This window comes from Amycolatopsis panacis, from assembly GCF_003600245.1.
GTDB lineage: Bacteria > Actinomycetota > Actinomycetes > Mycobacteriales > Pseudonocardiaceae > Amycolatopsis > Amycolatopsis sulphurea.
Genome location: NZ_QZFV01000071.1, coordinates 1 through 90,475 on the forward strand (window position 1 = coordinate 1; position 90,475 = coordinate 90,475).

Consider the following 90,475-nt stretch of genomic DNA (forward strand, 5'->3'; position numbering starts at 1 on the left):
CCGTTCGCCACTCATCCACACCCGAAGATGCTTCAGCGTTCGACTTGCATGTGTTAAGCACGCCGCCAGCGTTCGTCCTGAGCCAGGATCAAACTCTCCAACAATGAATGAGTCAATCCAGACTACATAAAATAATCTCAAAGGAAACCCCGACGAGGGGTTTCAAAATACAAAGCTCTACTGGCTTAGTTCACTAGCACACTGTTGAGTTCTCAAGCAACACACCCACAGCACAACCCGAACCCCACAGGGCCCAGACCACACCGAAGCAGTCATTCCTAGCAGTTTTAAAGCAGCACACCCACTCAATCACCCTCAAGGTGAGAGCTTGGTTCGTGTCCCGCAGCCACCCGGTCTCCCTGGCGACCTGGAGAACATTACACGCCCCCCAACCCCCCGAAACACGGGGGTCCCCTAACCACATCACCGCAGGTCAACGGGAGAAAAGACGGGACAGGGCGGGCCGGCGTCCGGGGCACTGCCTAACCTGGGGCGCGGCGGCCGGGGCCGAAGTCGGGGCGCGGCCGGGGACTGGGCAGGTGGTCCGGCCGGGTGGCCGGGCCGGTGGAGGAAGAGCGGTGACTCATTCGATGAAGACCGTGTTCGTGACCGGGGCCAGTGCCGGATTCGGGGCGGCGATCGCGCGGCGATTCGTGGCCGAGGGAGACCGGGTCGTCGCGGCGGCGCGCAACTCCGAGCGGCTCGCGGAGCTGGCCCGGGAACTCGGGGACGCCCTGTTTCCCCTGACCCTCGACGTGCGGGACCGGGAGTCGGTCGCGCGGGCCGTGGACGTGTTGCCCACGGACTGGGCGGGCGTCGACGTGCTGGTCAACAACGCGGGGCTGGCCAAGGGGCTCGGGCCGGCGCAGGCGGCCCGGCTCGAGGACTGGGACCAGATGATCGAAACCAACGTGACCGGGCTCGTGCACCTCACCCGCGCACTGCTGCCGGGGATGGTCGAGCGCGGGCGGGGCCACGTGATCAACATCGGGTCGATCGCCGGGACCTACCCCTACCCCGGCGGCAACGTCTACGGGGCGACCAAGGCGTTCGTGCACCAGTTCAGCCTCAACCTGCGCAGCGACCTGCACGGCACCGGTGTCCGGGTGACCAACGTCGAGCCGGGCATGGTCGGCGGGACGGAGTTCTCCGCTGTCCGGTTCGACGGTGACCGGGACAAGGCGGACCGGGTCTACGCCGACACCACCCCGCTGACCGCGGACGACGTCGCGGAGTCGGTGTACTGGGCGGCGAACCAGCCGGCGCACGTGAACATCAACGTGATCGAGCTGATGCCGGTCGTGCAGAGCTTCTCCGCGCTGCAGATCCACCGCGAGGGCTAGCGGGGCGCGAACCGGGCCAGGCCGAACAGCCCGAACAGCGCCTGCTGCCGAGGGGTGCGGTCGGAGAGGATCCGGCGGGTGCGCGGGCGCCCGCCGGTCGAGCGGTGCCGCAGCACCGTTTCGCCGATGCCGCGCAGCTGGTCGAGCAGTTCGGCCACGGACAGGTTCATCCCGGCCCGGTCGGCCTCGCGCCGCATCAGGTGGGTGACCGTGGCGGCGAGCACCGACACCAGGGTGTGCACGGCGATCCGGTGCGGCGTCCACTGCCCGTGGCCGGCCGGGGCGACGCCGGTCAGCCAGCGGAAGGTCGATTCGAGGTGGGTGCGTGCACGGGCGGCGGTGACCACCTCGGCCACCGGCCAGTCCCGGTCGGTGACCAGGACCTGCTTGCCGAAGAACTCGTCCCCGAGCCGGGCGACGGCGGCCTCGTCGACCCGGTGGGACAGCCGGATCTCGCCGGGACGGGTGCCCTCCAGCGTGATGCCGAGCACCCGTTCCACCCGGCGGCCCCGGATGATCCGGGAGATCTCGGCGTGCACCTGCGTCCGGTCGCCGCGGTGGGTGCCCGCCGCCAGTGCCGCGGCGAGGCCGTCGAGGTCACGTACCGCGGTGCTCAGTTCGTCGGTGAACGCCCGGTGCTGCGCGGCGTGCAACGTCGCGGAGTGGGTGACGATGACGCGGCGGCGGACGCCGTCCACGGTCGCGCGGGTGTCCAGCGCGGTGAGGCCGGCGAACCGTTCCGGGTCCACCTGCCGGTATCCCGAATCGGTGCGGGCCCGTAGCTCCCGGTGGTCGGCCAGCGGGAGCGAGCCGACGAATCCGCTGCGTGCACCGAGGTCCAGCTGCCCGGCCTGCCCGGCGTGGAAGACGAGCGTGACCTCGGCATCCGGGTAGCGTCCGCCCAGCTCACCGGCGAGCGCGCCGAACGTGGGCGCCGAGTCGCGCCGGTATACGCGCGAAACGAGCGGAATGGCGCCGTCTCGGGTGACGACCAGGCCGAGCCCGGCGAGAACGTCCTTGCCGGGCGACGACGTGCAATCCGCAGCGGTGAAGGCGGCGAACTGCGCGACGTCGACGGCGAGCGCTTCGGTGCCGTCGTCGCCTAGCAAGTCCCGGACGGCCTCGGCGACGGCCGCTTCGACGCCGCTGATCCGCTCCTCGGTGAGCCGCCGCATCGCGCGATGATGGCTCGCCGCGGTGATCGCGTCCTTCCGAGGGCGCGGCCGGATCAGGTCCTGGGCGACGCAGCCGGACCACCACTGTTCGAACTCGGTGCCCGGGGCGGTCGCCCGGTGCAGCACGGCCAGCGCGAGGTGGAACCCCAGCGTCGGCTTCGCTCGCTGGGCACCGGCCGCCTCGTCGACGCGGCGGATCAGTTCGAGCCGCTGCAACGTGCCCCACACCGCGGCGACATCGCCGAACGTCCGGTGCCGCGCGCCGGCCGCTTCGGCCGAGCCCCCGGCCATCGCCGTCGCGATGTCCTCGGCCGTGCCGAGGTAGCGCTGGCCGACGACGCGTGGTTTCCCGTTCACCCGCGCGGACTCGGCCAGGTAGTAGTAGACCCGGCCGCCGATTCGTTTCCCGATCACCGACGCCACTCTTTAGGTAATACCGGTGCCTGCGGTCCGTGGCAACCGGCACAGTGCGCTGACCTGCGTCAATGATCACCGGACTCGGACGGGTGAGCGGTGGGCGCGCGACGCACTGGCCGCCGGACGCGGGCGAGTCCTAGCGTGGCGGGAATGGAACCCGCCCCGGACTCCACCGCCCCGACCGCCTCCGCGATGCGCCGTGCGCTCGCCCGTGCACGGGATGGGAAGACGCTCGACATCGCCGAAACGACGGTGCTGCTGCACGCTCGTGGCGAAGACCTCGTGACGCTGTCCGAGCACGCCTCCCGTGTCCGGGACGCCGGGCTTGAGGAAGCCGGCCGCGCGGGCGTGATCACCTACAGCCGCAAGGTGTTCATCCCGCTGACCCGGTTGTGCCGGGACCGCTGCGGCTACTGCACGTTCGTGACCGTGCCGGGGCGGCTCGAATCCCCGTTCCTCTCCCCCGACGAGGTCCTCGACATCGCGCGCAAGGGCGCCGAGATGGGCTGTAAGGAGGCCCTGTTCACGCTCGGCGACCGGCCGGAGGACCGGTGGACGGCCGCCCGCGAATGGCTCGACGCGCACGGCTACGACGACACGCTCTCCTACGTCCGCGCGATGGCGATCCGGGTGCTGGAGGAGACCGGTCTGCTGCCGCACCTGAACCCGGGAGTGTTGTCCTGGCAGGATTTCCAGCGGCTCAAGCCGGTCGCGCCGTCGATGGGCATGATGCTGGAGACCACCGCGCGGCGGCTGTGGAGCGAGAAGGGCGGCCCGCATTACGGTTCGCCGGACAAGGATCCCGAGGTCCGGCTGCGCGTGCTCGACGACGCGGGGCGCAGTTCGGTGCCGTTCACCACCGGGGTGCTGATCGGCATCGGCGAGACGCACGAGGAACGCGCGGAGGCGCTGTTCGCCCTCCGCAGGACCGCGCGTGAGTACGGCGGGATCCAGGAAGTCATCGTGCAGAACTTCCGGGCCAAACCGGACACGAAGATGCGGGCGACCCCGGATGCCGATCTGGCGGAGCTGGCCGCGAACATCGCGGTGGCACGGCTGGTCCTCGGGCCGCGGATGCGGATCCAGGCGCCGCCGAACCTGATCGGCGACCAGTACGACCTGATGATCCGCGCGGGAATCGACGACTGGGGCGGCGTTTCGCCGCTCACGCCGGACCACGTGAACCCGGAGCGGGCCTGGCCGCAGACCGACGAGCTGGCACGGCAGACCGAGAAGGCCGGGTACGCGCTGAAGGAACGGCTGACCATCTACCCGGAGTACATCCGGCGCGGCGAGCCGTGGCTGGATCCGCGGATCACTCGGCACGTCGCCGCGCTGGTCGACGGGGAGACCGGCCTGGCCCGCGAAGGCGCTGTCCCGGTCGGTATTCCGTGGCAGGAGCCGGACGGCGGCTGGCAGGAGTCCGGCCGTACCGATCTGCACACCGAGATCGACACCACCGGCCGGACCGGCGATCGGCGTGGTGACTTCGATTCGGTCTACGGCGACTGGAACGAGCTGGCGGACAAGATCAAGTCCGGTCCGCAGAGGTTCGACACCGACATCCGGGATGCCTTGCGCAGCGCGGAAAAGGATCCGGCTGGACTGTCCGACGATGCGGCTCTGGCGTTGCTGCACGCCGACGGCCCGGAGCTGGAAGCGTTGACCGGGCTGGCCGATGACCTGCGTCGCGAGGTCAACGGCGACGACGTGACGTTCGTGGTCACGCGGAACATCAACTTCACCAACGTCTGCTACACCGGTTGCCGGTTCTGCGCGTTCGCGCAGCGGCGCACCGACGCGGACGCGTTCACGCTGTCACTGGAGCAGGTGGGCGATCGGGTGGACGAGGCGTGGGCCGCCGGCGCGACCGAGATCTGCATGCAGGGCGGGATCCACCCGGATCTGCCCGGTACCGCGTACTTCGACCTGGCGGCCGAGGTCAAACGACGGCAGCCGGACATCCACCTGCACTCGTTCAGCCCGATGGAGGTGGTGAACGGCGCCTCACGGACGAATCTGTCCATTCGCGACTGGCTGGTGCGGGCGAAGGAGTCCGGTGTGGACTCACTGCCGGGCACCGCGGCGGAGATCCTCGACGACGACGTGCGCTGGGTACTCACCAAGGGCAAGCTGCCCACCTCGGCGTGGATCGAGGTGGTCACCACCGCGCACGAGATCGGGCTGCCGACCACGTCCACCATGATGTACGGCCATGTGGACAACCCGGCGCACTGGGTCGGGCACCTGAAGCTGCTCGCACGGCTGCAGCGGGAAGGCCTCCAGCGGCACGGGAAACGCGGCTTCAGCGAGTTCGTGCTGCTGCCGTTCATCCACCAGAACGCGCCGATCTATCTGGCCGGGCTGGCGCGGGCGGGCACCACGATGCGGGAGAACCGCGCGGTGCACGCACTGGCGCGGCTGCTGCTGCACGGCACGATCGACAACATCCAGAGTTCCTGGGTGAAGCTGGGCGAGGAAGGCAGCCGGGCGGTGCTGCGGGGCGGGGTCAACGACATCGGCGGCACGCTGATGGAGGAGACGATCAGCCGGATGGCGGGCGCGGCGAACGGTTCGTACAAGACGATCAGTGACATGCGGGCGATGGTCGAGCCGCTCGGCCGTCCGCTGCGGCAGCGCACGACGTCCTACGGCACGCCGTCGGACGAGCGGGTCGCGGCCGCGGCGGCTTCGGATGGGGTGGCGACCGCGGTGCGGAAGCCGTTGCTGCCGTTGCTCGCGCCCTGAAGCGGCGGGACGCTGCTCGATGGCGGTTCCGGCGCGGGGTTGGTTCGTCCAGCAGCGGAAACGTTCGCGGTCACGGTGCCTTCGCGACACCAGGCACCGTGAACTCCCGCGTCGCCCCTCGGGTCAGCCCCGGCCGATGAACGGCATCGTGGTCGCCGTGATGGTGAGGAACTGGACGTTGGCGTCCAGCGGGAGCCCGGCCATGTACAGCACGGCGTCCGCGGCGTGGCCGGGGTCGAAGGTCGGCTCCGCGATCACCCCGCCGTCCGGCTGGGGGACGCCCTCGGCCATCCGCTCGGTCATCTCGGTGGCCGCGTTGCCGATGTCGATCTGTCCACATGCGACATTCCAGGCGCGGCCGTCGAGCGAGATCGAGCGGGTGAGCCCGGTGACGGCGTGTTTGGTCGCGGTGTAGGCGACGCTGGCCGGGCGCGGGACGTGCGAGGAGACGGAGCCGTTGTTGATGATCCGCCCGCCACGCGGGTCTTGCTCGCGCATCAGGCGTACGGCCTGCTGCGCGCACAGGAACATGCCGGTGAGATTGGTGTCCACGGTGCGGCGCCAGTCCGCCACGGACAGGTCGGCGACCGTGCCTCCGAGTGAGACGCCGGCGTTGTTCACCAGCAGGTCCAGCCGTCCCCAGGCCGAGCGCACCGTGGTGAAGAGCGCTGCCACGGATTCCGGGTCGGCGACGTCGGTGGGCACCACCAGCGCGTGCGGCTCGTCGCCGGCGGTCTCGGCGAGCGCATCCGCGCGCCGCCCGGCCAGGGCGACCCGGTAGCCGGCGGCGAGCAGAGCGCGGGCGATACACCGTCCGAGCCCGGACCCCGCGCCGGTGACGACTGCGGTATCGGCTGTCACGACACCCTCCTCGCTCGCTGCCGGGTGACCCTACCCCGCGGCTCCCGGGCGAGGGGCTGTGAAGGGTCCCTTCACGGACTCTGAGTCCGTGAAGGGACCCTTCACAGCCTTCTGGGTTGAGCGCGCTACTGGGCCAGGTTCACGGTCACCGCGCGGCTGAGCATGGCGAGGAACCGCCGCTGCGGGCGCTCCGGGTGCTGCAGCTCGCGCCAGGTCGCGCAGAAGACCTCTATCGTCCGGCGCTCGGCTTCGGCGGGATCACCCACGCGGCGGCGGATCAGGCAGAAGACCACCCCGCAGTAGCGGTGCACCAGCTCACCGAACGCGTCCACGTCGCCGGTGCGGGCACAGTCCGCCAGCCGCCGGTCCTCGATCTCCGCCGAACACCGCGCCCGTGGGACGAGAACCGTTCTGCTTTCGAGGCGCACGTCGAATCACCGATCCTCGTGACATCGCTTCGGATTCATCCGGTGAACGCGAACCGAAACGCCATCCCCGCAGCGGCCGGGCGCCCCGGACGGGAACCGCTGCCACGGTTCCGGCCGTTCACGACGCAGCCTCCCTCGCTGCCCCAGCCTTCCGGCCGGAGCCGGATTCCGCAACGGGATCTCCTCGGCGGAGTGACGCTCACCCGGGGGAGCCGAGGCTCGGAATCGCCGATCGGCGGACGCCCGATCGATACGGGAATGATTCCGGATCGCGGAGGTCATTCCGACCGGAAACGACGGACCGCGCAGTACCGGTCCAGGAGCGACCCGGGCAACGCCTTCGGGTATGAACTGGGCATGGTCACGCTGGATCGGCTCGTCAACGTCCTCGGTGGGTACGGCGCGCGGTTGTGCTGCTGCCCGGTCTCGCGGGAAGTGGCGTTGCGCGACGTGGTGATGGACGACCCCGCCGACCCGCGGCGGTCGCGGGGCGATGTCTACCTCGCGGTGGGGGCCGGGTCGGTACTCGAAGCCGTCGGGCGGGCGGCTGCGGCGAGGGCGTCGGTCGTGCTGGTGCGGGGGTCGGCGCCGCCCGGCGCGGACGCGGTGGAGCAGGCGGAGGACGGCCGGGTCGCGGTGCTGCTGATGGATCCGGAAGTGTCGTGGGGGCAGCTCGCCGGGGTGGTCTACGGGCTGGTGCTCGAAGGGCGTGAGACGGAGTCCGGCCGTGGCCCCACCGACCTGTTCGCGCTGGCCGACAGCCTCGCCGACGCGCTGGGCAGTGCGGTCACCATCGAGGACCAGCTCTCCCGCGTGCTCGCGTACTCCAGTCGTCAGCAGGGCGCGGACCGGGTGCGGCTGGAGACGATCCTGGGCAGGCGGGTGCCGGAGCCGGCGCGGGAGTTGTTCGAGCGGCGCGGCGTGTTCGCGCACCTTGCCGAGTCCGACGAACCGCTGTTCGTCGAGGCCGCGCCCGAGCACGGGCTGACCGGGCGGATGGTCGTCGCGGTCCGGGCCGGGCACCAGACGCTCGGCTCGATCTGGGTGGAGTGCCCGGCCCCGCTGTCGGACGTGCGGAGCACGGTCCTGCACGACAGTTCCCGCACGGTCGGGCTGCACCTGCTGCGCTCGCGGGCGAGCGCCGATCTCGAACGGCAGATCGAGTCGGACCTGGTGATCCGGCTGCTGGAAGGCACGCCGGACGCGGCGGCGGTGCTGAGCAGGCTTGGCCTGCCACCTGGCCGATTCCGGGTACTGGCGCTCCAAGCGCACATCGCGCAGGAGCGCCACGCAGCGCTGCTGGTCGCCTTCGAACGTGCGACCACCGGGTTCGGCTGGTCGAGGCCGGGCCGGAGCACGCTGTTCAGCAACACCGTCTACACCATCCTGCCCGGCGAGGACGTGGCGATCGCCCGTGCGTGGCTCGACGGCATCCGGACCGCGCTGCCCGCGCAGGTCACCGTCGCGGCCGGGATCGGCGGGGCCGCCACGACCGCGGAACTGCCGGCCAGCCGCCGGGAATCCGACGAATGCCTGGCGCTGCACGACACCCGCCCGGAGCCGGGTGCCACCCTCGCCTACGACGAGTCCTGGGACGACATCCTGATCCTGCGGCTGCGTGCCGCCGCGGCAGCCGGCCGGGCCCCTGCCCGCGGGCCGATCGCCGACCTCGCCCGGCACGACGCCGCGAACGGCACCAGCTACGTCGCGACGCTGCGCGCGTGGCTGGAAACGCAGGGCGAGCTGACCGAGGCCGCGGAACGGCTGGGTGTGCATCCGAACACGATCCGTTACCGGTTGCGGAAGATGGCCGCGGTAACCCCTTTGCGGCTCGACCTGCCCGCCAAACGGCTGGCGATGATCATCGAACTGGCGGTCGCCGACCCGCAGGATTGACCGATCCGGACAAGACCAGGCCACCGGATTGGCCGGATCCGACAACGCAAGCCCGCCGGATCCGGGTCATCCTGACCGCATCGGCAGTACGCCGGTACGGCAACACAGCTTGGCGGAGGAAGACGGATGGGCGCTCACCACCGGATGAACGGCGGACCACGCTCGGTGATCGTGGTCGGTGCAGGCATCGTCGGCCTGTCGACCGCGTGGTTCCTGCAGGAACGCGGCGTGCGGGTGACCGTGGTCGACCGTGCGGGCATCGCGGCGGGCTCGTCGTGGGGCAACGCCGGCTGGCTCTCCCCCGGGCTCGCGATCCCGCTCAACGAGCCCCCCGTGCTCCGCTACGGGCTGCGCAGCCTGTTCGACCGGCAGGCGCCACTGCACGTCCCGACGAGCCCGGACCCGCGATTGTGGCAGTTCCTCGCGCGGTTCGCGGCCAACTGCACCTCGAGGTCGTGGAACCGGGCGGTGCGCGCCAACCTGCCGTTCAACGAAAAGTGCCTGGAAGCGTTCGACGTGCTGACCGAGCACGGGGTGGACGCGCCGACCATCGACGCGCCGATCACCGCCCTGTTCGAGAACGCCGCGCAGGCCGGGACGCTCGTCGCGGAGCTGGACCGGCTCGGCGACGCAGGGCAGAAGGTGTGCTGGACCCGGTTCGACGGCCCGGCGCTGCGCGAGCACTTCCCGCAGGTCACCGAGCGGATCCAGGCCGGTATCCGGATCGACGGCCAGCGGTACGTCGATCCCGGGCGGTTCGTCGAGTCCCTGGCCCGTGCGGTGGTCGGCCGCGGCGGGACGATCCGTCACCGCTTCGAGGTCACTGCGCTTCGCCAGCATGGGCACGCGTACACCGTGCAGTCCGCAAGCGGGCAGACTGTCAGCGCCAACGCCGTCGTGCTCGCGACAGGGGCGTGGCTGGGCGGGCTGGCCGGTAAGTGGGGCGTACGGGTGCCAGTGCGCGCCGGGCGTGGGTACTCCTTCACGGTCCCGACCGACGAGCCGGTGCCCGGCCCGATGTACCTGCCGGGCATCCGGGTGGCGTGTACGCCGTACCAGGGCAAGCTACGGGTGGCGGGGACGATGGAGTTCCGCAAGCCCGACGACCCTCTCTACCCGGCGCGAGTAGACGCGATCATCGCTTCGGCACGGCCACTGCTGAAGGGCCTGGACTGGTCGCAGTGCACCGACACCTGGGTCGGCTCTCGCCCGGTCAGCGCGGACGGGCGGCCGGTGATCGGCGCGACAGACGCGGACGGGCTGTACGTCGCAGGCGGGCACGGGATGTGGGGCCTGACGCACGGAGCGGTGACCGGGCAGCTGCTCGCCGAGCAGATCACCACCGGCAGGCAGCCCGCGGCCCTGCGCCCGTTCGACCCGCTGCGATGACGCGGCCCGCCGACCGGCCGGTGCTGACCGGCGACGAACAGGCCGAACTGATCTTCCTGCGCGCGGAGAACACCTTGCTGCGCATCGAAAGGGACATCCTGATGAAAGCCGCGAGCGGCTTCGCCGCCGAAGCCGGCGCGCTCGTGCACAAGCCCGAGCCTCGCTGAGGCTCTTCCGCAAGTCCGTGGGGGCTGGGCCATCCCGCCCCCACGGACGACCATGCGTCCATGTGTCCCTGAAAGGCATTGCCATGACGTTGACTCCTTCGCCGCACTGGCTGACGTCGGAAGCCCACGCCCGTCTCGTCGCGGAACTCGCCGACCTGCACCGCGAACGCACACCCGACGGCGAGCCGGATCGGCTGGTGCACGACCGGCACCGGCAGGGGCGGATCCGCGAGCTGGAAAGCTTGCTGCAGCACGCCGTCGTCGGCCAGGACCCACCCGACGACGGGATCGCCGAGCCCGGCATGGTCCTCACCCTCGGCTACGACGACGGCGCGACCGAGGTCGTGCTGCTCGGCGCCCGGGCGGTCGATGATCTCGAGGTCTGTTCGCCGGATTCGCCGCTGGGGCAAGCTTTGCACGGCGCGAAACCGGGGGAACAGCGGGAGTATCCGGTTCCCAGCGGGGCTGTGGTGCGGGTGACGCTGGTCGATGCCTGCCCGTATGGGCATTATCGGCGGGATGAGTGAGGGTGTCGATCCATAGTGGACTGACATTCGGTGCCGGTGGTCAGCTGAAGCGGACTTCTTTGCCGGCTCCGTCTGCCTAGCCGCACCTCGTCGCCGCACAGCGCGGCGCCCTCCCTCTGCGTCTCAGAAGATCAGCCGGACCAAACCGCGGGACGGCTCGAACCCGCCCTGACCCGCGAACCCCGCAGGCCAGGGCAGGCTCACCCATCAGAAGTTGATCATATGCCCGGCCAGCCCGTGCACGGCTTCCTTCACCGCTTCGCCCAGGGTCGGGTGCGCGTGCACGTTGCGGGCCACCTCGTGCACGGTCAAGTCCCATTGCCGGGCCAGGGTCAGTTCCGGGAGCAGCTCGGTCACGTCCGGGCCGATCAGGTGTGCGCCGAGCAGTTCGCCGTATTTCGCGTCGCTGAGGATCTTCACGAAGCCGGCGGCGTCGCCGAGGCCGTGGGCTTTTCCGTTGGCGGTGAAGGGGAACTTCGCCACCTGCACATCGTAGCCCTGGTCGCGGGCCTGCTGTTCGGTCCAGCCGAAGCTGGCGATCTGCGGCTGACAGTAGGTTGCCCGCGGGATCATCACGAAGTCCAGCTCCATGGTCTCCGCGCCGGCGATCGTCTCGGCGGCGACGATGCCCATCGACTCCGAGGCGTGGGCGAGCATCAGTTTCGCGGTCACGTCGCCGATCGCGAAGATGTGCGGGACGTTCGTGCGGCCCCGGCCGTCGACGGCGATCGCGCCGCGGTCGGTGAGGGCGACGCCGGTGTTCTCCAGGCCGTAGCCTGCGACGTTGGGCTGGAAACCGATGGCCTGCAGGACCCGGTCGGCCTCCAGCACCTGCCGGGTGCCGTCCTTCGAGACGGTGACGGCGACCTTGGACCCGGAATCGTCGATCGCCTCGACGCGGGTGCCGGTGAGCACCTTGATGCCGAGTTTGCGGTACCGCTTGGCCAGCTCCGCCGACACCTCGGCGTCCTCCAAGGGGACCATCCGGTCGAGAAATTCCACAATGGTCACGTCCACGCCGTAATTGCGCAGCACGTAAGCGAATTCGACACCGATCGCGCCGGCCCGGGCGATCACGATGCTGCCGGGCACCTCGCTCTCCATGATCTGCTGCTCGTAGGTGACCACGCGTGCGCTGCGCTGGGTCCCGGGCAGCAGCCGGGCGGTGGCACCGGTCGCGATCACGCAGTGGCCGAAGGTGATCCGCTCGCCGCCGACCTCGAGCGTGTGGTCGTCGACGAAGGTGCCGTGGCCCTGGTATTCGGTGATCTTGTTCTTCTTCATCAGGAAGTGCACGCCCTTGACGCGCCCGTCGGCGACCTTGCGGCTGCGCTCGTAGGCGGCCGCATAATCGAAGCGGATCTCGCCGTCCGAGGAAATGCCGTAGGTGGCGGCCTCATCCCGCACGATGTGCGCCAGCTCGGCGTTGCGCAGCAGCGCCTTCGAGGGAATACACCCGACGTTGAGGCATACCCCGCCCCAGTATTTCTCCTCCACCACGGCCGCGCTCAAGCCGAGCTGGGACGCCCGGATCGCCGCCACGTACCCACCGACCCCGGCACCGAGGACCACCACGTCATAGTGTGCGCTCATAGCCTCGAAGCTACCCGGCGAAGCCGATCAGCGCGGCGCCGCAGCCGAGAAGCGACAGTGGCGTTCGGCACCCGGACGGACCGGTCGCGCCATCAGGCTTCCCGGAGCACCGAAGGCGGCTGTTCACCGCGGATTTCGCCGAGCAGCGCGGTAACCGCGGCCATGATCCGGGCGGTCGCCTCGGCCAGCACGGCGCGGGTCGGCTCGCGGCCGGTCAGATCGGACAGGTCCACCGGCGGCCCGGCGAGCAGCTGCACGGTCCGCCGCGGCGTCATGCGCGGAAACCAAGCGCCTGCGGGAAGGAGGTCGTGCGTGCCCCAGTTCGCGACCGGGATCACCGGCGCCCCGGTGGCGAGCGCGATCCGGGCGGCGCCGGTCTTGCCCTTCATCGGCCAGCCTGCCGGGTCGGCGGAGAAGGTGGCCTCCGGGAAGATCGTCACGCATTCGCCCTCGCGGACCGCGGCCACGGCGTCGCGGTAGGCGTCGGCGGCGGTGGTCGCGCCGCGGTGCACCGGGATGTGCCGCCCCGAGCGCATCACCGAGCCGATCACCGGCGCCCGCCACAGGCTCGCCTTGGCCAGGTAGCGCGGGACCCGGCCGGCTCCGAGGCAGAACGCGGTGAGGGTGGCCGAATCGGCGAACGACAGGTGGTTCGAGACCACCACGGCGCCGCCGGAGGACGGCAGGTGCCGAGCGCCGCGCACGCAGAACCGGGTGCTCAGGGTGAGCAGCTGCCACACGAACTCGATCGCGAAGTGAAACCAGGCGCCGCGGCCGTGGCGGGCGAAACTCCGGCCATACGCCTGCATCCGGCCGAAGCCGAGCAACTCCCCTTCGAGCGGGGTCCAGCGGTCTCGGGTGCGCAGCAGTGCCATGACCGTCATTCGTAGCCGACCCGCCCGCGGTTCGGTGCCCCGCCACCCCTCCCGCAGCACGAATCACACCCGGGCGAAAGGCTGTGAAGGGTCCCTTCACGGACGCTGAGTCCGTGAAGGGACCCTTCACAGCCCTGGGACGGCGCGGCGATCAGACCCGGGCGAACCGGTCGGTGGTGCCGATCAGCTCGTGCAGGATGCCGGGCTCGTCGAAGGCGTGGCCGGCGTCGCCGATCAGGTGCAGTTCCGCGCCGGGCAGGACCTGGGCCAGCTCCCAAGCGGTGGTGGGCGGGGTGACCACGTCGTAGCGGCCCTGGACCAGCACGCACGGGATGCCCGCCAGCTTGCCCGCCTCACGCAGCAGCTGATCCTCGGCGAGCCAGCCACCGTGCCGGAAGTAGTGGTTCTCGATCCGGGCGATGGCCAGCGCGAACTCCGGTTCGGCGAACGCGTCGACCACGCCGGCGTGCGGGGTGAACTTCACCGTCTCGCCCTCCCACCGGCTCCACGCCTGCGCGGCGGGCCGGTGTACGTCGGGGTCCGGGTGGTGCAGCAGCTCGTGGTAGACCTCGATCAGATCCGCCCCACGGCTGGCATAGGGCACCGGGGCCAGGAACCGCGACCAGGCCTCCGGGAACAGGCAGGCCGCGCCGCCGCCGTAGAGCCACTGCACCTCCTTGCGCCGCAACGTCGCCACTCCGCGCAGCACCAGCTCGCTCACCCGGTCCGGATACATCTCGGCGTAGGCCAGCGCGAGCACGCAGCCCCAGGAGCCGCCGAGCATCTGCCACTTCTCGATCCCCCGCGCCTCGCGGAGCCGTTCCAGGTCGGCCACCAGGTGCCAGGTGGTGTTCACCGCCAGGTCTGCCTCCGGCGTGCTGCCGTGCGGGGTGCTGCGTCCGCAGCCTCGCTGGTCGAACAGCACGATCCGGTAGCGACGCGGATCGAACAGCCGCCGGTGCCGCGGGAGGGTCCCGCCGCCGGGGCCGCCGTGCAAGAACACCACCGGCTTGCCCTCGGGATTGCCGCATTCCTCCCAATACAGCGCGTTACCGTCACCGACCGGCAGCATCCCATGGTCATAGGGCTCGATTTCCGGATACAGAACGCGCATGTCCGCCACTATGCCCGAGGGGCGACTGCGGTTGGTTACGCTTCGGACGTGGCCAAGGTGCTGGTGGTGGAAGACGACGCGGCGATCGGCACCGTGCTCGAATCCGCGCTGCGCACGCACGGTCACGAGGTGCACTGGTGCCGGGACGGGCGCGGGGCGCTGCGGGCGGGACCGGTCGAGCTGGTCCTACTCGACCTGGGCCTGCCCGACCTCGACGGCATCGAGGTCTGCCGCAGGCTGCGCGCCGCGATGCCGTCGGCGGTGCTGGTCATCCTGACCGCGCGGGCGGACGAGATGGACGTGGTCGTCGGGCTCGAATCCGGCGCGGACGACTACCTGACGAAACCCATCCGGCTGACCGAGCTGCTCGCGCGGGTGCGCGCGCATCTGCGCCGCGGTGCCCCGGCACCGCCGTCCGCGCCGGTGCTCACCATCGGCGCGCTCGTGGTGGACGTCGCCGGGCGGCGGGTCGCCCTCGGCGGCCGGGAGGTGCCGTTGCGGGCGCGGGAGTTCGACCTGCTCGCGCGGCTCGCCGGGCAGCCGGGGGTGGCGGTCAGCCGGGACACGCTGATGGCCGAGGTGTGGGACGCGCACTGGCACGGTTCGACCAAGACGCTGGACGTGCACATCGCGGCGGTCCGCCGCAAGCTCGCCGCGGCGGCCGGTACGTCCGGCGACGTGCCGCGGATCGCGACGCTGCGCGGGCACGGGTACCGCCTAGAGGAGGCCTGATCCGTGCGCCGCCGGATCGTGACGATCACCGTGGTGGTCGCGGTGCTGGCGACGGCCCTGTTCGGACTGCCGCTCGCGGCCGGGCTGCTGTGGTACTACCGGACGCACACGACGTCCGAGCTGGAGCGTGCCGCCGACCGTACGGCGGTCGTGGTGGCCGATGCGCTCGCCAACGGCCGCGTTCCACGCCTGCCCGGCAACGATCTGCCGGAGGGCACGCGGGTCGGCGTGTACGACGCGGCCGGGAGGCTCGTCGCCGGGCAGGGTCCGGCGGAGGCCGACGAGGTGGTGCGCGAGGTCGTCAGCACGCGTCGCGACATGGTCGACGGCCAGATCGGCGCGGACGACGTGCTCGCCGTCCCGGTGGTCGCCGGTCCGCATCTCACCGGGGTGGTGCGGACCGCGCTCCCCCAGTCCGAACTGGTGCGCGAGGTCGGCCTGAGCTGGCTCGCGATGGCCGGCTGCGCGGCTGCCGCGGTGGTGGCGGGCCGGCTGGTCGCCCGGCGGCTCGCCGGACGGCTCACCCGCCCGCTGGAGGAGCTGGCCGCCGCGGCCGGCCGGCTCGGCGAGGGCGATTTCACTGCCAGGGCACCGAAATCCTCGATCGAGGAGATCGACAGGGTCGGTGCCGCGCTCGACGCCACAGCCGAGCGGATCGGCGAAACGCTGGCGCGCGAACGGGCGTTCTCCGCGGAGGCTTCGCACCAGCTGCGCACACCGCTGGCCGGGCTTCGGCTGCAGCTGGAAGCCGCGCTCGAAACGCCGGGCACGGATCCGTACGCCGCAATTCGTGCCGGCCTCGGGTCGGTCGACCGGCTGGAACGCACGGTCGAAGATCTGCTCGCGCTGTCCCGGGAACGCCGTGCCACGCGCGCGGTGCTGGATTTGCGCGCGTTGCTGGCCGAGCTGCAGTCCACCCCGCTGCCCGGCGGGCGGGCGCTGCGCGTGGAGCTGCGGGATCCGCCGCCGGTCCGGGCTTCCGCGGCGGCGGTCCGGCAGATTCTGGCGGTACTGCTGGACAACTCGATCACCCACGGCCGCGGCACCGTCACCGTACTCGCACGCGACGCCGGCGAGGTGCTCGCCGTGGACGTCTCCGACGAAGGCCCCGATCTGGGCGAGCAGGACCCGTTCGAGCAGCCGGAACCCGCGCCGGGGCACGGTATCGGCCTCCGCCTGGCCCGCGGCCTCGCCGAGGCGGAGGGCGGCCGCCTGCGGCTGACCCGCCCGGATCCGCCCACGTTCACCCTGCTGCTGCCCACCGGGGACGACGACCCCGGACCGGAGCCGGAATCCGACGGGAATACCACCCGGCGGTGAACTTCTTCACCGATCCGGTTTCGGTGCACAATGCAGCACCATGCTCGCCGGATTCGCGCGACACTCCCCGGATTTTTGTGGTCCGCTCGATTTTCGACTGCCGGGCCACGGCTTCGGCGCGGAACTCCGGAATCGCGGTTTTCCCGGTCCCGGATCGGACACGGCCGGTGATTTTCGCTGGTCACGAGCCGCGAAGCGGCAGGTCCTTTTCTCGGACGCGCGGAGCGAAGCCGTCAAGCCGTACCCGGCGGTAGCCCTCCGAACGTGTCTGCCCGGCCGACATTCCCACGATTAATCCCCGCCCCTGAACCGATCATGAGACCATCACCGGATGAGCATCGAGCCGGCGCCGAAATGGCGGAGATTGGAACCGGACGAGCGCAAGGAGCAGATCTACGCCTGCGCCGCCCGCCTGTTCGGCGCCCGCCCGTACTCGGACGTGTCCACTTCGGACATCGCACACGAGGCAGGCGTGGCCCGCGGGCTGATCAACCACTATTTCGGCACGAAACGCGAGCTGTACCTGGAAATCCTGCGGCGTGCGCTGACCGTGCCGCGGCTGGCGCTGGAGGGTATCCCCCACGGCCCGCTGGAACTGCGCGTGGAGGTGGCCATCGACTTGCTCCTGGACATGGTCTGCGGGCAGGAGAAGATGTGGCTGGCCGCGATCGCGCCGGAGGGCATCGGCCGCGATCCGGAGGTGGACCGGATCCTCGTCGAGGGCGATCGCGCCTCGGCTGACCGCGTACTGGAGATGGTGGGGCTGTCCCGCGAGAGCGACCACGGCGAGGAACTCAACGCCACGGTGCGCGCGTTCGCGGGGATGGTGAAGGCGGCCGGCCGGGAGTGGCTGGTGCTCGGCTCGCTCTCTCGCGCCCAGGTGCACACCCTGCTGAGCCGATCCCTGGTGACGCTGGTGCGGGAGGTGTTCCCGACGATCCAGGACCCGCACCCGGGCTGAGGGAGTGCCCCCGGCACCACGAGGGGGAGGGAGTGCCGGGGGCCCCGCCGGAGGTGCGAACCCCCGGTACGGTCCACGCTACGCCGGATCCTCCGAGGCCGGGGGCGGTTCGGAAAAGCCCGGCGAGCTGTGCGGCCCGTCGGTTCGGACCGCAGCTGCTCCGGTCCGGCGGGTGCCGGCCCGGCCGGGCGGATGCGCTTCGGCGGGATGTGGCTTTGCGGTCCGCGGAAAGCGCCTCAGGCCGACCCGAGCCAGCCGCTGGTGAGCGGGTGGCTCGGCGTAAGGATTCGGCCGGACCTGGCGACACTGGGCGATGCGATCGATCCGGAGACGCGCGGCCGACCCCGCTCTCCGGCGAGCTACTCGCCCATCGGCCCTGCCTCGGCAGGGCGAGCCTTCGCTCAGCCACCGGTGAACGGTCAGTCCGACCGCGTCTCGCGAATTCGCACCACGGCCCCACGATCGCGGCGTAGCCACACGACTGACCGGGGTGTCCGCAAGACAGGGCGCCGCCCATCCCCACCGATCTACCTCGACGGGGCGAGCCCTCCCCGTCACCGGAAAGCACGGCACATCCACCCGTCGCAAGGATCCGGCCGGATCCCGCCGCACCGCGACCGCGCGATCGCGGCCCCGGGTCAGCCGTTCAGTTCCGCCAGCCGTACGGCCAGGCCGTCCAGACAGCGGCGGATCGCGTACTCGTACATCTGCGCCTGATAGTCCGCGGCGAGTTCCGGGTCGGCCTGCCGGGCCTTCATCATCTTGGCGTGGGTGGCCAGGCCGGGGTGGTCCGGGTCGTCATGGTGGCGGGCGTACTCGGCGGCGTTGTCCAGGCGCTGTGAGAAGGCGGGGCTGTTGCGGTCGTCCTCCGTCGCGACGAACTGGCAGGCGGTCGTGGTCAGCATGTGCAGGATGAGCGAACTCTCGTCGCCGAACCCGGCTTCCTGCAGCAACCGGATGCCGCGGTCCACCAGGGTCGTCGCCGCGGTGACCGACGGGGCGAAGCGCACCATCCAGCGGGCTGTGCCCGGATACCGGTGCAGCACCGTGCGCACGTCGGCGAGCAACTGGGCGAACCACTCCTGCCAGTGCAGTCCCTCCTCCGGGATGGGGAGGGTGGCGACCACCCGGTCGAGCACCGCGCAGATCAGCGCGTCCCGGTCGCCGACGTGGTGGTAGAGCACCGCCGGATAGGCGCCGAGCACACCGGCGAGCTCGCGCAGTGTCCAGTTTTCCAAACCGCGCTCGGCGGTCAGCTCGACCGCGGCGTCGACGATTCGCTCGGCGGTGATCGCCGGGCGCGGGCCGGACGGAGAGGAGGATGACCCCATGCCAGTACCGTAGCGGTGACCGGTCCCGCCACGGTGCCCGGTGCGGCATGATCGGGGTATGCCACGCGCAAAGGCCAACGGCCTGGAACTCGAATACGAAGCCTTCGGCGACCCGGCGCACCCGCCGATCGTGCTCGTGATGGGCCTCGGCGCGCAGATGGTCACCTGGGAGACCGGGTTCTGCGAGCTGCTGGCCGAGCACGGCTTCCACGTGGTCCGGTTCGACAATCGCGACTGCGGGCTCTCCACCTGGCTCGACGAGCTCGGCACGCCCGATCCGGCCGATCTCGGCCAGGCGGAGGCGCCGTACTCGCTGTCCGACCTCGCCGACGACGTGGTGGGCCTGTTCGACGCACTCGGGTTCGCCAAGGCGCACGTGGCCGGCACCTCGATGGGCGGGATGATCGTGCAGCGGCTGGCCCTCGACCACCCGGACCGGCTGCTGAGCCTCACCTCGATCATGTCCACCACCGGCGATCCGGCGGTCGGCCGGACCTCCCCGGCCGCGCTCGCCACGCTGACCCAGCCGCCCGCGCGCAGCCGCGAGGCGGCCATCGAGCAGAGCATCGCGAACTACCGCACCACCGGCTCACCCGGCTATCCGGAGTCGGAAGAGTACTTGCGGCACAAGGCGACCCGCGCCTACGACCGGGCAGTGCACCCGGCGGGCACGATGCGGCAGCTGATGGCGATCCTCACCGCCGCCGACCGGACCGAGGGGCTGCGCGAGGTCCGGCTGCCCGCGGTGGTCGTGCACGGCGACGCGGACCAGATGATCGACGTGACCGGCGGCAAGGCGACCGCCGCCGCCATTGCGGACGCGGAGCTGGTGATCCTGCCCGGGATGGGCCACGATCTGCCGGAGCCGCTGTGGCCGGAGCTCGTGGCCGCGATCGTGCGTGCGACCGAGCGCGAGGCCGGTTAAGAAGACGTCAAGAACTCGCCACGGCGCGTACGGATGCCGTCCGCGCCCACGGCGCCCATGCCCGCGCGCGGTCCACTGAGCGCATGGACGGACGGCTCCCCGGAGGGTTCGGATTCCCGATCGGATGCGCAGTCGTGGCGACCGTTGCGATCGTGGCGGACATGGCGGGCGCCACCGAGCATCCCGGGTACGCCGTCGTCCCGCTGACTCTCGTGGTGTTCACCAGCGGCGTCATGACCAGAGTGCCCGCCGCGCTGGGGGTCGCGGCCGTGGCGTGGGCGGTGGTTTCGGGCTTCCTGTACGGACGCTCGGGTGGCCTGGTCTTCGACCTGGCGACCGGACGGCTCGCGCTCGCGCTGTTCAGCGCGTTGGTGCTGGGCGGTGTCGTCAGGATCGTGGTGGCCAGGATCCCGCTGCGCACGGATCCGCCACCCCGGCGTTCGGGCATCGGCAACGCCGTAGATCGCCTGCAGCAATACATCGTCACGCCGGGGCGCCACGGATAGCTCGCAGGAGGGCGAAGCCGTCCGGTTCGGACGCGAGGGAACAGCTGATCGGCTGAATTTTCCTTGCCCCGCAGGAGTTCCGTGGTCGCCGCGGGGAAATCGGCTCGCCAAGCGCCCCGGTCGATGGCAGGCTGAACCGGTCCCCACGTCGTCATCCTCCGGAGGTCAGCATGAGTGAACCGCAATCGTCGCACAGCGGCGAGGAGGACGACACCAGGCGCAAGTTCCGGGAGGCGCTCGAACGCAAGCAGGCGCAGAGCCGGTCCGGGGCCTCGCACGAGGACGGCGGGGCACGCAACCGGCAGGCACACGGCCCCGCCGCGAACAAGCGCACCTTCCGCCGCAAGAGCGGCTGAACGCGAGTGCGGGGAATCCCGGGCTGCCGGGAGTTCCCCGCACCGTCGTCCGGAGCGAAGCGAACCGTTCAGACGGTCAAGGCCGTTGAGACCAGTTCAGACCTTGAGGATGCCGCGCAGCCGGCCGACCTCGGCGATGCGCCGCTCGGCGAGCCGGTCGGCGGCCGCCGCCGGTGGCACGCCGTCCGCTTCGGCCAGCGCGTAGACCGACTTGGTGGTCTCGAAGATCTCGGCGGTCTTGCGCTGCGCGCGGGCGAAGTCGAAGCCGTGCCGTTCGTCGTCGACCTGGATCACGCCGCCGGCGTTGACGAGGTAGTCCGGGGCGAACAGGACGCCGCGGTCGGCCAGCAGCTTGTCCACGCCCGGGTGCGCGAGCTGATTGTTCGCCGCGCCGCAGACGATCTGGGCCCGCAGCGCGGCCACCGTCTCGTCGGTCAGCACGCCACCCCGCGCGCACGGCGCGAACACGTCCAGCTCGGTGCCGATCATGGCGTCCACATCGGACACTACGGCGACGTCCGGATGCGCCGCCCGCACGCGATCCACCGCGGCTTCGGCCACGTCGGTGACCACGACCCGGGCGCCGGCCTCGACGAGGTGGTCGACCAGGATGTGGCCCACCTTGCCGACCCCGGCCACGCCGACCCGGCGGCCGGTCAGCTCCGGCGTGCCCCACCGGTGCTCGGCCGAGGCGCGGATGCCCTGGAAGACCCCGAAAGCCGTGAGCACGGAGGAATCGCCCGCACCGCCGTTCTCCGGCGAGCGGCCGGTGACGTACCGGGTCTCGCGGGCCACCACGTCCATGTCCCGCACGTAGGTGCCCATGTCGCAGGCGGTGAGATAGCGGCCGCCGAGGGAGTCCACGAACCGGCCGTAGGCGCGCAGCAGGGCTTCGGACTTCACGGTCGCCGGATCGCCGATGATCACGGCCTTGCCGCCGCCGAGATCGAGCCCGGCGAGTGCGTTCTTGTACGCCATGCCCTTGGACAGCGCGAGCACGTCGTCGAGCGCTTCGTCCTCGGTGGCGTAGGGGTAGAACCGGGTACCGCCGAGCGCCGGGCCCAGTGCGGTCGAGTAGATGCCGATGATGGCCTTGAGCCCGCTGGCCTCGTGGTGGCAGTACACAACTTGTTCATGGCCGCTGTGCCGGCCGAAAACGCCTTCGGTCACGGTGGTGACGTCCTTGTCTCCCGCGCGCGGTTCGTGGCCGCGCGCTGTCATGTGAACGGTTCGCGCACCGGCGAGGGGGTCGCCCAGGCCTGCGCACGAGGTCAACCTATGCCCGCAGTGGAAGACAATCCAGCGCGGCCCCGGGTTACTCCCGGAGAACGTCTCGAAGGGTGGACATTGCCGCTTCCAGCTGTGCGTCGGACAGGTACGGCGCGGGACCGAACCGCAGGTGGTGCCCGCGGCTGTCGGTGCGCACGCCCCGCTCGGCGAGCGCCTCGCACAGCTGCGCGGCCCGCGCGCCGCGCAGGGCGAGGAACCCGCCAATTCCTTCCGGCGGCGTATCCCGGTCGCGGGTGATCACGCCCTCGGGCAGCCGGAGGTCGTCGAAGCACCGGGCGAGCAGCCCGACCTGATGCCGGGAGACCTCACGCAGGAATTCCGGAGTCAGCCCGTGCTCGGCGAAGAACCGCTGCACCCGCACGCCGCGGTAATGGCTCGACGGGTCGTAGGTGGCGCCGGCGAACCGGTCGCCGCCGGTCGCGTAGACGACCTCGCCGGGCCGCGGTTCACCGGCGAGCGCGCCGAATTCCGCGTACCAGCCGGTGATCACCGGGCGCAGCTCCTGCGCGTGCGCGGGCAGCCGCAGGAAGCAGTTGCCCTCGCCCAGTTGCAGGTATTTGTAGCCGCCGCCGAGGATCCAGGCGTTGGTGAACCCGCCGTCGTGCACGGGGAACGGGACCACTCCGAGCGCGTGGTAGGCGTCGACGAGCAGTTCCACCGAGCGGCCACGGCAGGCGTCGGCCAGGTGCACGAGGCCGGGCACGATCCGCGCGGTCTCGAACAGCACCGCCGAGACCAGCACCGCGGCGGTGCGCCCGTCGATCTGCTCGGCGAGCCGCCCGGCCAGCGTCGCCACCGGTTCCGCCGGGACCCGGACGACCTCGATGCCCTCCTCGGCCAGCCTGGCCAGCTGGCGGCGCAGGGTGTGGAACTCCCCGTCCGTGGTGACCAGCCGGGGCCGCTTCGGCAGCTCGATCGCGGACAGGAAACGCAGCACCAGCTCGTGGGTGTTCGCGCCGAGCGCGTACTCCCCGGCCGGGTCGGACAGCAGTTCGCGGAACCCGGCACGCAGCTCGCCGGCCTTCGCGAAAGCCCGCTCCCACTTGCCGTCCACGTCGCGTGCGGCGTCCGCGAACGCTTCGAGCAGCCCTTCCTCCGCGACGTCCGGCCAGGCCTGGTGCGAGTGCGCGGACAGCAGCAGCCGGCCGGCGACGCCGAAGCGCGAGTAGTGCGGGGCGAGCGCGTTCGGCTCGGCGCGCAGCGAGTCGAGAGTGGTCACAACCGGCTCCGCACGGCCCACAGGTCCGGGAACATCGGCCGGAACAACGTCGCGCGCAAGTAGTTCGCCCCCGACGAGCCGCCCGTCCCGGTCTTGTCCCCGATCGTGCGCTCCACCATCTTGACGTGCCGGTACCGCCACTCCTGCATCCCTTCGTCCAGATCGACCAGGCATTCCGCGACCGTCGAGGGGCCGCCGTCGTCCTGGTACACCTTCAGGAGCACCTCCTGCAGTTCCGCGGACGGCTGCAGCGGCGCGGTGACGTCGCGATCGGTCCGGACCGGGTAGCCGTGCCCGGCCAGGTAGGTCAGGAACGAGTCGAAGACCGAGGGCCGCCGCATCGCCGCGGAGATGCGGGCACGCTGCTCTCCCCCGGCGGGATAGTGCGCGAACACCCGCTCGTCCCGGCGGCCGAGCACCGCCTCCAGCTCGCGGAACTGCGCGGACTGGAACCCGCTGGAGGCGTCCAGCCGGGCGCGGAAACCGGTGAACTGGCTGGGTGTCATCGTCTCCAGCACGTCGATCTGCGCGACCACCACCTTGAGCACGGTCAGGATCCGGCGCAGCGTGCGCATCGAGTGCGCGGTGCTGCCCGCGGCCAGGTGCTCCTGCAGGAACGCGGCCTCGTGCAGGATCTGCTTGAACCACAGCTCGTACACCTGGTGGATCACGATGAACAGCAGCTCGTCGTGCTCGTCCGAACGCGGGCGCTGCGCGGCGAGCACCTCGTCGAGCGCCAGGTAGGAGGTGTAGCTGAGCGCGGCCTGCGGGTCGTCGGTACCGGTCATGATGTCCTCACTGCTTCGGGGAGAGTGCGCGATCGAAGTGCCGCTGGGCCGCCGGGGCCAGCGTGCGGTAGCGGTCGTGGAACAGCTCGACGGCCGCGGCCCGCCGCCCGGGTGCCGGGATCAGCTCGGCGGGCAGTTCCGGATCGAGGGACGGGAACTCCCGGAAGGCGTGCACCAGCCGGGTGCGCACGACGAACGCCTCGGCGTCGGGCAGCTCCCGCGGGCAGCCGCCGAACTCGGTGACGAACGCGTCGTAACGGGCGGAGAGCCCGTCCAGATCCCAGGCTCGGCCGGCGAACCGGCGTACGTCCAGCCCCGCGGACGGGGTGCCCAGCATCAGCCCGGCGTAGCCGGTCACGTCCAGCTCGGCGAGCAATTCGAGCACCTCGGCCTCCCGGTCGTGCGGGGCCAGCCAGGTGCCGTCCTGCACCGGCCCGAAGCCGAGGAAACGCAGCCGCCGCACCAGCTGTTCACGGGCGGGGCGCCGGGTCTCGGGGATGTTCTGCCACAGCACGGTCCAGGTGCCCGCCTCCCGCTCGCCTCGGCCGAGGCCGAAGATGCGCCGGTCGCCGTCGGCCAGCAGGGCGACCGTGCGGCGGGTCAGGGAGTAGTGCACCAGGCGGCCCTCGCGGTGCCGGGCGAGCAGCCCGCCGCGCACCAGCCGGGTCAGCGCGATCCGGGCCGCACCGTCGGAAAAGCCCAGTTCCTGCAGCAGGGTGACGAGCCCGCCGGACCACACCCGCCGGGTCTCGCGCGGATGCACGTAGCTGCCGAGCAGCGTCATCACGAGCTGCTGTGGCGTGCGCGCGGGTTCCTGGGCTTCGGACACGGCTCAACTCTATACACCACAGACCGCTGCGGTGTAGATTTCTTGGGTGAGCTTCTTCTCCGGAGGGACAACGCGGGTCGTCGTGGTCACCGGTGGTACCCGCGGGATCGGCGCGGCGATCGCGGAGTGGTTCCGCCGCGCCGGGGACACCGTGTACGCCCCCGGCCGCGCCGAGTGCGACGTGACCGATGAGGCCGCGGTACACGCGTACTTCACGAAACTCGGGCCGGTCGACGTGCTGGTCAACAATGCCGGAGTGTCGGCGAGCGCGCCGCTGGCGAAGACCACGGTGCACGATTGGCACGACCAGTTCGAGGTGAACGCGACCGGCGCCTTCCTGTGCACGCGCGAGGTGCTGCCGGGCATGCGGGAGCGGGATCACGGGCGCGTCGTCACCGTCGCCTCGACCGCGGGGCATGCCGGTTTCCGTTACACCGCAGGCTATACCGCGTCGAAGCACGCCGCGGTGGGGCTGACCCGCGCGGTCGCGGCCGAGGTGGCGGGCAGCGGGGTCACGGCCAACGCCGTCTGCCCGGCCTTCGTGCGCACGGACATGACGGCCGAGTCGGTGGCCCGGATCCGCGCCCGCACCGGGCGGAACGAGACGGAGGCGGAAGCCGCGCTGGCCGCCGCGGCACCGCTGGGCCGGTTGCTCGAACCCCGCGAAGTCGCTTACGCGGTGGCGTTTCTCGCCGCCCGCGAGACGGCCGCGATCAACGGGCAGACCCTCGTTCTCGACGGTGGAGGAATACAGAGATGAGCCCGTTCCGTGCCAGCGCCCCGATCACCGGCTCGTGGCGGCACTTCGAGTTCACTGTGGACGATGGCGTCGGGACGGTCACCTTCACCCGCCCGGAGAAGCTGAACGCGCTGACCTTCGACGTCTACGCGGACCTGCGGGACCTGATCGCCGAGCTGCCGCACCGTGGCGATGTGCGGGTGCTGGTCATCTCCGGGCAGGGCCGCGGCTTCTGCTCCGGCGGCGACGTCGAGGAGATCATCGGCGAGCTGCGGCGGATGGAGACCGCGCGGCTGCTGGAGTTCACGCGGATGACCGGCGCGGTGGTGAAGGCGCTGCGGGAGACCCCGATCCCGGTGATCGCCGCGGTCAACGGCGTCGCCGCGGGCGCCGGTTCGGTGCTCGCGCTGGCGAGCGATTTCCGGCTGCTGGCGGAATCGGCGAAGTTCGCGTTCCTGTTCACGAAGGTCGGCCTGGCCGGCGCGGACATGGGTTCGGCGTACCTGCTGCCGCGGCTGGTCGGCCTCGGGCGGGCAACTGAGCTGCTGATGCTGGGCGAGCAGGTGCCCGCCGCCCGTGCCGAGGCGATCGGCCTGGCCACGCGGGTCGTCCCGGACGCCGAGCTGGGCGCGGAGACGACGGCGCTGGCCCGGCGCCTCGCCGACGGTCCGGCGCTGGCCTACTCGACCACGAAGGTCCTGCTCACCCGGGAACTCGACAGCGACCTCGGCGGCGCCATCGAGCTGGAGGCGATCACCCAGGCACTCCTGATGACCGCGCGCGACCATCGGGAGTTCTATGCCGCGTGGTCCGCCGGACGCCGTCCACAATGGACCGGCCGGTAACACTCGGGGACAAAGGCTGTGAAGGGTCCCTTCACGGACTCTGAGTCCGTGAAGGGACCCTTCACAGCTTTGGCGCTCAGAGATCGAGGTAGGCGATGGCCCGGCTTTCGAGGGAGCCGAACCAGACGCGGCCGTGGTGCTCGCGGACGCCGACGAGGACCCGGAAGCCGGGGATCTCGCCGTCGAAGTGGTGGACGATCTGGCCGTCAGCAGCCAGCGCCATGGTGCCGACCCTCGGGTGCGGGTTCGGCTGCAGGGCGGTCGGCAGGGCGCGGATCGCGGCCCGTAGCGGCGCGGGCAGCCGCCGTGCGACAGCCAGCGCCGGGACCATCGGGCTGGCCAGCGCGACCCAGATCAGGCCGTCGCTGCCCGTGGCGATGTTGTCCGGCAGGCCGGGCAGCTCGTCGATCAGCAGGTCCCGCTCCCCCGCTCGGGGACCCGTCAGCCACACCCGCGCGATCCGGCAGCCGCCGGTTTCGGCGACCGCCACGTACGACTCGTCCGGCGGGAGTGCGACGCCGTTGGCGAACTGCATGCCGTCTGCGACCAGGGTGATCTCGCCGTCCGGGGTACGGCGCAGCAGCCTGCCGCCCGCGGTCTGCTCGATCAGGTCGTCGCGCCAGCGGTCGATACCGAAACGACGGGAGGAATCGGTGAAATAGATCGTGCCGTCCTCGGCGACCGCGGCGTTGTTGCAGAACACCAGGTCCAGCCCGGCCGCGGAAGTGGCCAGTGTCCGGACCGGGCCGCCGGCCAGCGGCATGGCCAGCAGGCCCGCGTGGGCATCGCAGATCAGCAGCTCGTCATCGCCGTAGAGCTCCAGCCCGAGCGGGCGGCCGCCGGTGTCGCCGAGCAGGTCGATCCGCCGGCCGTCCGGGGAGATCCGCAGGATCCGCCCGTCGTCCACGCCGGTGTACACCCGGCCCTCGGCGTCGACCACCACGTCCTCTGGCGCATGCCCGTTGACCGGGACGAGCGTGACCTCACCGAACCGCAACTCTGACGCCTCCTAGCGATAGCTGAGCAGCCGCGCCGTCTCCCCTTCGAGATGCGCGTGCTCATTGAACGACAGCAGGTTCACCCCGCCGCGCCCGGACGTCAGCTTGGTGATCCCGGTGTTCACGGTGACGCGGTTGAGCTTCAGCAGCCCGGCCTCGGGCACGCCCATCAACGTACCGGCGAGCGCACCGATGACCCCACCGGAGGTGAATACCAGCGCGTGCTCCCCCTTGCCCAGCGACGCGACGAGGTCCGCCAGCACCGCACTGCAACGGGCACGGAAGGCAGGCCAGGTCTCCGTGCACGGACCGCCGTCCCCTGCCGCCACCCACGCGGTCAGCGCGGCGTCCAGCACGCCCTGGTACGCCCGTGAGTCCTCCTGGGGCGCGCCGCCGGCGTGGTGCGCGGAGATGTCCACGTGGTCGTACTCGTTCCAGCGTTCGTCCTCGACCACCGGGGCGTCACAGCCGAGCGCCTTCCTCGCGGTGGCCGCGGTGTCACGCTGCCGCGCCAGCGTGCCGGAGCAGACCCGGGTGAACTCCACACCGCGGCGGCGCAGGTCCGCACCGACCACTGTGGACTGTTCGAAACCGAGAGGGGACAACGCGTCGTACTCCGCCGCGCCGAACGAGGCCTGACCGTGCCGGACCAGGTAGATCGCACCCAATTCAGTGTCCTTTCACGCGAACATTCGCAGGACCAGGCCGGCTCCGGCGAAGGACCATACCGAGATTCTACTGAGTGGTAACAAAGAGCGCTGCGCCGGAGCGGAGGACCGGTGGCCCGGCGTCTTGGGGGCAGGCCGGGCCACCGGTTCCGGGCACGGCACCGGCGGGCACGGGGCGCGGGCCGTGCGCCGGGAGCCGAAGTGTCCGGCCGTGCCGGGCAGCCCGGCACGTCTGCTCCGCCATCGAAGCGTGCCCCCGCAGGTCCGGGCAATGGTTCACAGTTGCCAGTACTAGTCCGTTCGACCCAGTCCCGCCCGAATGTGCCTGCTCCGGCGGCTGCTACGGTCTGTATGGCGAGTTCGGCACGGTCGGTTACGGGCGGGGGCGGTCGGCGGAACCATGGCGCGGCAGCAGGCGGGCGGTACGGGTCCGGACCCGGTGGCGGGTGCCCGGACCGCGTTCGCGAGCGCGCTGCGCAGGGCGATCACCGACAGCGGCCTTTCCCTCGACCGGATCCAGGCACGACTGCGGGCCCGCGGCACCGCCGTCAGCGTCACGGCGCTGAGTTACTGGCAGTCCGGCAAACGTCAGCCGGAACGGGCCGGTTCGCTCGCCGCGGTGCGGGTGCTGGAAGAGATCCTGGACGTGCCGGCCGGTGCGTTGCTCGGGTTGCTGCCGCCGCCCCGTCCGCGCGGCGCGAGCCGCCGGGACCGGGCCGGCGAGGAGCCGCTGACGTTCACCCGCGAAGTCCTCCAGCCGCTGCTCGACCGAGTCGGCGCGCCGGACGCGCTCGACCAGCTCCATCAGCTCAAGCTCGTCGGCCTGCACGATCGCTGCGTGATCGCCGCGGACGGCGGTCAGCGCGAGGTGACCTCCCGCGCGGTGTTCCAGGCCGCCGCGGACGGCCAGGACCGTTGGCTGCTCGTGTACGCACAGGGCGACGAAGCCCCGGTACCCGCCCTGCACCCGGTGCGCAACTGCCGGACCGGCCGCGTGGAAGTCGACGAGGAGCACGGCATCCTGGTCGCCGAGCTGCTGTTCGAACATCCGCTGGCCCGCGGCGAAACGCACCTCATCGAGTACACGCTGGCCAACTCCGGCCCGCCCTATCCGCAATGCCGTGCCACGCACTATCGCGAGTTCCGTCGTTCGGTCCGCGAGTACCTGCTGGAAGTCCGGTTCGACCCGGAGGCCGTCCCGTCCCGCTGCTGGCAGTACTCCCGGGCGGCGGACGGCACTTCGGCCCGCCGCGGCCTCCGTCTGGACAGCAGCCACAGCGTCCACGCGGTCGCCCTGGACTTCGGGCCGGGCATCTTCGGTATCGACTGGGACGCGTGAGGGGCCGGGCAGCGATCGCTGACGATCACACCAGCTTCGAGCGAAGCAGCTTCCCCGTGGCGTTACGAGGCAGCTCGTCCAGGAACTCCACGTCCCGCGGAACCTTGTACCGGGCCAGGTTCGCCTTCACATACTCACGAACCGCTGCCTCGTCCAAACCGGACTCACCGGTCCGCACCACGAAAGCCTTGAGCCGCTGGCCGAAGTCCTCATCGGACACGCCGATCACCGCGGCTTCGACCACTTCTTCGTGCGCGACCAGGAGGTTCTCCACTTCCACCGGGAACACGTTCTCCCCGCCGGAGACGATCATCTCGTCGTCGCGGCCGTCGATGAACAACAGACCGTCGGCATCGAAGTGGCCGACGTCGCCGCTGGAGAGCAGGCCGTCGATGACCTCCTTGTGCCGGCCGTCGGTGTAGCCGGCGAAGCTCAGCCCACTGCCCACGAACACGCGGCCGGTCACGTTCGCCGCGGTGATCGGGGCGCCCTGCTCGTCGTAGAGCATCACCCGGCAGCCGACCGGCGGGCGGCCGACCGTGCCGGGCGCGCGCCGCCAGTCCTCGGGAGTGGCCACCGAGGCCACCGCGATCTCCGTGGAGCCGTACAGATTGTGCACGACGTCGCCGAACTCCTCGCTGGCCCGGTTGCCCAGATCCGGCGAAAGCGCGGAACCGGAGACGAAGATGATCCGCAGGCAGGAGGTGTCGTACTTCGCGCGGACTCCCGCGGGCAGATCGACGATCCGCTGCAGCATCGTGGGTACCAGCACCAGCGCCGTGCAGCGCTGCTCGGCCACACCCCGCAGCGTGGCCTCCGGGTCGAACTTGCGGTGCAGCACGACCTTGCAGCCCAACGCGAAACTCAGGATCGCCTGCGACAGCCCGGTCGCGTGGAACAGCGGCGCGCCCAGGTAGGTCGACTCCCCCGCGCGCAACGGGATCCGGTCCAGGAACTGCGCCGAGGACAACGCCGAGGTGCGCGGCCGCGGCGCCCCCTTCGGGGTGCCGGTGGTACCGCTGGTGAGCAGCACGAACCCGCCCGGCCGGGCGGGCGCCGGGAGCGGGCGGTCGTCCGTGCTGGCGATCAGGTCGGCCAGCTTCGTGATGTCCTGGCTATCCGGTTCGTCCACCCAGGCCAGGTAACGGTCGACGGCGGGCACCGTGTCGAGCAGGTCGGTGAACTCCTCGTCGTAGACGAGCGCGTGGACCTGCTCGCGCTCGGCCACGTCGGCCAGCTGTGGTTTGGCGAAACCGGTGTTCATCAGCAGCAACGGCGCGCCGAGCTTGCCCGAGGCAGCCATCGCGAGCACCAGCCCGCGGTGGTCGCGGCACAGCGTCGCGATCACCGTGCCCGGCCCGAGTCCGCGCTGCGACCAGGCCCTGGCGAGTGCGTTGGACTGGTCGTCGAGCTGCTTGTAGGTGAGCGACCCGCAGTCATCGGCGACGGCGACCGCGGCCGGATCCCGGCGGGCGGCGATGTGGCAGGCCCCGGCGAACGGGCCGTACTTGCGGACCGCGACGAGCGAACGCAGTCCCTCGTCGAGCCGGGGAAAGGGCACCAGCCCCGCCCGGTGCAGCACCTCGATGCTGCGCACCGTTTCGGTCACCTTGCCGGCCAGCGCGGCCACACTCATCCGGGCACCTCCGTTGCTGCGACGGGAGAGCCCACACCGCGGTCGGCGTACCGGCGGTAGGGGGCTACTCGACAGTAGCAACGGGGTCCGGGGCACACCAGCCTCCGATCGTGGGCTCGGTGGCGGAGTCGTTCGCCGGTTTTTGTCGGTGGTGGCCCGCACAATGCAGGGGTGCAGGTGATCACCGGCCGCGAGGAGGACTCCGGCTACACGATCGACGCGCCGGACGGGACCCGGCGCGGGCTTTCGCCTGCCGAATGGGTGGCGCAGGTGCGGGAGCTGGAGGCCGCGCACAGCCCGCGCTGGGTGCTGCCCTCGGTCGAGTCGGACTATCCGGTGCTGGTCGAAGCAGGGGTACCGCTGGGCCGCTGCCACGATCTGCTCCTGGCCGAGGGGTTGTTGCTCGCCTGCGAGGAGCGGGAGAGCGAGTCGCGCAGCCTGCGTGCCGCGTGGGCGCGGGCGCAGGGCGAGGAGCCGCCGGACGACGGGCCCGCGTTCGGCGAGGAAACCCAACCCACCTTGTTCTCGCCGCGCGGCCCGGGGCTGCCCGCGGGCGTCACCGTCGCCATGGCCGCCCGCCGAGTGCTCGCCGAGCAGGAGAAACGCATTGCCGGGCTCGGCTCGCCCGGCCGGATGCGGTTGTTGCTCGCCGCGGAGTCGGCGAGCGCGCTGGCCGCGGTCGAGATGTCCGCGGCCGGGCTGCCGTGGCGAGCGGATCTGCACCGTGAGCTGCTGCAGGAGCGGCTCGGCGCGCGGGTCCCGGCCGGGCAGCGGCCGAAGGCGCTGGTCGAGCTGGCGGCGCGGATCTCCGTGGCGTTCGGCGGGCGGGAGGTGAACCCGGATTCGTCGGCGAGCGTGGTGCGGGCGCTCGCGCGGGAGGGCATCGAGGTGCCGGCCGCACGGAAGTACCTGCTGCGCGAGATCGACCACCCCGCGGTCGCGCCGCTGTTGCGGTACAAGGAGCTGTCCCGGCTGCATTCGGCCAACGGCTGGGCGTGGCTGGACGAATGGGTGACCGACGGCCGGTTCCGGCCGCAATACGTGGTCGGCGGAGTGGTGTCCGGACGGTGGGCCACCCGCGGCGGTGGTGCGCTGCAGATCCCGAAAGTGCTGCGCACCTGCGTACGCGCCGATCCGGGGTGGAAGCTCGTGGTGGCCGACGCCGCGCAGCTCGAACCCCGCGTGCTCACCGCGCTGTCCGGCGACCGCCGGCTCGCCGAGGTCGCCGCGGCCACCGACCTGTACGCACGGCTGGCCGAGGCACTGTTCTCCGGTGCGCGATACGTCCCCCTCCGGCCCGGCGACACCCGCGACGACCGATCCCGCGCGAAGATCGCCATGCTGTCGGCGATGTACGGCGGCACATCCGGAGAAGCAGGCCCGCTGCTCGCGTTGCTGCGCCAGCGTTTCCCGACCGCAGTGTCCTATGTGGAGCATGCCGCCGCCGCAGGCGAACGCGGCGAACGCGTGCGGTCGCGACTCGGGCGCACCTCCCCCGCGCCGTCCGCCGCGTGGCGCGCACTCACCGGCGGCGCCGCCGAGGACGAGGTCGCCGAGACCCGCGCCCGCCGCGCCTCCCGCGGCTGGGGCCGGTTCACCCGCAACTTCGTGGTCCAGGCGAGCGCCGCCGACCTCACCGCGGTCCTGCTGGCGACCCTCCGCCGCCGCCTGCCCGCCCCCGCCCACCTGGTGTTCTTCCTGCACGACGAGGTCCTCGTGCACACCCCCGCCGACCTGGCCGGCGAGGTCGCGGCTTTGGTCGAGGACGCCGTGACCGAATCCGCCCGCCTGCTGTTCGGCGAAGCCTGCCCGGTCCGCTTCCCGATGCACGCGGTCCCGGTGGACACGTATGCGGAGGCGAAATGAGCATGCTTTCCCACCGGACGCAGTGACCACACGGCGGAATCGGGAACCCTTTCGGTCGAATACCGGCACACCGCGAGCATATTTTCCGGGCCGAAACCATGCCGGAATTCAACCTCACGGAGCTAGCGCGGCCGCGACGGCGAACAGTAACTTCAGCCGTCATGGTGGGGAGAAAAACAAAATCCGACCTGGCCAGGCGGTCGGGATACCTGCTCCTGCCGATCATCGCCTTGCTGTGGCCGGTCCGGGGCGTCGATCCCGGGATCATCGCCATCCTGTCGACCGGCGTGGTGCTCTACTGTCTCTTCCAGGCTCCTACCTGGTGCTGCGCAACCACCCGCAAAGGTCAGTTCTGCCGCAACAACGCGAACGGCATCCTGCTCGGATGCCGCTTGCGTCAGCACAAATGGCAGAAACCGAAGATGGCGTTCCGGGAGCAAGCCCTGAGCGAAGCGGGCCGGCGGATGCTCAGCGATCTCAGCGGTAAAGCGGCGTCGCTGTCCGCCATCGCGGGGACGGTTTCGGCCGGCGCGGCCACCGTGACGTTGCTGGTGAAATAACGCGTCACTCCAGCCTCGCGTTCACTTCCCGCAGTTCCCGGAACACCGCCCGGGCCAACTTCCGGAAATCCGCCTCCCCGGACGGGTCGACCCAACGTACGTAGGCGTCATGAAACGCCCGGACGCCCAAATCCGCCGCCAACGCCGCAGCCGGGTCCCCGACCCCCCGGCTTCGCAACGCCCCGGCAATCGCGGCCGCGAGCACGGATTGCTTGTACACCGAGCGTTCGCGGAGTTCGGGCGTGCTCGCGGTGACTTCGAGAAGCCGAGGCCCGAACTCACGCTGCTCGGGGACGAAGGACGCGGTGAGCGCGTCCAGCCCCGCCTCGACCGCCTCCAGCGGCGTGGCCGCGGCGGGAGCCTCCGCGACCCCGTTCGCCAGCAGCTCGGCGTGCACCTGCTGACCGGCGAACAACACCTCCCGCTTGTCCCGGAAATGCCGGAAGAACGTGGTCCTCGTCAGCCCGGCCCGCTCCGCGATCTGCGCGACCGCAGTGCCTTCGTACCCCTGCTCGGCGAACAGATCCACGGCGGCGACCACCAGGCGTTCCCGCGCGTTCGGTTCCCATCGGGCCATCGCCCCATCCTAGGTGATGTGACTCAGTACCGTCACCCCTGCTACAGTGATGATACTGAGTCACATCACCTAGCGGGGAGTTCCGACATGCGTGTTTTCGTCACCGGCGCCAGCGGCCACCTCGGCTCCGCCGTGGTCCCCGAACTGCTCCGCGCCGGACACGAGGTCACCTGCCTCGCCCGGTCCGACGCCTCGGCCGCCACCGTCACCGCACTCGGCGCCCAGGTACACCGTGGCAATCTCGATGACCTAGACGGCCTGCGCCAAGCCGCTCAGAAGGTGGACGCCGTCATCCACCTAGCCTTCGACCACAGCGGCATCGCGACCGGCAAATTCGCCGAAGCAGTCGAAGCCGACCACGCGGTGGTACAGACCTTTGGCGAAGCACTTTCCGGCACCGGCAAGGCTTTCTTCGGCATCGGCTCCACCGGAAGCGACGGCCCGGACCGCAACGCGGCCATCAACGCCAACCCCCGAGCCGCCGTCGCCCGCACCCTCGCCGAATTCGCCGAACACGATGTCCGCACCGTCCTCTTCGGAATCCCGCCCGTCACGCACAGCTCTCTGGACCGGCACGGTTTCGTCCCCCGAATGATCCAGATCGCCCGCGAGACCGGCATTTCCGCCTACGTCGGCGACAACCGCTGGCCCGCCGCCCACACCCTGGACGTCGCCCGGCTCTACGCGCTCGCGCTGGACAAAGCCCCGGCCGGGACCGAACTGGTCGCAGCGGCCGAGGAGGGCATCCCGGTGCGCGAGATCGCCGAGACCATCGGGCGGCATCTGGACCTGCCGGTGAAGGGCATTTCGACGGAACAGGCCGCGGAGCACTTCGCTACCTTTCCGTTCGTTGGCATGGATATCACGATGCCGAATGCGGAAACCCGGCGACTGCTGGGCTGGGAACCGACCCATCCGGGGCTGCTGGACGATCTTGAGGAGGGGCATTACTTCGCGGCCGGTCGGTAGGGCCGGATTCGGCTGTGGCGGCAGGTGTGGCTGGTCTGCCGGACACTTCCGCCGCTACGGCCCAGGACTGAGCCCGCCTCCGGCTGTGAAGGGCACCTTCACAGCCTCTGAGTCCAGGGCCCCGGCAAAGTTGGTCGCGGGCCCGGCAGCGGGCGATGCGGAGGTGTGTGTGCGACCACCGCGTGGCGTGCGCCGGACCGGTTTCGGGTCCGTGAAGGGACCCTTCACGGACTCTGAGTCTGTGAAGGGTCCCTTCACAGACCTCCACACCGACTTTGCCGACACCCTGGCCTCAGCGACCGTGAAGGTGCCCTTCACAGCCAACCGAATTCAGCGCGGCCTCAGCAGGCAGTTCACCACCGGGCGAAGCTCCTCCGCCGATAGCGGCACCGTCGGGGTCGTCAAGCCGGACAACTTCACCGAGCTGCTGCAGTCCGCGAGTGCGTTCGCCGGTCCCCGCATGCGCGAGGCGGAACTTGGGTTCATCGACGCGATCGCTGCCCTGCTGACCAGGACCGGGCACGCACCAGCCTGGCGCTCGGCAGGGTTGTCCGCCGCGGATCTTGCCGGGCACCTGTTCCTGGCGTCGGCAGGAGCGAAGGCGCAGTCGCCGTCGTTGGAGATCTACCGCGAACGAGTGTGCGTCGCCGTCCGCATCGTGCTCAACGGCCGGGCGGGCACGAACCTCAGGCCAGCGCCTCGTCCAGAGCCTTCGTGATCCGCTTCAACGACACCGGATACGCAGTGCCGAGCGTCTGCGCGAAGAAGCTCACCCGCAGCTCCTCGATCATCCAGCGAACCTCGGCCAGCGCCGGCGACGACGTCCCCGGCGGCAAGGAAGCGAGCGCGGCCTCGTACTCCCGCGTGATCCACGCGATGTCCGCGGTCCGCTGCAGATCCCGGGTCGGCTCGGTGGGGAGCTTTTCCAGCCGACGCAAGGCACCGCGCAGGTAGCGGACCAGGTTCGGCAGCCGGGCGGCACCGGTCTCGGTGACGAAACCCTTGTGTACCAAGCCATCGATCTGCGTACGGAGGTCGGCGAGCGATTCGGCCGGGCCGCGGGGGCCGTCGAGATGGGTCTCCACGTCGTTGGCCGCGCGCAGCACCGCCTCCACATCGGTGAGTACCCGCAGAACCTCGGCGTTCAGACCGGCGCGCACCTTCTCCTGCAGCACGGCGAAACCCGCCTCGTCCCACACCGGGCCGCCCGCCGCGGTCATCAGGGCGTCGACCGCGCAGTCCACGCAGTCCTCCAGCAACCCGGCCACGCTGCCGTGCGGATTCCGGTTGAGCACCAGCTTCGCGGAGTTCGACAGGGAGCGCGTAATGAACTTCATCGGCGAGTTCAGGTTCAGCCGCAGCATCCGCCGGGTGCCGGTCCACATCGCATGCCGCTGTTCCGCGGGGGTGTCGAGCAGCCGCACGGCCACCGAGGCGCCCTCGTCGACCAGCGCGGGATAGGCCTTCACGTCGTGCCCGCGCCGGGTCGAGGCGAACACCTTCGGCAGCTCGCCGAACGACGGCCGAGTCAACCCGGCCTGCTCGATACTGTTGGCCGCCTTGGAAATCGTCTCGCGCACCCGCGGCGCCATCCGGCGCTTCAGCTCGTCGAGATCCTTGCCCTCGGCGACCCGCTTGCCCCGTTCGTCCACCACGCGGAAGGTCATCCGCAGGTGGTCCGGCACCGCCGAAACGTCCCATGCGGACAGTGGCACGTCCACGCCGCGCAGCGCGTGCAGCTCGTCGGAGAGCACCTCCGGCAGCGGACCGTCCGAAGGGGACACTCGCAAAAGGACTTCCTTGGCGGTGTCCGGCGCGGGCACGAAGTTGCGCCGCAACGCCTTCGGCAGCGACTTGATCAGCTGGGTCGTCAGCTCCTCGCGCAACCCGGGCACCTGCCAGTCGAACCCGTCCGGCGTCACCTGGTTCAGCACCGGCAACGGCAGGTGCACGGTGACCCCGTCCGCGTCCGCTCCCGGTTCGAACTGGTAGGTCAGGCCGAAGACGAGCGCGCCCTGCGTCCACGAATCCGGGTAGTCCGCTTCGCGCACACCGTCCGCGGATTCGTTGATGAGCATGGACTTCTCGAAGGAGAGCAAATCAGGATCCCCGCGCCGGGCCTGCTTCCACCAGCTGTCGAAGTGCCGCACGGACACCACGTCCGCGGGCACGCGCCGGTCGTAGAACTCGAACAGCGTCTCGTCGTCGACCAGGATGTCGTGCCGCCGCGCGCGGTTCTCCAGGTCCTCGACCTCCTCCAGCAGCGCCCGGTTCTCCGCGAAGAACTTGTGGTTGGTGTGCCAGTCACCCTCCACCAGCGCATGCCGGATGAACAGCTCGCGCGAGACCTCGGGATCGATCCGCCCATAGTTCACCCGCCGGTCGGCCACCAGCGGCACGCCGTAGAGGGTCACCTTTTCGACCGCCATCACCGCGCCCTGCTTACGCTCCCAGTGCGGTTCGGAGTAGGTGCGCTTGACCACGTGCCCCGCCAGCGGCTCGACCCAGTCCGGTTCGATCCGCGCGTTGACCCGCGCCCACAGCCGCGAGGTCTCCACCAGCTCCGCGGACATCACCCAGCGCGGCTGCTTCTTGAACAGCGCCGAGCCGGGGAACACCGCGAACCGCGCGCCGCGGGCACCGAGGTAATCGCCCTTCGCCGGGTCCTTGAGCCCGATGTGCGAGAGCAGCCCCGCGATCAGCGAGGTGTGCACGCGCTGCGGTTCGGCCGGGGTGGTGCTCAGCGTGATGCCGAGCGGTTTGGCGAGCTGGCGCAGCTGGCCGAAGATGTCCTGCCACTCCCGGATGCGCAGGTAGTTCAGGTACTCGGTGCGGCACATCCGGCGGAACTGGCCGCCGCTGAGCGTCTTCTGCTGCTCGCTCACGTACTCCCAGAGGTTCAGGTAGGCCAGGAAGTCCGAGGACGGGTCGGCGAACCGGGCGTGCTGGGCGTCCGCCGCCTGCTGCTTCTCCGCGGGCCGCTCCCGTGGGTCCTGAATGGACAGTGCGGCGGCGATGATCATCACTTCGCGCACACAGCCGTTGCGCGCGGCCTCCAGCACCATCCGGCCCATCCGCGGGTCCACCGGCAGCTGCGCGAGCTTGCGGCCGACCTCGGTGAGCTTCGTGGTCTCCTGCTCCTCGAACGCGCCCAGTTCCCGCAGCAGCTGCACGCCGTCGGCGACCTGTCGGCGATCCGGCGGCTCGACGAACGGGAACGCGGCCATGTCGCCGAGGCCGAGCGAGGTCATCTGCAGGATCACCGACGCCAGGTTGGTGCGCAGGATCTCCGGATCGGTGAACTCCGGGCGGGATTCGAAGTCCTCTTCGGAATACAGCCGGATGCAGATCCCGTCCGAGGTCCGGCCGCAGCGGCCCTTGCGCTGGTTCGCCGAAGCCTGCGAAACGGCCTCGATCGGCAACCGTTGCACCTTCGTGCGATGGCTGTAACGGGAGATGCGCGCCGTGCCCGGGTCGATTACATACTTGATGCCCGGCACGGTCAGCGAGGTCTCGGCGACGTTGGTGGCCAGCACGATCCGCCGCCCGGTGTGCTGCTGGAAAACCCGGTGCTGATCGGCCGAGGACAGCCGGGCGTAGAGCGGCAGCACCTCGGTGTTCGGCAGGCTCAGCCGGTTCAGCACGTCCGCGGTGTCGCGGATCTCGCGTTCGCCGGAGAGGAACACCAGGATGTCGCCGGGTCCCTCGGCCGACAGCTCGCGCACCGCGTCGGTGATCGCCTGCGTCTGGTCGCGGTCCGGGTCGGCCGCCGGATCCTCGGGATCGGCGAGCGGGCGGTACCGCACCTCCACCGGATAGGTGCGCCCGGAAACCTCGACGATCGGCGCGTCCCCGAAGTGCTTCGAGAACCGCTCCGGGTCGATGGTCGCCGAGGTGATCACGACCTTGAGATCCGGACGGCGCGGCAGCAGCTGCTTGAGGTAGCCGAGCAGGAAGTCGATGTTGAGACTGCGCTCGTGCGCCTCGTCGATGATCAGCGTGTCGTACTGGCGCAGCATCCGGTCGGTCTGCACCTCGGCCAGCAGGATGCCGTCGGTCATCAGTTTGACCAGGGTGTCCTGACCCGACTGATCGGTGAACCGGACCTTGTAGCCGACGGTCTCCCCCAGCTCGGTCTTCAGCTCGCCGGCGATCCGGTCGGCGACCGTGCGCGCGGCCAGCCGGCGCGGCTGGGTGTGCCCGATCTGCCCGCGCACCCCGCGGCCGAGTTCGAGGCAGATCTTCGGCAGCTGGGTGGTCTTGCCCGACCCGGTCTCCCCGGCGACGATCACCACCTGATGCTCGCGGATGGCGTCGGCGATCTCGTCCTTGAGCCGGCTGACCGGCAGCTCGGCCGGATACTCGATCTTCGGCACGCTTTCGCGGCGCGACCGCACCCGCAGCCGCGCGGCCTCGACGTCGGCCGCGATCCGATCGGCCGCGTGCCGCTTGTCCCGGGAACGCCGGGCACCGTCGAGCCGGCGGCGCAGCCGGTGCTCGTCGCGCAGCATCAGCTCGGGCAGCTGGGCGCGCAGCTCTGGGAGAGAAGATGGAGTGGACATACCTCGGCCAAGGATAGCCGGGCCGCTCCGGCAGGGCTGCCGAATATCCTGTGACGGATATCGGCCGGGCCGGTGGGCCGGTTGGGCTGGTCGGCCGGTGGGCCGGTGGGCCGGTCGGCCGGTGGGCCGGTCGGCCGGTCGGCCGGTCGGCCGGTGGGCCGGTGGGCCGGTGGGCCGGTGGGGCCGTGCCTGCCAGGTCAGGTCGCCGGATCCGGCGGCGGGGGCGGCAGCCAGCCCGGGACCAGCCTTGCGGCCGGCCCGGCGACCGGGGCCGAACTGCCCGACAAGCCGGAGGGCTGTGAAGGTGCCCCTCACGGACCCTGGAAAGCCGTGAAGGGACCCTTCACAGCCGCTGAGTCCGTGAAGGTGCCCCTCACGGCCCTTCACCCTGGGCGGCGGAGACCAGTCCACCGGACCCTGCGGCGAGGGCGTGGCCCCAGCCCGGGGCAGCCTTGCGACCAGCCCGGCGACCGGGGCCGGACTGCCCGGCAAGCCGGAGGTCTGTGAAGGGACCCTTCACAGACGACGGAAGGCCGTGAAGGGCACCTTCACGGCCCCCGAAAGCGGTAAGGAGCACCCTCACAGACGCAGAAGGCCGTGAGGGGCACCTTCACAGCCTCAAAGTCCGTGAAGGGCACCTTCACGGCCCCTCTGAAAGCGGCGAGGAGCACCCTCGCGGACCCCGGAAAGCTGTGAAGGGCACCTTCACAGCCTCCCCGGGCGGCGGAGGTCCGTCCGCAGGCTCAGCCCGCCACACCGCACCGCCGGACCGGACGGCCACACCGCACCGCCGGACCGGACCGGACGGCCGCACCGCACCGCCGGACCGCACCGCCGGACCGGAGCGGAGCGGACCGCACCGCCGGACCGCACCGCCGGACCGCACCGCCGCACCAGACCGCCGACCGAGCACCCCCAGGTCACCCGGCCTCAGCCCACCGGCGCAGGCTCCCGCCGCGCCCGGACCAGCCGGGCCGGGACCAGCCAGGTCAGCCGGTCCGAGCGGAGGACCGCGAGCGGGCCGATCACGGCCAGCAGGAGCACGTACCCGGCCACGAACGGCGCCACCCGGGAGTCCAGCCCGGCCGCGGTCGCCAGTGTCGCCAGTACCAGCGAGAACTCGCCCCGGGTCAGCACGGTCAGGCCGATGTTCACGCCCTCCTGCCGGTCGAAGCCGTGCAGCCGGGCGGCGACCGTGCCGGCCGCCAGGTTGAGCACCAGGGTCAGCACCACGGCGGCGAGCACCGGCAGCACGACCGTGCCCACCGCGCCGGGGTCGATCGACAAGCCGAAGATGAAGAAGAACAGCGCGCCGAACGCGTCCCTCAGCGGCAGCACCAGTTTGTGCACCCGCGGCGCGACCTTCGACCCGCCGAGCATCATGCCGACCATGAACGCGCCGATCGCGTCGGACACTCCCACCTCCTCGGCCACCGCGGCACCGAGTACCGCGACGCCGACGAAGCAGACTGTGAGCAGTTCGTCGTCGGCCGAGCCGAACAGGCGGGAGACCAGGCGGCCGCCCCAGCGGGCCAGCGCGGCGAGTACGAGCAGGAACCCGAAGGCCTTGCCGAAGTCGGCCAGCGCGGCGCCGAAGCCGTCCGCCCCGCTGAGCACCGGCTGCAGCAAAGCGAGGTACAGCGCGAGGAACAGGTCCTCCAGCACGATGATGCCCATGATCAGCCGGGATTCCCGGTTCTCCAGCCGCCGGGTCTCCAGCAGCAGCTTCGTGACGATGGCCGAGGACGAGATGCCGATCGCGCCGGCGATCACCAGCGCCTCGCGGGTGCCCCAGCCCAGCGCGAAGCCGAACGCGAGCCCGCCGCCGACGTTGAGCACCAGATACGCCAGTCCGGCGCCGACCAGCCGGGTGCCGCCGCGGGCCAGATCCTCCAGCGAGAACTCCAGGCCGAGGTAGAACAACAGGAACACGAGGCCGAGCCCGGCCAGGACGCCGAACTCGGCCGGATCGTCCACAAGGGACAGTCCGGGGGTGTAGGGGCCGAAGACGAAACCGGCCAGCATGAACAGGGGAATGGTGGGCAGCCCGATCCGGGCTCCGACGCGGGCGAGGGCTCCGGCGGCGAGAAACGCGCCGCCGACGGCCAGCAAGGCATGACCGTTGCTCATGGGGTCCTCCGAGCGACAGCTGGTACGGGTGAAGGGAGACGTACTCAGCAGCCGGGCGGCGCACGGGCGACAGCGGGCACGTACGCGCGGCTCGCCTCGGCGGGCGAGCGGAGCACGAGCGCGTACGAGACCTCTGCCGGGCGCGAAAGCCGGGACTCCCCCGGCACGTCGGCGAGCGGCAGCGGATGCGCGACCGCGGAGTGGGCCTGCTGCTGTACCAGAGCAGGCCCGGAACCGGCCGGGCGCGGGCCTTCCGGGACCGGGCCGGGCGCGGCCACCGCGAGCAGGAGCAGCGCGGTGAGCAGGAGGCCGAGGATGGACCGGTGCCGCGGCGCGGGGCGGGCGGCAGCAGTCATCTCCGGCCGAGTTTACCATGCCTTTACTGTCCACTGTGGTCTTCCGCCGGTGGGCTACCCTGGCGACATGGCCGACTACGACCTGGTGGTGTTCGGCGCCACCGGCTTCACCGGTGCCCTCACCGCGGAGTACCTCGCCCGCACCGCGCCGGAGGGCTGCCGCTGGGCACTCGCCGGACGTGACCCGGGCAAGCTGGCCGCGCTGCGCGATCGGCTCGCCGCGATCGACGGCCGATGTGCCGCGCTGCCCTTGCTCACCGCGGACTCCGGCGATCCGGCGTCCCTGCGCGAGATCGCGGCCTCGGCGAAGGTCGTCGCGACGACGGTGGGCCCCTACCTGGAGCGAGGCGAAGCGCTGGTCGCCGCCTGCGCCGAGGAAGGCACGGATTACCTGGATCTCACCGGTGAGCCGGAGTTCGTCGACCGGATGTACTTGGCACACCACGCGAAAGCGGCCGAGACCGGAGCGCGGATCGTGCACAGCTGCGGCTTCGACTCCATCCCGCACGACCTCGGCGTGTGGTACACCGTCCGGCAGCTGCCCGAAGACGTTCCCCTGGAGGTCGACGGCTACGTCCGGGTGGGCGCGCGGCCGTCCGGTGGCACTCTCGGCACGGCGCTCACCGTCCTTTCCCGGCTCCCCCAGTCCGCGCGGGCCGCGAAGGAGCGGGCCGTGCAGGAACCGGAGATCCCGGGCCGCTCGGTGCGGATCCCCGCCGGCCGCCCACACCGGATGCCCGGCACCGGACACTGGGCGCTGCCGCTGCCCACCATCGATCCGCAGATCGTGCGCCACTCCGCGCGGGCGTCGCGGCGATACGGGCCGGACTTCCGCTACCGGCACTTCGCCGCGTTCGAGCACCTGTCGTCGGCGGCGCTGTCCGTGGCCGGCGCCGGTGCGCTGGCCACGGCCGCGCAGCTGCCTCCGGCACGGCGGGCGCTGTCACGGCGGCTCGCCCCCGGCGACGGACCGGACGAGCAGCAGCGCGCACGGTCGTGGTTCCGGCTCCGTTTCCTCGGCCGTGGCGGGGGTGAAGAGGTGACCACCGAGGTCACCGGCGGCGACCCCGGTTACGACGAGACCGCTAAGATGCTCGCGGAATCCGCGCTCTGCCTGGCTTTCGACCAGCTGCCGGACACCGCGGGCCAGCTCACCACGGCCACGGCGATGGGCGACGCGCTGCTCAGGCGGCTGGCCCATGCCGGGATCACGTTCCGTCCTGCCGTCCGCTGACCCCGAGGAATCCCTTCATGCGCAAGACGATGTGGCCGGTACTCGCCGTGGCCGCGATCCTGGTTCTCGGGCTCGCCGTCTGGACGGTCACCCGGCCGGACCCACCCGCCGCAGTGACCGCACCCGTGCCCATACCGAAGCCCGCCACCGGCCTCGCCGCGCCGGAGAAAAAGGAAATCGCCATGAAACTGGTGTCGAGCGCGGAGAACTCCTCGCTCGACTGGAAGGCACAGTACGGCTACATCGAGGACATCGGCGACGGCCGTGGCTACACCGCGGGCATCATCGGGTTCTGCACCGGCACCGGGGACATCCTCGAACTGGTGCGGGCCTATACCGCGGCCGTCCCGGGCAATCCGCTGGCGGAGTTCCTGCCCGCGCTGGAAAAGGTCAACGGCAGCGATTCGCACGAGGGCCTCGGGCCGGCCTTCGAGAACGCCTGGCGGCAGGCCGCCGGGACCAGCGCGTTCCAGCAGGCACAGGACACCGAACGGGATCAGGTGTACTTCGACCCGGCGGTGCGCCAGGGCGAATCCGACGGACTCGGCACCCTCGGGCAGTTCATCTACTACGACGCGATCGTGATGCACGGTGCCGGGGAGAGTGCCGCCGCCTTCGGCGGCATCCGCAAGACCGCGATGGAGAAGGCGAAACCCCCGTCACAAGGCGGCGACGAAACCACGTACCTCAAAGCCTTCCTGGACGCCCGCCGGGTGATCATGAAACAGGAGGAGGCGCACGCGAACACCCCGCGGATCGACACCGAGCAGCTGGTCTTCCTCAACGACGGCAATCTCGATCTGCACACCCCGCTGAAGTGGCAGGTCTACGGCGATCAGTACCAGATCGGCTGAGCCCGGGTTCCCGGGCCGCACTCACCCGGCGAGCAGTTCGTCCAGGGTCCGGGTGTTCACGATCCGATCCGGCCCCAGCCCGGCTTCCGCCGCACGGACGCAGCCGTACCCCTGCCAATCGAGCTGTCCCGGGGCGTGCGCGTCGCTGTCGATGGCGAACTCGCAGCCCAGTGCCACGGCCTGGTGCAGCAGCCGCATCGGCGGGTCGAGACGTTCGGGGCGGGAGTTGATCTCCACCGCGACCCCGTTCTCCCGGCAGGCCGTGAACACCTTCTCCGCGTCGAACTCCGATTCCGGCCTGCCGCGCCCATGGACCATCCGCCCGGTGCAGTGGCCCAAGACGCGCACGTACGGGTTCGCCACCGCGGCGAGCATCCGCGGGGTCATCTCACGAGCCGGCATCCGCAGCTTCGAATGCACACTCGCCACCACGAAATCCAGCTGTGCCAACAGCTCCTCGGTCTGGTCGAGCGCGCCGTCATCGAGGATGTCCACCTCGATACCGTGCAGTACGCGGAACGGCGCCAGCTCCTCGTTCACCCGCGCCACCTCGGCCATCTGGTCCCGCAGCCGTTCCGCGGACAAGCCCCGGGCGACGGTCAGCCGTGGCGAATGATCGGTGAGCACGATCCATTCGTGCCCCAGCTCCTGCGCCGTCTCGGCCATCTCACGGATCGGGCTGCCTCCATCGGACCATTCGGAGTGGGTGTGGCAATCCCCGCGAAGGGCGGCGCGCAGCGGACCGCCGTCCGGCACGTCTGCTTCGTCCAGCTTTGCCGCGTACGCAGGCGTACGTCCATGTGATGCGTCCTCGATCACGCCGGCGGTCGCTTTGCCGATGCCTTTGAGCGCCTGCAACGTACCCGCCCGTACGCGGGACTCAAGCTCTTCCGGAGAGAGGCCGTCGACCACGGCGGCGGCTTGCCGGAACGCGCGTACGCGATAGGTCGGCTCCCCCGCGCGTTCGAGCCGGAAGGCGATGTCCCGCAGAGCGCGTGCCGGATTCATGGGTTCTGTCTACCCCTTCAGCGACAGCTCGTGCAGCTCGACATCACCCAGCTGGCCGTCTCTGATCTCCGCGGTCTGGTAGGTGCAGAACGGCTGCCGCCGCCGATCCGTGGGCGAACCCGGGTTGAGCAGCCGCAGCCCACCGGGCGTCGTGGAGTCCCACGGGATGTGGCTGTGGCCGAAGACGAGGATGTCGGCGTCCGGGTACTGCGCGTCGCAGCGAGCCGCACGACCCTTCGCGTCGCCGGTCTCGTGCACCACAGCCAGCCGTACGCCGCCGAGCGTCACGCGCGCCACCTCGGGCAGCCACGCGCGCAACTCTGGCCCGTCGTTGTTGCCGTACACGGCGACCAGCCGTTTGCTCTGCACTGCGAGTGCGTCGAAGGTGTCCAGATCGACCCAGTCGCCCGCGTGCACCACGACGTCCGCTCTCGCCACCTCGTCCCAGACCGGCTCGGGTAGGTCCTTCGCCCGCTTCGGCAGATGGGTGTCCGCGACGAGCAGCAGCCGCACGTCCGTCCTCCTGTTCCCCGACCGCCGCGAGGATTCGGTCGAGGAACGCCGCGAGGTGGTCACGCAGCAGGCCGGCCGCCTCGTCCGCGTCGCCCTCGCGTGCCACGGCGAGACTGCCTTGTGCTCGCTCCACCCCCTGCGGAGCCCTGGATCGACACGCAACAGGTCATCATATATCAGATTTCCCAGCGAAGACCCGGCGAACCGGGCCCCCGGCCACCACCGGTACGGTGCCCGCTGCTCGCAAGCCGGCAGAACCGGACCCGAGCTGACCGGTTTAGGGGCACTAGTCCGGCATGTCCGGCTCTCCCCGTACGCTGGGCCCGGTCACGGCGAACGGAGGGGCGTAGAGGTGCAGGAACCGCGCTGGCCGGAATCCCACGGTGAGCAGACCGACATCCTGCCGGTCGTGCGCCTGGACGAACCGGCGCCCCCGGCCCCGCGAAGCGGGCTGCGGCGGGCGGGCTGGATCTCCGGCGGGGTGCTCGCCGTGCTCGTGGTCGCCTACCTGATCGACCTGCTCACCAGCCAGGGCCGGGTGCCGCGCGGCGTCGTCATCGCCGGGGTGGACATCGGCGGGCTCGAAGTGCCGGTCGCCGAACGCGAGCTGCGCAGCAGCCTCGAACCCCGGCTCGCACAGCCGCTCACCGTCACCGCGGGCGAGGCGCGGACCACCTTCACCCCGGCCGCCGCCGGCCTGCGCCTGGACTGGAGCGGCACCATCGAACAGGTCGGCGACCAGCCGCTGAATCCGTTCACCCGGCTCACCTCGTTCTTCGGCACCCGGGAGATCGGCGTGCTCTCGCAGGCCGAGGACGGCCGGCTCGGCACCGCGCTGGAGGACCTGCGCGGCCGCGTCGACCGGGCGCCGGTGGAGGGCACGGTGCACTTCGACGGCGCCACACCGACCGCCGTGGAGCCGCGGGCCGGGCAGAAGCTCGACGTCGCGGCGGCCCGGCAGGCGGTGCTCACCGGCTGGGCCAAGGGCGGGGAGCTGGCGCTGCCGGTGGTGCCCGCACCGGTGTCCACCACGGCGGCCGGAGTCCGGGCCGCGCTGGACGAGGTCGCCCGGCCCGCGGTGTCCGGCCCGGTGCGATTCAAGGGCGAGGGCTCGGACGCCACCGCCCGTCCGAAGGACATCGCCGCGGCGCTCACCTTCACACCGGGCGAAGGCGGCGGCCTCACCCCGAAGCTGGACACGAAGAAGCTCACCGAGGTGCTCGCCCCGCAGCTGAAATCCACCGAGCGGGAGGGCCACGACGCGAGCATCGAGTTCGCCGGCGGCAAACCGGTGGTCAAGCCCTCGGCCGAGGGCAGCACCGTGGACTGGGACAAGAGCCTCGAACCGCTGATGGACACGCTCAAGCGGACCGACGCGCGGGAACTCAAGGCGGTGTATCGGAAAGAGCCCGCGAAGGTCACCACCGAACAGGCGGACAAACTCGGGGTGCGCGAGGTCGTCGGCGAGTTCAGCACGAGCGGGTTCGCCGCCGATTCCGGGGTCAACATCCGGGTCGTCGCGGACAAGGTGAACGGCGCCATCGTCAAACCCGGGGAAACGTTCAGCCTCAACGAGTTCACCGGCCCGCGCGGAAAGCCGCAGGGGTACGTGGAGGCGGGCGTGATCGCGAACGGCGCCCCGGGCCGGGAAGTCGGCGGCGGCATCTCGCAGTTCGCGACCACGCTGTACAACGCGAGTTACTTCGCCGGAATGAAGGACGCCGGGCACAAGGAGCACAGCTACTACATCAGCCGCTACCCGGCCGCGCGCGAGGCGACCGTGTTCCAGAATCCCAGCGGCGCCAGCGTGATCGACCTGAAGTTCACGAACGACTCGGACACCGGCATCGCGATCCAGACGATCTGGACACCGTCGTCGATCACCGTGAAACTGTGGGGCACCAAGCGTTACACCGTGGAATCGGTGCCCGGGGAGCGCGCGAACCCGACGCCCCCGCCGACGAAACCCGGCCCCGCGGAGAACTGCCACGCGTCCGCCGGCGCCGAGGGGTTCACCACCAGCGACACCCGCGTGCTGCGCGACGTCGGCACCGGCCGTGAGGTCTCCCGGCACACGCGCACGGTCCACTACAACCCGCAGCCCAAGATCGACTGCGGCTGACCCGCTGCCCCGTGTTGTCCTGCCCCGATCGCCCCGCGCCTGCGCGTAGGGTCTGGCAGGACCACGGAAAGGGGGAGCCGATGGCGGACGACGCGGCAATGGGGCTCTACGGGCTCACCAAACGGTTCGGCACCACCGTCGCGGTGGACGAGGTCCGGCTGGAGGTGCCGCGCGGATCGTTCTTCGGCCTGGTCGGGCCGAACGGCGCGGGCAAGACGACCGCACTGTCCATGGCGGTCGGGCTGCTGCGCCCGGATGCCGGGCAGGCGCGGGTGTTCGGAGTGGACGTCTGGCGCGAACCGGAACGGGCGAAAAGCCTGATCGGGGTCCTTCCGGACGGACTGTCCATTCCGGAACGCCTGACCGGCCGGGAACTGCTGACCTACATGGGACAGCTGCGCGGTATGGCGCCGGACACCGTCGCCGAGCGCGCGCAGGAGCTGCTCGGCGTGCTGGAGCTGACCGGTGCCGAGGCCACGCTCGTGATCGACTACTCCGCGGGCATGCGCAAGAAGATCGGGCTCGCGATGGCGTTGCTGCACGCGCCCCGGCTGCTGGTGCTGGACGAGCCGTTCGAAGCGGTGGATCCGGTGTCCGCCTCGACCATCCGCACGATCCTGCAGCGGTTCGTCGCCTCCGGCGGCGCGGTCGTGTTGTCCAGTCACGTGATGGCGCTGGTCGAGCAGCTGTGCAGTCACGTCGCGGTGATCACCCGCGGCCGGGTGGTGGCCGCGGGCGCGGTGGCCGAGGTGCGCGGCGAGGGCAGCCTGGAGGACGCGTTCGTGCACATCGTGGGCGGGCGTACCGGCGGAGCGGAGGGGTTGTCGTGGTTGGCGTCCTCGTCCGACTGAAACTTCGCGTACTACGCAATTCCCTGCGGGGACGGCAGATCGCGGGCATGATCGTCGGCGGGGTGTTCGGCCTGCTCGCCGCCGCGCTCACGATCGGCATCGCGGTGTTCCCGGTACCGCAGGCGCGGATCACCGTCGACCTGCTCACCTCGGTGTACGCGGTGTGGGCGGCGGGCTGGATCCTGGCGCCGATCGCCACCGGCGGTGGTGACGACACACTGCGGCCGGAGCACTTCTCGCTGCTGCCGATCCCCCGGCGACGGCTCGCGGTCGGGCTGCTGGCGGCGAGCTTCGTCGGGGTCACGGCGCTGGTCAGTTTCCTGGCGTTCGCCGGGCTGATCGCGTACGGCGTCCGTCTCGGCGTCGGCGCGGTGTTCGTCGGGCTGGTGTTCACGGTGCTGCAGCTGGCTTTCGTGGTGCTGCTCTACCGGGTGGTGATCGCCGCTCTCGGCGCGCTGCTGACCTCGCGCAAGGGCAAGGAGCTGGGCATCGTCCTGGTCGCGCTCACCGGGTTGTCCGGGGTGGGCGTGAACTACGCGGTGAACAAGATCGGCCCGGCGATCGTCAACGGGCAGGTGCCCGGCTTCGTGAACGTGATGCACATACTGCCGTCGGGCTGGGGCACTGTCGCCGTGCACGCGGCCGGCGAAGGTGCATGGGGCACTGTCGGCGGGCTCTTCGCGGCGATGGTCGGGCTCCTGGCGGTCTTGATCGCTGCATGGGGCGCACTGCTGGCGCGACAGGTGACCACGCCGTCGTTTCAAGGTGCTTCACGTACGCGCGCGAAGGCCGAGGGCAGGCGTGTACGGCGTGGCCTGCTGCCACTGACTCCGGTGGGCGCTGTGGCTCGTAAGGAGCTGCACACTTGGTGGCGTGACGCGCGGCGCCGGGTCGCGCTGCTGTCGACTTTGCTGATCGGGGTCGTCGTCACCGTCGTACCCGCGTTGTCCGGCGGGCACTCGTTGCTGCTGCCGTACTTCGGCGTTGTCGTTGTGCTCTTCGCCTGCTTGCAGTCGGGCAATCTGTACGGAATGGACGGCAGCGCGCTGTGGCACACGCTCGTCGTACCCGGTGCTGAGCGCGCCGACGTACGCGGCCGTCAGCTCGCGTGGCTGCTTCTCGTCGCTCCGCTCGGGCTGGTGCTCACCGCGCTGCTGCCCGGCCTGCTTGGACGGACCTCGGCGTATCCGTGGCTGTTCGGGTTGCTGCCCGCGACGCTGGGAGCCGGCGCGGGATTGCTGATGCTGCAGTCGGTGTTCCTCGCGTTCCCGCTGCCCGATCAGCGGCGCAGCGGGAGCCCGTGGTCGTCCGGCGGAAGGCCCGGCTGCGCACGTGTGCTGCTGATGTTCGCCACGATGCTGTTGCTCCTCGTCGGCGCGTTGCCGGTGGTCGCCTTGTGCCTGGCCGGGCTGTTCACGCACCTGCCGGTGCTGCAGTGGCTCGGGGTACCGGCCGGGATCGCCACCGGGATCGGCCTGGCCTGGTGGTGGGGCGCGATCGCGCAGCGCAGGCTCGCCACGCACGGGCCGGAGCTGCTGGCCCTCGTGCGCAAGGAACGCTGACGCCGGGGGCCGGTCGCCCGCGCGACCGGCCCCGTCCGGTCACCGCTCGCCCAGATCGGCGAAGACCACCGGGCGCAGTTCCAGGGGCGAGGCCGGGGGTGTCCAGATCCGGGATCTGCTTGGCCAGCTCCAACGCGCGGGCCTCGTCCTCGACCTCGATCAGGTAGAAGCCGCCCATGAACTCCTTGCTCTCCGCGAACGGCCCGTCGGTCACCTCGGGCACGCCGCCCGACCCGCGCAGCACCTTCGACCGGGCGGGCTCGGCCAGTGCCTGGGTCGCGATGAACTCGCCGCTCTTCTTGATCGCCGCCATGAACGCGGTATGCCCCTGCTCCAGGTGCTTCTGCTGCGCGTCGGTCAGCTCGCTCAGCACGGTAGGGTCGACCTGCATCAGAATCAGATACTGCACGGTTGTCCTCCTCGTCCGGTGCCGCCCTCGGTGGTGGCACCCGATGGTCGGCGCCGTCCGGGCGGATCGGACACCGGCGGGGCAAAATTCTTCCGGCCGGGCCGTCCGGTCCGGCCGCCGGGTTCCGACCGCAGGTGACAACAGCCGTTTCCGAGGAGGACAACGATGGACCAGCGACTCCGGGTGCACTGCTTCACGATCAGCCGCGACGGCATCGGCGCGGGCGAGGACCAGACCTTCGAGCGCCCGTTCGGCCATGTCGACCCGGGCGAGCTGATGAGCTGGGCGGGGGCCGCCGCGGGCTGGGCGTACCGCGGCGACGGCGGCACCCGTGGCCTCGACGACTACCTGGTCCGCGCGATGAACCGGAACATCGGCGCGGAGATCATGGGGCGCAACAAGTTCGGCCCGTTCCGCGGTCCGTGGGCAGATCACGAGTGGCAGGGCTGGTGGGGCGACGAACCGCCGTTCCACACGCCCGTCTTCGTGCTCACCCACCACGTGCGACCCTCGTTCGCGCTGGGCGAAACCACCTTCCACTTCCTCGACACGACGCCGCACGAAGCGCTGGCCCGCGCCAAGGAAGCCGCCGCGGGCCAGGACGTCCGGCTCGGCGGCGGAGTGACGACGATCCGCGAGTTCCTCGCCGCCGACCTGGTAGACGACCTGCACATCGCGGTCGCGCCGTACGACCTCGGCCACGGCCTGAAGCTGTGGGAAAGCCCGGACGAGCTGGCCGACCGGTTCCACACGGAACGCGTGCCGAGCCCCAGCGGCGTCGTGCACTATTTCCTCTGGCGACGGTGAGGCGCGGTTTTTGTCAGGGGGCGGCGGTAGGTTCGAGGGCATGGCTACATTGGTGACGTTCCACGCTCATCCTGACGACGAATGCATCCTCACCGGCGGTGTGATGCGCAAGGCGGCCGACGAAGGCCACCGGGTGGTGCTCGTCGTGGCGACCCGCGGCGAGCTGGGCGAGGTCCCCGAAGGCTTCCTCGGCGAGGGCGAGCAGCTGCGGGAGCGCCGGGTCCAGGAGACCCACGCGGCGGCGGAGGCCCTCGGCGTGGCGCGGGTGGAATTCCTGGGCTACCGCGATTCCGGCATGATGGGCGAGCCGGCGAACGACGAACCCGGCACGTTCTGGACCGCCTCGGTCGAGGAGGCCGCGGCCCGGCTGGCGGAGATCCTGGGTGAGGAATCCGCCGAGGTATGCACCATCTACGACGATTTCGGAAACTACGGGCACCCGGACCACATCCAGGTGCACCGGGTGGGCATGCGGGCCACCGAGCTGGCCGGCACCCCGCGCGTCTACCAGGCGACCACCAACCGCGACCAGCTGCGCCGGGGCCTGGAGCAGGCCGTCGAGACGGGCCTGGTCGCCCGTGAGGACCTCCCGGACCCCGATGCCGAGCAGCCGATGGGCAAACCGGAAGCGGAGATCACCGCAGCGGTCGACGTCACGTCGTATCTGCCGGCGAAACGAGCCGCCATGCGCGCCCACGCCAGCCAGATCGCGGAGGAGTCGTTCTTCCTGGCCATGCCCGACGAGATCTTCCAGCAGGCGTTCGGCACGGAGTGGTTCATCCGGCCGGGTCACGGTCCGGGGATCACGGAGAAGGACTTGATGGCCGGGCTGTCGCCTACGCAGCGCGGACGGCCGTGATGCGGCTCTCGCCCATGCACGTCGACTCGCCGCACAGCTCAGGTCCGACCGGCAGCTACGCGGGCTCGGGCGCTTGACCTCCCGGCAGCATTGCTGGTGCCGCGTGAGGCACCGTAGTACAGCAGCGGCACCAACGCGCCCGCGCCGAGAAGTTCTTGCCGCTGCACCAGTTCCAGGATCCGGCTGAGCGAACTCATGCCAGCCGGCCGACTTCCTCGGTATCCGGCGGCTCGCCGACCTTCTCGGCGGCGCGCCACAGACACACCTCGGTGCCCGCGATCACCTGTCCGAAGCTGATCCGGTGTTCGGCCTCGCCGAGCCGCTGATGGCCACTCTCTTCCCGGATCTCGCGGGCAACCGTGGCCGCCGGTTCTTCGTCTTCCGCGACCAGTTCGTAGCGCCATTGGCCAGTGGCCGGACCCATCTGCTGTCGTAGATGCTCGCTCACCAAAGGTCTTCCATGCACCATGCTCGTCGTCCACGCCCAGCCCTACGGGGTGCTCAACGTCGGTGGCACGTCCATCCGACGGACGTCGAACGTCCATTGGAAATCGCCGGCCAACCGGCGGCGCGAGCCTATCTGCCCAGTTCAAGGCAGGTGTGGGCGCCCACAGGAGCGATTTTCGGTATTCCGGAAACAGGTTGTTACCGGTTGGCTACAATCGGTACGAGGGTCAGGTGCCCACAGCGCGGCAGGGGAGGCAGCAAGTGGCAGAGCAGGAGCAAACGGGGAACACGCCGACGTTCGTCGTGGCCGGCGAAGGAGGCGGAGGCGCCTCCGGCGGTCCGACCGGCGGAGCATTCACACTCGACCGGGACGCCATGTCCACGGAACTCAGCAACCTCAAAAAGCTGCAGGACCGGATCGCCGCCCAGATTGGTAAGGCCGCGCCGATGTGGTCCATCCAGTCTCCGGGTAACGACCCAGCGTCCCTACGCAACACGGAAGCCAGCAACAAGTCCGGCCTCGCCTACTGCGACGCCCTCACCCGCCAACGCGATTTCGTAGGTGTCTTCATCACGAAAATCGAAAAAGCGCTGGGCCTACACGAGACCAACGACGAGCAAGCCGCGCAGACCGTCAACCTCAAGGGCGACGGGGATCACCTCTGATGCCCCCTCTGTCGAGATTTCGTGGGGTCGTTGCCGGGCTGGCCCTAATGTCCATGCTCGCGGCGTGTTCGCGAACTACCGGGGGCACGGCGACACCCGGCCCCAGCTCTGCCCCAGCAACATCGAGCAGTGGGCTTCCAGTCCCTACTGTCGCGAATCCGTTGCCCGCGTCGCTAATCCAAGGTGACCCTTGCAAGGCGCTCACCGATGCGCAGGTCAAGGGACTGTTCACGAACACCCCAACGCGTGACCAAGTTGCGGATGATACCGGCGTGGCCCACGCATGTGGCTGGCACGATGTTGATCGTGGTTCTCTGGTGATGATCCAGTTCGTATATGCATGGAAGCGCGGTCTGGCCGACGTGTATGCGACGCAGGGGCGGGGCGGATTTTTCAAAGTTCTCGCACCAGTACAAGGGTATCCGGTGGTGGCCTACAGTCCCCGCGACGACCGCTCACGAGGCACGTGCGGTGTCGCCGTGGGAATCGCGGACAACGCGGCATTCGAAGCTGATGTGCAATTCGCCAATTCTGCCGTAGGTAAGGCCGACCCGTGCGACGACGCGCGGAAGATCGCGAATCTGGCGCTCACGACACTGAAGGGGGGCGCGTGATGTCCGGAGGCCCGGCTGCTGCGGTCAGAGCCTGGATGCAGTTGCAGCAGAAAGAGGGCAACCTGATTATGCCCGGCGAACTGGTGCGACGGGTGAAGAACGGTGCGGGGCCGGGCAGCCTCGGTGAAGCCCAGCAAGTCAGCATGTCCCAAGCGCTTGAGCAGTACGAGATCGAGTCGGACACGCGAGCGATCGTGACCCGGCTGGAGGCCGCGTGGTCCGGGCAGAGCGGCGACACGGCCCGCGGTGGACTGCAACCGCTGGTGCAGGCAACGACCATGGCGTCAACAGCGTTGAATACCGGACAGAACACGCTGACGGATCAGTCACATGCATTTCTGTCCACCCGGGACACGATGCAGGAGGTATCCGACTCGCCGCCGGAGCGGGACGCCGTTGACGTCCTGACGGTGTGGGATACCGATACCGAGGATCAAATCAACAAGAACAACGCGGCAATCGAGCAGAACAAGCAGATATACCAAGGCTTCACCTCCACCAGCGATGGGCACGCGCGGACGATGCCCACCGAGTATGGCCGGATGTCCGAGGCGGAGGGCGACTTCTCCGTGGGAAACCCTTCTGCTACTGGCAATCAGCAGGCCACGGATGCCGGGCGCCCCGCATTCCAGCCGCACTCGCGCGGTCTGAACGGTTCGGGGCGGGACAGTTCGCCGGGTTCCTCGCCGGCGCGGTACGAGCCGGGAAACGTCGGGACCGGTTCCATGGAAAACGCTCAATTGCCTGCTGCGCAAGGAAACGGTGGCGACGGCACGCACAGGTCGAGCGTCGCCCCTCCCTCGGCGACTGATCCGGTCGGTGGGTGGAGCGGTGATCCGGCGCGGCTCAACCGGGTCGGCCCAGGTGGCGGAGGATCATCCTTCCACGGCCCGGGAAACGGGCCTGGCGGAAATTCTGGCTTCGACGGCGGTTTCGCCCCCGGCGTGTCCGGCACGGGAAGGCCAGGAGCTGGTGGGGGAACGACGGGTGACGGTCCGCGCTCGGGTGGTCTTGGCGGCGCGGGCCGGTCGACCGGTTCAGGCGGCAGGCTCGGCGCACCGGAAGAATCGATGACGCGCGCCGGGAGCGGGACAGGCGCGTCCGGTGCACGGGGGGCGAACGGCATGCCGATGGGCGCCGCCGGGAGCAAGGGCAACAAGGAAGAGGACAAGGAGAAGAAGTCCGCTTCGTACTTGCTGGAGCCAGACCCGAACGCGCTGTTCGGATACGACGGCAAGGCCGTGCCACCGGTGATCGGCACCTAGCCGGACATGGTGATCGACCAACCGGTGACGGTGCCGCGGGTGACACTCGCCTGGGCGTGGAATGCGGAACGAATCGGCCCCGCACACCCCGTGCTGGGAATTGTGGAATGGTGGCTCGAAGCCGACGCGGCCGCTTCGTTCGACGAACTGATGCGGCAAACACTCGCTGAACCCGGCTTCTACGACCTGCGTCGGCAGCGGCTGTCGGGAGACTTCCGGGATGTACTGTTGGGTATCTCCACTGCCGATGCGGAGTGCTACCGGATTTCCAGTCGGCGCGACGGACGCAAGTCGGCTTCACTGGCTGTCCTCACTGGACAGTCCGCCTTACTGATCACAGTGGATGATGATCAGGCGACGTTGGCCGGGATTCCGGCAGGCCGGTTGTGCCGAGCGACCGTGGAGACCCTGCCGAACGTTCGCCCGGCCGGAATCAGCGAGATCCGGGTCCGCCGGGCGGAATACCGGGCAGGAACCGCATCCGAGTCCTACGACCTGGACATGACCAGCGATTACACCGTGCCGGATACCGCCGAGCAGCTACGGGTGTTGATGGCCGCGCCCCGCAGCGCGGTACACCAGTTCTACGTGGCCGGCCGTACGAATGGCGTGCGTTCGTCCAGCTATCCGTTGACCACTGTGGACACGATCGACCACGGGCGGGTGCTGACGTTGCTCCAGCACGGTCCTGACGGTGACGACTTGATCTCGTGTGGCCCGGGAAGCACCAACTACATCACCGCGACTTTGAACAGCACCATGCAGGGGCTACCCGCCTGACACGCTCGTCACAGCCGCGCATCCGGCGGGGAGGTCAGGCGAATTGAGCCGATTTCGGATGCCACTGTGGGTGCTTTCGTGCTACGTCGTGTTCCCACTGGCCAATACCCGAGCCCACAACCTGCTCGGCAGCGAAAGACCACCGTGGCCACAACACGCTTCGGCTCTCGCCACCCGGCATCAGCGAGCCCGTCCACCTCGCGGCAACGCGTCACGCAGCGATCGCCGCCGTGACGTCCAGTTCCACCAGCTGTCCCGGATAGCCCAGGCAAGTCACCCCCACCAGCGTGCTCGCCGTGGTGAACGCCACGGCGAGGCCGGAGGTGGTGAACCGGTCCCAGACAGCGGCGAGCGCCTCGCGGTCGGCTGTCGCCGCGTAGATCACCGTGCGCACCACCTCCTCCGGGCGGGCGCCGGCCGCGGCGAGCGCGGTGGTGGTGTTCGCGACGACCTGGTCCACCTGGGCGACCACGTCGCCGGGGATCACCCGCGCATCGGCGTCGAGCGGGCACTGCCCGGCCAGGTGCACGGTCGTGCGGCCGGACACCGTGGTCACGTGGTGGTAGCCGGGCGTCGGATGGAGTGCGAGCGGGTTCTGCCGTCGAATCGTCACGGGCGGCATCGTGACGTCCGTGCCGGACGGAACGCTAGTGGTTTACCGGCCGTGGCAAGTATGAGCCGCCCACCAACGGGAGTCAGGCCGGGAGCCAGGGGCGGAGACCAGTGCCCAGTCCGGGAGCCAGGCGTCGGTGGCCAGGTCCGTGCCCCAGGGGTTCAGGTCCGTGGTCCAGGAGTCGGGTCGTGCCCGGGAGTCAGGGCCGTGGTCCGAGGACCTCGGTGCCCTCGGTGCCCGTGATCGCCATGGCCGGGCACGAATCGGCGGCGTCCAACACCGTCTCCTCCGGGTCGACGGAGCCGGTGCGCGGGCGGGCGACGACGCCGTCCATGCGGAAGGTCCCGGGTAGCAGGGAGGCGCACATCCCCGAACCGATACAGGCGTGCCCGTCGATTTCGATCTGCCAGCTCATCGTCACCATCCGATCGGCATCGAACGCCGCCTCGCGCAGCGCAAGTCCCGGACAACACGGCAGGTAGTCATCCGCTTACCTGCCGTCCTCCAGTGACAGGCCACATCGGATTCGGCTGTCCAGCACGGCTCAGTCCTCCGCGTCGCGGACCAGGAGGGCGATCTGGACGCGGTTGTCCACCCCCAGTTTGGCGAACAGGCTTCCGGTGTGCGCCTTCACCGTGGCCACGCTGATGTGCAGCCGGGTGGCGATGTCCGGGTTGCCGAGGCCGTCGGCGATCGCGCGGGCGGTGTCGAGTTCGCGTTCGGTGAGGGTGGCCAGGCGGGTGCGGGCCTCGGTGCGGGACTGCTGCCGGGCGTCGGAGGAGTGCGGGCCGGTGGCCGCGGCGATCACCCGGGCGGTCGCGGCCGAGGAGAGTGCCGGGTTGCCGCCGGCGACGGTGCGCACGGCGGTGATGATCTGCGGCGGCGGGGTGTCCTTGAGCACGAAGCCGAGCGCGCCGGCGCGCAGTGCGCCGAGCACCAGCTCGTCGGAGTCGAAGGTGGTCAGCACGAGCACCCGGGGCGGATCCGGCCAGGACAGGATCTCGCGGGTGGCGCTGAGCCCGTCGCGGCCGGGCATCCGCACGTCCATCAGGACCACGTCCGGGCGGTGCTGCTCGACCACGCCGAGCGCGGCCTCGCCGTCGGCCGCCTCGGCGACCACGGACAGGTCGGGTTCCCCCTCGATGACCAGCCGCAGGGCCATCCGCACCAGCTGGTCGTCGTCCACCAGCACGATCCGCACTTCGTCCACGTTCACCTGTTCCCCTCCGGCCAGGGCAGCTGGGCGCGCAGCACGAACCCGCCGCCGGGCACCGTGTGATGGTCCAGTTCGCCGCCGGCGAGCCCGACCCGTTCGGCGAGGCCGAGCAGCCCGAATCCGGACGACGGCGCATGGATGCCCGCGGTCGCCGCCCCGGAATCCCGGACCTGCACCCGCAATCCGTCCCCGGCCACGCCTTCCACGCTCACCCGTACCCGCGCGCCCGGCGCGTGCTTGCCGGCATTGGTCAGTCCTTCTTGGACGATCCGGTATCCGGTCCGCCCGGCCAGTTCCGGCGGGGTCCCTTCCACGGTGTCGGTGAGCGTAACGGCAAGGCCGGACGCCCGGGCATCGGCCACCAGCTCGGGGATCCGGTCGATCGAGGGCTGCGGCGGCTCCGGCCGCTCGGGTCCCGCGCGCAGCACGCCGAGCACGTCCCGCAGCTCCTCCAGCGCCTGGTGTGAACCATCCGCGATGCCCTGGGCCAGCACCTTCACCTCCTCGGCGGTGAGGTTGTCGCGGTGCCCGAGCACGCCGGCCTGCATGGCCACCAGCGAGACCCGATGAGCGAGCACGTCGTGCATCTCGCGGGCGATCCGGTTGCGTTCCAGCACCCGCGCCTCCGCGGCCCGCGCCGCCTGCTCGCGCTCCGCGCTGTCCGCACGCTGGCGCAGGGTCCACACCTCGTCCCTGCGGGCACCCACCGCCACCCCGACGGCCACCGCGATCCCGGCGGTCAGTGCCGGGATCAGCAGCTCGACCCAGTTTCCGGGCGTCGCGACCTCCGGCGGGAAGAACGTCACGGAGAACTTCGACGCGGCGGTGTAGGCCACCACGACGACGCCGATCTCCAGTGGACGGCGACGGGTGGAGATCGAGCAGAGCACCAGCAGTGCCGAGCCGATGGCGAGGGTGGATGCGGTCGAGGCGATCGAGATCAGCATCGCGACGGTCAGCGGGAACCGCCGACGCCACAGCGTCAGGACGAGGCAACCGAGCGCCACCAGCGGATCCCCGTGGTAGTACCAGGACCCGCCGAGCGGCACCTGCCCCCTTACCGCCATCGTGGCGACGTAGAGCCAGGTCATCGCACCGATCGCAACCACGGCGGCCAGCCGCCACGACTGCTGCCACGGACCGAGCCGGGGCACCGCCTCCTCGTTCACCCGGACATCATCACCGAACCGCCGCCGCGGCGCAGCGGACCCCGGTCCGGCACCCGTACGACCGGAGGTGGACCGCGGCACCGCCCGCGGTCGAACCCGGGTCGAGACGCCGGGTCGATGTGCGGCGACGCCGCCGGCACCACACTGGGCACAGAACGAAAACGAGAAGGGGAATCGGGACATGGGCAAGAACGGTTATGCGGCACTCGAAGCCCTCGGGCTGATCTCGGGCGGGCTCGCCGGGCAGGCGATCGTCCGCAGCTTTTTCGACAGCGACACCGAACCGCTGTGGGGAGCGATGTCGTGGGTGCCCGGCGGGCGCACCTGGGAGCTGATCGTGCTCGGCTTCTTCGGCGTCGTCGGGCTGGTGATCGCCGGAATCGGGATTATGGGCCAGAAGAAGGTCAAGGCCGGGTGAGCCGGGCACTGGCACCCCCGAGGGAAAGGACGCAGACCATGAGCAAGAGTAGCTGGACATTGCTGCAATGCCTCGGATTGCTGGTACTGGTCGGCGCCGGGCAGGCGATCGTCCACGGGCTGATCAGCCCCGGTTCGCCGCTGCTCTGGGGTGCGTTCGATTGGGTGCCGGGCGGCTGGGACGGTCAGCTGATCGTCCTCGGCAGCATCACGATCATCGGCCTGCTGATCACCGTAGGGGCGAATCTCGCCTCGACGAAGACCTACCGCTGAATCACCCCGGGTACGCGCAAGACCGCAAACCCCGTTGTGTGTACGCCTTCTCCCCGGCACCCACCGCCGCACAGTGCGCGCACCATTCCCCGCCACGGCCCGTCCGTGGCGAGCGCCCACCGCTGTGGCGGATCCCCGCCCTCGGCGTTCCCGGCCCATGCCGGGGGCGCCGAGGAGCCGTTTCCAAGATCGCCCGCCTCGCCCGCAGGGTGCCGCTACGTCCATGATGGCAGCCGGCCGGCTTCGCCGAGACTGCCCGCCGGACTCCGGCGAACGGCCAGCAGCTATCGCAGCGCCCGGCGGAGCAGCTGGGCCAGATGCACGGCCGGGCGACCGGCCTCCTGACCGATCTGGGTCCGGCAGCTGAATCCGTCGGAAAGGACCACAGTGGACTCCGGCGTCGCGCGCAGCGCGGGCAGCAGCCGGTCTTCGGCGCAGGCCAGCGAAACCTCGTAGTGCCCGCGTTCGAAGCCGAAGTTGCCGGCCAGCCCGCAGCATCCCGCGTCCAGCGTGGTGTTGCGGACGCCCGCGGCGGACAATGCGGCCTCGTCCGCGTCGAAGCCGAGTACGGCGTGCTGATGGCAGTGCACCTGGGTGATCGTCTCGACGTCCAGCTTCGCGGTCAGCGGTTCGGGCGCGTCGGCGAGCAGTTCGGCGAAGGTCCGGGTGCGGGTGGCCAGCAGCTCCGCGGTCGCGTCGCCCGGAAGCAGCGCGGGCAGGTCGCCGCGGAACAGCGCGGTGCAGCTCGGTTCCAGCCCGGCCACCTGGTACCCGGCGTCCAGATACGGCTTCAGCACGGCAAGCGTCCGGCGCAGCACGCGCCGGGCGGTGGCCAGTTGCCCGGTGGAGATCCAGGTCAGTCCACAGCAGACTCCTCGATCCGGCAGCACCACGGCGTATCCGGCGGCGGTGAGCACCTCGGCCGCGGCGTCGAGCACGTCCGGGGTGAGGTAGTTGTTGAAAGAATCCGGCCACAGCACGACCCGCCGCTCGCCACTCGCCCATCGGCGGAGATCCGCCCGTGCCACGGTGAACGGCACCGGGGCGAACTCCGGCAACGCGCGTTCCGGCGCGATCCCGCCGAGCCACTTCACCACAGCCGCCGCCCAGCGACGGCGGGCGAAGAAGTTCGCCACGCGCGGCGCCAGCGCGGCGCCACGCAACCACAGCGGCAGCCAACCCATGGAATAGTGCGACGCCGGGCGCAGGCGTCCCCGGTAGTGCTGGTGCAGGAACTCGGCCTTGTACGTGGCCATGTCCACATCGACCGGACAGTCGGAGAGACATCCCTTGCAGGACAAGCACAAATCGAGCGCCTCGGCCACCTCGGCCGAACGCCAGCCGTCCTTGATCACCTCGCCGTTGATCATCTCGGCGAGCAGGTGCGCCCGGCCGCGGGTGGAGTGCTGCTCCTCGCGGGTCGCCCGGTAGCTCGGGCACATCACGCCGCCACCACTGGTGTTGCGGCATTTGCCGACCCCGACACAACGGCGCATCGCCTGCCCGAAGCTGCCGCGATCCTCCGGATAGCCGAGCACCGTGACGTCTTCGATCGCCAGCGGCGCACGGCGCACCCGAAGATCGGCGTCCACCGGCCGCGGCTCGACGATGATGCCGGGGTTCATCCGCCCCTCCGGATCGAAGATCCCCTTGAACCGGGCGAACAACGCCAGCATCTCCGGGCTGTACATCCGCGACAGCAACGCCGACCGCGCCTGCCCGTCCCCGTGCTCGCCGGAAAGCGAACCACCGTGCGCGGCGACCAGATCGGCGGCTTCCTCGACGAATTCACGGAATTGCGCTTTGCCCGCCGCGGACAGCAGATCGAAGTCGAGCCGCAAGTGCAGGCAGCCCTCGCCGTAGTGGCCGTAGACGACGCTGCGGCGCCCGTGCCGAAGCATCAGATCCTTGAACCCTCGCAGGTACGACCCGAGCCGCTCGGGCGGCACCGCGGCGTCCTCCCATCCCGGCCAGGCCTCGGAACCGTCGGCCAGCCGGGTGGCCAGGCCCGCGCCCTCCTCACGGATGCGCCACAGCCGGCGTTGCGCGGCGGGATCGTCGAGTACCACCGAACCGGTCAGCGCGGCGCCGAGCGAAGCGGCCAGCTCCCTCGCCCGAGCCGCCGCTTCGGCTGCGGAATCCCCGGACAACTCCACGAAAAGCCAGGCACCGCCCGGCGGCAGACCACGGTTCCGGCCTGGTTCGAGCAGGCCGACGAGTTCCGCGTCGACACCTTCCACGGTCAGCGGTGACCACAGCAGGATCGCCGGAACCGCGTCGGCCGCATCAATGTCGGAGGGGAACCCGAGCACCGCCAGTACCCGATGCTTCGGCAGCTCAGCGAGCGCGACCGTCGCCGACAACACGGTGACACACGTGCCTTCGCTACCGACCAGCGCTTTCGCAAGGTCGAATCCGTTCTCCGGCAACAGGTGTTCCAGCCCGTACCCGGAAACCCGGCGGGGCCAGGTGGACAGTTCGGTCCGCAGCAACGCGAGATTGTCCCGCACGAGTGACCGCAGCTGCGTGAAAACCCGGCCCTCGGTACCCGGCAGCGCGGCCCGCCGGTCCACTTCGGACGGATCGGCCGGACCGGCGGTGAACCGGGTCCCGTCGTAGAGCAGCACGTCCAGCTCACGCACCACGTCCGCGGTGCGGCCCCACGCGACCGAGTGCGAACCGCACGCGTTGTTGCCGATCATCCCGCCGATCGTGCACCGGCTGTGCGTGGAGGGATCGGGGCCGAACCGCAGCCCGTGCGGCACGGCGAGTGCCTGCAGATCGTCGAGCACGGTGCCGGGCGCGACCCGGGCGAGCCGCGCCGCCGGGTCGAGCCACTGGACCCCGTGCACGTGCCGTGCGGTGTCGATGACCAGGCCAGGACCGCACGAGTTGCCGGCCACGCTGGTGCCGCCGCCACGGGCGACCACCGGCAGGCCGCGGGCGCGTGCGGCGGCCACTGCCGCGATGACGTCGTCGACGGTTTCGGGCAGCACCACGCCTAGTGGCACGTGCCGGTAGTTCGACGCGTCGGTCGTGTAGAGCGCCAACGTCGCAGGGTCAGTCCGGATCTCCACCCGGACCATTCAACAAGATTCCCGCCGCCTACGCCGCAGGACGTGGGCATCCAGCCGTCGCCGGACCAGCTCGCCCGCCTCGGCATGCGGGGTCCGGCCGTTCGTTCGCGCAGCAGCGAGCAGCCGGGCCACGACGTCACCGATCCCCTCGACCCGCGCCGCCGCCGTCTCCGTCGATCTCCCTGGCCAGCGCGTACACGACTCCCCCGGCGCTCGCCACGTAGTCCGGCACCCACACCACGCCTCGCGCCGCGAGGGCGTCCGCCGTTTCGTCGTCAACCAGCTGGTTGTTGGCCGGTCCGACGACGAGCCGCGCGCCGACCCCCGTGTCCGCGCCGAAATCCCGCCGACCGCAGCCGGTACGAGGATGTCGGCCGGCGCTGTGACGGCCTCTTCCGGCGACACCCAGCCGTAGCCGAGCCGCTGCGCCGCGTCACGCGCAGCCGGGTCGACATCGGACACCACGACGTCGGCACCCGCGCGGGCCAACGCCTCGGCAAGGGACCCGCCGGCCGATCCGTGACCGCTGATCACGATCCGTCGCCCAGCCGGGTCCTGACTGCCGAACACTGCGGCAGCCGCGGCACGCAGGGCGCTCAGTACGCTCTGTGCGGTCGGTGAGCTGCTGCGACCAGACCACCACCCGCGCTGGTCCACCGTGGCCTGATCGCCCGGCCCCGGCCGGGCACGCCTGTGGCGACCGGGTTTCCGCCGCCGGCGTGGCCGCTTTGCGTGGCAGCCTGGTGCTCCCCCAGCCTCTGGCGACGGAGCCGGTAGGCACCCCGGCGGCATAGCGCGGCTAACCGCGGACCCAGTCCTCCCCCAGCGCCACCGCTTCCGAGCTGCCGCCGGTCGCCTCCGCCAGCCAGGCGGCGAACCGCTGCTCCTCGCCGGGCAGCACACCGACCTCGAAATGCGCCGAGGCCTCGAACCGGGTCTCCTGCACCGAGTACGAGGACGCGCGCAGCTCGTTCTCCAGCCGGCCGGCACGGGTGTAGTCCACCTCGATGTCGAACAGCCTCAGCCGCCGATACTCCACCAAGCCGACCGTGTCCAGGGCTTCGGACACGGACTGGCCGTAGGCCCGAATCAAGCCGCCCGCGCCGAGCAGTACGCCGCCGAAGTGGCGGGACACCACCGCGACCGTGTCGGTGACACCACGGCGGCGCAGCACTTCGAGCATCGGCACCCCGGCGGTGCCCGCGGGCTCACCGTCGTCGCTGGAACGCTGAGTACGGCCGTCCGGACCGAGCACGAAAGCGTGACAGTGGTGCCGCGCCGTGGGTTCTGCCCGGCGACGGGCCGCGATCGCCTCGCGCGCGGCGGCTTCCTGCCCGACCGGGGCGAGTGCGCACAGGAACCGCGAACGCCGGATCTCGATCTCGTGCAGCCCGGCGGCCGCCACCGACAGATAACGATCAGTCATGCGCACGCTGCCTCACCGGTGCAGTCAATCAGGTCGGCCGCGCCGGCATCCACCGGATGGGTGAAGGAAAAACCGCAGGTCAGCGCGGGTTCTCCCGGCTGGCGGGAGACCCGGTCCGACAGGTGGGAGTACCCGGACGGGTGACAACACAACCGTGGCATTTCCCACGTGGACACGACGACGTATGTCGATAACGACGATTTCACACTATCGTCATAAGACCCGGCGAACCCGGGGACCGGCACCACCACGCCCGGACGGCCCCCACCACCAAGGCCGGCCGACGTGCGCACCACGCCCTGTACAGCGACGTGCAGTATCTCCACTGCCGCCCACTGCCGTGCGGCCGTACTCTCCTGCCCCGTCCCGGGCGGAGGGTTTTCCCTTCTCGACTGACCATCGCGGTTCCGAACCACTTCGTTAACCGGTTCAGTGACGAACCCCACCGATGGAGTGAAGGAACGCGCCTACGCCCTGGGAGGCGGCCAGCCGTGACCCCTAGTTCCAGCATCCCGGCCACTGGTGGCCTGTACGACCCCGCGTCCGAGCACGACGCCTGCGGGGTCGCGTTCGTCGCGGACCTGACCGGCCGCCGAGATCATCAGATCGTGGCGAAAGCCCTGGTAGCACTGCGCAATCTGGAGCATCGCGGGGCACGCGGCGCCGAACCGGACACCGGGGACGGGGCCGGTCTGCTGATCCAGGTGCCCGACGCGTTCTACCGCGAGGTGGCCGGCTTCGAGCTGCCGCCCGAGGGCGAGTACGCGGTGGGCACAGCCTTCCTGCCGCAGGACGAGAAACGCCGCAGCCGGGCGATGACCACCATTGAGCGGATCGCCGCCGAAGAGGACATGCGCGTGGTCGGCTGGCGCGAGCTGCCGGTGGATCCTTCGCAGTGCGGGCCGACCGCGGCCGAGTCCATGCCGCACTTCACCCAGCTGTTCCTGGCCGGGCGCCGGGACAACCGCGAGGGTCTCGAGCTGGAGCGCGCCGCCTTCTGCGTGCGCAAGCGCGCCGAGCACGAGCTGGCCGAGGACGACCTGTACTTCCCGAGCCTGTCCTCGCGCACCATCGTCTACAAGGGAATGCTCACCGAGCCGCAGGTGGAACGGTTCTTCCGGGATCTGACCGACGAGCGCGTGACGAGTGCGATCGGGCTGGTGCACTCGCGGTTCTCCACCAACACCTTCCCGTCCTGGCCGCTCGCGCACCCGTACCGGTATGTGGCGCACAACGGCGAGATCAACACGCTCAAGGGCAACCGCAACTGGATGGACGCCCGTGAAGCGCTGCTGGAGACCGACCTGATCCCGGGCGACCTCAAGCGTCTCTACCCGATCATCACCCGCGGCGCGAGCGACTCCGCCTCCTTCGACGAGGTGCTCGAAATGCTGCACCTCGGCGGTCGGTCATTGCCGCACGCGGTGCTGATGATGATCCCGGAGGCCTGGGAGAACCACCAGGAGATGGACCCCGCGCGGCGGGCGTTCTACGAGTTCCACTCCACGCTGATGGAGCCGTGGGACGGGCCGGCGCTGGTCGCGTTCACCGACGGTACGCAGATCGGCGCGGTGCTCGACCGCAACGGCCTGCGGCCAGGCAGGTACTGGGTGACCGACGACGGGCTGGTCGTGCTCGCCAGCGAGGTCGGCGTGCTGGAGCTGGACCAGTCCTCGATCGTCCGCAAGGGACGGCTCGAACCGGGCCGGATGTTCCTGGTCGACACAGCGCAGGGGCGGATCGTCGAGGACGAAGAGGTCAAGGGCGAGCTGGCCACCGCGCACCCGTATGACGACTGGGCCGAGGCCGGGCTCCTGCGGCTGGAAGAGCTGCCGGAACGCGACCGCGAGGTGCCGCTGCACGCAGCGCTCGTCCGCAGGCAGCAGTCCTTCGGCTACACCGAGGAAGAACTCGACACCATTCTCGAACCGATGGCCCGCACCGGCGCGGAGCCGATCGGCTCGATGGGCAACGATTCGCCGCTGGCCTCGATCTCGTCGCGGGCACGGCCCTTGTTCGACTACTTCATCCAGCTGTTCGCCCAGGTGACCAACCCGCCCCTGGACGCGATCCGCGAGGAACTGGTCACCTCGCTGGGCACCCAGCTCGGCGCGGAGCCGAACCTGCTGGCCGCGGATGCCTCCTCATGCCGCCGGATCGTGCTGCCGTTCCCTGTGCTGGACAACGATCAGCTGGCGAAGCTGGTGCACGTCAACGACGACGGCGACCTGCCGGAGTTCCAGGCGGTCACCGTGCTGGGCCGGTACCAGGTGCACGGGGGCGGCGAGGCCCTGCTGCGGCGGCTGGACGAGATCCGCACCGAGGTGTCCGAGGCGATCGAGGACGGCGCGCGGCTGATCGTGCTGTCCGACCGCGGGGTCGACGAGGACCACGCGCCGATCCCGTCGCTGCTGCTCACCGGCGCGGTGCACCATCATCTGGTCCGGGAAAAGACCCGCACGCAGGTCGGCCTGATCGTGGAGGCGGGCGACGCCCGGGAGGTGCACCACATCGCGCTGCTCATCGGGTACGGGGTGGCCGCGGTGAACCCGTACCTCGCGATGGCGACGGTCGAGGAGATGGCGCACCGCGGCCAGATCCCCGGGGTGACGCCGAAACAGGCGACCGCGAACCTGATCAAGGCGCTCGGCAAGGGCGTGCGCAAGACCATGTCGAAGATGGGTGTGTCCACTGTGGCCTCCTACACCGGGGCGCAGATCTTCGAGGCGGTCGGGCTCGGTGCCGAGGTGATCGACACCTGTTTCACCGGCACCACTTCCCGGCTCGGCGGCGTCGGCTTCGACACCCTCGCCGAGGAGGTCGCGCAGCGGCACCTGCGGGCGTTCCCGGTCGACGGCGTCCGCGCGCACCACCGCGAGCTGGAGACGGGCGCGGACTACCAGTGGCGCCGCGAAGGCGAGCCGCACCTGTTCAACCCGCAGACGGTGTTCAAGCTGCAGCATTCCACGCGCAGCGGGAAGTACGAGATCTTCAAGGAGTACACCAAGTCCGTCGACGACCAGTCCGAGAAGCTGCAGACGCTGCGCGGGCTGTTCGACTTCAAGCTCGGCGAGCGGGCACCGGTGCCGATCGAGGAGGTCGAACCGGTCTCCGAGATCGTCAAGCGGTTCGCCACCGGCGCCATCTCCTACGGCTCGATCTCCATGGAGATGCACCAGACCCTGGCCATCGCGATGAACCGGCTCGGCGGCAAGTCCAACACCGGCGAGGGTGGCGAGGACCCGGAGCGGCTCTACGATCCCGAGCGCCGCTCCGCGGTCAAGCAGGTCGCGAGCGGCCGGTTCGGGGTGACCAGCGAGTACCTGGTCAACGCCGACGACATCCAGATCAAGATGGCGCAGGGCGCCAAGCCCGGCGAAGGCGGGCAGCTGCCCGGCGGCAAGGTCTACCCGTGGATCGCGAAGACCCGGCACTCCACGCCGGGGGTCGGCCTCATTTCGCCGCCGCCGCACCACGACATCTACTCCATCGAGGACCTCGCGCAGCTGATCCACGACCTGAAGAACGCCAACCCGGACGCGCGCATCCACGTGAAGCTCGTCTCCGAGGTCGGCGTCGGCACGGTCGCCGCGGGGGTCTCGAAGGCGCACGCGGACGTGGTACTGATCTCCGGCCACGACGGCGGAACGGGCGCCTCGCCGTTGTCCTCGATCAAGCACGCGGGCGGCCCGTGGGAACTCGGGCTGGCCGAAACGCAGCAGACCTTGCTGGCCAACCGCCTGCGCGACCGGATCGTCGTGCAGGCCGACGGGCAGCTCAAGACCGGGCGCGACGTGGTGATCGCGGCACTGCTGGGAGCCGAGGAGTTCGGGTTCGCGACCGCGCCGCTGGTCGTGTCCGGCTGCATCATGATGCGGGTGTGTCATCTGGACACCTGTCCGGTCGGCGTCGCGACCCAGAACCCGAAGCTGCGGGAGAAGTTCAGCGGCAAGGCCGAGTACGTGGTCAACTTCTTCCGGTTCATCGCCGAGGAGGTCCGGGAATACCTGGCACAGTTGGGTTTCCGGTCGATCGCGGAGGCGGTCGGGCACGCCGAGGTGCTGGACAAGCGCAAGGCCGTGGCACACTGGAAGGCCGCCGGGCTGGACCTGTCGCCGATCTTCCACGTGCCCGCGACGGCCCCGCCGGGCGCGCGTCACCAGCAGGTGAAGCAGGATCACGGGCTGGACAAGGCGCTGGACAACACCCTCATCCAGCTCGCCGAGGGCGCGCTGGCCGCCGGGGACAAGGTGCGGCTGGAACTGCCGGTGCGCAACGTCAACCGGACCGTGGGCACCATGCTCGGCTCGGAGCTGACGAAGAAGTGGGGCGGTGAAGGGCTGCCCGACGACACCATCGACATCACCTTCACCGGCACCGCGGGCCAGTCGTTCGGCGCGTTCGTGCCGAAGGGCATCACCCTGCGGCTCCACGGCGACGGCAACGACTACGTCGGCAAGGGCTTGTCCGGCGGCCGGATCGTGGTACGCCCGCCGAAGGAATCGCCGGTGGTGGCGGCCGCGGAGAACCACATCATCGCGGGCAACGTCATCGGCTACGGCGCGACCGGCGGGGAGATCTTCCTTCGGGGACAGGTCGGCGAGCGGTTCTGCGTGCGGAACTCGGGTGCGCTGGCCGTGGTCGAGGGCGTGGGCGACCACGGCGCCGAGTACATGACCGGCGGCCGGGTCGTGGTGCTCGGCGGGATCGGCCGCAACTTCGCGGCCGGGATGTCCGGCGGCGTCGCGTACGTGCTCGACCTGCCGGCGCACCGGGTGAACCCGGAGATGGTGGACCTGGACCCGCTCGACTCCGAGGACGCCGACTTCCTCCGTGAGACGATAGAAAAGCACTACAACGAAACGGAATCCGCCGTCGCCCGCGAGCTGCTCGCGGACTGGGACGCGGCCGTCGACCGATTCGGGAAGGTCATGCCCAAGGACTACAAGCGCGTGCTGGCCGCTCAGGTGCAGGCCGAACGCGATGGCCGTGATGTGAACGAGGCGATCATGGAGGCCGCTCATGGCTGAGCGACACGGCTCGCCTGCCGTGAAGGGACCCTTCACGGACGCTGGGGCCGTGAAGGGTCCCTTCACAGACTTCCACGCTAGCGAAGCGGAGGCCGCTCATGGCTGACCCCAAGGGCTTTCTGACCACCACGCGCGAGGAGCCGAAGCGGCGTCCGGTGGATCTGCGGCTGATGGACTGGCGCGAGGTCTACGAGGACTTCGCCACCACCCGGCTGGAAAAGCAGGCCGGGAGGTGCATGGACTGCGGAATTCCGTTCTGTCACCAGGGTTGTCCGCTCGGGAACCTGATTCCGGAGTGGAACACGCTGGTATGGCGGGAGGACTGGCAGGACGCGATCGAGCGGCTGCACGCGACGAACAACTTCCCGGAGTTCACCGGCACACTCTGTCCGGCACCGTGTGAAACCGCCTGTGTACTCGGCATCAACGACGATGCGGTGACCATCAAGCGGGTTGAGATCTCCATTGTGGACCGTGCCTTCGCGGAAGGCTGGGTGCAGCCGCAGGTGCCGCTCGCACGGACCGGCAAGAAGGTGGCCGTGGTCGGGTCCGGCCCGTCCGGGCTGGCCGCCGCGCAGCAGCTGACCCGCGCCGGGCACAGCGTCGTGGTGTACGAACGGGCCGACAAGATCGGCGGGCTGCTGCGGTACGGGATCCCCGAGTTCAAGATGGAGAAGTTCCGGCTGGACCGGCGGATCGAGCAGATGCGCGCGGAGGGCACGGAATTCCGCACGTCGGCCCACGTCGGCGTGGATCTGTCCACAACGGACCTTCGCGAGAACCACGACGCGGTGGTCCTGGCCGGCGGCGCGACCGCGTGGCGTGATCTGCCGATCGACGGCCGGGAGCTGGACGGTATCCACCAAGCGATGGAGTTCCTGCCGCCGGCGAACCGGGTCGCGTCCGGCGAGCTGGAGGCCTCGCCGTACTCCGCGGCCGGGCTCGACGTGGTGGTGATCGGTGGCGGCGACACCGGCGCGGACTGCGTCGGCACCTCACATCGGCAGGGCGCGAAGTCGGTGACGCAGCTGGAGATCATGCCGCAGCCGCCGGAGACGCGCTCGGCCGCGCACCCGTGGCCGACCTACCCGATGCTCTACCGGGTCACCTCCGCGCACGAGGAGGGCGGCGAACGGCTGTACTCTGTCAACACCCAGGAGTTCCTCGGCGACGAGCAGGGCCGGGTCCGTGCGCTGAGCCTGGTCGAAGTGCGCAACGAGGACGGCCGGTTCGTACCGGTGCCGGGCACCGAACGGGAGCTGCCCGCCCAACTGGTGCTGCTGGCCATGGGCTTCGTCGGCCCGGAGCGCGAAGGCCTGCTCACCGAGCTAGGCGTGGACCTCGACCAGCGCGGCAACGTCGCCCGCGACCGGGAGTTCCGCACCAGCCTGGACAACGTGTTCGTCGCCGGGGACATGGGCCGCGGCCAGTCCCTGATCGTGTGGGCGATCGCCGAGGGCCGCTCCTGCGCGGCCGGGGTGGACGCCTACCTGACCGGCCGGAGCGTGCTCCCGGCCCCGATCGCGCCGACCGACCGGCCGATCTCCTGAACCCGGGGCGGGGCAGGCAACGGCGCCTCCCCCGCCCCGCCGGACGGGCGGGTGCGACAACGGCGTCGCATCCGCCCTTTTTGGTGCCGCCCGGTCATCGCATCCCGGTTCGGGTGCGGCACCTGCCGCACCCGAACCGGGGCGTTGGCTCGAGAACAGCGGGGCTGTGAAGGGTCCCTTCACGGACCCTAGGGCTGTGAAGGGACCCTTCACAGCCTTCAAGACCCACAACCACGCAACGCATCCAACGCCAGCAACCCCGCACCGAGCCGCCCCGCCTCGTCACCCAGTCTCGCGATGCGGAGGTCCGGCATGCGCTGGAAAGTCAGAGCCGAGCCGAGCAGTTCGCGGATCGGGCCGAGCATGTACTCGGTCGCGGTGAACAGGCCGCCGCCGAGCACGATCGCCTCGGGTGCCAGCAGTGTCAGCAAAGTCCGTAGGCCGTGTGCGAGCGCTTCGAGGGCTTCGGACACCACGGCCTGGGCCAGTTCGTCGCCTTCGCGGGCGGCGTCGACCACGGGGCGCGCGCCGTCGGCGGGGCGGCCCGTGCGTTCGGTGTAGCGGCGGGCGATCGCCGAAGCCGAAGCGATCGCTTCGAGGCAGCCGATCGCGCCGCAGCCGCACCGGCCGGAGTGGCCGACGTCGATGTGCCCGATTTCCCCGGCCAGCCCGTGCCCGGGGTAGATCCGGCCGTCGAGCTGCAGCGCGGCGGCGATCCCCGTGCCGACCGCGACGAACGCCGCGTCGCGGCAGCCCTGTCCGGCGCCGGTCCGGAACTCGGCCAGCCCGCCGGCGCGCACGTCGTGGCCGAATGCCACTGGACGGCCGAGGCGGCGTTCCAGGAGTTCACCGAAGGGGACGTCGCGCCAGTCCAGGTTCGCCGAGAACCGGGCCACCCGCGCTTGCTCGTCGACGATCCCGGGCACCACCACGCCGACCGCGTCCGGCGCCGCGGTGCCTGCGTCCGCCACGAGCGTGGCCACCACCGACACCACCTGCTCGGCGAGCGCTGTGCCGTCCGCGCCGCGCGCGGTGCGTTCGCGCCGGGTCGCGAGGACGTTCAGGGCACCGTCGAGCAGTGCCGCCTTCACCGTCGTCCCGCCGACGTCCAGCGCCGCCACCAGTTCTCCCATGGCCACGATTCTTTCACCCACCGGGGTGGCCGCGTTCCGCTCCGCGGACGGCCCTTACGGTGAGCAGGTACGGAACCACCTGATCGACCTCGGTCTCGCGCTCGCCGTGGCCGGGCTCCTGGTGTACTCCGGGCTGAACGGCATTCAGCATCCACCGCTGTGGCCGCTCGCGGTCGCGATCGTCTTCGTCGCGCGGGCTACGGCGTGATCGGCATGCGCGAACGGGTCACGCTGGCCGGTGGTTCCCTGCGCGCCGGCCCGGACGGGACGGGCGGCTACCGGGTGCGGGCGGTCTTCCCGTGCGGAGAGGACACCGGGTGCTGAAAGTCCTGCTGATCGACGACGAGGCGCTGGTGCGCAGCGGCGTCCGGCTGATCCTGGAATCCGGTCCCGGGATCGAGGTGGTCGCCCAGGCCGGGGACGGCGCCGGGGTGCTGGACCTGCTGCACCGGCATCATCCGGACGTGGTGCTCACCGACATCCAGATGCCCGGGGTCGACGGGCTGGAGGTGACCCGCCTGGTCACCGCCGAACCCGACCCGCCCGCGGTGCTCGTGCTGACCACGTTCGACCTCGACGAGTACGTGCACACGGCGCTGCGCCACGGGGCGACCGGCTTCCTGATCAAGGACACCCCGCCGCGCGAGCTGGTGAAGGCCGTGCACGTAGTCGGGGGCGGCGAGGCGATGCTGTCCCCCGCGATCACCCGGCGGCTGCCGGCCCATTTCGCCACCGGCGGCGGGGCCGTCGCGGCCCGCACCAGGCTGGCGCCGCTCACCCCCCGCGAACGCGAGGTCGCGGTGGCCGTCGGCCAGGGTTCGAGCAACGCGGAGATCGCCCGCGCCCTGGGCGTGAGCGAGGCGACCGTGAAGGTCCATTTAGGACGGGTGATGGCGAAGACCGGGGCCACCAATCGGACGCAGGTCGCCATTCTGATCCACGATGCCGGGCTGACCTGATTTTTACCATCCCGGGTATTGTCGTCCGATCCGGGGAAATATCCGGACACGCACCATCCCGTAACCCATCGAGGTCCAGCCAATTCAGCCATTGTGGATACGTCCACAGAATCGCGGCGCCGACCAGGTGAGAGCTCAACTAATTCGGGCACCGCATGCCGATTCGGGTCCGCGCCAAAAACTGGCGCCAAGCTCGTAAGGCTTGACGTTTCGCTGGTCGGATCGTACTTTGGTGCTATGCATTCCATGGGGGGAGGGTCCCAGTGACTTTCATGAGCGTGGCGAGCCGGCCCGGCAGCGACACCTGAGGGTGTTCTTCGTTTGAGCAGACTTCCCGAGATCGGCCTGGCCGGCCACTTTGCACACATTCCCGGAGGCGAGCCCGGTGCCGCTTTCGCCCATTTTCATGCCATCGCAGTCGGGGGACTATACGAAGGAACCGACGACCGTATCGGCCGACACGGTCGACCACAGTGGGGGAGTGTTATCACAGCATGATAAATGACAGTATAAGAATTCTGATCGTCGAGGAGAGTTCTGTTTTTCGCGTCGGGCTGCTTTCCCTGACTCAAGGCGCCGACGATCTGGCCGCCATTGACGCGGTGGCGACCATCGGCGAAGCACTCGACAGTGTCTCCAGGGGAATTGTGGACGTGATTCTCTATGGAGTCGAAGGCTGGGGTCCCGAAGTCGAATCCGGCCTGCTCGAACTGTCGGCGGCGGCTCCGGGGAAACCTGTCATCATCCTGAGCCAGGAGAACAGGTTCGGTTTCATCCAGGAATTCCTGGGCATCGGGGTCCGGGGTTACCTGCCCAAGAACGTCTCCGACATGTACCTGCTCTCGGTGGTGCGCGAGGTGAGCCGCGACGAGCGCTGTGTCTTCCTCTCGGTGCCGAGTGGGGACGTCCGGTCGCTGTCCTCGAACCTGCGTACTCCGCTGTCCAGGCGCGAGCACGAGATCATGTCCCTGGTCGCCCGCGGGATGACCAACGCACAGATCGGGAATTGCCTGGCCATCACCCAGGGGACGGTGAAGCGCCACCTGCGCAACATCTTCGTGAAGCTGAACGCGGTTTCCCGGCTGGACGCGGTGAACAAGGCGCAGACCGCAGCGCCGCTGGTCCCCGCGTGAGGGCCGGAGCCGGAGGCGGCCGCCGCCGTCTCCGGCTCCACCGCGGGTCACACATGCGCGGGTGCCCGCCGGACGTGGCCGGTCAGCAGGTCCTGCTGGAGCTTGCGCAGCGGCTCGGAGGGCACCACGCCGAGTTCGTCGGCGAGGGTGCGGTGCAGGACCCGGCAGGCGTGCAGGGCGTCTCCCCTGCGCCCCGCCTCGGCCAGTGCCGTGATCAGCTGCTGGTGAAACCATTCGTCGAGCGGATGCTCGATCACCAGTGACCGCAGTTCCGGAATCAGATCCCGGTGCCGCCCGAGCGCGGCGTCGGCGAGGATGCGCACCTGCACGGTGCGCAGCCGCGCCTCCTCCAGGTAGGCGACGTGCGCCTGCAGCAAGCGGCCGGGTGCGATGCCGGCCAGCGCCGGTCCCCGCCACAGCAGCAGTGCCTGCCGGAGCACCTCGGCCGCCCGTTCGGCGTGGCCCGCCGAGAACAGGGCGCTGCCCTCGGCGCTGAGTTTCTGGAATCTTCGGACATCGAGCTGATCGTCGTCCAGATGCAGCAGATAACCGGGCGCCCGGGTGACGATGAAACTCTTTCTCCCCTCTCGCTGGGCATAGTAGTCGTACTTCTTGCGCAATTGGTAAACGTAGGTCTGCGTGGTGGTCACCGCACTGCGCGGCGGGTGATCTCCCCACAATTCGTCGATCATCGAAGCCTGATCGACCACTCGATTTCCGTGCAACAGGAGCAATGCGAGAATCCAGCGCATTTTCGCGGCGCTGGGCGTCACCGTGCCGTCGGCGCACAGAACTTCCATCGGACCAAGCAGGTTGAATCTCATACGATATTGGTACCCCCGCAGCCGAGGCCCGCTCAAGAGGAGTACATCCAAGGAAGGGCGTCGCCCGATGCCGGCCATGTATCTCCCGTCACCGGTCACCGCGGGCTGTGAAGGGAACCTTCACAGCCGCTGAGTCCGTGAAGGTTCCCTTCACAGACCTTTCTTACCGGCTAGTCCAGCAGGGCGACGGCCCGGGTCCAGCCGGCGCCCGCGCCGGCGATTTTGACCGGCAGGCAGGACACCGAGAAGCCGGTCGGTGACGGCAGCGCGGCCAGGTTGGTCAACCCCTCGATCTGGCAGTACTCCCGGTCCCGGCCCGCGAAATGCGCGGGCCACAGCACGGCGCGGTCCCCCGTGCGCCGGTACTCGGCGATCATGTGGCCGAACGGGGCGTCCAGGCTGAACGCGTCGGTGCCGATGACCCGTACCCCTAAATCGAGCAGCAGCTCGGTGGCCTTCCCGTCGAGCCCGGTGAAGTCGGTGAAGTACTTCGGGCTCCCGGCAAGCGCGTCGGCGCCGGTGTTGAGCAGCACGATGTCCAGCGGTTTCGGGGTATAGCCGATCCGTTCGAACTCCTTGCGCAGCCGGTCCGCACCGACCGCGCCGACCGGCTCGCCCGTGAGGTCGAGGACCACCCCCGGCCGCAGGAACCACTCGAGCGGCATCTGGTCGATGTTCCTGGCCACGCCGTCGCGGGGAGTCCCGTAATGCGACGGGGCGTCGACGTGCGTGCCCGTGTGCGTGGTCAGCGTCAGCGTGTCCAGCGTGAGCAGTTCCCCGCCGGGCAGCACCGAGGGGTCGAAGTCGATCCCGAAGTGCTCTTTCATCTCCTCCGCCATGTGCTGCGCGCCTTCGGCGGCCGTGAGCACCTCGTGGGTGACCGGGTTGGCCTCCCAGCGGTCGGCGGCGTCCACGGTCGCGGACAGGTCGATGATGCGCATGCGCGGTCCTCCGGAATCGAGGTGGTGGGCCGGGTTTCCCCCGGCGTCGGCCGGCGCGAGTCCCAGGGCTGCGAATGCGCCGTCCAGGTCCTCGCTCAACCGTCCTTTCGCCGCCAGGTAGCCGTCCGGCCGGATCAGGACGAAATACCCTGCCCGCATAGCGAAATCTCGTGCTAGGTCATCGCCGGGGTCGGCAAGAACCCGCTTGCTCGTGGCGGCCTCGGCCACCACCCGCACCGAGACGGCCTTGCCGTAGCGCCGCTCGGCTTGCGCGGCGAGCTGCCGCTGTTCCCGGGAATCGGCGAAGGCGAGCAAAGTCCACCTGGGGTCGGTCAGTTCCGTGACCAGCCCTTGCCATCCCGGTGAGGTCCGGGCGCGCTCCACCGAGCAACCCACCCGATGACCCGGCTGGATGCCGTCCGGGGTTGCGCAGGCCAGGCTCAGCGGGCTGTGGGCGTAGTTCAGGGTCAGCCCGCAGAAGCCCCGGATCATGGTGCGCTCGATCCGCCGCTTGAGCGGCTTGAGCGCCCCCAGCAGCCTGGTTCCGGCCGCCATGACCAAAGGTGCGACCGTGTTGCGCAGGCTCACGAGCGCCGTGGCGGTCTTGGTGGTACGCAACAACGTCTCGCCGATCGGCACCCGTTCGGCCCCATAGCTGTCGAGCAGGCTCTCCTTGGCGTGGCCGCGCACCACGTCCGCCAGCTTCCACGCCAGGTTGTAGGCGTCCTGGATCCCGGTGTTCATGCCCTGCCCGGACGCCGGGCTGTGCACATGGGCGGCGTCACCGGCAACGAAGCAACGGCCGGCCCGCATCCGGTCGATCATCCGCTGCTGCACGGTGAACACCGAGATCCAGCTCGGCTCGGGCACCTCGACAGGGCGGCCGAGTGCCCTGGTGAGCTTGTCGGCCAGCCTGGCTCGGACGATCCGGGCGTCGTCGGCGTGGTCGGTGTCCTCGGTGTCGACCACCCGCCACTTTCCCGGCTCCGGAAAGGGAACCAGCAACAGTGTGCCGCGTCCGGTGTGCAGCAGGTGATTGCTGTCGCCGGCCAGATCCGTGTCGAGCACCACGTCCGCGTTGAGCCAGGTCTGCGTGGAGTCTCCCTGCAGGCGCAGGTTCAGCCGCTTGCGGACGGTGCTGCGGGCACCATCCGCGCCGACCAGCCAGGCCGCGGTGACCTGCTCGACCGTCCCGTCCGCATGCCGCAGTTCCGCCAGGACCCCGTCCGGTTCCTGGTCGAACCAGGTCAGCTCGACGCCCCACTCGACCGTGACCCCGAGAGCCTGCACCTGCCGGCGCAGCACCTCCTCGGTCACGACCTGGTCCACCATGAGGCTGAACGGGAACCGCGTCGGCATGGTGTCATAATTGGTGTCGAAGCACATCAGGGTTTTACCCTGCAGATGCAGCGTGAAGTGCTCGACCCGCCTGCCCCGCGGCAGCAGCTCGCCGAGCAGCCCCATCTGGTGCCAGATCTCCAACGTGCGGGCGTGAGTCGCGAGCGCACGGCTCGTCGTGGCCGGGCCGGCGCTGCGGTCCACCAGCCGTGCCCGCACCCCTCTCCGGGCCAGCTCGTGCGCGACGGTCAGCCCGACCGGCCCGGCCCCGACCACGAGGACTTCGGGATCTTCGCCGGCGTCCTCAGGCATCGGTCGCCTCGGCGAACGCCTTGGCATGACGCAGCGTGGCCTGGCTGTTGCCGCTGATCGCGTTGCGGACGAAGTCCCGCGTCGACTCGACAGTGGCGGCCGGGCCGGGCACTGTGCCGATGTTGGCCTCGTTGAGGACGACCGTGTGCGCGGAAGTCACCAGAACACCGTCCACAGTGTCCTCGAACGTCCACACTCCGGTGTGGGTGGTCAGCAACGCGGGCGGAACGAGTTGCTTGTAGACGATCCGGGCTTCGGGGAAGCACACTCGCACCGATTCCGTGGTGTGCGTCGATCCGTCCTTCGCCTTGGTGTCCATGGACATATGCTGCACACCCGGCACGTCCTCGCGCAGCTGAAGCCTGGCGACGTGGGGCAGCCGATCCGGCCACAGGTCCACGCGGTCCAAGAAGTGGTACGCCCGTTCCCTGGGCGCCCGCACCAGCACGGAGTCCTCGAAGTCGAAAGCCAGCCGGTCCATCCGCTCCCAGCGCTCCGCCAGTGCCTTGATGTTCGCCAGTTCGGTGTCACTGTTGCCGTTGGTGGCCTTGGTGATCCACTCAACTCCAGCGGGGTCGTCGTCCACCGCGGCGAAGTCGTGCGTCAGCACCAGCGTGGCGCGCTCCGCGGACCGCTCGGACACGATCCACTCGCCGCCCATCGAGGCGACCGGGGGCGCGGACACCTCCTGCCGGAACCGGATCCGGCCGGCCCGCTCGTCCAGTTCCCGCAGCGAGGTCCAGTTCTTCAGCTGCCCGTTGGCGTTGGCCCAGATGTGCAGGCGTTCGGTTTGTCCGTCCAGTTCGGACTGATCAACGTGGACGGTCGGGGTGAAGTGCCGCGGCCACTCGGTCGCGTCCGCGATGATGCGGTACACCAGGCCGGCGGGGGCGTCGATGTCGATCCGGTGTTCGGTGTGGTGCTGCGCTGCGGCGGGCATGGCTGTGCCTTTCCGTGAGTGCGGGGCCTTTCCGTGAGCGTGCGGGGTCAGTAGTTGCCGAGGCCGCCGCAGACGTTGATCGCCTGCGCCGTCACCGAAGCGGCCGTGTCCGCGACCAGGTAGTCGACCATGCCCGCCACCTCTTCCGGAGTGCAGTAGCGGCCGAGCGGGATCTTGTCGTTGAACTGCGCCAGCACGTTTTCGTCGGTGGTGTCCCAAGTGCTGGCATACGCCTGCCGGATGCGGACGGCCATCGGCGTCTCGACGTAGCCGGGGCAAACGGCGTTCACCGTGACCCCGGTCTTGGCCAGTTCCTTGCCCAGCGCCTTGGTGAAGCCGATGACCCCGCTCTTGGCCGCCGAGTAGGGCGCGCCGAGCGGGACGCCCTGTTTGCCCCCGGTCGAGGCGATGTTGATGATCCGGCCGCCGTCGGCCCCGTCGAGCCCGCCGGTGGTCAGCACCTCGCGGGTGACGGTGAAGACACTGTTGAGATTGGTGTCGATCACGTCGTGCCACAGCTCGTCGGTGATCTTCGCGGTGATCCCGCCCCCACTGCGGCCAGCGTTGTTGACCAGCACGCTGATCGTGCCGAACCGGTTGACCGCGGCCTCGACCACCTCGCGAACGGCGGCCACCGACCGCACGTCACCGGCCTGGCCGTCCACGTCGAAACCCTGTGCCCGCAACTCCTTCACCGTGGAGACGACGTTCTCCCGGTTGCGCGCACAGATGAACACCCGCAGTCCCCTGGCGGCCAGCGCCTTGGTGACGGCGAGACCGATCCCGCTGGTCGCTCCCGTGACCAAGGCGACCCGCGGCTCCTCGGTGCTACTCATCGGCCTTCCCTCCAGCCCGTCCGTCGTGAACGGGACCAGGCTGTACCCGGCGGCTCAAGTCCGGTCAGCGCCCGGTTCGAGCCGGTGCCGCGCGTCGTCAGTTGAGTGGCGTTCGATGCCCCGGTGCCATCGTTGCCGACCACGAGCAAGCGAGGGAGCAGTCATGTCACAGGCGGTACAGGCAGTCGGCAGCGCCGAGGACATCGCGCTGTACGTGGAGGTCCAGCAGTTCTACGGGCGCCAGATGCGCTATCTGGACGAGGGCCGCGTGCAGGAGTGGGCCAAGACCTTCACTGAGGACGGCGTGTTCGCCGCCAACGCGCATCCCGAGCCCGCCCGCGGCCGGACGGCCATCGAGGCCGGCGCGCTTGAAGCGGCTACCCGCCTGACGGAACAGGGCATCCAGCGGCGGCATTGGCTGGGCATGGTGCAGGTCGATCCGCAGCCCGACGGCAGCATCGTGGCGAAGAGCTACGCGGTGATCATCGGTACGCCGCTGGGTGGCAGGGCAGCGGTCGACCTCAGCTGTGACTGCGTGGACGTGCTGGTACGCGAGGGCGGCGCGCTCCTGGTGCGCGAGCGCCAGGTGTACCGCGACGACCTGCCGAGGAACTGAAACCCAACCAGCGGAGGACGGATAAATGGCTACGCCCGAGACGACCGTCGCCCGGGACAGCACGGTGTCCGGCGACCCGTTGACCGGGATCGCGGAGTTCATCGGCGGCCCCAGGGTCGACGACCTGCTGCGTTCAGCCGCCGAACGCGCACCCGAGCACGTGGCGATTCGCGCGGCAGCCTGCGAACTGAGCTACGCGGCGCTCGATGAGCGCGCCGACAGTCTGGCGCGGGCCATCCACGCGCAACTGGCCGAACCGGGGCAGGTGGTGGCGCTGGCGGGGGTACTCGACCCGGCGTTCGCCGTGTCGTTCTTCGGTATCGCCAGGTCGGGGGCGGTGCCCGCGCTGATCAACCCGCTGCTGCTGGCGGACGGACTGGTGCACGTGCTGGGCACCTCGGGCGCGGTCACGGCGATCGTGCCGCCGGAGGTGCATCGCAGGCTGGTGCCCGTGCTGGACCGGCTGCCCGAATTGCGGCACATCGTGCTGACCCACCGCGACGACCAGACCGAACCGTCCGGTCCGCCGACCCTGGACGAAGTCCTCGCGTCCGCGCCGGACGGCGTGTTGCCCGCCACCGCGTGCGACGAGAATTCCGTGGCCTGCCTGCAATTCACCAGCGGCACCACGGGAGCCGCCAAGGCGGTCCGGCTCAGCCACCGCAACATCACCGTCAACGCGGCCCAGTCCGGGCACGCGCACGGGATCACCCCTTCGTCGGTGCTGTTCAACTATCTGCCGACCTTCCACCTGATGCACCTGACGATGGCGGTCACCTTCGCCGCCACGCTGGTGCTGCACGTCGGCGACGACGTGGCCGAGGCCGTGGACGCCGCCGGCCGGGAGAAGGCCACGCACTTCTACAGCCTGCCCATGCGACTGTCCCGGCTGGCGGTGCACCCGCGTCTGTCCACGCTGGCGGCGGACGCACTGCAGGTCATCCTGTGCGGCGGCTCGGCACTGCCGCTGCCGTCGACCCGCGCGCTGACCGGGCGATTCGGAGTACCGGTCGTCCAAGGGTACGGACTTCAGGAGACGTCGCCCTCGACGCATTTCGATTCCTTGTCCTGCCCCAAAACGGGCTCGTCGGGGCGGCCGGTGGCGGGCACCGGCTGCCGGATCGTCGACGTGGACTCCCGCGTGGTACTGCCGGTGGGAGAAAAGGGCGAGATCCAGGTTCGTGGCCCGCAGCTGATGCTCGGCTACCTCGGCCGCGAGCCGGGCGAGGACGTCGATCCCGACGGCTGGTTCAGCACCGGGGACGTCGGCTACGTCGACGACGAGGGCGTGCTGTTCGTGGTCGACCGGATCAAGGACGTCTTCAAGTGCGACAACTGGCTCGTGTCGCCGACGGAGATCGAGCGGGTCGTGCTGAGTCACCCCGAGGTGGCCGACTGCGTGGTACTGGACTACCCCGACGAATTCAGCGGATCGGTCGCGTACGGGCTTGTGGTGCCCAAGGACGCCGGGCTCACTCCGGCGCAGCTCGCCGGGTTCGTCGCCGAACGGCTGCCGTACTACGCGCATCTGCGCCACGTCGAACTGACCGACCGGATTCCCCGCTCCCCCAACGGCAAGCTGCAACGCCGTGCGCTGCGCGAGCAGGTACATGCCAGAAACACCGATGGTGCAACGGAAACAGACCGATAGGACAGGAGTACGACCGTGTTCACCTTCATCAACCGGTTCACTGTCACCGGCGACGCCGCCGAGTTCCGGCGGCTGCTCGGCCAGATCACCGCGCACATGACCGCGCAGCCGGGCTTCCGGTCGCACCGGCTCTACCAGTCGGCCCGGGATGAAGCGGTGTTCACCGAGATCGCCGAATGGGACAGCGCCGAGGACCACCAGCGGGCGACCGCGGGCAAGGGCTTCCGCGAGCCGGTCGGCGAGGCCATGAAACACGCGACCGCGGAGCCCGCGCCGTTCGTGCTGCGCGCCGAGCACGGCGCCTAGCTCCGACCGCCGCGAAGTCTGTGAAGGGACCCTTCACGGACGCAGAGTCTGTGAAGGGTCCCTTCACAGCCCTGCCCCCAACCCAACCCAGCAGAAAGGTAAGTAGTCATGACGGGTACAGGTACGGTTCTTCCCGCGGCGGTGATGCGGGTCCGCGAGCTGGCGCTCAGCGCGGCGTGCGCCGCCTCGGTCCGCGCCGCCGCCAAGCTCGGCCTCGCCGACGTTCTCGATGACCAGCCCGCCACCGTGGACGAGCTGGCCAAGGCCGTGCACGCGGACCCGGGCGCCCTGCGCCGCCTGATGCGGTCGCTGACCTGTTTCGAGGTATTCGCCGAACCGGAGCCGGACAAGTTCGTGCACACCGATGCCTCCCGGCTGCTGCGCGAGGACGCGCCACGCAGCCTCAAGCACATCCTGCTGTGGGGCACCGAGCCGTGGACCTGGGAGCTGTGGCCCCATCTGGACCAGGCCGTCCGCACCGGCAAGAACGTCTTCGACGACTTGCACGGCAAGGACTTCTTCGAGTATCTCCACGAGCAGTGGCCGGAGTCGGCCGAGGTGTTCGACAAGGCCATGACCCAGTCCAGCAAGCTTTCCGCCCTGGCCATCGCCGACCGGCTCGACCTGACCGGGGCCGAGCGGCTGGCCGACATCGCGGGTGGACAGGGCACCGTGCTGGCCACTCTGCTCTCCCGCAACGAGAAGCTGAAGGGGGTGTTGTTCGACCTGCCCGCGGTGGTGGCGGGCGCCGACGAGCGGCTGCGCGCGGGTGGCGCCCTGGCGGACCGGGCCGAACTGGTGGCGGGCGACTGCCGCCGGGAGATCCCGGTGCAGGCCGACGTCTACCTGTTCAAGAACATCCTGGAGTGGGACGACGAAAGCACCGTCCTCGCGCTGCGCAACGCGGTGGCGGCCGGACGGCCCGGCGCCCGCGTGGTGATCATCGAGAACCTGGTCGACGGCACGCCGGAGATGAAGTTCGCGACCGCGATGGACCTGTTGCTGCTGCTCAACGTGGGCGGCAAGAAGCACACCAAGGACGGCCTGCTCGGGCTGATCGGACAGGCCGGGCTGCGGGTGGACCGGGTCAGCGCGGTGAACTCCTACCTGCACATGGTCGAGACGACCATCCCGGGCTGATCGCCGGTCAGCCGCGGGCGAACAGCTCGGTGCGGATCCGGATCCCGGTGTTGCCGAACGCAATCTGCCGCAACATCGCGCGGTAGAGCGGGGTGCGGGCGACCACGATCGCCAGCCTCGGCCGGACCACCGAGGACACCCGGCCGGCCGAGAGCATCGCCTTGCCCTGGACGGCCTGGATCCGGTTCATCCGGTCGATGTCCCGCTTGCGCACGGTCACGAACCGGCCGAGCATCGCGCCGCTGGAGTCGTTGGCACGCAACGACTCCAGCAGCAGGGGGTGCGCGGCCACCGCGTCCTGGATGGCCAGGTTGATCCCCTGCGCGCCGATCGGGCCGTGGGTGTGCGCGCTGTCGCCGATCAGCAGCAGACCGTCGCGCACCCACTGCCGGGCGCCTCCGGAGAATACGTCCAGCAGGGAAAGGTCCCTGAAGCTGGTGATCTCCTCGTCGATCCGGTCCGCGTAGCCGGGCACCGCGGCACGCAGCTGCTCCTTGATGTGCGCGAGGCCCTGCTGCGCCAACAGTTGATAACCCTTGTGCGGCAACGTCCAGCCGAACTGCACGCGGTCACGTACCGAGGTGTAGGCCAGCACCGGGTTGCCTCCCGCCCGGAACACCCGCACGTCACTCGGCAGCTCGCCGTCGGCGGACAGCTTGAACCACAACACGTCCTGACGGAAGCCCTCGACCCGATCGGCGGGAATCCCGGCGAGCTGCCGCACCTTCGAGTACCTGCCGTCGGCCCCGATCACGCAATGCGCGAGCACCACCTGGTCGTCGCCACACACCACGCCCTGAACCCGGCCACCGTCCTCCACCAGAGCGGTGACCTTCGTGCCGGACAAATACTGGAAGCCCGCGTACTCGTGACACTGCGCCAGCAGTTCCCTCAGCAAGTGCCGTTGCGGGATGCTGAGCAGGCAGTTGAACGGGCCGGGCAGCCGCCGGTAGTCGCCGTTGATCAGGACTTTTCCGTTTTCCTCCAACAGGAATCGGTGATGCTCGTGCGCGCCGTGCGCGCGGGCCGGCGCCAGCACGCCCAGCTCGGCGAGCAGGGCCTGGCCACCGGGTTGCAGGATCTCGCCGCGATATTCCCGTTCGAAGGAACGGGACCGTTCAACCACGGCGACCCGCGCGCCGGATCGGGCCAGCAGCAGCGCCAGGGTCAGCCCGGCCGGTCCGCCACCGACGACGCAGAAGTCAGTCCGGATATCCGTCATGCCGGGACCGTAACTGGCACGGCTCGATTGTCGGTCGGATCCGGGCACTCGCCGTTCGAACCGGGCGAGACCACCTCTTGAGGCAGGCAGTCCACAGTGGCCACCGTCGCCGCTCCCCCATCAGAAGGCTGGATGACCATGACGAAGGCTCAGGAAGACCTGACGACCGGCTCGGCCGTGACGCTCGAACTGGCCGGCCTGCACACGGGGGTGTCCGATCCGCGGATGGACTCGATGCGGTTGCTCAGCGAGACGGCTTTCCGGTCTCCGCAGGCGATCTCGTTCGCCTCCGGCCGGCCCTATGAGGGCTTCTTCGACATCGCCAAGCTGCACCACTACCTGGACCGCTTCGTCGAGCACCTGCGTGAGCGGGGCATGCCCGAGGAACGGATCAAGAAGGCGCTGTTCCAATACGGCCCGATCAACGGCCTGATCCGGGACATGATCACGCGGACACTGGAGGTGGACGAGGACATCCACGTCGCACCGGAGGCGGTCATGGTGACCCACGGCTGCCAGGAAGCGATGATGATCGCGCTGCGCGGGCTGTTCGCCTCGCCGAGCGACGTCCTGCTGACCGTTTCGCCTTGCTACGTCGGCATCGCGGGAGCCGCGAAGATGCTCGACATCCCGATGGCCGCGGTTCCGGAGGGCACCGAGGGCATCGATCCCGAGCAGGTCGCGACGGTGGCACGCGAGGTACGCGAGTCCGGTCTGCGCCCGGTGGCCTGCTACGTGACCCCGGACTTCTCCAACCCGTCGGGACACTCGCTGCCGATCGCCACCCGGCACCGGCTGCTGGAAGTCGCCGCCGAGCAGGATTTGCTGCTGCTGGAGGACAATCCGTACGGCTTGTTCGGCCGGGACGGTGCGCAGGTACCGACGCTCAAGGCGCTCGACACCCAGCACCGGGTGATCTACCTCGGCTCCTTCGCCAAGACCGTCTTCCCCGGCGCACGCGTCGGCTACCTGGTCGCGGACCAGGAAGTAACCGGCGGCCCCGGTGCGGCCAAGCTGCTCGCGGAGGAACTGGGCAAGGTCAAGAGCATGTTCACCGTCGGCACCTCGGGCATCTCGCAAGCCCTGGTCGGCGGCGTGCTCCTGGACGCGGATTTCAGCCTGCGCACCGCGAACCGGGAGCTGGCCGACCTGTACGTGCGGCACCTGGAAGTGACGCTGAGCAGCCTCGCCGAACACTTCCCGCCGGAGCGGTTCGCCGAGCACGGCGTGCGCTGGAACGTGCCGGGGGGCGGATTCTTCCTCTCCGTCGAGGTGCCCTTCGTCGCCGGCCTCGAAGCACTGGACCGCTCGGCCCGCGAACACGGGGTGGGCTGGGCACCCATGAGCATGTTCTACGTCGGTGACGGCGGCGAGCACATCATCCGGCTCGGCTTCAGCCCGCTCACCGCCGAGGAAATCCGCGAGGGGGTGCGCAGGCTCGCCGAGTTCATCAAGGCGACCCCGCGCACCGACCGCTGACCCTCCCGGTAGTTATCCAGCGCTGTCGGGTACCCGCTCCGGCAGCCGTGCCCCCAGTCCGGACAGCAGCGCCTGCAGCCCGAACTCGAAGGTGTCGTCGGCACCCGGGTCGGGCTGCGGGGCGGGGTCGTCGCCCGGCCGCTGCTCGTCGATCACGCAACCCAGCGTGTAGCGGCTGATGGTGATGATCACGGTGAGTGCTTCCTTGTCGCTGAAACCCGCCTCCCGCAATGGCCGCAGCAGGGCCGGGATCGCTTCGGCGCCGTCGGCGGTCGGCCGGGATCCCGCGTGCAGCAGCGCACCGTCCCGATAGGACAACAGGGTGCGCCGGATGGTCCTGGCCCGTTCGGCCAGCCACCAGTGCCAGTCGGCCACCTCGGTCATCGCGTCCAGCGGGGCGAGCGCCTCGTCGAGCATGATCTCGGCCATCAGGTCGAGCAGCTCCTGCTTGTTCTTGAAGTGCGCGTACAGCGCGGGCCCCTGCACGCCCAGCTCGTCACCGAGCTTGCGCAGGCTCACCCCCTCCAGGCCGGATTTGTTGAGCAGCTTCAGCGCGGCACGCGCGAAGGTTTCGGGACTCAGCCGCACGGCATCCCCTCGGGTTGCGTGCACCGACTTGACGTATCGGTGTCTCGGGGGCCATATTAGCACCGCTAAGACTTAGCGGTGCTAAGTCGACGCTCGGTCACCGGGCGGACACGGAACGCACCACCACGACGACTCACGCAAGGAAGCTCGATGAAGGACAATCTCGCGAGACCGGACACGGTCGACGCCGACGAGAACCGGATCAGCCCGGCACTGTGGGGACTGGCGTCGATCCTGATCCTCGGCGGGTTCACGTCCATGTTCACCTCGACCATCGTCAACGTCGCCCTGGACACCCTCAGCCAGAAGCTGAGCGCCCCGCTGGGCACGGTGCAGTGGACGGCGACCGGGTACCTGATGGCGCTGGCCACCGCGGTCCCGGTCAGCGGGTGGGCGTCCAAGCGCTACGGGGCGACCCGGCTGTGGCTGGGCAGCGTGGCACTGTTCACCCTGTTCTCGGCGCTGTGCGCGCTGTCGGCCTCGGTGGAAATGCTGATCATCTTCCGGGTCCTGCAGGGGATCGCGGGCGGCCTGCTGGTGCCGGCCGGGCAGATCCTGCTGGTCACCGCGGCCGGGCCGAAGCGGATCGGCCGGATGCTGACCGCGGTCAGCGTGCCGATCTACCTGGCGCCCGCGGTGGGCACCACGCTGGGCAGCGTGCTGACCCAGGGCCTCGGCTGGCCGTGGCTGTTCTGGATCACCGTGCCGCTCGGCGCGCTCGGCTTCTTCGCCGGCCTGCGCTGGCTGCCGAAGGCCCCGCCGAAGGGTGCGCCCGCGCTGGATGTGCGTGGCCTGATCATCCTGGTGGCCGGCCTGCCGCTGCTGACCTACGGCGTGGCCGGAATCGGGGAGAACGGTGGCCGCACCGAAACCATCGCGGTGATCGCCGCCGTGGCCGGGGCGCTGCTGCTGGCGCTGTTCACCCTGCATGCGGTGCGCTCGGCGAATCCGCTGCTGAACCTACGGCTGTTCAAGGACCGGGCCTTCTCCTCGGCGGCGGTCGTGATCTTCTGCATGGGGATCGCGCTGTTCGGCGCGATGATCGTGCTGCCGATCTACTTTCTCCAGGTGCGGCACGAGGATCTGGTCACCGCCGGTCTGCTGACCGCGCCCTCGGCGATCGGCACCGTGCTGGCGCTGCCGCTGGCGGGCAGGATGACCGACAAGATCGGCGGCGCCCGGGTCATCTTCGCCGGCCTGATCGTCACCATCATCGGCACCATCCCGCTCGCGCTGGTCACCCCGCACGACAGCTACGTGTGGCTGTCGCTGGTGCAGATCGTGCGAGGCATCGGGATCGGGATGACCACCACGCCGGCGATGGCCGCGGGGCTGGCCATGATCGCCAAGGAGGACGTGCCGCACGCGACCCCGATCTTCAATGTGCTGCAACGGGTCGGCGGCTCGTTCGGGACCGCGCTGATGACGGTGCTGGTGGCCGTCCAGCTGGCCTCGGGCCCGCAGACGGACGAGGGTGCGGCCGACGCGATCGGCTACACGCACTGGTGGATCGTCGCGTGCACCGCGATCGTGCTCATCCCGTCGATGCTCCTTGTACAGGTGGAAAGCCGTCGCAGGCAGGCCGCGGCCGCCTGATGCGGAGGTCCCCCGGCTCGGGGGATCTCGTCCGGGCCGCCGCCAGGGGAACCCCCACTCCTGGCGGCGGCCGTGGCGCGCGCCTCGACGGACCGCGGAGAGGCTGTGAAGGGACCCTTCACGGACTCTGAGTCCGTGAAGGGACCCTTCACAGCCTTGGTCGGGGCGCGAGCAGGCTCAGCGGGTGGCGGACTCGATCCGGCTGAGTACGGCGGCCGGGAGCGGGAGCGCCAGCGTTTCCTCCTGCAGCTTGCGAGCCGCCGCTCCCCCGCTTTCCGGTGCCAGCAAGGCATCCAGCATCGCGCGTTCGGCCGGAACGTCCACGGGTTCGGACAGGCTCCGGTAGCCGCCCGCACCGGCTCGATGCAGTTGGTGCCCGACCAGCGCCTGTTCCGGGCGTGGCGCCAGGATGTACTGGGGAACCCCCGAACCAAGACCGGCCAAAGTGGACAGACCGTCGCCCTGATGCACGGTGAGCCGGCAGCCCGGGACGAGCAGATGCGCGGCCAACGGGTCCACGATCCGCGCGGTGTGCGGAATCTCGGCCAGCAGCGCGCGGGCCGCCGGACCCGCGGGTACCACGACCTCAGCGTCCACATCGGACAGTACGGTGAGCGCGTGCCGGTAGAACGCCCGCACGGCTTCCGGCCGCACCAGGCCACCGGGTTCCGCGCTGGTGACGCAGATCCTCGGCCGAGCCGAGTGTTCCCGCAGCCAGCCGGGCAGCAAACCGGCGTCACCGCCCGTTCCGGGCACAAAACGCACCGCCTGCCGAGGCAAGTCCGGTTCGGCCAGCCATAAGCCCGCGGGGAAAGGGTCGAACCAGGCGGCGGGTCCCTGCGGCGGCTGGCACTCGAACCGTTCGAACAGCCGCGCGTAACCGGGCAGCGGCTCGGAGCCCAGACCCCGCTCGATCCGGACGGCCGCCGCGCGACCCCAGGAACAGGCGAAGGCGGGCACACCGAGCACGGTGGCCGCGACTTCACCGGCCAGGCTGGTCGGGTCGTACACCACGGCATCCGGCGACCACCAGCGTGCGAATTCGATCAAGTCGTCCAGCATCGGCTCGGCGGCGGCGAACTGACGGGCGGCCAGCGAACGCAGCAGCTCGCGCCGGCCGTCGTCGAGCAGTTCGGGATGCACCGCCCAGTCCACCGGCCAGCGACCGCTGGGCGCTCCGGGCGGAGGTCCGGACGGCGCGGCCGGACGCTGCGTGCCGACGGGTACGGCGGTCAGGCCGGTACGGCCGATCGCCTCGGTACAGGAGGGCGGAGCCGCGACGCGAACCTCGTGCCCGGCCACCTGCGCGGCCCAGCCGAGAGGCACCATCGCGAACAGGTGAGCCGGCGCATTCCAGGTGACCAGCAACAGCCGCATGTCCGCTCCTTCTTGTCCCGGGTCGGTGATTTCGCCAGCGTGGCGAGGCAGGCTCGACCCGGACTCGTGGAGCCGTCCATCCGTGGCCCTCCGCTCTATTGCTGCACTAGCCGCTCTGAGCACTATGGCTTGCGGGATCAAGGGGATCGACGAGAGGACGGTCATGACCGAGACGGAACCGACCACAGTGACCGCGAAGAAACTGCACGAAATCATGCGCGGCTACGTGAAAACGGCACTGCTGCGCACCGCGATCGAGCTGAACATCTTCGACGGTATCGGCGACCGTACCGTCGACGCCGACGGCCTGGCGCGTGCGCTCGGGGTGGACGCCAGAGCACTCCGCATCACGCTGGACTCGTTGGCAGCCATCGGGTTGCTGCGCACGGTCGACGGGAAGTACGCGTTGCCCGTGGACGGCGGCAAGTTCCTGCTCAGCTCCAGCCCGACCTTCTTCGGGCCGTCGTTGAAGCTGGGCGCGAGCGACTGGGAATGGGACGCGCAGAAGCGGCTCACCGAGGCGGTGCGCAAGGGCGGCGCCGTGATGGACAGTCACGCCCTGACCCCGGAGTTCGACTACTGGGAGGACTTCGCGGAGAACACCACCTGGTTCAACAATGGTGCAGCCGAGCTGATGGCGGAACAATTGCTGCCCTGGGCCAAGGACCGCGACAGCGTCGACGTGCTCGACGTGGCCTGCAGTCACGGCTACTACGGCGTCAACCTGGCCAAGGCCGAGCCGAAGGCCCGGGTCTGGGGCGTGGACTGGCCGAACGTGCTGCCAATCACCGCGAAGAACTACGAGCGCAACGGGATCAGCGACCGGTTCAGCGGAATCCCGGGCGACATGTTCAGCGTCCCGCTCGGCGGTCCCTACGACGTCGTGATGATCACCAACGTGCTGCACCATTTCTCGGCGGACACGTCGACGAACCTGCTGCGCAGGCTGTTCGACGCGCTCAAGCCGGGTGGGCGGATCGCGGTCACCGGGCACACGTTCGTCGAGGGCGAGCGCCCGGAGGACAAGCCGCTGCCGTACCTGTTCTCGCAGATCATGCTGGTGATGACCGACGAAGGCGAGACGCACTCGACCAAGACCTACGAACGCATGTTCACCGACGCCGGTTTCGTCAACCCGCAGATCTTCACCGCGGAAAAGGCCATGCACACGGTGTTCACCGCCGACAAGGCCTGAACCGGCCGTTTTCGTTTCCTACGAGGGCGTTCGCCGGGTCCGCCCCGATCACGGCGACGACGCGGCGGCCGGGGTGGATCAGGGAAGCGGCC

General features: G+C 70.1%; 80 protein-coding genes, 1 rRNA gene and 1 pseudogene. 44 read left to right on the forward strand and 38 right to left on the reverse strand.

The window, feature by feature from the left end; translation table 11 throughout:
* Positions 1-104, reverse strand: a 16S ribosomal RNA gene (locus D5S19_RS10645); the annotation flags it as partial.
* 486 nt (positions 105-590) lie between these two features.
* On the opposite strand from D5S19_RS10645, the gene D5S19_RS10650 reads away from it, so the two are divergent.
* On the forward strand, positions 591-1,343 hold the full coding sequence (locus D5S19_RS10650; protein ID WP_120023191.1) for an SDR family oxidoreductase: 753 nt from the start codon (positions 591-593) through the stop codon (positions 1,341-1,343).
* Here the strand turns inward: D5S19_RS10650 and D5S19_RS10655 are convergent.
* Positions 1,340-2,941 (reverse strand): IS1634 family transposase, encoded by a 1,602-nt coding sequence (locus tag D5S19_RS10655; RefSeq protein ID WP_456061905.1) that lies wholly within the window; start codon positions 2,939-2,941, stop codon positions 1,340-1,342. The two genes, D5S19_RS10650 and D5S19_RS10655, sit on opposite strands and share 4 nt — an antisense overlap.
* 144 nt (positions 2,942-3,085) lie before the next feature.
* On the opposite strand from D5S19_RS10655, the gene D5S19_RS10660 reads away from it, so the two are divergent.
* Positions 3,086-5,683, forward strand: coding sequence for a bifunctional FO biosynthesis protein CofGH (locus D5S19_RS10660; RefSeq protein ID WP_199730433.1), 2,598 nt, complete (start codon positions 3,086-3,088; stop codon positions 5,681-5,683).
* 123 nt (positions 5,684-5,806) lie between these two features.
* Here the strand turns inward: D5S19_RS10660 and D5S19_RS10665 are convergent, their stop codons facing one another.
* Together D5S19_RS10665 and D5S19_RS10670 are read right to left on the reverse strand one after the other, a co-directional pair.
* Positions 5,807-6,544, reverse strand: coding sequence for an SDR family oxidoreductase (locus D5S19_RS10665; protein WP_120023193.1), 738 nt, complete (start codon positions 6,542-6,544; stop codon positions 5,807-5,809).
* A gap of 125 nt (positions 6,545-6,669) precedes the next feature.
* Positions 6,670-6,972, reverse strand: a complete 303-nt coding sequence (locus tag D5S19_RS10670; protein WP_120023194.1) for a sigma-70 family RNA polymerase sigma factor — start codon at positions 6,970-6,972, stop codon at positions 6,670-6,672.
* A gap of 357 nt (positions 6,973-7,329) precedes the next feature.
* Between D5S19_RS10670 and D5S19_RS10675 the strand changes: the two genes are divergently transcribed.
* The 4 genes from D5S19_RS10675 (at position 7,330) to D5S19_RS10685 (ending at position 10,951) form a co-directional block, all read left to right on the forward strand.
* The gene (locus D5S19_RS10675) at positions 7,330-8,868 is read left to right on the forward strand and encodes a PucR family transcriptional regulator (protein ID WP_120023262.1); all 1,539 of its coding nucleotides are present in this window, start codon (positions 7,330-7,332) and stop codon (positions 8,866-8,868) included.
* A 126-nt stretch (positions 8,869-8,994) separates the two neighbouring features.
* Positions 8,995-10,257 carry an NAD(P)/FAD-dependent oxidoreductase gene (locus D5S19_RS10680; protein WP_120023195.1) on the forward strand — a complete coding sequence of 421 codons (1,263 nt, stop codon included), beginning with the start codon at positions 8,995-8,997 and terminating at the stop codon, positions 10,255-10,257.
* Positions 10,254-10,424, forward strand: a complete 171-nt coding sequence (locus D5S19_RS32430; protein WP_199730434.1) for a hypothetical protein — start codon at positions 10,254-10,256, stop codon at positions 10,422-10,424. Before D5S19_RS10680 ends, D5S19_RS32430 begins: the two co-directional genes overlap by 4 nt.
* An 83-nt stretch (positions 10,425-10,507) precedes the next feature.
* Positions 10,508-10,951 carry a GreA/GreB family elongation factor gene (locus tag D5S19_RS10685; RefSeq protein WP_120023196.1) on the forward strand — a complete coding sequence of 148 codons (444 nt, stop codon included), beginning with the start codon at positions 10,508-10,510 and terminating at the stop codon, positions 10,949-10,951.
* Positions 10,952-11,158: 207 nt separating this feature from the next.
* Here D5S19_RS10685 and lpdA read toward each other — a convergent pair whose 3' ends face one another.
* The 3 genes from lpdA to pip form a co-directional block, all read right to left on the reverse strand.
* A complete protein-coding gene (lpdA, locus tag D5S19_RS10690; RefSeq protein ID WP_120023197.1) occupies positions 11,159-12,544 on the reverse strand; it encodes a dihydrolipoyl dehydrogenase in 1,386 nt (461 codons plus the stop codon).
* A gap of 92 nt (positions 12,545-12,636) precedes the next feature.
* Positions 12,637-13,428 carry a lysophospholipid acyltransferase family protein gene (locus tag D5S19_RS10695; protein WP_120023198.1) on the reverse strand — a complete coding sequence of 264 codons (792 nt, stop codon included), beginning with the start codon at positions 13,426-13,428 and terminating at the stop codon, positions 12,637-12,639.
* Positions 13,429-13,570: 142 nt separating this feature from the next.
* Complete coding sequence (pip, locus tag D5S19_RS10700; RefSeq protein ID WP_120023199.1) at positions 13,571-14,533, reverse strand: prolyl aminopeptidase; 963 nt, start codon at positions 14,531-14,533, stop codon at positions 13,571-13,573.
* Positions 14,534-14,581: 48 nt separating this feature from the next.
* Here pip and D5S19_RS10705 point away from each other — a divergent pair, with 48 nt between their 5' ends.
* From D5S19_RS10705 to D5S19_RS10715, 3 genes are all read left to right on the forward strand, one after another.
* Positions 14,582-15,265, forward strand: coding sequence for a response regulator transcription factor (locus D5S19_RS10705; RefSeq protein WP_120023200.1), 684 nt, complete (start codon positions 14,582-14,584; stop codon positions 15,263-15,265).
* Positions 15,266-15,268: 3 nt separating this feature from the next.
* The gene (locus D5S19_RS10710; protein ID WP_120023201.1) at positions 15,269-16,585 is read left to right on the forward strand and encodes a sensor histidine kinase; all 1,317 of its coding nucleotides are present in this window, start codon (positions 15,269-15,271) and stop codon (positions 16,583-16,585) included.
* A 331-nt stretch (positions 16,586-16,916) separates the two neighbouring features.
* Entirely contained in the window at positions 16,917-17,546 is a 630-nt protein-coding gene (locus D5S19_RS10715) for a TetR/AcrR family transcriptional regulator (protein ID WP_120023202.1), read from the forward strand.
* Positions 17,547-18,184: 638 nt separating this feature from the next.
* On the opposite strand, the gene D5S19_RS10720 is transcribed toward D5S19_RS10715, so the two are convergent.
* Entirely contained in the window at positions 18,185-18,877 is a 693-nt protein-coding gene (locus D5S19_RS10720) for a TetR/AcrR family transcriptional regulator (protein ID WP_120023203.1), read from the reverse strand.
* Between the two features lie 58 nt (positions 18,878-18,935).
* Here D5S19_RS10720 and D5S19_RS10725 point away from each other — a divergent pair, with 58 nt between their 5' ends.
* The 3 genes from D5S19_RS10725 (at position 18,936) to D5S19_RS10735 (ending at position 20,664) form a co-directional block, all read left to right on the forward strand.
* Positions 18,936-19,802: an alpha/beta fold hydrolase gene (locus D5S19_RS10725; protein WP_120023204.1), complete on the forward strand. Its 867-nt coding sequence runs from the start codon at positions 18,936-18,938 to the stop codon at positions 19,800-19,802.
* Between the two features lie 83 nt (positions 19,803-19,885).
* Positions 19,886-20,308, forward strand: coding sequence for a hypothetical protein (locus D5S19_RS10730; protein WP_120023205.1), 423 nt, complete (start codon positions 19,886-19,888; stop codon positions 20,306-20,308).
* 170 nt (positions 20,309-20,478) lie between these two features.
* Positions 20,479-20,664: a DUF5302 domain-containing protein gene (locus D5S19_RS10735; RefSeq protein ID WP_120023206.1), complete on the forward strand. Its 186-nt coding sequence runs from the start codon at positions 20,479-20,481 to the stop codon at positions 20,662-20,664.
* A gap of 96 nt (positions 20,665-20,760) precedes the next feature.
* Here D5S19_RS10735 and D5S19_RS10740 read toward each other — a convergent pair whose 3' ends face one another.
* The 4 genes from D5S19_RS10740 to D5S19_RS10755 all read right to left on the reverse strand — a co-directional run bounded on the left by D5S19_RS10740 (position 20,761) and on the right by D5S19_RS10755 (position 24,745).
* Positions 20,761-21,834, reverse strand: a complete 1,074-nt coding sequence (locus D5S19_RS10740; protein ID WP_120023263.1) for a Glu/Leu/Phe/Val family dehydrogenase — start codon at positions 21,832-21,834, stop codon at positions 20,761-20,763.
* A 145-nt stretch (positions 21,835-21,979) separates the two neighbouring features.
* Entirely contained in the window at positions 21,980-23,173 is a 1,194-nt protein-coding gene (locus tag D5S19_RS10745) for an aminotransferase class V-fold PLP-dependent enzyme (protein ID WP_120023207.1), read from the reverse strand.
* The gene (locus tag D5S19_RS10750; RefSeq protein ID WP_120023208.1) at positions 23,170-23,961 is read right to left on the reverse strand and encodes a tryptophan 2,3-dioxygenase; all 792 of its coding nucleotides are present in this window, start codon (positions 23,959-23,961) and stop codon (positions 23,170-23,172) included. The genes D5S19_RS10745 and D5S19_RS10750 overlap by 4 nt, the downstream gene beginning before the upstream one ends.
* A gap of 7 nt (positions 23,962-23,968) precedes the next feature.
* Positions 23,969-24,745, reverse strand: coding sequence for a PaaX family transcriptional regulator (locus D5S19_RS10755; protein WP_120023209.1), 777 nt, complete (start codon positions 24,743-24,745; stop codon positions 23,969-23,971).
* Between the two features lie 91 nt (positions 24,746-24,836).
* On the opposite strand from D5S19_RS10755, the gene D5S19_RS10760 reads away from it, so the two are divergent.
* Both D5S19_RS10760 and D5S19_RS10765 read left to right on the forward strand, forming a co-directional pair.
* Complete coding sequence (locus D5S19_RS10760) at positions 24,837-25,550, forward strand: SDR family NAD(P)-dependent oxidoreductase (protein ID WP_120023210.1); 714 nt, start codon at positions 24,837-24,839, stop codon at positions 25,548-25,550.
* Positions 25,547-26,374 (forward strand): enoyl-CoA hydratase family protein, encoded by an 828-nt coding sequence (locus D5S19_RS10765; RefSeq protein ID WP_120023211.1) that lies wholly within the window; start codon positions 25,547-25,549, stop codon positions 26,372-26,374. Before D5S19_RS10760 ends, D5S19_RS10765 begins: the two co-directional genes overlap by 4 nt.
* Before the next feature lie 76 nt (positions 26,375-26,450).
* Here the strand turns inward: D5S19_RS10765 and D5S19_RS10770 are convergent, their stop codons facing one another.
* Positions 26,451-27,371 (reverse strand): SMP-30/gluconolactonase/LRE family protein, encoded by a 921-nt coding sequence (locus tag D5S19_RS10770; protein WP_120023212.1) that lies wholly within the window; start codon positions 27,369-27,371, stop codon positions 26,451-26,453.
* 12 nt (positions 27,372-27,383) lie between these two features.
* Positions 27,384-28,040, reverse strand: coding sequence for a histidine phosphatase family protein (locus tag D5S19_RS10775; RefSeq protein WP_120023213.1), 657 nt, complete (start codon positions 28,038-28,040; stop codon positions 27,384-27,386).
* 400 nt (positions 28,041-28,440) lie between these two features.
* Between D5S19_RS10775 and D5S19_RS10780 the strand changes: the two genes are divergently transcribed.
* The gene (locus D5S19_RS10780; protein ID WP_120023214.1) at positions 28,441-29,379 is read left to right on the forward strand and encodes a hypothetical protein; all 939 of its coding nucleotides are present in this window, start codon (positions 28,441-28,443) and stop codon (positions 29,377-29,379) included.
* Positions 29,380-29,404: 25 nt separating this feature from the next.
* On the opposite strand, the gene D5S19_RS10785 is transcribed toward D5S19_RS10780, so the two are convergent.
* The gene (locus tag D5S19_RS10785; protein WP_120023215.1) at positions 29,405-31,015 is read right to left on the reverse strand and encodes an acyl-CoA synthetase; all 1,611 of its coding nucleotides are present in this window, start codon (positions 31,013-31,015) and stop codon (positions 29,405-29,407) included.
* Positions 31,016-31,186: 171 nt separating this feature from the next.
* Between D5S19_RS10785 and D5S19_RS10790 the strand changes: the two genes are divergently transcribed.
* Together D5S19_RS10790 and D5S19_RS10795 are read left to right on the forward strand one after the other, a co-directional pair.
* Positions 31,187-32,881 carry a bifunctional 3'-5' exonuclease/DNA polymerase gene (locus D5S19_RS10790; RefSeq protein WP_120023216.1) on the forward strand — a complete coding sequence of 565 codons (1,695 nt, stop codon included), beginning with the start codon at positions 31,187-31,189 and terminating at the stop codon, positions 32,879-32,881.
* A 161-nt stretch (positions 32,882-33,042) separates the two neighbouring features.
* Positions 33,043-33,441, forward strand: a complete 399-nt coding sequence (locus tag D5S19_RS10795; RefSeq protein ID WP_233573817.1) for a hypothetical protein — start codon at positions 33,043-33,045, stop codon at positions 33,439-33,441.
* 4 nt (positions 33,442-33,445) lie between these two features.
* On the opposite strand, the gene D5S19_RS10800 is transcribed toward D5S19_RS10795, so the two are convergent.
* Positions 33,446-34,018 carry a TetR/AcrR family transcriptional regulator gene (locus D5S19_RS10800; protein ID WP_120023217.1) on the reverse strand — a complete coding sequence of 191 codons (573 nt, stop codon included), beginning with the start codon at positions 34,016-34,018 and terminating at the stop codon, positions 33,446-33,448.
* Positions 34,019-34,105: 87 nt separating this feature from the next.
* Here D5S19_RS10800 and D5S19_RS10805 point away from each other — a divergent pair, with 87 nt between their 5' ends.
* The gene (locus D5S19_RS10805) at positions 34,106-34,987 is read left to right on the forward strand and encodes an SDR family oxidoreductase (RefSeq protein ID WP_120023218.1); all 882 of its coding nucleotides are present in this window, start codon (positions 34,106-34,108) and stop codon (positions 34,985-34,987) included.
* A gap of 301 nt (positions 34,988-35,288) precedes the next feature.
* Positions 35,289-35,705: a hypothetical protein gene (locus D5S19_RS10810; RefSeq protein ID WP_147397365.1), complete on the forward strand. Its 417-nt coding sequence runs from the start codon at positions 35,289-35,291 to the stop codon at positions 35,703-35,705.
* Here D5S19_RS10810 and hrpA read toward each other — a convergent pair.
* The 3 genes from hrpA to D5S19_RS10830 all read right to left on the reverse strand — a co-directional run bounded on the left by hrpA (position 35,674) and on the right by D5S19_RS10830 (position 42,035).
* Entirely contained in the window at positions 35,674-39,498 is a 3,825-nt protein-coding gene (hrpA, locus tag D5S19_RS10815; RefSeq protein ID WP_233573822.1) for an ATP-dependent RNA helicase HrpA, read from the reverse strand. The two genes, D5S19_RS10810 and hrpA, sit on opposite strands and share 32 nt — an antisense overlap.
* A gap of 981 nt (positions 39,499-40,479) precedes the next feature.
* A complete protein-coding gene (locus tag D5S19_RS10825; RefSeq protein ID WP_120023222.1) occupies positions 40,480-41,679 on the reverse strand; it encodes a cation:proton antiporter in 1,200 nt (399 codons plus the stop codon).
* A gap of 44 nt (positions 41,680-41,723) precedes the next feature.
* Positions 41,724-42,035, reverse strand: a complete 312-nt coding sequence (locus D5S19_RS10830; RefSeq protein WP_120023223.1) for a hypothetical protein — start codon at positions 42,033-42,035, stop codon at positions 41,724-41,726.
* A 67-nt stretch (positions 42,036-42,102) separates the two neighbouring features.
* Here D5S19_RS10830 and D5S19_RS10835 point away from each other — a divergent pair, with 67 nt between their 5' ends.
* Both D5S19_RS10835 and D5S19_RS10840 read left to right on the forward strand, forming a co-directional pair.
* On the forward strand, positions 42,103-43,269 hold the full coding sequence (locus tag D5S19_RS10835) for a saccharopine dehydrogenase family protein (protein WP_120023224.1): 1,167 nt from the start codon (positions 42,103-42,105) through the stop codon (positions 43,267-43,269).
* 17 nt (positions 43,270-43,286) lie between these two features.
* Complete coding sequence (locus tag D5S19_RS10840; protein ID WP_120023225.1) at positions 43,287-44,123, forward strand: chitosanase; 837 nt, start codon at positions 43,287-43,289, stop codon at positions 44,121-44,123.
* Positions 44,124-44,144: 21 nt separating this feature from the next.
* On the opposite strand, the gene D5S19_RS10845 is transcribed toward D5S19_RS10840, so the two are convergent.
* Complete coding sequence (locus tag D5S19_RS10845) at positions 44,145-45,131, reverse strand: PHP domain-containing protein (protein ID WP_120023226.1); 987 nt, start codon at positions 45,129-45,131, stop codon at positions 44,145-44,147.
* 9 nt (positions 45,132-45,140) lie between these two features.
* On the reverse strand, positions 45,141-45,644 hold the full coding sequence (locus tag D5S19_RS10850; protein ID WP_120023227.1) for a metallophosphoesterase family protein: 504 nt from the start codon (positions 45,642-45,644) through the stop codon (positions 45,141-45,143).
* A gap of 352 nt (positions 45,645-45,996) precedes the next feature.
* On the opposite strand from D5S19_RS10850, the gene D5S19_RS10855 reads away from it, so the two are divergent.
* The 3 genes from D5S19_RS10855 (at position 45,997) to D5S19_RS10865 (ending at position 50,179) form a co-directional block, all read left to right on the forward strand.
* Positions 45,997-47,766: a VanW family protein gene (locus tag D5S19_RS10855; RefSeq protein WP_120023228.1), complete on the forward strand. Its 1,770-nt coding sequence runs from the start codon at positions 45,997-45,999 to the stop codon at positions 47,764-47,766.
* A gap of 80 nt (positions 47,767-47,846) precedes the next feature.
* On the forward strand, positions 47,847-48,617 hold the full coding sequence (locus tag D5S19_RS10860; RefSeq protein WP_120023229.1) for an ABC transporter ATP-binding protein: 771 nt from the start codon (positions 47,847-47,849) through the stop codon (positions 48,615-48,617).
* Complete coding sequence (locus D5S19_RS10865) at positions 48,593-50,179, forward strand: hypothetical protein (protein ID WP_120023230.1); 1,587 nt, start codon at positions 48,593-48,595, stop codon at positions 50,177-50,179. Before D5S19_RS10860 ends, D5S19_RS10865 begins: the two co-directional genes overlap by 25 nt.
* A 166-nt stretch (positions 50,180-50,345) precedes the next feature.
* Here the strand turns inward: D5S19_RS10865 and D5S19_RS33780 are convergent.
* Positions 50,346-50,846 (reverse strand): annotated as a pseudogene (locus D5S19_RS33780) (YciI family protein); the annotation flags it as partial.
* On the opposite strand from D5S19_RS33780, the gene D5S19_RS10875 reads away from it, so the two are divergent.
* Entirely contained in the window at positions 50,754-51,395 is a 642-nt protein-coding gene (locus D5S19_RS10875) for a dihydrofolate reductase family protein (protein WP_120023231.1), read from the forward strand. The pseudogene D5S19_RS33780 and the gene D5S19_RS10875 sit on opposite strands and share 93 nt — an antisense overlap.
* A gap of 40 nt (positions 51,396-51,435) precedes the next feature.
* Positions 51,436-52,254, forward strand: a complete 819-nt coding sequence (locus D5S19_RS10880; protein WP_120023232.1) for a PIG-L family deacetylase — start codon at positions 51,436-51,438, stop codon at positions 52,252-52,254.
* 38 nt (positions 52,255-52,292) lie between these two features.
* Here D5S19_RS10880 and D5S19_RS33005 read toward each other — a convergent pair whose 3' ends face one another.
* Complete coding sequence (locus D5S19_RS33005; RefSeq protein WP_233573818.1) at positions 52,293-52,451, reverse strand: hypothetical protein; 159 nt, start codon at positions 52,449-52,451, stop codon at positions 52,293-52,295.
* Positions 52,448-52,702, reverse strand: a complete 255-nt coding sequence (locus D5S19_RS33010; protein WP_233573819.1) for an NUDIX hydrolase — start codon at positions 52,700-52,702, stop codon at positions 52,448-52,450. Before D5S19_RS33010 ends, D5S19_RS33005 begins: the two co-directional genes overlap by 4 nt.
* 260 nt (positions 52,703-52,962) lie before the next feature.
* On the opposite strand from D5S19_RS33010, the gene D5S19_RS10890 reads away from it, so the two are divergent.
* The 4 genes from D5S19_RS10890 to D5S19_RS10905 are packed head-to-tail and all read left to right on the forward strand — an operon-like array spanning position 52,963 to position 56,026.
* The gene (locus tag D5S19_RS10890; protein ID WP_120023233.1) at positions 52,963-53,367 is read left to right on the forward strand and encodes a hypothetical protein; all 405 of its coding nucleotides are present in this window, start codon (positions 52,963-52,965) and stop codon (positions 53,365-53,367) included.
* A gap of 53 nt (positions 53,368-53,420) precedes the next feature.
* Complete coding sequence (locus tag D5S19_RS10895) at positions 53,421-53,981, forward strand: DUF3558 domain-containing protein (protein ID WP_233573823.1); 561 nt, start codon at positions 53,421-53,423, stop codon at positions 53,979-53,981.
* Positions 53,982-54,016: 35 nt separating this feature from the next.
* A complete protein-coding gene (locus tag D5S19_RS10900; RefSeq protein WP_120023235.1) occupies positions 54,017-55,246 on the forward strand; it encodes a hypothetical protein in 1,230 nt (409 codons plus the stop codon).
* 6 nt (positions 55,247-55,252) lie between these two features.
* Positions 55,253-56,026 (forward strand): ESX secretion-associated protein EspG, encoded by a 774-nt coding sequence (locus tag D5S19_RS10905; protein WP_120023236.1) that lies wholly within the window; start codon positions 55,253-55,255, stop codon positions 56,024-56,026.
* Between the two features lie 211 nt (positions 56,027-56,237).
* Here D5S19_RS10905 and D5S19_RS10910 read toward each other — a convergent pair whose 3' ends face one another.
* The 4 genes from D5S19_RS10910 to D5S19_RS10925 form a co-directional block, all read right to left on the reverse strand.
* The gene (locus D5S19_RS10910) at positions 56,238-56,639 is read right to left on the reverse strand and encodes a RidA family protein (RefSeq protein ID WP_120023265.1); all 402 of its coding nucleotides are present in this window, start codon (positions 56,637-56,639) and stop codon (positions 56,238-56,240) included.
* A gap of 199 nt (positions 56,640-56,838) precedes the next feature.
* The gene (locus D5S19_RS10915) at positions 56,839-57,054 is read right to left on the reverse strand and encodes a ferredoxin (protein ID WP_199730435.1); all 216 of its coding nucleotides are present in this window, start codon (positions 57,052-57,054) and stop codon (positions 56,839-56,841) included.
* Between the two features lie 129 nt (positions 57,055-57,183).
* A complete protein-coding gene (locus tag D5S19_RS10920; protein WP_233573824.1) occupies positions 57,184-57,801 on the reverse strand; it encodes a response regulator transcription factor in 618 nt (205 codons plus the stop codon).
* A gap of 50 nt (positions 57,802-57,851) precedes the next feature.
* Positions 57,852-59,024, reverse strand: a complete 1,173-nt coding sequence (locus tag D5S19_RS10925) for a sensor histidine kinase (RefSeq protein ID WP_233573820.1) — start codon at positions 59,022-59,024, stop codon at positions 57,852-57,854.
* Between the two features lie 181 nt (positions 59,025-59,205).
* Here D5S19_RS10925 and D5S19_RS10930 point away from each other — a divergent pair, with 181 nt between their 5' ends.
* Both D5S19_RS10930 and D5S19_RS10935 read left to right on the forward strand, forming a co-directional pair.
* Positions 59,206-59,442 carry a hypothetical protein gene (locus D5S19_RS10930; RefSeq protein WP_120023240.1) on the forward strand — a complete coding sequence of 79 codons (237 nt, stop codon included), beginning with the start codon at positions 59,206-59,208 and terminating at the stop codon, positions 59,440-59,442.
* A 38-nt stretch (positions 59,443-59,480) separates the two neighbouring features.
* Entirely contained in the window at positions 59,481-59,714 is a 234-nt protein-coding gene (locus tag D5S19_RS10935) for a hypothetical protein (protein ID WP_147397366.1), read from the forward strand.
* A gap of 284 nt (positions 59,715-59,998) precedes the next feature.
* Here the strand turns inward: D5S19_RS10935 and D5S19_RS10940 are convergent, their stop codons facing one another.
* Both D5S19_RS10940 and D5S19_RS10950 read right to left on the reverse strand, forming a co-directional pair.
* Positions 59,999-62,791, reverse strand: a complete 2,793-nt coding sequence (locus D5S19_RS10940; RefSeq protein ID WP_120023266.1) for an FAD-binding and (Fe-S)-binding domain-containing protein — start codon at positions 62,789-62,791, stop codon at positions 59,999-60,001.
* Positions 62,792-63,590: 799 nt separating this feature from the next.
* Positions 63,591-64,217 carry a YigZ family protein gene (locus D5S19_RS10950; RefSeq protein ID WP_120023242.1) on the reverse strand — a complete coding sequence of 209 codons (627 nt, stop codon included), beginning with the start codon at positions 64,215-64,217 and terminating at the stop codon, positions 63,591-63,593.
* A 491-nt stretch (positions 64,218-64,708) separates the two neighbouring features.
* Between D5S19_RS10950 and gltB the strand changes: the two genes are divergently transcribed.
* Positions 64,709-69,247, forward strand: a complete 4,539-nt coding sequence (gene gltB, locus D5S19_RS10955; RefSeq protein ID WP_120023243.1) for a glutamate synthase large subunit — start codon at positions 64,709-64,711, stop codon at positions 69,245-69,247.
* A 98-nt stretch (positions 69,248-69,345) separates the two neighbouring features.
* Positions 69,346-70,797, forward strand: a complete 1,452-nt coding sequence (locus D5S19_RS10960) for a glutamate synthase subunit beta (protein WP_120023244.1) — start codon at positions 69,346-69,348, stop codon at positions 70,795-70,797.
* Positions 70,798-71,015: 218 nt separating this feature from the next.
* Here the strand turns inward: D5S19_RS10960 and D5S19_RS10965 are convergent, their stop codons facing one another.
* Positions 71,016-71,930, reverse strand: a complete 915-nt coding sequence (locus D5S19_RS10965) for an ROK family protein (RefSeq protein ID WP_199730437.1) — start codon at positions 71,928-71,930, stop codon at positions 71,016-71,018.
* On the opposite strand from D5S19_RS10965, the gene D5S19_RS10970 reads away from it, so the two are divergent.
* From D5S19_RS10970 to D5S19_RS10985, 3 genes are all read left to right on the forward strand, one after another.
* Positions 71,929-72,138: a hypothetical protein gene (locus D5S19_RS10970; protein WP_147397367.1), complete on the forward strand. Its 210-nt coding sequence runs from the start codon at positions 71,929-71,931 to the stop codon at positions 72,136-72,138. The two genes, D5S19_RS10965 and D5S19_RS10970, sit on opposite strands and share 2 nt — an antisense overlap.
* A gap of 109 nt (positions 72,139-72,247) precedes the next feature.
* On the forward strand, positions 72,248-72,889 hold the full coding sequence (locus D5S19_RS10980) for a response regulator (protein WP_120023246.1): 642 nt from the start codon (positions 72,248-72,250) through the stop codon (positions 72,887-72,889).
* Between the two features lie 494 nt (positions 72,890-73,383).
* The gene (locus D5S19_RS10985; protein ID WP_120023247.1) at positions 73,384-74,022 is read left to right on the forward strand and encodes a response regulator transcription factor; all 639 of its coding nucleotides are present in this window, start codon (positions 73,384-73,386) and stop codon (positions 74,020-74,022) included.
* Positions 74,023-74,069: 47 nt separating this feature from the next.
* On the opposite strand, the gene D5S19_RS10990 is transcribed toward D5S19_RS10985, so the two are convergent.
* The 4 genes from D5S19_RS10990 to D5S19_RS11005 all read right to left on the reverse strand — a co-directional run bounded on the left by D5S19_RS10990 (position 74,070) and on the right by D5S19_RS11005 (position 79,213).
* Complete coding sequence (locus D5S19_RS10990; protein ID WP_158605518.1) at positions 74,070-74,846, reverse strand: AfsR/SARP family transcriptional regulator; 777 nt, start codon at positions 74,844-74,846, stop codon at positions 74,070-74,072.
* A gap of 170 nt (positions 74,847-75,016) precedes the next feature.
* Positions 75,017-77,437 (reverse strand): FAD-dependent oxidoreductase, encoded by a 2,421-nt coding sequence (locus tag D5S19_RS33015; RefSeq protein ID WP_120023249.1) that lies wholly within the window; start codon positions 77,435-77,437, stop codon positions 75,017-75,019.
* On the reverse strand, positions 77,430-78,377 hold the full coding sequence (locus D5S19_RS11000; RefSeq protein ID WP_120023250.1) for an aromatase/cyclase: 948 nt from the start codon (positions 78,375-78,377) through the stop codon (positions 77,430-77,432). Before D5S19_RS11000 ends, D5S19_RS33015 begins: the two co-directional genes overlap by 8 nt.
* Positions 78,378-78,424: 47 nt before the next feature.
* A complete protein-coding gene (locus tag D5S19_RS11005; RefSeq protein WP_120023251.1) occupies positions 78,425-79,213 on the reverse strand; it encodes an SDR family NAD(P)-dependent oxidoreductase in 789 nt (262 codons plus the stop codon).
* Positions 79,214-79,376: 163 nt separating this feature from the next.
* Between D5S19_RS11005 and D5S19_RS11010 the strand changes: the two genes are divergently transcribed.
* From D5S19_RS11010 to D5S19_RS11025, 4 genes are all read left to right on the forward strand, one after another.
* Positions 79,377-79,829 carry a nuclear transport factor 2 family protein gene (locus tag D5S19_RS11010; RefSeq protein ID WP_120023252.1) on the forward strand — a complete coding sequence of 151 codons (453 nt, stop codon included), beginning with the start codon at positions 79,377-79,379 and terminating at the stop codon, positions 79,827-79,829.
* A gap of 25 nt (positions 79,830-79,854) precedes the next feature.
* Positions 79,855-81,480, forward strand: coding sequence for a class I adenylate-forming enzyme family protein (locus D5S19_RS11015; RefSeq protein ID WP_120023253.1), 1,626 nt, complete (start codon positions 79,855-79,857; stop codon positions 81,478-81,480).
* Positions 81,481-81,495: 15 nt separating this feature from the next.
* On the forward strand, positions 81,496-81,786 hold the full coding sequence (locus tag D5S19_RS11020) for an antibiotic biosynthesis monooxygenase family protein (protein ID WP_120023254.1): 291 nt from the start codon (positions 81,496-81,498) through the stop codon (positions 81,784-81,786).
* Positions 81,787-81,894: 108 nt separating this feature from the next.
* Positions 81,895-82,926, forward strand: a complete 1,032-nt coding sequence (locus D5S19_RS11025) for a methyltransferase (RefSeq protein WP_120023255.1) — start codon at positions 81,895-81,897, stop codon at positions 82,924-82,926.
* A 7-nt stretch (positions 82,927-82,933) separates the two neighbouring features.
* On the opposite strand, the gene D5S19_RS11030 is transcribed toward D5S19_RS11025, so the two are convergent.
* Entirely contained in the window at positions 82,934-84,148 is a 1,215-nt protein-coding gene (locus D5S19_RS11030) for an FAD-dependent monooxygenase (protein ID WP_120023256.1), read from the reverse strand.
* Positions 84,149-84,280: 132 nt separating this feature from the next.
* Between D5S19_RS11030 and D5S19_RS11035 the strand changes: the two genes are divergently transcribed.
* Positions 84,281-85,627: an aminotransferase-like domain-containing protein gene (locus D5S19_RS11035; RefSeq protein WP_120023257.1), complete on the forward strand. Its 1,347-nt coding sequence runs from the start codon at positions 84,281-84,283 to the stop codon at positions 85,625-85,627.
* Positions 85,628-85,639: 12 nt separating this feature from the next.
* Here D5S19_RS11035 and D5S19_RS11040 read toward each other — a convergent pair whose 3' ends face one another.
* Positions 85,640-86,215 carry a TetR/AcrR family transcriptional regulator C-terminal domain-containing protein gene (locus tag D5S19_RS11040; RefSeq protein ID WP_120023258.1) on the reverse strand — a complete coding sequence of 192 codons (576 nt, stop codon included), beginning with the start codon at positions 86,213-86,215 and terminating at the stop codon, positions 85,640-85,642.
* Positions 86,216-86,365: 150 nt separating this feature from the next.
* Here D5S19_RS11040 and D5S19_RS11045 point away from each other — a divergent pair, with 150 nt between their 5' ends.
* Positions 86,366-87,811 carry an MDR family MFS transporter gene (locus D5S19_RS11045; RefSeq protein ID WP_120023259.1) on the forward strand — a complete coding sequence of 482 codons (1,446 nt, stop codon included), beginning with the start codon at positions 86,366-86,368 and terminating at the stop codon, positions 87,809-87,811.
* A gap of 177 nt (positions 87,812-87,988) precedes the next feature.
* Here D5S19_RS11045 and D5S19_RS11050 read toward each other — a convergent pair whose 3' ends face one another.
* Positions 87,989-89,188 carry a glycosyltransferase gene (locus D5S19_RS11050; protein WP_158605519.1) on the reverse strand — a complete coding sequence of 400 codons (1,200 nt, stop codon included), beginning with the start codon at positions 89,186-89,188 and terminating at the stop codon, positions 87,989-87,991.
* A gap of 163 nt (positions 89,189-89,351) precedes the next feature.
* Here D5S19_RS11050 and D5S19_RS11055 point away from each other — a divergent pair, with 163 nt between their 5' ends.
* The gene (locus tag D5S19_RS11055) at positions 89,352-90,383 is read left to right on the forward strand and encodes a class I SAM-dependent methyltransferase (protein WP_120023268.1); all 1,032 of its coding nucleotides are present in this window, start codon (positions 89,352-89,354) and stop codon (positions 90,381-90,383) included.
* The last annotated feature ends 92 nt before the right edge of the window (positions 90,384-90,475 follow it).

Coding starts and splice junctions, on each gene's coding strand:
- D5S19_RS10650 (WP_120023191.1), top strand. CDS start 591: ATGAAGACCGTGTTCGTGACCGGGGCCAGTGCCGGATTCGGGGCGGCG.
- D5S19_RS10660 (WP_199730433.1), top strand. CDS start 3,086: ATGGAACCCGCCCCGGACTCCACCGCCCCGACCGCCTCCGCGATGCGC.
- D5S19_RS10675 (WP_120023262.1), top strand. CDS start 7,330: ATGGTCACGCTGGATCGGCTCGTCAACGTCCTCGGTGGGTACGGCGCG.
- D5S19_RS10680 (WP_120023195.1), top strand. CDS start 8,995: ATGGGCGCTCACCACCGGATGAACGGCGGACCACGCTCGGTGATCGTG.
- D5S19_RS32430 (WP_199730434.1), top strand. CDS start 10,254: ATGACGCGGCCCGCCGACCGGCCGGTGCTGACCGGCGACGAACAGGCC.
- D5S19_RS10685 (WP_120023196.1), top strand. CDS start 10,508: ATGACGTTGACTCCTTCGCCGCACTGGCTGACGTCGGAAGCCCACGCC.
- lpdA (WP_120023197.1), bottom strand. CDS start 12,544: ATGAGCGCACACTATGACGTGGTGGTCCTCGGTGCCGGGGTCGGTGGG.
- D5S19_RS10695 (WP_120023198.1), bottom strand. CDS start 13,428: ATGACGGTCATGGCACTGCTGCGCACCCGAGACCGCTGGACCCCGCTC.
- pip (WP_120023199.1), bottom strand. CDS start 14,533: ATGCGCGTTCTGTATCCGGAAATCGAGCCCTATGACCATGGGATGCTG.
- D5S19_RS10715 (WP_120023202.1), top strand. CDS start 16,917: ATGAGCATCGAGCCGGCGCCGAAATGGCGGAGATTGGAACCGGACGAG.
- D5S19_RS10720 (WP_120023203.1), bottom strand. CDS start 18,877: ATGGGGTCATCCTCCTCTCCGTCCGGCCCGCGCCCGGCGATCACCGCC.
- D5S19_RS10725 (WP_120023204.1), top strand. CDS start 18,936: ATGCCACGCGCAAAGGCCAACGGCCTGGAACTCGAATACGAAGCCTTC.
- D5S19_RS10730 (WP_120023205.1), top strand. CDS start 19,886: ATGGACGGACGGCTCCCCGGAGGGTTCGGATTCCCGATCGGATGCGCA.
- D5S19_RS10735 (WP_120023206.1), top strand. CDS start 20,479: ATGAGTGAACCGCAATCGTCGCACAGCGGCGAGGAGGACGACACCAGG.
- D5S19_RS10750 (WP_120023208.1), bottom strand. CDS start 23,961: ATGACCGGTACCGACGACCCGCAGGCCGCGCTCAGCTACACCTCCTAC.
- D5S19_RS10755 (WP_120023209.1), bottom strand. CDS start 24,745: ATGACGCTGCTCGGCAGCTACGTGCATCCGCGCGAGACCCGGCGGGTG.
- D5S19_RS10765 (WP_120023211.1), top strand. CDS start 25,547: ATGAGCCCGTTCCGTGCCAGCGCCCCGATCACCGGCTCGTGGCGGCAC.
- D5S19_RS10780 (WP_120023214.1), top strand. CDS start 28,441: ATGGCGCGGCAGCAGGCGGGCGGTACGGGTCCGGACCCGGTGGCGGGT.
- D5S19_RS10785 (WP_120023215.1), bottom strand. CDS start 31,015: ATGAGTGTGGCCGCGCTGGCCGGCAAGGTGACCGAAACGGTGCGCAGC.
- D5S19_RS10795 (WP_233573817.1), top strand. CDS start 33,043: ATGGTGGGGAGAAAAACAAAATCCGACCTGGCCAGGCGGTCGGGATAC.
- D5S19_RS10800 (WP_120023217.1), bottom strand. CDS start 34,018: ATGGCCCGATGGGAACCGAACGCGCGGGAACGCCTGGTGGTCGCCGCC.
- D5S19_RS10805 (WP_120023218.1), top strand. CDS start 34,106: ATGCGTGTTTTCGTCACCGGCGCCAGCGGCCACCTCGGCTCCGCCGTG.
- hrpA (WP_233573822.1), bottom strand. CDS start 39,498: ATGCTGCGCGACGAGCACCGGCTGCGCCGCCGGCTCGACGGTGCCCGG.
- D5S19_RS10825 (WP_120023222.1), bottom strand. CDS start 41,679: ATGAGCAACGGTCATGCCTTGCTGGCCGTCGGCGGCGCGTTTCTCGCC.
- D5S19_RS10830 (WP_120023223.1), bottom strand. CDS start 42,035: ATGACTGCTGCCGCCCGCCCCGCGCCGCGGCACCGGTCCATCCTCGGC.
- D5S19_RS10835 (WP_120023224.1), top strand. CDS start 42,103: ATGGCCGACTACGACCTGGTGGTGTTCGGCGCCACCGGCTTCACCGGT.
- D5S19_RS10840 (WP_120023225.1), top strand. CDS start 43,287: ATGCGCAAGACGATGTGGCCGGTACTCGCCGTGGCCGCGATCCTGGTT.
- D5S19_RS10845 (WP_120023226.1), bottom strand. CDS start 45,131: ATGAATCCGGCACGCGCTCTGCGGGACATCGCCTTCCGGCTCGAACGC.
- D5S19_RS10860 (WP_120023229.1), top strand. CDS start 47,847: ATGGCGGACGACGCGGCAATGGGGCTCTACGGGCTCACCAAACGGTTC.
- D5S19_RS10875 (WP_120023231.1), top strand. CDS start 50,754: ATGGACCAGCGACTCCGGGTGCACTGCTTCACGATCAGCCGCGACGGC.
- D5S19_RS10880 (WP_120023232.1), top strand. CDS start 51,436: ATGGCTACATTGGTGACGTTCCACGCTCATCCTGACGACGAATGCATC.
- D5S19_RS33005 (WP_233573818.1), bottom strand. CDS start 52,451: ATGAGTTCGCTCAGCCGGATCCTGGAACTGGTGCAGCGGCAAGAACTT.
- D5S19_RS10895 (WP_233573823.1), top strand. CDS start 53,421: ATGCTCGCGGCGTGTTCGCGAACTACCGGGGGCACGGCGACACCCGGC.
- D5S19_RS10900 (WP_120023235.1), top strand. CDS start 54,017: ATGCAGTTGCAGCAGAAAGAGGGCAACCTGATTATGCCCGGCGAACTG.
- D5S19_RS10905 (WP_120023236.1), top strand. CDS start 55,253: ATGGTGATCGACCAACCGGTGACGGTGCCGCGGGTGACACTCGCCTGG.
- D5S19_RS10915 (WP_199730435.1), bottom strand. CDS start 57,054: ATGAGCTGGCAGATCGAAATCGACGGGCACGCCTGTATCGGTTCGGGG.
- D5S19_RS10920 (WP_233573824.1), bottom strand. CDS start 57,801: ATGGCCCTGCGGCTGGTCATCGAGGGGGAACCCGACCTGTCCGTGGTC.
- D5S19_RS10930 (WP_120023240.1), top strand. CDS start 59,206: ATGGGCAAGAACGGTTATGCGGCACTCGAAGCCCTCGGGCTGATCTCG.
- D5S19_RS10935 (WP_147397366.1), top strand. CDS start 59,481: ATGAGCAAGAGTAGCTGGACATTGCTGCAATGCCTCGGATTGCTGGTA.
- D5S19_RS10950 (WP_120023242.1), bottom strand. CDS start 64,217: ATGACTGATCGTTATCTGTCGGTGGCGGCCGCCGGGCTGCACGAGATC.
- D5S19_RS10960 (WP_120023244.1), top strand. CDS start 69,346: ATGGCTGACCCCAAGGGCTTTCTGACCACCACGCGCGAGGAGCCGAAG.
- D5S19_RS10970 (WP_147397367.1), top strand. CDS start 71,929: ATGGCCACGATTCTTTCACCCACCGGGGTGGCCGCGTTCCGCTCCGCG.
- D5S19_RS10965 (WP_199730437.1), bottom strand. CDS start 71,930: ATGGGAGAACTGGTGGCGGCGCTGGACGTCGGCGGGACGACGGTGAAG.
- D5S19_RS10985 (WP_120023247.1), top strand. CDS start 73,384: ATGATAAATGACAGTATAAGAATTCTGATCGTCGAGGAGAGTTCTGTT.
- D5S19_RS10990 (WP_158605518.1), bottom strand. CDS start 74,846: ATGAGATTCAACCTGCTTGGTCCGATGGAAGTTCTGTGCGCCGACGGC.
- D5S19_RS33015 (WP_120023249.1), bottom strand. CDS start 77,437: ATGCCTGAGGACGCCGGCGAAGATCCCGAAGTCCTCGTGGTCGGGGCC.
- D5S19_RS11000 (WP_120023250.1), bottom strand. CDS start 78,377: ATGCCCGCCGCAGCGCAGCACCACACCGAACACCGGATCGACATCGAC.
- D5S19_RS11005 (WP_120023251.1), bottom strand. CDS start 79,213: ATGAGTAGCACCGAGGAGCCGCGGGTCGCCTTGGTCACGGGAGCGACC.
- D5S19_RS11010 (WP_120023252.1), top strand. CDS start 79,377: ATGTCACAGGCGGTACAGGCAGTCGGCAGCGCCGAGGACATCGCGCTG.
- D5S19_RS11015 (WP_120023253.1), top strand. CDS start 79,855: ATGGCTACGCCCGAGACGACCGTCGCCCGGGACAGCACGGTGTCCGGC.
- D5S19_RS11025 (WP_120023255.1), top strand. CDS start 81,895: ATGACGGGTACAGGTACGGTTCTTCCCGCGGCGGTGATGCGGGTCCGC.
- D5S19_RS11030 (WP_120023256.1), bottom strand. CDS start 84,148: ATGACGGATATCCGGACTGACTTCTGCGTCGTCGGTGGCGGACCGGCC.
- D5S19_RS11035 (WP_120023257.1), top strand. CDS start 84,281: ATGACCATGACGAAGGCTCAGGAAGACCTGACGACCGGCTCGGCCGTG.
- D5S19_RS11045 (WP_120023259.1), top strand. CDS start 86,366: ATGAAGGACAATCTCGCGAGACCGGACACGGTCGACGCCGACGAGAAC.
- D5S19_RS11050 (WP_158605519.1), bottom strand. CDS start 89,188: ATGCGGCTGTTGCTGGTCACCTGGAATGCGCCGGCTCACCTGTTCGCG.
- D5S19_RS11055 (WP_120023268.1), top strand. CDS start 89,352: ATGACCGAGACGGAACCGACCACAGTGACCGCGAAGAAACTGCACGAA.